This is a genomic window from Rhizobium zaerense (assembly GCF_051810725.1).
Lineage (GTDB): Bacteria > Pseudomonadota > Alphaproteobacteria > Rhizobiales > Rhizobiaceae > Rhizobium > Rhizobium leguminosarum_I.
Genome location: NZ_CM132690.1, coordinates 3228581 through 3340605, shown reverse-complemented (window position 1 = coordinate 3340605; position 112025 = coordinate 3228581). Strand labels below are relative to the sequence as shown.

Genomic DNA, 112025 nt, shown 5'->3' with positions numbered 1-112025 from the left:
TGAATGCAATAATCGCCGAAAAATCGCGCCTTCGCAAATCGTCTTTGCAAGGACATTTCACTGTCTTGATGGTTGGATTCCTCATCTGAAAAAATCCGCGGCCGCGGAGATAAAATGAGAGGAACGCGCATGCGTGTCGGTTGCCCGAAGGAAATCAAGAATCATGAATATCGCGTCGGCCTGACGCCGGCTTCGGTGCGAGAATATGTTGCCCACGGCCACGAGGTCTGGGTGGAGACCAAGGCAGGCGTCGGTATCGGCGCTGATGATGCTGCCTATGCCGCGGCCGGCGCGAAGATCGCCGCCTCCGCCAAGGATATCTTCGAAAAGTGCGACATGATCGTCAAGGTGAAGGAGCCGCAGCCTGGCGAATGGGCGCAGCTCCGTGACGGCCAGCTTCTCTACACCTATCTGCATTTGGCGCCGGATCCCGAACAGACCAAGGGTCTCATCGCCTCCGGCGTCACCGCGATCGCCTATGAGACGGTGACTGACGAGCGCGGCGGCCTGCCGTTGCTGGCGCCGATGTCGGAGGTCGCCGGACGCCTGTCGATCCAGGCGGGAGCGACCGCGCTGCAGAAGGCCAATGGTGGCCTCGGCGTCCTGCTCGGCGGCGTACCCGGCGTGTTGCCGGCCAAGGTCGCGGTCATCGGCGGCGGCGTCGTCGGCTTGCATGCGGCCAGGATGGCCGCCGGCCTCGGAGCCGATGTCAGCATCCTCGACAAGTCGCTGCCGCGGCTGCGCCAGCTCGACGATATCTTCGCAGGCCGCATCCACACGCGTTATTCCAGCATCCAGGCGCTGGAGGAGGAAGTCTTCTCGGCCGATCTCATTATCGGCGCCGTGCTGATTCCAGGCGCTGCCGCTCCGAAGCTCGTCACCCGCGAGATGCTTTCCGGCATGAAGAAGGGCTCCGTCATCGTCGACGTCGCCATCGACCAGGGCGGCTGCTTCGAGACCTCGCATGCGACGACCCATTCCGATCCGACTTACGAAGTCGACGGCGTCGTGCATTATTGCGTCGCCAACATGCCGGGTGCTGTACCGGTCACCTCGGCGCACGCGCTGAACAATGCCACATTGGTTCATGGCCTGGCGCTTGCCGATCGCGGTCTGCGCGCCATCGCCGAAGACAAGCATCTGAGGAACGGCCTCAACGTCCATAGGGGCCGCATCACCAGCAAGCCGGTCGCCGACGCGCTAGGCTACGAGGCCTTCGCGCCGGAGAGCGTGCTGAACGTAGCGTAAGTACCTGGCTATAGGTCAGAAGGCGCCGTTCTCCGCTAGGGCCGGCGCCTTTTCCTTGTCGATCCGGCACTGGAAACAGTTGTTGCGTGCAGAGCGCACATGCACATAGGCGATATCAGGCCGGGCCAGCAGCTCCTCGCCATAGGCTGGAATATCGCCGATCTCAGTCACCGCGCCGGTGCCGTAGACGATGCGGTCGTTCTCGCTATAGCCGCGGACGATGAAGTCGCGGCTCGTCGTCAACACCGGCGGTATGATCTCTTCGGCGCCGTAGCGTGCGCAACGCTGCTTGTGCAGGAAGACCGGGCCGGTTTCGGCATAGGGCTGCAGCTCCGGGAAGGGCCGGTAGGCGAAGACCAGCAACTCCTCGCCGGCATCGATATTCTGAAGGCAATGGCGGCAGGGATGACCGGGACCATCGGAGACGATCGTCTCGGGCAGCCTGTCATAGGCGTCGCGGCCGCCGCTCCAGAGGCGTTCGGCGTCGGTCGTCGGCATGGCAACAAAACGAATGGCGGTCATGATAGATCTCCTTTGTATTGCCATGAAATGCACTTGGACGAGCGCGCGAGCCACCCGATTCTTGCCTGCTTCTCGATATGAGATCGCCGAAGAGCGAAAATCCGGGTATCTTCTGTCCGAACGCTGCAGGCGAAAGGAGAAGCCCCTTGGCCGACGTCGATCTCGCGCTGCTGGCGCAACAGAATGCGGAAATACTGGAAGAGCTCAGGGCTCTGCGGCGGGACGTGGCGGAACTGAAGGAACAGTCGGCCGCACGCTCGATTTCGAGCGCCGCAGCGACCCGCGCCGCCCGAACAGCCTGACGCAGCGTTAGTCGTCTCCACTTACGTCGGGAAAGAAGCCGTCAGCTTTTCCGCGCAATCTCCAGAAGTTCCTTGTCGCTGAGAGGCCGGACGATGCCGGTGCCGGTCGAGACGGGGGAGAAGCCGTACATCTGGTAGAGCTGCAGCGCGCGCGGATGGTCGAGATTGTTGGTGGTGGTGGTGACCCGCTTCGGATTGAGCGACCAGATGGCATAGAGCGCCTGCAGCAGGAACCATTTGCCGATGCCCAGACCGAGCGCATGTTCGATCAGCCCGAAATGGCTGAGCTCGATCATATCCTCGTCTTCGCAGAAATATTCGTAGAAGCCGGCGGGCGCGCCGTTCACGTAGAGAACGCTGATATTGTTGCGCTTGTCGTTCAGTGTCTCGGCAAGCTGCTCGTCGCTCATGCGCAACCGATCCACCCATTGCCATCGCGCACCCACCTGCCGGTAGAGATACCGGTAGAAGGGCAATGGGATCTCGGGAGCGCGCATGATCGCCGTCTGGATATTGACGGGCACCGGCATGCTCGCCTTCGGCGGCGCCGTCATTTCGAGCCGGGTGATGTGAGCTTTCAGCGAAGCGGGTGTCTTCCCCATGGCGATCAGGCTTTGACCGGCGTCGGCGGACCGGTGACGATGGGCGTATCGTCACGGCTGCCCCATTCGCTCCACGAGCCGTCATAAAGCTTGTTATCGTGATGGCCGAGCGATTCCAGCGCCAGCGTGATGATTGCGGCGGTGATTCCCGAGCCGCAGGAGGTGACTACGGGCTTGGAAAGATCGATGCCGGAATCCTCGATCGTCTGCTTGAGTTCGGGCAGCGACTTGAAACGGCCCTGGCTGGCAAAGACGCCGGAGGGCAGGCTGCGGGCGCCGGGCATATGACCGGAACGCATGCCGGCGCGCGGCTCGGGTTCGACGGCGGCGAAGCGGCCGGTGCTGCGGGCATCGGCGATCTGCATCGCGCCGCTGGAGACGATATCGCGCATCCTATCGAGCGTCACCACGCGGCTTTCGTCGAAATTCGGCGTAAAGGTCGCCGATGCAAGATTGGGTGCTGCGGTTTCCAGCGGACGGCCCTCGGCCTTCCATCCGTCGAGACCGCCATCGAGCACGAAGACGTTTTTCGCGCCCATCACCCGGAACAGCCACCAGACGCGCGGCGAGGCGAACAGGCCGATACCGTCATAGACGACGATCCGATCATTCTCGCTGATGCCGAGCCGGCCGACTTCGGCGGCGAAATAATCGGGCGAGGGGATCGTGTGCGGCAGCGATGTGGAATGGTCGGCGATCTTGTCCTGATCGAAGCGGATGGCGCCGGGAATATGGCCGGCCGCATATTCGGCATCGGCATCGCGCTTCTGCGCCGGCAGATAGAAGGAGGCGTCCAGCACGCGCAGGTCGGCTTTGCCGAGCTCGGACTGCAGCCAGTCGGCCGAAACGACGAAACGGCTCTTGGTCTCACTCATGATGGTCTCCCTTGATGGTCAGGCTTCGTCGCCGGGCGTGCCGAAGCGGATGCGGAAGCGCCGGTTCTCTTTGCCCTTCTTCTCGATTTTGGCGATATGGATCTGGCCGACTTCCTGAGTCTCGGAAACATGTGTGCCGCCGCAGGGTTGGCTGTCAATCGAGGAGTTCTCGCCGATGCAGACGAGGCTGACGCGCCCAAGGCCCATCGGCGGGCGCACGTTCTTCGATTTGACGATGTCGGGATTGGCCACAAGCTCCTCGTCGGTGATCCATTGCAGAGTGACCGGATGGTTCTGCTCGACCAGTTCCATCAGCTTGGCCGTCACCGCGTCCTTGTCGATCGTCTCGATCATGTCGAAGTCGACGCGGCTTTCCTCCTCGCCGACAGCAGCCCCGGTGATCGGATAGGAGCAGACGACGGAAAGCAGGTGGCAGGCCGTGTGCATGCGCATCAGCCTGTAGCGGCGCGGCCAGTCGACGTGCAGCACCAGCGCCTCGCCGACCACGGGCCGCAGCTCGTTTTTGAGTGGCACATGGATGATGACATCTTTGCTTGGACCATGCTTCGTCTGGCCGAGCGCGATCTTGGTGCCGTCGGCCCGTTCGAGCAGGCCGGTGTCGCCAGGTTGGCCGCCCGATGTCGCATAGAAGCAGGTCTGGTCCAGTTCGATGCCCCCGTCTTCGTGAACGGCGGTGACGATCGCCTCGCACGTCGAGAGATAGAAGTCGTCGCGGTAGAGGGCATTGACGGGCATGGGGTCTCACACGGGCTCGTAGGGAACGTGGATATCGGGCGACTTGGCCATCCAGCCCGGAACGGGCAGTCCCTTCGACCTCAGGAAATCCGGGTTAAAGAGTTTTGACTGATAGCGGTTGCCGTAATCGCAGAGGATCGTCACCACCGTGTGACCAGGTCCGAGATCCCGGGCGAGATTGACCGCACCGGCAATGTTGATCGCTGTCGAGCCGCCGAGGCAGAGGCCCTCGTTCTCGACGAGGTCGAAGAGATAGGGAAGCGCTTCGGCATCCGGGATCCGGTAGGCATAGTCAGGCGTGAAACCCTCGAGATTGGCGGTGATGCGACCCTGGCCGATGCCCTCGGTGATCGAGGATCCCTCGGATTTCAGCGCGCCGTTCTGATAGAATTCGTAGAGTGCGGCGCCGTCGGGATCGGCGATGCCGATTTTGACGTCTGCCTTGAAAGCCTTGAGGCCGGCAGCCACTCCTGCCAGCGTGCCGCCGGAGCCGACGGAGCAGATGAAGCCGTCGACCTTGCCGTCGGTGTCTTTCCAGATTTCCTTGGCGGTCGTTTCGACATGCGCCTGACGGTTGGCGACGTTGTCGAACTGGTTTGCCCAGATCGCCCCGTTCGGCTCGGTCTTCGCCAGCTGCTCTGCCAGCCGCCCGGATACCTTCACGTAGTTGTTCGGGTTCTTGTAGGGAACGGCGGGCACTTCGACGAGTTCGGCGCCGAGCAGCTTCAGGGCGTCTTTCTTTTCCTGGCTCTGCGTTTCCGGGATGACGATGACGGTGCGATAACCGAGCGCCTTGGCGACCAACGTCAGCCCGATGCCGGTATTGCCGGCCGTACCCTCGACGATGACGCCGCCCGGGCGAAGCAATCCCTTCCGCTCTGCGTCGCGGATGATGTAGAGCGCGGCGCGATCCTTTACCGACTGGCCGGGGTTCAGGAACTCCGCCTTGCCGAGAATGGTGCAGCCGGTCATCTCTGAGGCGCCCTTGAGTTTGATCAGGGGCGTGTTGCCGATGGCTTCGAGGACGGAAGGGTGGAAGGTCATGGAATCTGCCTCTATTCGAACTCTTACTTTAGGAACGGTCTTTTCCCTTCACAAGGCTGAGTTGGCAAGAAATGCTATTCCACGCCTCTGGCGGACACGATAAAATTTGCTTTCCTCCCCCGAAATGACGCACAGCCCGCAATCCCGTCGTGTGAGGGGTGATCCGAAGATTGACTTTCCCCGTACGGATGACGACAAAGCGAAAACGGAGCGCGGCAACAGGGCGTGACCGAAACCGACATGGTTCACGAGCAAATCGACACGATTGATGCATTGATGGCGCATTATGTTGCCGGCTCCTTGCCCGAGCCGGCGCGTGTGCTGGTCCAGGCTCATCTCGAAATGAAACCGGACAATCGCAGCCTGGTGAACAGCCTCGAGCTGCTGGCAGGCGAAGCTCTGGAAAACGCGCCCGAAGCCGCCATTGCCGATCGCGACGGGCGGCTTGCGGCGATCTTTTCCTCTGCGTCTTCCATCCCGGCGCCACGGACGGCCGCGCGACCGGAAAACGCGTTGTTTCCGCAAGCGTTGCGCGCCCTCTTGGGTTTCGAGGCCGAGGATGTGCCCTGGCGCCGGCGGTTGCCCGGTTTTAAGGAATATTCGCTCGACATGGACGGCTGCGAGGTCAGCCTGATGTGGATCCGGCCTGGCCGCGCCTTGCCGGCGCACACCCATAAAGGCATGGAACTGATCCTTATTCTCGACGGCGCCTTCAACGATGAACGCGGCCATTTCGGTCCCGGCGACATCTCCATCGCCGACGAGATGGTCGACCACCGGCCGATTGCCGAAAAGGACAGGCCGTGCATCGCCTTTGCGGTCTCGGACGGACCGGTCAAGCTCACCGGATCCTTTCGTCAGATGATCGGCGACCTGATCGGCTGAAAGCAGCCACAATGATGTGATAGAGCCGTAAATCCGGAGGGGTTGAGGAACTTCCGGACCTGTTTTCGCATTGATCAGGCAGCCCGGAGGAACATGTCATGCGTGATTTCATTGCCCATCCCGAACATGGAATCGTCTGGCTTTCGGGCGCAAGTTCAGGCATCGGCAGGGCGCTTGCGTTAAAGCTCGCCGGCGAAGGATACAAAGTCGCCGTCACCGCCAGAAGCCACGAAAAGCTGGTCGAACTGCAAGCCGAGGCCAATGGCCTTTCGGGCAGTATCATTGTGCTCGACGGCGACGTCACCGATGCCGAGGACATGGAACATGTCATGGCCTCGATCGAATACGAGCACGGCACGCTCGCCATGGCGATCCTCAATGCCGACGTCTACCTGCCTGTTCATGCCGAGGATCTGAACCGCGCCGATTTCGAGAAGAGCTTTGCCGTCAACCTCTCCGGCGTCGTCAACTGCCTGCTGCCGGCGATCCGCCATATGAAGGCGAAAGGGCAGGGACAGATCGCCATCGTTTCCTCCGTCACCGGCTATGGCGGCTTGCCGACGGGGGCCGCCTATGGCGCGACCAAGGCGGCGCTGATCAACATGGCCGAAAGCCTGAAATTCGATCTCGACAAGATGGGCATCCGCATCCAGCTCGTCAGTCCGGGCTTCATCGATACGCCGGCGACGCGTAAAAATGCCTTTCCGATGCCGGCTCTGGTATCGGTGGAGGAGGCCGCCCGGGAGATTGCCGCCGGGTTGAAATCTCAGGCCTTCGAGATCACGTTTCCGAAGCGCTTCACCACCATGCTCAAGCTCGCACGCCTGCTCCCCTATGGCGCTTATTTCACGCTGGTGAACCGCGTGACCGGCTGGCGGGAGCGGCCGCCATTGGCGGGTCACCATCCGGTGACACCGCATGCGGCGGAATGATCAACGGCGCGAGAATACGACCTGGCGCACATCGACATTGCGGGCACGGAGGCCGGCCTCGTTTCCTCCGGCGGGTGTCGGCGACATGAAAAAGGCCGGCGTGAACCGGCCTTTTCTGAGAGCAGCAGTCTGTCGCTTAGTTGTCGTATTCGCGGCAGGCTTCGCTGATCGATGCGCCGCTCTGGCCGCCGCGCGTGTCGACACCGGACATCTGTTGCGGCATGCCGGGGCATTCCATCGTCTGCGGTCGTCCAATGCTCTGTGTCGTCGTTGGATCGACCGGCGAGACAGGTACCGGACGAAAGCCGTTGTCATCGTTGGTGTAGTCGGATGAATAGGTACCCGATCTCGGATCGGTCGAGCCGCCATTCGTCGGCCCGATTGGATCGGGGTTCGACTGGGCAAAGGCTGACGACGCCATGCCGATCGCAAGCAGCGAAGCGGCGATAAGGGACTTAGACATGGGATATCCTCCTTGGATTTTCATCTTGGATGACCCAGGGGTAACTGCCTGATGGAATCATTGTTCCGAAAAAACCTGCATTCAAGCCTCGCGGCATTCCAGCATGGTTATGCGTAAACCTTAACGGGCGATGTCGCTGGATCGGCGCCAGCGCATGTCTTACTTGCATGCGGAGATACTAAAAAACCGTGGCATGAGGCCGCTATGTTCATCTCCTTTCGCGAAGCCGCAGATCTCGGTTTCCAGATCGTACTTGCACTCACGTTGACGATGACTGGCATTGCGGTCTCCTCCTACGCCGTCAGGAATGACAAGGCTAAAATTTCAGCGATCGACGTCAGCCGTCCCTTGCTCTGGACTGCGGCTCCGATGCGCGTCGATCCGGCTACGCAGGCCTACCTGCGCGCCGATGCTTCGGCCGCACTGGAACTCGCCGGGGCTGCCGATGACCTGTGCAACGACCCGATCGGCCTCCGGCTTTCCTGCGACTTGATCATCACCTCCGGTACTGCGGCTTTCTAGGCAAAGGCGGTCGTGAGGCGTCACCGCCATTCCCGAAAGCTTGCAAAACCCAATGATTTGCCGTTTGATCGCGATAGCGACCACCATCCGACTCTTTCCCTGAAGGATTCAGCCTTTTGCCTATGCCGATGCCCCGCGGCTTCGAGAAGCCCTATGCCGCCTTCCTGTTCGATATGGACGGCACTATCCTCAATTCGATCCTTGCAGCCGATCGCGTTTGGAGCGACTGGGCAAGGCGTCATGGGCTCGACGTCGCCACCTTTTTGCCCAAGATGCATGGATCGCGCGGCATTGACACGATCGCCCGGCTGAACCTGCCGGGAGTTGATCCCGAACATGAATCGAAGCTGGTGACCGAGGCCGAAATCGCCGATGTCAGCGACGTCGTGGCCATTCCCGGCGCCGCGACGTTCCTGAGCTCGCTGCCCCCGGATCGCTGGGCGATCGTCACCTCCTCGCCGTTGCGCCTTGCTCGCCGGCGGCTGGAGGCGGCAGGCCTGCCGGTGCCGAGATTCATGGTAACGGCGGAGGACGTGAAGGTCGGAAAACCCGACCCGCAATGTTATATTCTGGGCGCCGAGCGCCTCGGCGTCAGCACGCAGGATTGCCTGGTGTTCGAGGATGTCGCAGCCGGCATCACCGCGGGCGAGGCGGCGGGTGCCGATGTCATGGTCATCACGGCAACACATCACCAAAAAATGGAGACGCCGCACCCGACCCTCTCATCCTATGACGAGATCTCGGTCCGCATCTCCTCCGATCACAGGATGCTGATCGTCCCGAACGCGGCCTGAAGGTGCCCCGATCGCGTCCTGCTTGCTTTTGCGCGGTTCACTCCGCGGCTGCGGCAAGACAGCGATCGATGATGCTGCCGATTTCGCTGCGGCAGGAGCCGCAATTGGTTCCAGCGCTGGTTTCCTTGCCGACCGCCTCGACGCTATGACATCCGCCGCGCACGGCAGCGGCGATCTGGTTGACCCCGACACTGAAGCAGGAGCAGACGGTGGCGCCTGGATCCGGCCTGCCTGCGCCGGGACGACCCGCAACGAGCGCAAAGCGCTTCCTGAGGTCGCCATGCGAGGCGGAGAGCTGCGAGATCGCCCAGTTGCGCGCGACGGCAACGGGCTGGCGTGCCAGAAATAGCGCCGCAAGCAGGACCTCGCCATCGAAGAAGGCGAGCCTGAGGTCGCCGGATCGCCGGTCGGCATAACCAAGCGGTTCGATCTCGGCCGGAATGGCGAAAACCGCGCGGCACCAGGCCGTCCAGTCTTCGACGTTTTCGCCGAAGGCAAGCTCCAGCCGCCAGCCGCCGGCGGCTTTTGCCAGCGCCCAATAGGCGGCGTCAGGTGTGGCAGGTTTTGTGGCGGAGACGGCGAAACCGTAGTGGGTGGCGCGAAACGGCCGGACGGCGACGGCAACGTTCTTCGACGCCGGTTGACCGGAAATCGGGTCCGTTACCGGCGCGACCACGGCGTCGATCCGTGCTCTTGCGGCGAACTGGTCGTTCCAGTGCATCGGCGCAAAGATGCCGCCGCGGGCCTGGCGATCGGTGACCAGCGCCCTGACGATTACCTTGCCGTGCGGGCTGTCGATTTCGACGAGGCCCGCACTTGATATACCGGTCTCGATCGCGTCGCGCGGATGGATCTCGGCAAAGGGTTCGGCGATATGGGCGGAAAGCCGCGCGCTCTTTCCGGTTCGCGTCATCGTGTGCCACTGGTCGCGGATGCGCCCGGTATTCAGTATGAAGGGGTACTCGGCATTGGTGCGATCGGTTGCGGGCGGTTTGACCGCGACGAAGCGGGCCTTGCGATCGGGATGGAAGAAACCGCCCTCGGCGAAGAAGCGGGTGATGCTCGGTTCTGTCCCTGCCGCCTGTGGCCACTGGAACGGCGACAGTTCGTCATAGGCGCCGCCGCTCATGCCGGCGCGCGCGCCGATGTCGAAATCGCGGCTGCCGTTATTTTCGAAGGCGGAAAGCGCGGCGTGTTCGTCGAAGATTGCGGCCGGCGCATCAAAATTGAAGGCCTCGGCAAATCCCATGCGGCGTCCGACTTCCGCAAGCTGCCACCAGTCGGCCCTTGCATCGCCGGGAATGTCGAGAAACGGTCGTTGCCTTGAAATGCGCCGTTCGGAATTGGTGACGGTACCGTCCTTCTCGCCCCAGCCGAGTGAGGGCAGAAGCACATCTGCGTGCCGGGTCGTATCCGTCTCTTTCAGGATGTCGGAGACGACGACGAAGGGACAGGCGGCGATCGCGCTTTCGACGCTGTCGGCATCCGGCATCGAGACGACGGGATTGGTCGCCATGATCCAGAGCGCCTTGATGCGTCCGTCGGCCACGGCTTGGAACATGTCGACCGCCTTCAGGCCGGGCTTCGCGGCGATGACGGGCGAATTCCAGAAGCGCTGCACGCGATCCCGGTCTTCGGCATTCTCGATCGCCATATGGGCGGCAAGCATATTGGCAAGACCGCCGACCTCGCGCCCGCCCATGGCGTTCGGCTGGCCGGTCAGCGAAAACGGTCCCATGCCGGGGCGGCCGATGCGGCCGGTCGCCAGGTGGCAGTTGAGGATGGCATTGACCTTGTCTGTGCCGGAGGAGGATTGGTTGACGCCCTGGCTGTAGCAGGTCACGACCTTCGGCGTCGTCTCGAACAGGCGGAAGAACTCCCTGATCTGCATGGCCGGCAGGCCGGTCCGTTCCAGAAGATCGTTGATATCAAGCGCGGCGGCGGCCGCAAAAGCGTCGCCGAAACCTTCGGTATGAGCGCCGATATAATTCTGGTCGATTGCCGGACTGGTCGCGAGATGGGCAAGCAGTCCCATGAACAGCGCAACGTCGCCGTCCGGACGGATGGCGAGATGCAGGTCGGCGATATCGCAGGTCATCGTCCGGCGCGGATCGATGACGACGATCCGCATGTTTGGCCGTGCCGTCTTTGCGGCGGCAAGCCGCTGGTAGATGACGGGATGACACCAGGCGAGGTTGGAGCCGGTCAGGACCACCAGATCCGCAAGTTCGATATCCTCATAGGTCCCGGGCACCGTATCGGCGCCAAAGGCGCGGCGATGCCCCGCCACGGAAGACGACATGCAGAGCCTTGAATTGGTGTCGATATTGCCGGAGCCGATGAAGCCCTTCATCAGCTTGTTGGCGACATAGTAATCCTCGGTCAGCAACTGGCCGGAGACGTAGAAGGCAACGGCGTCAGGCCCGTGTTCGGCGATCGTTTCAGAAAAACGGCGGGCGACCAGATCAAGCGCCTCGTCCCAGCCGCTCCGTTCGCCTTCGATTTCGGGATGGAGAAGCCGGCCATCGAGATCGATGGTTTCGGCGAGGGCTGAACCCTTCGAGCAGAGCCGGCCGAAATTCGACGGATGCTCCGAATCTCCTTTGACGCTGACTGCGCCTGCCTCGTCGACCGAGGCGAGAACGCCGCAGCCGACACCGCAATAGGGACAGGTGGTCTTGACCTCAACCGCCATCTATTCCGCCGCCATCATCAGGCTTTCCACGGCGATGAACAGCCTGCCGTCTTCGTTCAGCACCGGTATCGTCCGGACTTCGCCTTCGTCGGCGCCGAGCGCTTTGCCGGTTTCCAGTGAGATCACCCAGTTGTGCAGCGGGCAGGTAACTGACTTGGCATGGACGATGCCCTGGGAGAGCGGGCCGCCCTTGTGCGGGCAATGATCCTCGATGGCGAAGACCTCGTTTTCGGCCGTGCGGAAGACGGCGATCTTGCCCTGCGGCGTCTTCACGCAGCGCGCCCCGCGCAGCGGGATGTCGGAGATGTCACCGATTGCGATGCCAGTTTTCATTGGGCCAGTTCATGTCCATCTCCTTATTCTGCAGCCTGGGGATAGCCGATTGTCGCCATCGGCTTGAACTCATGCTTGTCCTTACCGGAAACACGCTCCGACCAGGGATCGACCTGGGCAAATTTCTGGGAGAAGACGAAGCGGTCGTAATAGGCTTTGCGCTTTTCGGCATCGCCCATGATGTGGCGGCGAATTTCCTCCAGGCCGATGCGCTTTGCCCATTTGTAGATGCGCTCGAGATAACGGGCCTGCTCGCGGTACATCTGCGTCAGGGCCACGATATGCTCCAGTGCCTCGTCCTCGGTTCGGACAAGCCCAAGGACCTCCGTGCCCTTGATGTCGAGGCCGGCCGCACCGGCGAAATGGATCTCGAAGCCGGAATCCACGCAGATCACGCCGATGTCCTTGCAGGTTGCTTCCGCGCAGTTGCGCGGGCAGCCGGAGACGGCCATTTTCAGCTTGGCCGGCGTCCAGGAGCCCCACATGAACCTTTCGATCCGGATACCGAGGCCGGTGGAATCCTGCGTGCCGAAGCGACACCAGTCCGAGCCGACACAGGTCTTCACGGTGCGCAGACCCTTGGCATAAGCCTGGCCGGAGACGAAGCCGGCTTTGCCGAGGTCGGCCCAGACGGCGGGTAGGTCTTCCTTTTCGATGCCGAGCAGGTCGATGCGCTGGCCGCCGGTGACCTTCACCATTGGGATCTCGAACTTGTCGACGACATCGGCGATGGCGCGCAGCTCGTTCGAATTGGTGACGCCGCCCCACATGCGCGGAACGACGGAGTAGGTGCCGTCCTTCTGGATGTTGGCGTGCACGCGCTCATTGATGAACCGCGACTGGTAGTCATCGGCATATTCATCCGGCCAGTCGCAAACGAGGTAATAGTTGAGCGCCGGCCGACATTTGGCGCAGCCGCAGGAGGTCTTCCATTCGAGCTCCTGCATGACGGCAGGAATGCTCTTCAGCCCCTTGGCTTTGATCAGCCGGCGAACATCGTCATGGCCGAGTTCGGTGCAGGTGCACATCGGCTGGACCGCAGCCGGATTGTAGCTGTCGCCGAGCGTCAGCGCCATGAGTTGTTCGACGAGGCCGGTGCAGGAGCCGCACGAGGCGGACGCCTTCGTGTGGGCGCGCACGTCGTCGAGCGACGTTAGCCCCTTGCCTGATATCGTCGAGGTAATTTTGCCCTTGCATACGCCGTTGCAGCCACAGATCTCCGCGTCATCCGGCAAGGCTGCAACGGCCGCCATAGGGTCCAGCGGCGACCCTCCCTGATAGGCCTGTCCGAAGATCAGCGTCTCGCGCATCTCCGAAATATCGGTTGCCTTCTTTTTCAGGTCATTGAACCAGGCGCCGTCGGCGGTCTCGCCGTAAAGCACGGTGCCGATGATCTTGTTGTCTTTCAGCACCAAGCGCTTGTAGACGCCGGCGCTGGCATCGCGCAGCACGATCTCCTCGCGGTCGTCGCCGTCGGCGAAATCGCCGAGTGAATAAAGCTCGATGCCGGTGACCTTGAGCTTGGTCGGCGTATCCGCATGAACGAAGGCAGGCGAGCGATCGCCGGAGAGATGCGAGGCGGCGATACGGGCCATTTCATAGAGCGGCGCAACGAGGCCATAGACCATGCCGCCGACTTCGGCGCACTCGCCGAGTGCAAGAATATCGCCATCCGAGGTCTGCATGCCGGAATCGACGACGATGCCGCGGTTGACGGCAAGGCCGGCGTCTTTCGCCAGACCGACGCTGGGGCGAATGCCGACGGCCATCACGACCAGCGTTGCCGGGATGATGCGGCCGTCGTCAAGTTCGATGCCTTCGACCTTGCCATTCCCGACGATCGCCTTGGTATTGGCCTTGCAGATGACCTTGATGCCGCGCTCCTCGACGGCCTTCTGCAGCAGATAGCCGGCGGCGGGGTCGAGCTGGCGCTCCATCAGTGTCGGCATGACATGCAGCACGGTGACGTCCATGCCGCGCTGGGCAAGGCCGGCCGCTGCTTCGAGGCCAAGCAGGCCGCCGCCGATGACGACAAGCTTTTCGCGCGACTGAGCGGCAAGCAGCATCGCTTGCACGTCGTCGAGATCGCGGTAGGTGATGACGCCGGGCAGATCCTTGCCGGGAACAGGAATGATGAAGGGCACGGAACCGGTTGCGATCACCAGCTTGTCGTAGCTTTCGGTGACGCCGTGGTCGGAGGTCACGGTCTTTGCGGCGCGATCGATGTTGACGATCTTGTGGCCCTTGTAGAGCATGATGCCATGCTTGATGTACCAGCCGTCGCCGTGAATGATGATCTGCTCGTAGTCCTTTTCTCCTGAGAGAACCGGCGACAGCATGATGCGGTCGTAGTTGACGCGCGGCTCGGCATTGAAGATCGTAACTTCATAGCGACCCGGCGCCTGCTCGAAGAGGTGCTCCAGCATGCGCCCGGGCGCCATGCCATTGCCGATGATGACAAGTTTTTCGGTCATATTTCCAGGTCCTTGGATCAGGTTGCAGCCACGGGCGCCGAGTGCCCTTGGCGCGACAGTTGCTTGACGGACAGGTGCATCCAGATGAGAGAGATCACAACGATTGCAAAGAGCAGCAGGAAACAGCTGGACCAAAGGCCGGTCATGTCCTTGAGGAGGCCGAAGGCGATCGGAAGGATGAAGCCGCCAAGGCCGCCCATCATCCCGACGATGCCGCCGACGGCGCCGACGTTTTCGGGGTAGTAGGCCGGAATGTGCTTGTAGACGGCAGCCTTGCCGAGGCTCATGAAGAATCCGAGCACGAAGATGACGACGATGAAGATGACGGGGGTGATGCCGAACGCGGGACCCGTCCCGGTCCCAGAGGCAGCCGGCAGCGAAAGAATGAGGGTGGCGACGGCCGACACGGCAAGCATCGTGTACATCACGCTGCGGGCGCCTTTCTTGTCCGACAGTACGCCGCCGAAGGCGCGGAAGATGCTGCCCGGGATGGAGTAGGCGGCCGCGATCATGCCGGCAGTTTCCAGGTTGAAGCCATAGACGCCGACCAGGTAGCGCGGCAGCCACAGCGACAGGGCGACGAAGCCTCCGAAGGCGAAGAAATAGTAGAGCGAAAAGCGCCAGACCTGAACGTTCTGCAGCGGCGCGAATTCCTCGGCAAAACTCTTGCTGGCGGCGCGGCGTTCGCGGCGGAGACGGTAGGCCGGATCATCGGTCGTGGTGAACCAGAAGACGATTGCCATCAGTGCCAGACAGACGGCCCAGATCTCGGCAACCGCCTGCCAGCCCCATGCGAGCAGCACGAAGGGGGCGGCGAATTTGGTCACAGCCGCGCCGACATTGCCGGCACCGAAGATGCCGAGCGCGGTTCCCTGCTTCTCCGCCGGGAAGAAAGGCGAGACATAGGCGACACCGACCGCAAAGGAGCCGCCGGCGAGGCCGACGCCGAGCCCGGCGATCAACATTTGCGTATAGGTCTGGGCGTAGGAGAGCAGGAAGGTCGCCAATGCGGCGGCCAGCATGGTGAGCGTGTAAACGAGACGCCCGCCGTAGCGCCCGGTCCAGATGCCAAGAACGATGCGCACGAGCGAACCGGTAAGGACGGGGGTGCCGACCAGCAATCCGAACTCGGCCTCGTTCAGCCCGAGATCCTGCTTGATGCGAATGCCGATGATCGCGAAGATCGTCCACACGGCAAAACAGAGGGTGAAGGCTACAGTGGAGATCCACAATGCTTTGGCTGGTTCGCCGGCCGACATGGGCTGTGCTTTCTCGATGACAGACATAACTTCTCCGGGGCCCGACAAGGTCGTGCCGATCCATCGCTGAGGGTTAAAACAAAAAGCCGCTGGTCAGGACGCGCATAAACGAGGTGCGCGAAATATCCTGATCAGCGGCTTTGCTGGTGGCGCCCGCCGTTGGACGCCGAATATGTGGCCTTCTGGCCCATTTGCCTGGACGCAATCCTTACGCCAGATTGCTCAGGCTAAAACCTACCTCTTCAATCTGAAGAGTAATCTCTGTGTCTTCCGTGAGCGTCTATCGCACGCTCATTCTGCGCTGATCGCCATTGACCGGTGCAATAGAGGCAATGCAAACTGCGTGCCAGTTTGGTGTCCCTCATGCAAGTTGCTGAATATAAATGACGTTTTCTGAAATGTGTCGGCTGCTTGTTTTTCAGGCCGCCACCCAATCATGCAAATATTTTGTGCGCTTGTCGTGAGGCGGGCAGATGCGTGCTGGCGTTTTGTGCAGGCCGGCATCGGTTATACCTCGTCGCGACAATCGAAGGGGAGGGCGCTTTTGACGGCAAAACCTGCGACATAGTCCGGCAGCCTCGCGGGGTCGAAGACGTGGCCGTCCATGAAACGGTCGCCCTCGTCACTGCCTTCGATGCGGATATCGGCATCTTGCGGTGCGTTGTCGTCGCCGAGAGCCGTGCGATAGAGATCCGGGCGGTAGGCGGATGCTGCGGCCCTGGCCATGTTAAGGCTGACCTCGGCCTGTCCCCAGCGGATCATCTGGCTGTAAATCCACAGCGCATGGCTTGGTCGGGGATAATTGGCGAAGCCGGAATGGAACATGAAATAATCGGTGATGATGCGGCGGTTACCTTTTGCGTCGAGGCTGAATTCGCCGGCGAGTACACGCCGAATGATCTCGACGGGGGCAGCGATATAGCGCGGGTCGGCAAGAGCTGCCGCCAGCGCGTCATGATTTTCCGGCCGGTCGCACCAGCGGGCTGCCGCGTCGAGCGCCACGATTAGCCTGGAAACGGTTTCCGGATGGCTTTCCGCCCAATCCGGCCGCATGCCGATTACCTTTTCCGGCGCCGACGGCCAGATGTCCTGCTTGGCGGCGACGATGCGGCCGACGCCGCGCTCCGAAGCGACCATGTTCCACGGCGCGCCGACGCAGAAACCGTCGATCGCACCGGCTGCCAGTGCATCCGAAGTCATGGGCGGCGGCACGACCACGAGCTTGACGTCCTTGTCGGGATCGATGCCGCCGGCTGCCAGCCAGTAGCGGAATTCGTAATTGTGCGAGGAGAAGGGATAGGTGACCCCGAAAGTCGGCAGCGGCTCGCCGCGCGCCCTCATTGCCGCCAATGTTTTTGCCAGGGCGCGGGCATTGTCGAGCGCGCTTGCCGTTTCCTGCAATCCCGCGTCATCCCGCATCCTGTCGAAGAGCCGCGTCGACAGCGTGATCGCATTGCCGCCGCGCCCCAGCGAAAACGGCGTGATCGTCGGCGAGGGATTGGAGCCGAGACCGAGCATGGAGGCCACCGGCATCGGCGACAGCATGTGGGCAATGTCGAACTGGCGGAATGCCAGGCGGTCGCGCACATTCGCCCAGGAGACGTCCTTGACGAGATCGAGCGTCAGGCCTTCCTTCCGCGCGAAGCCGAATTCCGCCGCCGCAATCAGCACCGATGCATCGACGAGCGGAATGAAACCGGCCCGCAGTACTTTCGGCCCTTCGTTGTTCACCCGCACGGGCGAGGGCATGTCGCCGCCGGAGTTGGAGGTCGTTGTCATCATATCCACTCCGGTTTCCTCCGGAAATTCATCAGGTCGGCCATTACATCAACAGCCCCGCGGCAGTGACGACGCTCTGGGCGATTTCCGACATCTTCTTCTTTTCGTTCATCGCTGTCTGGCGCAGCAGGGCGAAAGCCTCTTCCTCCGACAGGCCGCGCATCTTCATCAATATGCCTTTGGCGCGCTCGATGAGCTTGCGTTCCTCGAGCGCGGAGCGGGCATCGGCAAGCTCCCGCCGTAGGCGGTTGAAGGCATTGAAGCGGCTGACGGCCATGTCGAGGATTGGTTTGACGCGTTCCTTCTTCAATCCGTCGACGATATAGGCCGAGACCCCGGCATCGACAGCTGCCTCGATCGAGGCTGTGTCGGAGCGATCGACGAACATGGCGATCGGGCGGCTGACCGTGCGCGTCAGCTGGAACAGATGCTCCATCATGTCGCGGTTGGGATTCTCGATATCGATGATGATCACGTCGGGCATCAGCGTTTCGATGATCTGCGCGATGCCGTTGACCTCATGAACCACGGTGACGCGCGTATGCCCTGCCTCGCGCAGTCCTTCTTCGATGATGGAGGCGCGAATGGCATTTTCGTCGATCACCAGAATTGTCAGATCGAGATGCGTCATTGTTCTATTCATGACGCACTGCAGCAATATTGGCAAGCGCGCCAGCCTGATAAGTGTGCAAAAACTAAGTATGCACAATATATGATCAGATTGCCGTGCTTTCGCGCGGAATCAAGGCGAAGCCGAGGTCGATCTGCTCGGACCTTGATACCACGGAGGAATTCAACGCGGCAAGCACCCTTTCGGCCGCGAGTTTTCCGGTTTCGAAACGCCTAGTCGCGATCGAGGAGAGGGAGGGTGCGGCGCAGGCGGCGAATTCCAGGTCGTGAAATCCGATGATCGAGATGTCATCGGGCACACGGATGCCGCGTTTGCGGCATTCCTGCATGGCACCGAGCGCCAGATTGTCGTCAGTGCAGAAGATCGCCTCGGGCACGTCGCCACGTTCATGCGTCATGGCGAAGAGGTCGGAGCCGAGTGCCACGTAGCTATGGCGTGGCCTCTCGGCGATGATCTCCAGATTCAGCAGCTCCGCCTCCTGCATCGCCAGCCGGTAGCCGTCGAAACGCGACTGGGCGCGGTGGTCGAGATTGCCGGTCAGGAAGGCGATCCGGCGGAAACCCCGTTCGATCAGGTGCTGCGTCGCCGTCTGCCCGGCATGCTCCTGCGACATGCCGATGTTGAGGTCGATCGGGTTTGGAGAAAGCTCGAAGGTCTCGACAACGGGCAGACGAGCCTGGGCGAGAAGCTGACGAGAGAGCGGCGTGTGATGAGTGCCGGCGATGATGATCGCCTCCACCCTTTGCCCGAGTAATGCCTTGATGGCGTTTTCCTCCTCGATCTCGGAATAGCGGCTGTTGACGACGATCACCTGGAAGCCGGCGGCGACCAGCACCTCGTGAAGCGCAAACAGATATTCTGCGAAGATAACGTTGTAGAGGGTCGGAACGATGACGCCGATCGCATGCGTGCGCGAGGAGGCGAGGCGGCTCGCGGCAATATTCGGCACATAGCCGAGTTCCTTGACGGCGGCATCGACGCGCAGCCGCAGGCCTGGCGAGACCGCATCGGGCTTGCGCAGCACCCTCGAAACCGTGATCGGGCTGACCCCGGCAAGACTTGCCACGTCATCAAGTGTTATCCGCCGCATGCAAGTCCCGCCACTCGTCCCAGAATATTGATTGTCATATTCTTTAAAAACAGAGAATATTTTCTCATTGCTGTTGCTGATAGCGCTAGAACATACGATTTGACAGCGCTGTCAACTATGTTAACCTAAAATTGTACCGGAAAGGGACGGGGTGGAACCTTCCGGGACCAAGTATGCAAATCAAAGCATAGGAGAGGCGGCTCGGACCGCCTGAGGAGGAGAACATTCATGTTTAAGGTGAAAGAAGCCAAGTCGGCTCGCATTGCCGCGTTTTCCGTGTCCGCGCTTGCCCTGCTCTGCGGCGCGGCCAGCGCGGAACCGAAGGTCGTGTCCGGCCCGGCCGCCGAGCCCGGCTGCATGGTGCCGTGGTCCGCCGACACGCAGTTCCTGCAATATCCAAAGAAGGACGGCCCCTATCGCATCGCGCTCGCCAACGGTTACATCGCCAATACCTGGCGAATCCAGATGGTGCAGACAGCCAAGGCCTATGCCGCCCAGCCCGACGTCGCAGCCAAGCTGAAGGAGTTCAAGGTCGTCTCGACAGGCGAGGATGTGCCGGCGCAGATTTCCGCCATCAACAACTTCATCGATGCCGGTTATGATGCCATCGTCGTCAATGCGCAGAACCCGACCGCTTTCGGGCCGGTGATCAAGCGCGCCAAGGAGGCCGGTGTCATTCTCGTCGCCTTCGACAACATCCTCGATACCAAGGACGCGATCAACGTCAACGTCGACCAGAAGGGTCTCGGCGTCCTCTGGGCCGACTGGCTGGTGAAACATCTGCCGAGCGGCGGCAAGGTGCTGGAAGTGCGTGGCGTCGCCGGCACCTCGGTCGATACGGATCGCCACAACGGCATCCACGAAACCCTGGACGCCTCGGGGAAGAAGTTCACGGTAACCGAGGTCGTCGGAAAATGGGATGACGGTGTTGCCCAGAAGGCGACGGCTGACGCGATCGCCACCAACGGCCCGTTCGATGGCATCACTGCGCAGGGCGGCGATACCGGCGTCGTGCAGGCGATGATCGATGCCAAACATCCCTTCGTGCCCTTCGGCGGTGAGACGGAAAATGGCTTCCGCAAATTCTGCGCTGCCCATGCCGCCGACGGCCTGAAGTGCTCGTCCGCCGGCACTGGCCCGGCCCAGGTCGCCGTCGCCATCAAGACGGCGATCGCAGCACTCGAGGGTCAGGTCGTGCCGCAGGCCGTCAAGCTGCCGACCGCGATTGTTTCGGATCCTGATTTCAAGGAAGGTGAGGATTACTATCCCACCCAGTCCGACAACTTCTTCGTAGGCAATTCCTTCCCCACCTGCGGCATCAATTTCAGCGCTCAGGAAATCATGGGGCAGTCCAAAGAGAACCAATAGCAGCCGTCCTCCGGATCTGATTGCGGGTGTTTGCACCCGCAATCTCCAAGGTGATAGACCGAATGGAGGGTGGACGCATGACCTTGTCCGAACCGCTTTTCCGCACGGAAGGCATATCGAAACGCTATGGCGGTGCTGTCGCGCTTAAGGATGCCGATATCGCCATCCGGCCGGGAGCGATCCATGCCGTCCTTGGCGAGAACGGCGCCGGCAAATCGACGCTGATCAAGATCATGGCGGGCGTCGTGGCGCCAGATGAAGGACGCATGCTGCTCGACGGCAAGGAGATCGCCTTCGCCTCGCCGGCCGCCGCCAATGCGGCGGGCATCGTCTGCGTCTTCCAGGAGCTTTCGCTGATCCCCGACCTCTCCGTCGCCGACAACATCGTCATCAGCAATCCGCCGCTGAGATTCGGCATGATAGACCGGCGCCGGCAACGGCGGATCGCCGAGGAAGCGCTGGCGCGCGCCGGTGCCTCCGACATTCATCCGTCCGCCTTGGTCAAGGATCTACCCCTGTCCCGGCGGCAGATGGTCGAGATTGCCAAGGCGCTTGCCCGCAAGCCACGGCTGATGATCCTCGACGAGGCGACCTCGGCGCTGACGCAATCGGATGTCGAAAAGGTCTTTGCCGTGTTGAAGCGCCTGCGCGCCGAGGGAATGGCGCTGATCTACATCTCCCACCGCATGCACGAAATTGCCCAGCTGGCGGATGAGTGCACGGTCTTCCGCAACGGCCGCAGCATCGAATCCTATCCGGCCGGCACGAAGACCGACCAGCAGGTGGTTGAACTGATGATCGGCCGCGAATACAGCAATGTCTTTCCGCCGAAGCCGGCCCATCGCGGAGAGCAAAAACCGGTCCTTTCCTGCCTCGACCTTTCCTGGGGTGACCGGCTTTCTGGCATCACTTTCGATATCAGGCCCGGCGAGATCATCGGCGTCGGCGGGCTAGACGGGCAGGGGCAGCGCGAATTGCTGCTGGCCCTCTTCGGCGTGCTGCGCGACGTGAAGGGCGAAGTCGCGATCGACGGCAGGCCGGTGACGCTGAAAAGCCCCCGTGATGCCAAGTCCGGCGGCATATCCATGGCGCTGATCCCCGAGGACCGGAAGACCGAGGGGCTGATGCTGCCGATGACGGTGCGCGAGAACCTGTCGATTGCAGCCCTCGACCGCGTCTCGCGCAACGGCGTCATCGATCGGGCGGCCGAACGACGCGAGATCGACGATCTGTTCAAGCTGTTGGCGATCAAGGCCGCGACGATCGACATGCCCGTTGCCGCACTATCCGGCGGTAACCAGCAGAAGGTGGTTATCGCCAAATGGCTGATGAACCGGCCGCGTATCATCCTGCTCAACGATCCGACGCGCGGCATCGACGTCGGCACCAAGCAGGAAATCTATCTGCTGCTGCACAAGCTTGCCGATGCGGGCGCGGCGATCATCTTCTATTCCACCGACTACGATGAACTGATCGGCTGCTGCGACCGCGTGCTCGTCATGTACGACGGCCGCATCATCCGCGAGCTCGAAGGCGCCGAGATCAACGAGCACGAACTGATCGGCGCAGCTCTCAACATCGCCGGCGACCACGTAGCGCAAAGGATTGCCCCATGAACAAGCATGCTTCCGGCAACCGGCGGTTCTGGTATGCGCAGCAGAAGGGAACGCTGTTTGCCGCACTCCTCTTCGTCGCCATGTTCGCCCTCTATGTCTCGAACCACCCGGCGGGCTTCACGCCCAACGTCGTGCAGACGGCTTCGAACAAGGCGACGCTGCTCGCCTTCGTCGCCATGGCGCAGTGCTTGGTCGTCATCACCGCCGGCATCGATCTCTCAGCCGGCATGGTTCTTGTGCTCTGCAATTGCCTTGCCTCCTGGCTGGTCGTTGGCACGCCGTTGCAAACCGGAGCGGGTGTCGTCGTCGTGCTGCTCGCCGGGCTCGGCTGCGGCATGCTGAACGGGCTCATCATCATCTTCGGCCGGCTGCAGCCTATCGTGGCGACGATCGCGACCAGCGCGATCTTCTACGGGCTGGCGCTCCTGCTGCGACCGACACCCGGCGGTTCTGTCAACGAGGATCTGGCCGATGCCTTTACCTCGAAACTCCTAGGAGTCGTTCCGGCAAGCCTCGTCGTGCTTCTCGCCGTGATTGTCGTCATCTGGGTGCCGTTCAGCCGCTCGGCGATCGGCAGGGCGGCCTATGCGGTGGGGTCGGCTGAGAACGCCGCCTATATGTCGGCAATGCCCGTCAAGCGGGCGAAATTGACGGCCTATGCGCTGGGCGGACTACTGTCGGCGATCGGCGGGCTTTATCTCACCTTTTTCTCCTATACCGGCGAAGCGGCGTTTGCGAGCGGCAACGCCTACACGCTCTATTCGATCGCGGCGGTGGTGCTCGGCGGCGTTTCCCTTGCGGGGGGCAAGGGAAGCGCCGTCGGCGCTGTCTTCGGAGCTTTGGCCTTTCGTACGATCGGCGACCTGCTCTTCGTCTTCGATTTCGATCCGCTTTGGCAGCCGCTGTTCCAGGGTGTGGTTTTGATGCTGGCGATCGGCATCGGCTGCATCGGTCTTTCCAGGGTCCGCAATCGATTGGAGTGGTTTCAATGAGCGAGGACGCATCCTCCATGCGGCAGCTTCGAATTCCCACGCGCCTGCGCGGCATCGATCCGGCGGTGGCGACCGCCTTCGGATGCATCATTCTGCTTCTGCTCGCCGGATCGATCTATTCGCCGAATTTCCTGTCGCCGGATTATCTGCTGCAGCAGCTGAAGGTGGCCTCGTTCCTCGGCGTCATCGCCACCGGCATGATGGCGGTCATCCTGCTCGGCCAGATCGACCTGTCGGTGCCTTGGGTAGTGACGTCAGGCGCGATGATGGCCTGCGCCGCGACCGCTTACGGCACGACCGGCTCGGTTCTGGCGATCCCCTTCGGCATCTTCTGCGGCGCTGCGATCGGTCTCGTCAACGGCCTGGCGGTCGCCTATCTCCGCATTCCCTCGATGATCATCACGCTGGCGACCAATGCCGTCGCGCAAGGACTGATGGTCGTCTACACCGGCGGCTTCTCCCCGCAAGATTCGGCCTCGCCGGCCATGCGGTTCCTGGCCACCGGCTACACCATTCCGGGACTTCCGAACGGCGTTCTCGTCTGGCTCTGCGTCGGCTTGGCTGCGGTCTTCACGTTGACGCGCACGACCTTCGGCCGATCCCTTTACGCCATCGGAAACCGCGAGCGCGCCGCTTACATGTCCGGTATCGACACCCGCCGGATCACGCTTCTGGCCTTCGTCATCTCAGGAGGGTTGAGCGCGCTCGGCGGCGTTCTGTTGGCGGGTTATGCGTCGAAGGCATCGCAGTCCATGGGCGACGCCTATCTGCTGCCGTCGATCGCGGCCGTCGTTCTCGGTGGCACGCATGTGCTCGGCGGCAAGGGTTCCTACCTCGGAACGGTGGCGGGCGTCATCCTGATCACGCTACTGCAATCCATCCTCTCGGTGATGCAGATCGAGGAGGCCGGCCGCCAGCTCATCTACGGCGCCGTCATCATCGGCATGCTCCTGCTCTATGGCCGCCAGAAGCCGGCCTGATCGGCCGTTGTCGATACTTTCATCTTTTCCAGCATCCGCTGCTTGAGGAAACCTATCGTTTCGGCGAAAAGGAGCTGCCGCGGCTCGATGTCAGCAGGGAAGTCAGAAGGTACGTTTTGTGGCCACCAGCGAATTTCATCCGATCGAACGGACTGCTCTGGATGACGGACTTGCCGCGCGCGCCTTGAGGGTGATCGAAGCGGTTCTCGGCATTGCCGCGGCACTCGTTCTCGCGGTGCTGCTCTCCATGGTCCTGGTCACCGTCTGCCTGCGTTATTTCTTCAGCGCCGGCTTCATCGGCGCCGAGGATCTCGGTATCTGGCTGCATGTGGGTCTGATCGCGCTCGGCGCGCCGATGAGCCTCAACAGCGCGCTTGCCATGCGCCTCGACGTCTTCGTCAAAATGCTGCCGGAAAGCCTGCAGAAGGTCACGCCGATCGGCGCCGATGTCTTCACCGTGCTTTCGGCGCTGATCCTGAGCTTCGGCGGCACCGAGATCATGACGATGCTCGGCGGCGTCTCGCCGACGCTCGGCGTGCCGGAATGGATCCGCTTCGGTTTCCTCGGCGTCGGCGGCGCGCTGATCCTCGTCGTGCTGCTTCTACAGCGCATCGCGGAAGGCAGGATCCTGCCGGTTTTGCTCTCGCTTTCCGTCGGTGTCGCGCTCTATGCCGGCATCCCACATGTCGCGCTCGATCTCGACTGGCCGCCAAGCATCTTCCTCGGACTGATCGCCGCGGTCGGGCTTGTGCTCGCCGCGCCGCTGCCGCACGCCTTTCTTGCCGCAGCCTATGTCGTCATCGCCTTCGGCAGCAGCCTGCCGGAGCCGGCGATCGTTTCCGCGACCGTCACCGGCATCTCGAAATTCCTGCTGCTCGCCATCCCCTTCTTCCTGCTCGCCGGCGGCCTGCTGACGGCCTCCGGTGTCGCCAACCAGCTCGTGCGCTTCGCCGCCGCCATGGTCGGTCATCGCCGGGCCGGGTTGGCGCAGACGACTCTGCTCACCAGCGTTCTCTTTTCCGGCGCCTCCGGCTCTTCGGTCGCAAATGCCGCTTTCGGCGCATCGACCTTCCAGCCCGAGTTGGTCAAACACGGCTATCCCAAGGCGCAGGCGGCGGCGATCATCGCGTCGACATCGGTTCTCGACAACGTCATCCCGCCGTCGATCGCCTTTCTCATCCTTGCGACGGCCACCAATCTTTCCGTCGGCTCGCTCCTCGTCGGCGGCTTCTTTGCCGGCGGGTTGATGGCCATATGCCTGGCGGTCGCAATCCATCTGACGCTCAGCGAACAGGTGCCATTGCCACGCCCAAATGCGAGACAGCGCTGGCAATCGGCGGTCCAGGCAATCCCGGCCTTCGGGCTCGGCGTCATCGTCGTCGTCGGCATCCGTATCGGTATCGTCACCACCACGGAAGCCGCAGCAGTTGCTGCTTTCTACACGTTGCTGCTCGGCATCGGCGCGCGGCTCGGCATTGTCTCACTCTATACCGCCTTCCGTCAGGCAGCCGTTGAAGCGGCGGCGATCGGCCTCCTCATCGGCACGGCCGGCCCCTTTGCTTTCCTACTGGCGGTCGACGACGTGTCGGGGCTGATCTCGCATTTGACGACGGTGCTCGGCGGCAGTGCGCTTGCGGTCATCCTGCTGTCGAACGTCATCCTGCTGGTGGTCGGCCTCGTTCTCGACATCGGCGCAGCGATCCTGCTCTTCGGTCCGATCCTGCTGCCGGCAGCGGTTGCCGCCGGCATCGATCCCATCCACTTCGGGGTGATCATCGTCGTCAACCTGATGATCCACGGGCTGACGCCGCCGCTCGGCATGCTGATCTTCGTCGTCAGCGGCGTCACGCGCGTTCCCGCCTCGGAGCTCTTTCGGGCGGTGGTTCCCTATCTGCTCGCTCTCCTGGTCTCGCTCGCAATCCTCTGCGTCTGGGCCATCATCTTCTCGTAAACGGGACAACCCCATGGACAATCTCAACCGACGCAATTTCCTGAAGACCGCAGCTCTCGCCGGAACGGCGCTTGCAGCGCCCGCCTTCGTCCGCACGGCTGCCGCCCGTACGACAACGATCACGATCGCCTCGTTGCTCGGCGACGACAAGCCGGAAACGAAAATCTGGGTGAAGATCGGCGAATTGGTCGAAGCGAAGCTTCCCGGCCAGTTTAAGTTCAATATCGTCAGGAACGGTGCGCTCGGCGGCGAGAAGGAAGTGGCTGAAGGGGTGCGCCTCGGCTCCATCCAGGCCGGCCTTTCCACGGTCTCGTCGCTCTCCGGTTGGGCGCCGGAACTGCAGATCCTCGATCTGCCCTTCCTCTTCCGCGATGCCGACCATGTCCGCAAAACCGTCGCCGGCGACGTCGGCGCCGATCTCAAGCAGAAACTGCAGACGCAGAATTTCGTCGTCGGCGATTTCATCAATTTCGGCGCCCGCCATCTCCTGACCAAGGAACCGGTGACGCGGCCAGAGCAGCTCAAGGGCAAGCGCATCCGTGTCATCCAGAGCCCGTTGCACACCAAGCTCTGGAGCGCATTCGGCACGACGCCGATCGGCATTCCGATCACCGAGACCTATAATGCGCTCGCAACTGGTGTCGCCGACGCGATGGACCTGACCAAATCGGCCTATGCCGGCTTCAAGCTCTATGAGGTCGTGCCCGATATGACCGAGACCGGCCACATCTGGGCATCCGGCGTCATTTATTATGCCTCGACCTTCTGGGCCGGCCTCGACGACGAGCAGAAGGCGGTGTTCCAGCAGGCTTCCAGCGAAGGGGCTGCCTATTTCAACCAGTTGATCGTCGACGACGAATCCAAATCCGTCGAAACGGCGCTTGGCCATGGCGGAAAGCTGTTGAAGCCGGAAGCCTTCGACGAATGGCAGAAGGGCGCCCAGGGTGTGTGGGACGATTTCGCGCCTGTTCTCGGCGGCATCGACAGGATCAAATCGATCCAGGCCGCTTGAGCGAGCGGGCGGTCCTCCTGCAGCTTGAACGAGACCTAATGGAAAAACCCTCGGTCTTGTCGTCCCGCGGACTTGCCGGAAAAATAATGCCAGAGCAGGCCGGAAATCGAAAGAGCATGCCTTCGGTGATCGTGGTATATGACTTACTGAAAATCCTGGGATGGGACGTTTTTACCTTAAGCCGGCGCGATCCTGATGACTGCAATCTAGCAACCGTTTCCGGCGGACGGATCCCATGACCTCGATTGGGATGAACAACATTTAACACAAGGCTTTGGAGGGCCGACTATGAGCTTACGTATCAACGACATTGCCCCCGATTTCACTGCCGACACCACACAGGGACCGATCAGCTTCCATGATTGGATCGGCAACGGCTGGGCCGTATTGTTCTCGCATCCAAAGAATTTCACGCCGGTTTGCACGACCGAGCTCGGCGCCATGGCCGGCCTGGCCGGGGAGTTTTCCAAGCGCGGCGCCAAGATCATCGGCATCTCCGTCGATCCTGTGGAAAGCCATGCCAAGTGGAAGAACGACATCAAGACCGCCACCGGCTTCGACGTCGAATATCCCTTGATCGGTGACAAGGACCTCAAGGTCGCCAAGCTCTACGACATGCTGCCGGCCGGCGCCGGCGAGAGCTCGGAAGGCCGCACGCCTGCCGACAACGCGACGGTGCGTTCGGTCTTCATCATCGGTCCCGATAAGAAGATCAAGCTGATCCTGACCTATCCAATGACGACGGGCCGCAATTTCAATGAGATCCTGCGCGCCATCGATTCCATCCAGCTGACGGCCAAGCACCAGGTGGCGACACCGGCGAACTGGAACCAGGGCGAGGACGTCATCATCACTGCCGCGGTTTCCAACGAAGACGCGATCACGCGTTTCGGTTCCTTCGATACGGTTCTGCCCTATCTCAGGAAGACCAAGCAGCCGACGGCCTGACGACTGCTTTCAAGCCATCCCCAAGCCGCCGCGAAAGCACTTCGCGGCGGCTTTTTACTGATCAGACTAGGCGATGGCTTGATGGGCTCTCACCGCATCGCCGAATGCTTGAAACAGCGCACGATTAACAGGGTTGGTTTGCGGATCGTATTCGGCATGCCATTGCACACCCAGAGCAAATCCCGGCGCGTCCTTGAACCTTATCGCCTCGATCGTCCCGTCCTCGGCAATGCCTTCGGCAACGACCCTCTCGCCGAGTTCGAGGATGCCCTGTCCATGCAGGGAATTCACCCGGATCGTCTCCCGGCCGAGGATACGCGCAAACATCCCATCCGCAACGAGCTGAACGTCGTGTCGATCGCCGAAAACGATGGCTGGGTCGGGATGGATCTCACCTGTTTCCAGGCGCGGCATTCGGTGGTTCATGCGTCCGGGCAATTCCCGGATTTCGGGATGCAGCGAGCCGCCGGCGGCGACATTCATTTCCTGAAAACCGCGGCATATGCCGAAAACAGGAACGCCTTGCGCAACACAGGCTTCGATCAATGGCAGCGCCAGCCCGTCACGATCCTCATCATATGGCTCATGCTTGGGATCCGGCACCATGTTGAATCGGCTGGGATGGACATTGGCTCTGGCACCCGTCAGCAGAATGCCGTCGACGACAGCCAGCAGATCCGCGATATCGGCCAGTTTAGGATTGCCGGCAAACATCAGCGGCAACGCTTCGGCGACATCGGCCACGGCTCGCAAATTGTTTTCTCCGACAAGCTGGGTCGAGAAGCGGCTTTCGACGATGCGGGCGTTCCCGATGATGCCGATTACAGGTCTTGCCATTGCTTGTCACACCCCAAGTCGCAACGCCAGCTGCTGCCCAAGCCGCCTGGCCCCTCGGGCAGGTGATTTGCAACGCCGCGAAACCGGAACCGGCCTCGGGCTGACTGCCGGCTCGGTTGTCACCATATGGTTATCCTTGGTCGCGATGCAGGTGCAAGAGCTTTTGCGACCGCCAAGGCATCTGGGCCGGTGCTCAATCCGGAACGGGAAGGGCGCGCTGGTTGTAGAGGATCTTGCGGATGCGCGCCTGTTCCTCTTCGGAGAGCTTGCTGTTGTCGGTGCCGAGATCGGCGCCGACCGCAAGGCCGCGCTGGACGCCGGGCCTTGCGCCGACTTCCTCGAACCATCGCTTGAAATGCTTGAACTCGTCGATGTCCTGACCCTGTGCCTGCCAGCTGACGGTCCAGGGATAGCTGGCGATGTCGGCGATGGTGAATTCGTCACCGGCAAGGTAGCGCCGGTCGCGAAGCCGCATGTTGAGAACGCCGTAGAGGCGGTTGGCTTCGTCGGTGAAACGCCGCACCGCATAGGACTGATCGCCTTCGCGATCGCCAAGGCGACGGAAATGACCGGCCTCGCCGAGTTTCGGCCCTTGGTTCGCCATCTGCCAGATCACCCATTGCGTGACCTCGTATTTGCCACGCAGATCCTGCGGCCAGAATTTTCCAGTCTTCTCGGCGAGGTAGAAGAGGATCGCGCCGGATTCGAAGACGCTCAACGGACCGCCGCCGTCGGCAGGCGCGTGATCGACGATGGCAGGCATGCGGTGATTGGGGTTGAGTTTGAGATAATCAGGCTTGAACTGGTCGCCACGGCCGATATTAACCGGCACCAGCCGGTAGGGCGTGCCCGTTTCCTCCAGGAAGATCGAAACCTTCTTGCCGTTCGGCGTCGGCCAGTAGTGGAGATCAATCATCTGCTTATCCTCGTTCGCTCGGGATTTCCTGGCAAACAGGATGACGCTACGACCATGGCAGGTCGAATATGTTTGTTCCAAAATCGGTAGCGAAATTAGAAACCTGTGGCCGTCCCCGGCACCAATTCGGGTGCAGGTATGGAAATGGGGGAGGCGTCGCGCCTTCATCAATGGTATCTAAAATCCAGCGTTGCGATGGAAGTTCGAACCCGCCGAGATCCGATGATACGTCGAAAGCGTCAGTCCGACATTGCGAGGAGATCGACGAAGGCCATGCTTTCGCTCTGTCTTCTGTTTCCCGCCGTGGACACAATAAAGGCCCAGCCTGAAGGGAGCGCCGGGTCGCCGGCCTGCTTGTATTCGGGACCTTCGGCGGCGGGATCGGGTGAGACGCTCTGCATCCGGAAAGACAGTTTCAACTACGACCTTTGCATCGCGATCGAGCATTTCGCCAGCGCCAACCAATTGCCGGCGGATTATTTCGCCCGTCTCATCTGGCGAGAAAGCACCTTTCGCCCCGATGCAGTCAGCTTCAAGGGAGCCCAGGGGATTGCGCAGTTCATGCCCGGAACGGCCAAACTGCGCGGTCTCGAAGACAGCTACCAGGTGTTGGAAGCCCTGCGGAAATCGGCGCAGTATCTCGAAGAATTGCGCAATCGTTTCGGCAATCTCGGCCTTGCCGCCGCCGCCTATAATGCCGGGGAAAACGGCCTTGCCACTTACCTTTCGTCAGGCAGATTACCTTACGAGACGCGCAGCTATGTGATGGCAATCACCGCGCATACGGTCGAGGAATGGAAGGATAACCCACCTGAAGATGCGGCCGCCCCGCTCGACAAGGACAAGTCCTTCCTCGATGGCTGCGTGGCGCTTGCGGAGAGACGGACGTTGAAGGATACGCCCTGGCGGCAGGAGGGTGAATGGGCGCCCTGGGGCGTCCAGCTTGCGGCGAATGCAAATGTCACGGTCGCCCGGCGCATGTTTCTCGATGCCGTGCAGGATCTGCCTGCGCCCCTGAATGCGGAGCAGCCGCTGATCCTGCGCCAGCGCGATCGCAGCTTCGGTTTTCGGCCGCGTTATGCTGTTCGCATCGGCCGGCAGACGCGCATGGAAGCCAACGACCTCTGCAACCAGATTCGCAAACACGGCGGCACCTGTCTGGTTTTCAAGAATCGATAGCAGCCCCGGTCCAGCCTCTTGATCACGAAAAGTCTGCTTGCAGGATCACCTGAACGCAACATATTCGACACGGAAATGCCAAGGGAGGAACGATAATGCGGGTTTTGGTAATCGGGGCAACGGGCCATGTCGGGACCTATCTCGTCCCCCGTCTGGTGGAAGCCGGTCACGACGTCGTCACGATCAGCCGCGGCACGGCAAAGCCTTATACGGCAAACCACGCCTGGGCTGCCGTCGATCAGCGTCAGATGGATCGGGCAGCCATGGAGCGGACGGGTGATTTCGGCCCGGCCGTGCGTACATTGGAAGCCAACATCGTCATCGACATGATTTGCTTCACGCTGGAAAGTGCCGAGCATCTGGTGACGGCGCTGTCGGGGCATGTCGGTCACTTCCTGCATACCGGCACGATCTGGACGCATGGCCATTCGACGGTCGTACCCACGCTGGAGGAGACGCCGAAATTTCCCTTCGGCGACTATGGGACGCAGAAGGCGGCAATCGAAACCTATCTGCTGCAGCAGGCAAGGCTTCGCGGATTTCCGGCAACCATCATCCATCCCGGGCACATTGTCGGTCCCGGTTGGGCGCCGCTCAATCCGGCCGGCAATTTCAACCTGCAGGCCTTTTCAACCCTTGCCCGCGGAGAGACCCTGGCGCTGCCCCATTTCGGCTTGGAGACCGTTCATCACGTCCATGCCGACGACGTGGCGGCGATGTTCATGGATGCGATCGCCAACTGGAATGCGTCGACCGGCGAAAGTTTCCACGCGGTTTCGGAGCAGGCATTGACCCTTCGCGGTTATGCCGAATCCATGTCTCGCTGGTTCGGGCACGAGCCGAAGCTCAGCTTCGCCCCATTCGACGCCTGGGCCGAAAGTCAGACGGCTGAGGATGCAAAGGCGACCTGGGAACATATTGCCCGCAGCCCGAATTGCTCGATCGCCAAAGCCAAACGCCTGCTCGGTTACACTCCGAGATACACCTCCCTGCAGGCGGTGCAGGAATCCGTGGGTTGGCTGGTCGGGCAGGGGCGGATCGAGACCTGATCCGCCACCACCGCGCGTAGCGGGCGGCTGCTTTTGTTTTACGCAATTCCGGACGGAAAACCGCTTCGCACTTTTCCTGAAATTGCTCTAACGGATCAGGATAGCCCTGAAATCATTGACATTGGTTCCAGTCGGGCCGGTTTCGAAGAGATCGCTGGTGGCCGCAAAGCCCGAATAACTGTCATTGCCGTCGAGCAGCCGGCGCGGATCGAGCCCGGCGGCGCGCAAGCGCCTCACCGTGCCGCCATCGGCAAAGGCGCCGGCATTATCCTCCGAGCCGTCGATCCCGTCGGTATCGGCAGCGAGGACATGAATGCCCTCCTGTCCGTCGATCGCAAGCGCCATGGCGAGCGCGAATTCGCCGTTGCGTCCGCCCTTGCCACCCTTGGTTCTCAGCGTCACCGTCGTCTCTCCGCCGGAAAGGATGACGACCGGCTTCGGAAACGGCCTGTTCCGGCCCGACACTTCGCGGGCGATGGCCGCATGCACCAGCGCCACGTCGCGCGATTCTCCCTCGATCGCATCGGAAAGGATCGCCGGCTCGATCCCCTGCGACGTCGCCAGGGCAGCGGCCGCCGCCAGCGAAACGCCGGCGGAGGCGATGATGTGATGCGCGTGGCGCAAGAAGACCGGATCATCCGGCCGCGGTGCATCGGCCTTCGGCGAGTTCAGATGGTCGAGTGCTGCCTGCGGCAGCTGTAATCCGTATTGCCTGATGATCTCGAGCGTATCGTGTCGTGTCGAACCGTCAGGGACTGTCGGCCCGGAGGCGACATGGGCCGGGTTGTCGCCGGGAATATCGGAGACGATCAGACTGACGACTCTCGCTTCGGTCGCTGCCGCAAGTCTGCCGCCCTTGATAGTGGAGAGATGTTTGCGCACGACATTCATCGCCGAAATCGGCGCGCCCGAGGCAAGCAGCATTTCGTTGAGCGCGATCTCGTCTTCAAGGGTCAGCCCGTCCGGTGGGGCGGGCAGCAGCGCCGAGCCGCCACCGCAGATCAGCGCGATCACCAGGTCGTCTTCCGTCAGCCCGTTCACCGTCTCCATCAGCCGCTTTGCGGCGGCAAGGCCAGCCGCATCCGGCACCGGATGCGCTGCCTCGAGGATCTCGATGCAGCGTGTCTCGCAGCCATAGCCGTAACGGGTGACCACCACACCTTCGAGCGGTCCGTCCCAGACGCTTTCGAGTGCCCGCGCCATCTGCGCCGCGCCCTTGCCGGCGCCGATCACCACGGTCCTTCCCTTCGGCCTTTCAGGCAGATGCGCCTTGATGCCGGTCAGCGGATCGGCGGCGCGAACCGCCGCGTCAAACAGGCCTTTCAGGAAATCGCGGGGAGCGCTTATTGTCATCGGTGGTCTCTGCTGCCTCGGTATCGATGGTAATGTGGGGCGCTTGCTGCACCATAGCCTACTGCATAATGCAGCAATTCAAAGTGTTACAGCGCCCTTTGCGGCTCCCGAAAAGCTGCCCGGCGCGGTACACTCGCGTCAGTCGGCGAGGGCCGCCAGGATGCGGACCCAGGATCGTATGCCTTTATGAAAGCTGGAGAGATCGTATTTTTCGTTCGGGCTATGGACGCGGTTGTCAAAGCGGGCGAAGCCGACCAGCAGGGCATCGCATCCGAGCCGGCGTTTGAATTCCCCGATGATGGGGATCGAGCCTCCGGTGCCGGCAAGGGCCGCTTCGCATTGCCATTCTGTCGAAAGCGCCTGAAGCGTTCTGGTGAGAAACGGACTGTCGATCGGCATGACCGTTGCCGGCGAGAGCCCGTAATCCCTGAAGCTGACCGAACAATCCCTGGGGATACATGCACGCACGTGCCGCTGGAAGGCATCGCGGATCGCCTGGGGATCCTGTCCTTCCACCAGGCGAAAGGAAATCTTGGCGCTCGCCTTGGCCGGAATGACCGTCTTGAAGCCTTCGCCCGTATAGCCGCCGCTCATGCCGTTGATCTCGCAGCTCGGCCGCGCCCAGATCTGTTCGAGGACGGAACGACCCGCCTCGCCGGCCGGATCTCTGAGGCCGATATCGCCGAGAAAGGCCGCCTCATCGAAGGGCAGCCTTTTCCACAGCGCCTTGATGGCGTCCGGGAGCTCTTTGACGCCATCATAAAAACCCTCGACCGCGACGCCGCCATCGGCGCGCCGCAGGCTCGAAACAACGTCTGACAGCACCTGCAGCGGATTGCGCGCGGCATTGCCGAACATGCCGGAATGCAGGTCTTGATCGGCGCAGATGACTTCGATTTCCGTACTAAAGATACCGCGCAGCATCGTCGTGACGGCAGGCGTTTCGCGATCCCACATATCCGTGTCGCAGACGAAAACCGCATCGGCCTTCAACTCGTCTGCCGTGGCATCCAGAAAGGGCGCGAGGCTCGGGCTGCCGGCCTCTTCCTCGCCTTCGAACAGCACGCTTACCTGCACCGGCAGTTTTCCGGTGACGCTCCTCCAGGCGCGACAGGCTTCGACGAAAGTCATCAACTGTCCCTTGTCGTCGGACGCGCCGCGCGCCACGATCGCGGTATCGCCGTTCGGCAAGGCTTCCATGCGCGGCTCGAACGGATCGCTCGTCCACAGCGCCAGCGGATCGACCGGCTGGACATCGTAATGGCCGTAAAACAGCAGATGCGGTCCGGATGCCGCCTTTTCATGGGCGACGACCATTGGATGGCCGGTCGTTTTGCGCACCGATGGTTCGAAGCCGATGGCAGCCAGATCCCGGCTCAGCCACTCGGCAGCGGCGCGGCAGTGATCGCGATAGGCCGGGTCGGTCGAGATGCTCGGAATGCGGATCAGCTGGAACAGCCGCGCCAAGCTGCCATCGAGGCTTTTGTCCACATAGGCAAGAACGGCATCGATATCTTGGTCCATGGCACTATTCATCGTCTCTCCTCAGCGTTTCAATCTTCCGGATCGAGAATGCAGCATTGCTCTGCTAGAGGCGTCAGCACCGCGGACGCCCCTGTTTCCATCGGATCGGACAACGCCCCATTGGCGGTGATCTCTCCCGCTGATGTCATGCATTTGTACTGATAGGCTCGGCCGAGATAGGTGCGCGTGCCGAGCACGGCCGCGATGCCATCGCCGTCACGGCTGACGGCAAGACCGTCTGCGCGGCAGGCCAGCACGAAGTCATCCTTGATCGGCCCGAATGTGTCCTGTGACAGCTGCAGGCTGGCTCCGCCCGTCGTTTCGGTGGTCACAAGCGCGCCGTTGCGCGCGGTCACCTTCATACGGATCAGGTTCTCGAAGCCGACGAAACGGGCGACGAAGGCGTTGGCCGGCTGACGATACAGCACCTCCGGCGCGTCGAGCTGCATGATGCGCCCGGCATTCATGATCGCCACTCTGTCGGAGATCGAGAATGCCTCCTCCTGGTCGTGGGTGACGTAAAGTGATGTCGTGCCATTGGCGCGCTGGAGCTGCCTGATCTCGACGCGCATGTCGATCCTGAGTTTTGCATCCAGGTTGGAAAGCGGCTCGTCGAACATCAGAAGCGGTGGCTCGATGACCAAGGCCCGGGCGAGAGCCACGCGCTGTTTCTGACCGCCTGACAGAGCCGACGGCAGGCGGTCGGCGAGGGCGGAAAGGCCGACACGCTCCAGCATGGCCATCGTTCTTTTCGTCCGTTCCGGCGGAGGAATACGACGCTGCCTCAAGCCGAAGGCGACATTGTCCTGTACGCTCAGGTGAGGAAAAAGCGCGTAGTTCTGAAAGACCAGGCCGATGTCGCGCGCATGTGCGGGAAGGCCGGTCAGGTTGCGCTCACCGAGCTTGATGCTGCCGCTGCTCGGCTGCAGAAAACCGGCCACGAGGCGCAATGTCGTCGTCTTGCCGCAGCCGCTGGAGCCGAGCAAGGAGACCAGTTCCCCGGCCATGATTGAGATCGACAGGTCCTTGAGCACTTGCGTGCTGCCGTAATGGGCGGAGATGGAATCGATGGTGAGGGATACGGTCAAGAGCGTTCTACTTTGTCAGGAAGGTGAGGCCGAGCGTGGCCTCGACGACGGCCATGACGCCGACTGTCACGAACATCAGCAGCACCGAGACCGACGCGATCGTCGGATCGAAGAACTGTTCCATATGCGCGAGGATCTGGATCGGCAGCGTCGAGATGCCCGGCCCAGTCAGGAAAACCGAAACCGACACGTCGTTGATGGAGGTGATAAAGGCGAGGATGAAGGCGGCAATGACCCCGGCACGGATATTCGGCAGGACCACGGTCAGGAAGGTTTTCAGCGGTGGGCAACCCAGGCTGATCGCCGCCTCCTCAACCGAAAAATCGAAGGCCGCCAGGCTGGCGCCGACGACACGCACCGAATAGGGCAGGATCAGCAAGGCATGGCCGACTAACAGGCTGATGAAGATCGGCAGCCCGAGGCCGATCGTGACCGATTTCATCAGCGAGAAGCCGAAGACGATCTCCGGCACCAGGATCGGCAGCACGAAAATGGTGGACAGCCAGCGCGGCAATTCCACCCGATAGCGGTTGATCGCATAGGCTGCCGGGACACCAATCAGCAGGGAGAGCGCGGTGCCGAGAAAGGCGACCTGCAGGCTGGTGATCGCGGTCGTGCGGAAGGCCTCGATCTGGAAGATATTGACGAACCAGCGCAATGTCAGGCCCTGCGGCGGGAAGGTCAGATAGGTCGTGTCGCTGACGGCCGCACCGATGATGATGACGAGCGGTGCGAGCAGGAAGAAGAAAACGCAGGCCGCAAAGGCGGCGAGGATCGGGTGAACGCGCCTGTCCATCACACCGCCATCGGATTGAGCCGGCGTGCGATGCGGCTCATGATGAGGACAAGGCCGAGCGTCAGCACAACCATGATGGCGGCAATCGTCGATGCACCGACCCAATCGAAGGTCACCATGGCGCGCTGGTAGAGGAATGTTCCCATCATCATCTGCTTTTCTCCGCCGAGTAGTTGCGGTGTCGCATAGGAGGTGAAGCTGCCGGTGAAGACCAGGACCGCGCCGACGATGAGGCCGGGTGTCGCAAGCGGCAAGATTACCTGAAAGAATGTCATCAGCGGTTTCGCGCCGAGCGACGCGGCCGCATCGATCAGATCGCGCGGGATGCCTTCAAGCACCCCGACGAGAGTCAGGATCATCAGGGGAACGAAGAGATAGACCATGGCAACGATCACCGAACCTTCGGTATAGAGCATCGAAAGCGGTTCACTGAGGATGCCGGTCGAGATCAGCATGGCGTTCAGAATGCCGTTCTTTCCGAGAATGATCAGCCATGCGAAGGACCGGACGACGACACCTGTCAGCAGCGGAAAAACCGCTGCGATGATCATGATGCTCTTCGCGCGACCGGGCATCTGCGCGATCACATAGGCGGTGATGAAACCGACGGTGAGCGAAATCGCCGTCGTGATCAGGGCGATTTCCAACGTGCGATAGAGAACCGCCCGCCGAAAACCGCTGTTGAAGAACGTCACATAGGGCGCAAACACACCCTTCGGTTCCGCAAACGTCGCCGCAATGGTGATGGCGACAGGAATGATGAGAAGCAAAATGACGGCAATCGTCGCCGGCATCGTCAATCCCCATCTGGCAAAATGCTTCATCTCAAAACTCGTGGCATGTCCTGCCTGATATCAGGAGCGCCGCATCTCGGATCTGAATGTGCGGCGCTTCCATGTCTGGCAGTCAACCGGCTTCAGGTCAGGCCGGGATATCGCGCACCTTACTGACCGAAGACTTCGTTCCAGCGGTCGATCCAGTCGGCCTTGGCAGCATTCATCTTGGCATAGTCGATGCGGGTGAGGCTGGCGACCATATCCGGGCCATAGGTCCAGATCTTCGCCTGGTCCGGCGTCAGGCTGACCTTTGTCGAGATCGGCGCATCGACGCCTTGTTCGGCTTCAGCCTGCTGGACGTCCTTGGACAGGATGAAGTTGATGAATTGATGGGCGAGTTCGACATTTTCCGAACCCTTCGGGATGTTCACGGTGTTCAGCGTGGCGATGTCGCCGTCCGTAAGCTTGGCCCATGTCATCGTCGGAACGGCCGCCTGCATCGACGCCAGGGTAAAGTCCTGGGCTAGCGCAACGCGCACTTCGCCTGTTGATATCAGGTTCACCAGCTCCGAGCCGGTGTTGTAGTTCTTGACGACGTTGGGCTTGAGTGCCTCGATTTCCGAGAAGGCCTTGTCGGTGTCTTCATAGGCATCGGCGCCACCATGCTTGCCGGCTTCCAGAACGACCAGCGGGCCGGCCGTAGTGGTGATTCCGGGCAAGGAGACGGAGCTTTTCAGATCGTCGCGCCACAGGTCGCCCCAGGCGGTGATCGGCGGGTTGACCTTGGCGGAATCATAGACGATGCCGACGCGCCCTATCGTATAGGCCGGGCCGTATTTGCCCTGAGGCGCCTTGCCCAGTTCGTAGATATCCGCGAGGTTGGGAATCTTCGACGCATCGATCTCCTGGAACAGCCCCTGCTCGATGCCGAGCTGCGAGAAACTGTCTGTGAGGTAGATGACATCGACGCCCTTGCCATCGCGCAATTTCAGCTTGTTGAGCCGGTCGGCATTGTTGCCGGTTTCGAATACGATCTCGCAGCCGCAGATCTTCTTGAACGGCGTGATGATGTTCGCATTCATCTTCTCGCCATTATAGCCCCACCAGGAGATGGTCAGCGTCTTCGATTGCGCATGTGCCGCTGCGGTGCCACCGACGGTGGCAAGCAGCGCCAGAGACAGGATTCGGGCAAAACGTCTGACCTTCATGAGCAATGTCCTTCTGTGAAAAGCGGCGTTGGCAATCGGGATGATACCCCCAGGATTTGGGGGATACTATTTTTTGATCGATCAGCTCGCAAGCTCAATAATTGAGCAAATACGCTCTTGTGCGAGGAATTTTCCAAGACCGGAGCATCGCTTTACACTTCGGCCTGTGGTCTTTACGGTCCGGCGGTTCCAGCTTCTCACGGGCATTTCATTCATGGCCACTTCGCGTACTGCCCTTCCCGACGATCTGCTGATCAACGCGTCCGACGAGGTGCTGACGCGCCAGGATCTCGTGCTGACGGCGCTCGGACGCCGGCCCGCCGACAGGCTGTTGCGGGTCGGCAGGTTGCTCGATGTCCATTCGAGGACATGGCTCGACGATCAGGAGATCGTCATCAAGGGCCGCCGCATCGCCTATGTCGGCCCCGCCGGCAGTTACGCAGGCGAGGTGAACGAGCGGTTCTCCGAGCCGGATCTTGCGGCCGTGCCGGGCTTCGGCGAGGCGCACAAACATATCGAAAGCTCCCATCTGACGCCGGAATGGGAGGCGGCTTTGGTGATGCCGCATGGCGTGACCTGGACATGCGAGGCGAGCCACGAATTTTCCAACGTCAACGGCGCCCGCAATCTGGAATTCTGGCTGGAAGCGCGCCGGCGCGGATCGCCGATGAAAATCTTTCCCCTGCCTGGCTCAGCCGTGCCGCCGACCGCCTACGAGTGGGGCGGCGGCTGGTTCGGCTACGACGAACAGAAAGCCTTTCTTTCCGAGAGCCTGATGGTCGCCGGGCTGGACGAGGTCATGGACTGGCCGTCCATTTCAGATCCCGGCAATCCTTCCTACGATCGCCTATGGGGCATGATCGGCGCGACCTTCGAGCAGCGCGGCGTCGTCGAAGGCCACGGTGCGGGACTGCGCGACATGGCCTCGATCAACGCCTTTGCCGCAGCGGGTCTCGCTTCGGATCATGAAGGCTGGTTTCTCGATGAGATCTGGCAGAAGCTGCTCCACGGTCTTTTCATCGAGCTCCGGCCGCATTCCCTGCCGGAGGTCATCCGCGGACTGATCGACAAGGGGCTGACGGATTGGTCGCAGATCGCCCTGGTCACCGATGACCGCAGCGCCTCGGACACACTGAAAATCGGTGCGACCGACCACAATGTCCGCCTCGCCATTGAAAACGGCCTTGCGCCGGAGATCGCCATCCAGTGCGTCACCCTCAATCCGGCGCGCCATATGCGGCTGACACCTTGGGTCGGATCGATCGCGCCGGGCCGCTTCGCCGATTTCGTTCTTCTCAGCGACATCGCCAGCCTCTCGATCGATAAAGTGTGGGCCGACGGGCGTCCCGTTTCCGAGGGTGCGACATTCATTGACGTGCGCCCTGAAATCGACTGGCCGCAATGGGCGACGCGGACCGTGAAAATAGACAGGACGATCACGGCTGACGATTTCCGCATCGAGGCGCCACCGAACCGGGCCACGGTCAACGCTGCACTTTTGCGGCCGTTTCACTGGCACGACGATTTCATCACCATGGAATTGCCGGTGGAAGAGGGCGCCGTGCAGCGGGATCCCGCGCGTAATGTCACCAAATTCGCAATTGTCGACCGGTTTTCCGGAGAGGCGAAGGTCTCCAGGATGTTCTGGCTGGGCACCGGACCGCGCACGCCGGAGACGGCACTCGCCTCTACGCTGGGGCACGACAAGCACAATATCTGGACGGTCGGCTCATCCGACGAGGCGATGGCGATATCAGTCAATGCCCTGAACGAGCAGCAGGGCGGCTGGGTGCTGGTATCCGCCGGCAAGATTCTCGCCCGCGTCCGCTACGAGGTTGGCGGCCTGATGACGGCGCGTCCGGCCGAAGTGCTCGATGCGGAGATGCAGGCTCTTTATACAGCCGGCGCCGGGATCGACTGGATGTACGAGCCGACCTTTTCGCCTCGATGGTGGCCGGGCTTTCCCGAACGCCTGTCATTTGCAACGCTGACCTGCTCGCCCTGGCGTTGGGTCCTAGTCGCGCCGTCGGAACTGGCGCCGGAGGGGTTCGTGAACGTGCTCAACGGCAAAACCCATCCGATCGTCTGGTGACGTTGCTGCCCGCTAAAATTCCACCTGATCGATCTTCTTACTGCAGCAAATAGAAAGCATTAACCATAGTCCCGTAGACAACGAACAGGATCAAAGGAACCTGTGTTCGATGGCTACTGAAATGACCCGCCGGCCTGCCGGCGACAATGAAGGCAGGATTATTGCCTTCCCCGCTGGAACCGGAACTGCCAATGTCGAGCGTTGCGCTCGCGAACTCGGCCGGCGGCATGGCGCAGATGCGATAGAATTCTGGAAGGCCGAATGCCGCAGGATTGCCGATCAGCTTTTGGCGGCAGGTATGCCGGAGAGCGATGTCGGTCAGCGGGTGCTGCAGTTTCAGCAAGACGTCCAGAGCGAACTCGTCTTCAGCCATCAAAACGGACCATTGCCCAAGTCTCAAAACCGATAGCGGCGATCTCGCGGGTTCTGACGGCCGTCATATGCCTTGCGACTATCGCAGCAGTCCGGCGGACCGAAGGGCGTCTTCAATGATTTTTTGGATGCCGCCACGATCGCTACCTGTGCCGTATGGATCTGCCGCGCTTTCCGGTTGAGCAGCAGAGACTTTCGCGTTGCGCCGTTTTTCAAACGAGGGGACGAGACCCCAGGACCTGGCAATTTCGACGGTCGAGGAAATTCCGACGTCAAGCATGAAGGGACCGCTTGCCCCATAGCCGGTGCCGACATCAAGCGGCGTGCCATGACCCATCCCGGCAATCGTATAGAGCTCGATCACCTCGACGCCGTCAGCGTCGGTCCAGACCTTTCGCTGATGCTGTCCGATCTCTTCGACACGCCCCGGGAATGCGTCGACGCCGTGGACATGTGTCCATTGCTCGACCATCGTATTTGCGTTGGACGGCACGACGGTTCTGTCTGCGCTTCCCTGCCAGATCGATAATGTCGGCCACGGTCCGTTGTGCTCTGAAGCATTTCTCAACCGCTGTTGAAGCTCTTTGCTGGTCGGACCGCCCTGGCCGCGCATTCGGTCGAACGCCTCGGGAATGGTTGCGGCACTGGCATATGGCAGGCCTGCGATGATTGCGCCGCCGGCAAAGACCTCGGGATAGGTGGCGAGCATGGCGGCGGCCATCGCACCGCCAGCCGAAAGTCCGGTCACGAACACGCGCCTGCCGTCGATGCTGTGTTCCGCAACCACCTTCGCAATCATCTGACGAATGGAAAAGACCTCGCCGTGATCCCGGCTTATGTCCTCCGGGTTAAACCAATTGAAGCAGAGGTTTGGATTGTTTGCCCGCCGTTGCTCGGGAAACAGCAGTGCGAAGCCGTAGTCCTCGGCCAATCGCGACCAGCCGGACCCGATATCATAGCCGGCGGCAGTCTGGGTGCAGCCATGCAGGACGACGACCAGGGCCATGTTCTTCCCGCGCTGTGACGGCAGATACGTATAGCCTCCCAAAGCCCCGGGATTAGAACCGAACGTTTCCAGGGAGACGAGGTCGGTGTTGTCCTGCGTGGGGCGGGTGCGAAGCATTCCTCGCAGCGCAGCAAGGCGTGCAAGCGTGTCTGACATGGATCTCATGAAAATTCTCCGCCAATCAGCAGCCGGGACGGCGGTGATGCTTACATAAACGCGTCAGTGAGCGAATGGTTGCTGCAGTGCACAATATTCTGGGGTGGCTGCACTTCCAAGCGCGTGGGCATGGTGCGCCGGCTCCCGCGACGAACCGGCTCCGGGCAAGTTCCATGACGTAGGCTCAAACCTACGGCAAACCACTCTCTCACCGAGTGACGAGGAAAACGGTCAATTCAATTTGACCGATGGCTCCCGGCCCCAGACACGCAGTTTGCCAAGCGCCTTGATAAAAGCTGTAACGTCCTTCGTCGCTCCTAGCGCAATCACGCCTCATCGGGTGAATTGGCGATTCCGGCCTTCTGCATCAGCGTCTGTGCTGATTCCACATAGCCGATGAACTTGCAGTGCACGAAGGCATCCGCCACGAAATCGCGGGCCGTTGCCTCCTTTAGCAAGTCGCCGGTTCCCTCGGCTGAGGGGAGGAGTGCGGTCCGCCGTACTCCGGTGAGATTTTGACCTCACCGAAGCATCACCACGGCCGCATGTTCCGCTCGATGCAAAATAAATCGCCAATTGGGAAAGAGGCTGGCGGCGGAGAGCCGCGATGGCGCCGGTTAAAAGGGGACGCGTTGCCCTTCGACCCCGCGCCCGGTTTCCGTCGATTCTTAAATCCGAGGTGTGACGAGGAGATCCTCCTCTTCATCGCGCTGCGACCCGCCGAACGCTGCGGCGGCAGAGGCGATGAAAGCCCCGACCAGAAGCGACAACGCGCCGAGCAATGCCGTGGTGGAGGCCGCCTTGCGTGCCTTATCGGCGGCGTTCTGGGCGGCGACCTTGGCGTCGTCGATCCGCTTCAGCACGGTGTCGACGCGGGTACGCGCATCGGCTTCGGAAAGACCGGTCCGCGCAGAGACGATGGTGGCGAGATAGGCCTTGTCATCATCAGGAATTTGGCCTTCAGCGGCGCCGTTCAGGAGGATGCGGGATACTTCCGCCGTTGCCGCGGCGTCATTCGACGGTGCCGCTGCGCGAGTCTGATCAGGACGCAGCAACGCGTCGGTAAAATAGGCAGTGGGCAAATCCATCGGCGATGCTGTCGACGATGCGGCTGCCGTGCCGGCTGCAGTGGCGGTCGAACCCACAGCTTGTGCGGCGGAGCCTACGGCTTGTGCGCCTGCGCCGGCAAGCGAAGTCAGCGACGACGCCAGAAATCCGGCGACGAAGATCGTCGCCAGCGCCCAGCTGATGAAGCCATGCGCCGTATCGCGGAAGAACACCTCATCGGTGTGGACGGCCGCCCACTTCGTGCGCAGCCGACCGGTGATGTAGCCTCCGAGCCCGGAGGAGAGCCATTGCACGACAACGAGCCAGATCGCTGCCGTCACCCCCACCGTGCCGAGCGAACTGCTTTGCCCCGACCAGGGCGACACCATCGTCAACCCAACCCCGGATCCAAGCAACAGAAGAATGAGCGTCACCCCGATGGCAGCCGCGGCGCCTGCGAAGATAGGCCCCCATGTGATGGCGGATTTGGACGATTCGACCGGAGTAGCAATCTCTCCGGAACCTGTCATTGAAACCGACATGATCTGTTCCTATCGCATAAACAGAGCAAGAAGGATGATGATCGGCAGTGGAACACCAAGCAGCCAAAGAAGAATACCGCGACCCATGAGAGACCTCCTGTCAGGAACTGACGTTACGTGGTTGATGCCACTCAACTTTTATCCACGGCGTTTGTTCCCGGCCGGCTTCTCTCGCGCGGGTTCAGCCGAAACCCGACATGATCTGCCGCGCAATCTCTTCAATCACGCGGCAGCTTATAAAGTAACAACAGATTGTCGGATCGGTTGCCGCATCCTTGACATTTGAGGCGCTTGGCAACCTCGGCGAGAGATATGTCACGGCCGCAACGGCGAGCAATCTCCCACCGGTCGATGGATGTTTCGTGATGGCATATGCGGCAACGGGCATGGAGGACGTACCACTGCGGCAAGGTCGCCAGCGTTTCTTTTTCGATTTCGACGGCATGGCGACCAGGAGATGCGAGTTCAATACTGCGGCGATGTTTCATGCCCGTTCAACGGTCTGTGTCCGTCCACGTGTGATGTCGCAACCCATCCCTCTTTCCGCGAAGGCAAGCTGAAGTCGCAGGTGATGGCAGTCCAGCAGCAATGTCGTGATGGCGGCACGGACGTCACCATCATGAAAGGCGACAACTGCATCGACTTCAACTTTCAGCGCTTCTTCTGCCAGCTTTTCAGCTATCTGCGGACGCACGATCTCGATCTCCTTCAGAGTTTCCACCGCAAGTTTTCAGATTGGCGGCCATTACGCCGATGTTCCTATTATGTTCCGATGGACTGACGAGTCAAGAGAGGTCGACGCTGAGGTTTCCGCAGCTTTCGAACGGAAACAATCTCGAGAGCCCTTGGTTGACGTTGCAGAGTTTATGGAGGTCGCAAGAGAATCTTGCGCGTTCGGAGCTAACGCCAATCGGGGAGTGCGCCTATATCATCCAGATGATCTGGAAGGAGATGAGTTCTGGGAAAATTTCTCCCAGTATTCCAAAAGGGGAGAGGCTCTCATCGCTTCGTAAACTGGAGAAGCATCGATGAACAGACTTCAGACATTTGTAGCAGCCGCGGCAATCAGCCTTGCCGCCATGACCTCGGCCTGCTCGACACCACCGAATTCATATGGCTCGGCATCAGGATATCAGCCGGGCGATTCAATGAACCCGGCCTGTGCGGATGGATTTCGGCCAGGCGACGGCCGTTCATGCAGCTATTAGAGCCAGGCGTCTAAAGGCGGGCGTCCCTTTGTCAGTACAACAGGCGGTGGCTGGCCGCTTCAGCGCTAGGTTCCTGGAGCGCCAACCGGCACCGTGGCGGACTATTTCGCCGGCCGGCCGGCTGCAATACAAGCGCGCCGTCAGGTCGCTTTTATCGAGCATGCTTACTTGTTTGTGCGGCCGCGCTGTTTAGGGTTTATGCCGCCAAATCTGTTGGTGTCGTTGGCCACATCGCCTTCTTCGGTGTTCTCCCCGGCAATATCGTCGGCGCCCGTGTCACGATGCAGCCCCTTCGATTGTCCGATACCCGGATCTCGCTCGAGATCTGCGTCGGTAGGGCGAGATGACTTGGGATGTTTGGAAGTCATGATTTTCCTCCGTTTCGTTGCCTAATGCAAAACAGCGGCCGGCTGCGAGAGTTCCAGTGAAAACGGGATTAAGCGGGCATATTGGTGCTTTAATTAGAACACGTAGGGGCGGCTGATCGCCTCCTTGACGGCGTCGCCCTTGCCGGGGGCGGCGACCGCTCCAAATCAGGTGCCAATGTTGTCAGAGGCGGAACGATGCTCATTCAGCCAATTGATTACTTTCTGCTTGTTTGGTTTGCACTTGCCCTTACGTCCACCTTGTACGTTGCTTGGGACCAGTACACCAACAATCCCGAACCGGTGGTGATGAAGTGGGGCTTCATCCTCGTCACGCTCTACCTCGGTCCCTTCGGGTTGCTGATCTATGTGCTCGCCGACAAGGAGCCGCGGCCGGGCACGCACGAAGAGTTCGTCAAACCGCTATGGAAGCAGGGCATCGGCTCCACGATCCACTGTGTGGCGGGAGATGCTACCGGTATCATCATCGCCGCGGTGATCGTCGCGCTACTGGGTCTGCCAATGTGGCTCGACCTGATCGTCGAGTACATCGCCGGGTTCGTGGTCGGCCTCTTCATCTTCCAGTCCCTCTTCATGAAGAACATGATGGGCGGCACCTACCAAGAGAACGTTCGCAAGTCCTTCCTGCCTGAGTTCATCTCCATGAATTTCATGATGGCCGGCATGGCGCCTGTCATGAGCTTCCTGATGATGGGCCGCGATATGCGCGCCATGGAACCGACCGAACTGCTATTCTGGGGCGTCATGTCGTTGGGCGTCATGGTCGGGTTCGCGCTCGCCTATCCGTCCAATGTCTGGATGGTCGCCCATGGTCTCAAGCACGGTTTGATGACCGACCGCGGAGACACTGACCATGCCGAGCGTGCGCACGAAAGCCGTTCGGAGCCCTCGCCACCAGCGCATGAGCACAAGGAAAACCATCGACACGCCGTGATGGAAGCTCCGCGGTCGCCGCGTCGCGGGAGCGCGCTCCATCATGATGGCCACGGTTCCGGCCACGACATGGCCCCGGATACGCCTGTGCCACAGCTCGCTGCCGTTGGTGGCATCTCACTGATGTTGTTGCTGTTCGGCATGGTCGCCCCTGCCAACTGGGTCAATATGACGTTGAGCGCGCGCGATGTCGAGGGCGCCATCATGCCGCCGGGCATGATCATGGATCGCGACACTCCGGCCGAGGCGATGCTGGATATGGCGGCGATCCATCCACGCTATATCACCGCTACCTATGGCCTCGACACGCGCGGCGACCGTGTGCTCGAACCTCGCATTGAGGGCGGCGTCAAGGTCTTCGACATGGAGACCAAGGTCGTTCGCTGGACGATTCTGCCAGGAATCACGGTCGACGCCTACACTTTCAATGGTCAGCTACCCGGTCCGCGGCTTCAGATCCGTGAAGGTGATCGCGTCCGCATCAAGGTGAAAAACAGCCTGCCCGAAAGCACGTCAGTGCATTGGCACGGTTTGGTCCTTCCCAACGAGATGGACGGACCGGCAGAAATTACCCAGCCGCCGATCAATCCGGGCGAGACCTACGTGTACGAATTTACTGCGGGGCAGTCGGGTTCATATTTCTATCACTCGCACGACCACGTTGACCGGCAGCAGGCTCTGGGCCTCTATGGCGCGTTGATGATCGATCCGGCGCAAGCCGATCCGACCACGATCGCAGACCACGAGTATGTCATTCTCTTGCAGGAGTGGCTGAAGCGCGAGGGCCTCACCTATCCAGCCATGCCGATGGATGGCGGGCAGCCCAACTACTTTACCATCAACGGCCGTGCCTATCCCGAGACAGACACCATCAAAATGAAGGTCGGCGAAACCCTGAAGGTGCGCTTTGTCGGGTCGAACAATGGCTTCATCCATCCCATGCACATTCATGGTGGACCATTTACCGTCGTTGCCCGTGACGGCATCAATCTCTCGCCAACAGCGCGCTTTCAGGCGGACACCGTCAATGTCGGCCCAGGACAGCGCTACGACGTTATTTGGAAGGCGCTCAATCCCGGCAAATGGCTCATTCACTGCCACATCGGGCACCACACGACCAACAATAATACCGAAACCGAAGGGGGCGGCGGCCTGATGATGGTCATCGAGGTTGAGGTCTAACAAACACCGCCGCAAATCACACCGCGTCGGTCACCCCGGTCACGGCAACGCTTGATGCGACGTGCTGCAGCGGTCAGGAATGTCTCAGCTCACTGGTGCGGTCAACCTTCCCCTTCCGCCGCGATCTGGCCGGCACCGGCGACCCCGATCCCACTCGTCCTCCCGTTGCCAACACCAGCAGCGAGCCGGTTGGTTGGTTTGACTGCCAATTCACTTCGCTACCGCTTTTTCCGGAGGTCACCGGGCAAAGCGTCAATAAGTTGATGCACTTTTCCGGTGGCGAAGGCGATGTCCTCGCGCGGCAGATGGACTGTTATCTCGATCTCTTGCCACCTGCCGCCATGGTCTTTTGCGAACCTGACGGCGGCTTCCAAAGAGGTGAATTGCACCGCCGGTGCATTGGCGGTCCAGAACTGCACGCTGCAGTCCGCCATACTGTAATCTAAGAATGCTTTTTCGGGATCTAGCGCCATGGCATTTGCTGTACACCGCCGGCAGTTTTTTGGCCAGCGGTTACCTGCTCGCAGTAAAAAGCGCGTTGTCAGCCGTGACCACCGAAGCCATCACCAGCGCGCAGTTGGTCTCACCAGCCGGCCGGTTTTCATCGTGTCGCAAAGCAGGAGGGAATAGGAAAGAAAGCGCCTGCTTTCGGATTTATCAACGACAACAGGCGCTTACTTGAAAATGGCTCCCCGGGCCGGATTCGAACCGGCGACCTGTCGATTAACAGTCGAATGCTCTACCGCTGAGCTACCAGGGATCACTGCTTGGCGCGGTGTGAGTGGGCTAATACAAATGCTTTCCCGATTTGCCAAGCGGTTTTTTCAAAAAAATGAAATGAACTTGTATTTGAGTTGCCTGCGCCCATCTCAGGGGAATGACAAACGTGAATGATCGTGGTGAGACAAACAGCGGCGAAAAGCGCAAGGCGCGGGCAGGGCGCTTCGGCATCGATCATGCAAGCGGCAAGCTTGTGCTCGGCTCCTTCAGCATCGGCATGCCGCGCTCGCGCATCGCGCGGATGGCGCTCGGCGTGGCCCTCATTTTCTGCGGATTACTGGGTTTCCTGCCCATCCTGGGCTTCTGGATGCTGCCGCTCGGTTTCCTCGTGCTCTCACACGATCTGCCGTTCGCGCGCCGGCTGCGACGGCGTCTGGCGGTCTGGTGGCACAGACGCCGGAGACCCGCTGACTGACGGCCACCCCAGAACGGGTCTTGTGGAACAGTGGATCGCCTTTCGCATTCGTGGTTTATGGAACGTAAAATGCGAAAACGCGCCACAATGATCCAGGTGAGGAAATGAAGGCATTTTTTGTTTTCGTCCTGTCGGCAGCTGTCCTCTCAGGCATTTCCGCCGAGGCCCAAGTAGACAGCCGCGGCTTTGACGCTCGTGGTATCTGTCGCCGTCCCGAAGGCTGCGTGGTCGACCAAGGTCAAGGCGGCAGCTACAACGGACCTCGCAACTATCGCAATTTTAACGGTCGGAACGAGCGTGATGGGAGGAACGACCGCGAGCGGAACGACCGCCGCTATCGTTCTCAGAACAGAAGTGACAATTTCAGCGCGGGAACTAGCCGCGGTGTCGCGAGCCCTGTGATTGAGCTGGGCGTGCAGCCTATGCACATCTAGTTCGATCTGAGTTCGCTTTCCTCGAAAGTCCCGCCATGGTCCGGATCAAGACCTGTCGCCAGCAACAAGCTGCAGGCGGCAAGGAGGAGGACGAGCTTGACTGCATAGGACGCCACGGAGACCGGTTGTCGACGGCCCGGTGATACGCGACACGGTGCTACATAATATTTGTAATAGAAGTGCGGATCATCGGTTTCCAGCAGGTTATGGTAGACGTGCAACGGAATATCCGCATGCTTCAAAGGCGGAGAACCGGGGAACTTTACATAGAGATCCCGGGTTTCGGCATCGTATGCCGCATGTACGTGCTTCGATTTGAGGGCAGCCCAATCCATCGCAAGCTCCTATACCCTCCCGAAAATAATTGAGTCCCGGAGGAGGATCGAAGTCAAGTCAAGAATTTGTTTCAAATGCCATTATTGGCAGGAAATGGGGCATCGTCATGGCCGTGGAAATTCCAGCCCGCGCGCGTGCTGTTTCGGGATGACAAAATGGTCGTTTCGGCAGCAGCGGAATGGCGTTTTTCCGAAATGCCCTCTTGCGATTTCCTTACGATCATTCTAAACGCTCGCCACGGCTCAGATAACGAGCGCGTGAGGCCTCGTGGCGGAGTGGTGACGCAGAGGACTGCAAATCCTTGTACCCCGGTTCAATTCCGGGCGAGGCCTCCAACATCTTTTCACCGCATCGATAAGCATTTGCAAAACCTTGGTAATTTCCGAGGTGTGGTAGTTCGAACTTGAACCGTTCCGCCACACCAAAAGCCAGGTGTGGCAGTGTGTTCCCGGTTTATCCGTTCGCCACGTCGCTTTCGTCGGTCAGCGCCAGCAGTTTCGTACCGACGCCGTCCCAGTTGATTCGTGCGACCGTCTGCCGGCCAGGCGGGCGTGATCGGCATTTTTCGTATAAATTTTGAGGTCTTTCCATCGCGCCAGGCGAACGTCGCCTCGAGCATGCTGTCGGTTGTGGGCAACGTCGGCCGCCAGTCCCTTGCGGACTGAATGGGCGGTGAGGTGGCCGAGGCCGGCCCGACAGAACCAATCCGAGATTCTGTTTCCGAGACTTTTGATGGAGAACGGCCTGCCGAAATCGGTAGCGATGTAGGTGAGGTCCGTCACCTTGTGCATGGCGAGCACAGCCTCGATGATGGGGTGGAGGGCAATCTCGATGTCGTGTGGATTGCGGTTGCAGTTCTTGAATAGGCGAAGCTTGAACATGTCCCTGCGGCGATGCTGCGGGCCGAGCTGCGAGACATCTGACACTCGGAACATCATGATAGCGACACACAGGAGGGACTTGGAGCGCATCCCATGGTTTCGATGCACTTCGGCCAGCTCCTCGGGCGTCGCGGTCGCGTGGCCGTCTGTATGGACGGCGAAGGGCTCGACGAGGCGGGCGATGTTCGGAGCGATTGCCTTGCCGTCCTTCCTGGTGTCGAACAATTGCGCGGCACCGTCAGGCGTTCGCCGGCTGCGAAGGGCGTTTCCTTCTTGCTATCGCGCAAGACCTCGAGTGTGGTCGACGTGGCAGGACAATGCGGCGTTTTATGAGGTCGAATAGAGTTTGAGGCGGGTGAAGAGTGCGAGAAGGCGCGATAGGATGCCAAGCTTGACCGGGATTCCTATTGTTTCTTTGCCGAGCTTTGTGAGCCGCCAGCCGGTGACGTAACTCCATCCGCCACCAGGACTATGAATGGTGACGAGGCCAAGATCACATGCACGATTTACAACCGTTTTGTCGTAATCTTCCCATTCCCCATCAGTCATGAGACAGCAGAGATCGACTTCCTTCGCTGTCATATACAGAAGCTGAATAACATCTTCGTCCAGTGACGCTATGGCAGCCGCAGAGGACATGCCTGCGTGATTAATTATGTTCATTGATTCTCCCCACCCAAGTAATTAGCTTCAGCCCACGCGAGTAATTTGCACAAGCACTATTTCTGGACTTTTGTGACGTGGTTACCAAGTGCGCGGTTATTCAACAGGGTTTAGGAGATATGCACCGGCGGGGGACCGTGCTGCTTTCAGACGGCATCTTGGCGAGTTTTGCATTCCTCTGAGGTGTGGCAGGGTGTGGCAGCCGCCTTTGATTTCTCAAGGGAAATATTTCAGCTAAGGTGTGGCCGAAAACTCGCTAACCATTTGACGCCGCCCGCTTGCGAATTTCTGGACCTCAAACATCTCCACATGACAGAATCTATGTGAAACGCTACTGGCTCAGCGGTGCAGCATCGCTGTTTGCTAAGCTACCAAACCCGCTGGCTCGGCGAAAAATCGAACTGTGACGGATTAATTCCCGTGAGGCGGTAGAGCGCCTTCAGGCCGCCCTTGCGAATTTCAGCCTGATATTCCAGATCGCTCAATTCAGGCCAGTCATCGATTTCGGGGCCGGCGCCAAGCAGCCGCCGCATGCCCTGCGGCGAAACGCAAGTGAAGCTGCGAATGTCGCCGCTGCTGTATTTGATCAGCAGCAGGCGGGCATCGGCGTTGTAGTGAAGCGCTTCTATGTAGCGCGATTGGATTAGGAAGGTTTGCATGCGCACACCCATAGCGGAAGGCGAGGGCGGCGCAACAAAATGGTTGACGTAACGTTAATGCGCATGCGGCTGTTGGTGCTGGATTGCAAATGAAACAGACGCATATCAGGCCTGCGCCCGCCGGCATGAGATTGCCGCAGGCGCCACGCAGGAGATATCCGAGCTCGCTTCGGTGCCCTATCGTCTCCAGGTCGTTTCGCCGTCTAGCAACCCGCAGCAGAATATGCCGACGAGCGCTGCGACGATGAAGAAATCGAACAGCGTGAAATATTCGAAAATCGCAGACATGGCCTGCTCCTCCTATTTCCTCCGATGCAGATCATAACATGAAGGGGCGGAAGGTTCCACGCTGGGGTTGCAGCGTCCATCCTGCCCTCTGTGGCGCGGATGAGGCGCCGGCCGGATTCTTTTCGCCGGCGGCTGCCAAGCCTTGAAAGCATCCGTGGCGGAGATTAAGAGACGAGGGACAGGAACCGCTTTTTAAGAGCGAGAGGACATGATGGATTTCGAAGCAGCGCGCGCAAAGATGGTCGATACCCAGGTTCGCACGACGGACGTTACCTCGCATTCCGTGCTGACGGCGTTTCTCACGGTGCCGCGTGAGGCTTTTGTGCCGGAGAAGGCGAAACTGCTGGCTTATATCGACAACGATATCGAGATCTCCGCCGCCGCACCGGGAAAGCCGGCCCGCTTCCTGATGGAAGCGTCGCCGCTCGCCAAGCTGCTGCAGCTGGCCGCGATCACCAAGGATGATTTCGTGCTCGAAGTCGGTTGCGGCACCGGTTACACATCGGCGCTGCTATCGATCATTGCCGGCTCCGTCATCGCGCTTGAATGTGACGAGACCCTAGCCACTGAAGCGAAGGCGCAACTGGCTGGCTACGCCAAAGTCGAGGTCGTGACCGGGCCGCTCGAACAGGGCTACGCTGCCGGCGCTCCCTATGATCTGATCTTCATCAACGGCGCAGTCGAAGAGGTTCCGGCCGCCCTTCTCGGGCAATTGCGCGATGGTGGCCGTCTGGTCACCGTCGAAGGTTACGGCAATGCCGCCCGCGCCAAGGTCTTCGTCGCCGAGCGCGGCGCCATTTCGGAAAACGTCTTCTTCAATGCCTCGGTCAAGCCGTTGCCGGGCTTCGCCAAGGCGCGCGAATTCGTTTTCTGACATCGTTCTTGTCGATGACATTCAGCGACGGGCGCCATCGGCGCCCGTTTTTTATCAGCGCCGCTGGAAAGCCTTCACAAACATCATCTACCCTGACGCCGCCACGGCCGATCGGACGGATGTTATGCGCTTCAAATTCTTTTTCATCGGATGTCGCCGCCGCAAAATTGCAACAGGCTTTGCGGGTGGCAAAGATCAGGTAACAAAACTGTGCATGGCCGCATTCATTTGATTCGCGATGATTTTTTTCACGCCTGGGGTATTCTAAGGTCGTGGTGATTCGGATGAACGCTCCACACCATCCGGTCGTTGTTTTGGAATAACGGGGATAGAAATGGCTCAGCCAAGTGTAGCGCGTGAACCGTCCATGGAAGAAATTCTGGCGTCCATCCGTCAGATCATCGAAAGCAATGAGCCTGGCGCCGGCAAGGCGATTTCCGCCTCCCTGCCACCGGTCTACGGCGCCGACGAGGATGACAACAGCTCCGAAATTCATCTGACGGTCGACGACACCTATGCCGGCGTGGAGTTCCCCGAACCGGTCATGCGCTCCTCCGATCCGCGTTTCGTCGCCGCCAATTCGGCAGGCACCGCTCCCGAAGCCGAAGTGCCGGCCCGCGCGCTGTCGCTTGCCGATGTCGCCGCCCGCGTGCGCGCTGCCTCCGAGCGCAGCGCCGTGCAAGCCGGTCAGGCGTTGCGCGAAATTCCGAGCGGTTTCCGCCAGCCCGAACCGCAGCCGGCCGTGACGCCTGAAGCGCCGCGCGCCGCGGCACCACAGCCGCAGCAGTCGCAGCCTGTTTTCGCGGCTGCCGCAGCGCCCGTTCAGCATGTTGCAATCCAGCAGCCGGCCGAGCCGGTTGTTATGGAAACGCCTGAGGTGGCCGTCGCCGAGCCAGCGCCTGCTATCGAAACAGCGCCGCCGGCCATGGGACCCGCTCAATCGTCGACTGACCGTTTCCTGCCGAGCGTTATGGACGAGGTCCAGCCGACGCTGCTTTCGGAGGATGCCGGCCTGCAGATCAGCCGCTCTTTCGAGGAGCTCGCCGCCGCGATCGACGGTGCCGAGCGCCGCTCGCTGGACGAGATCGCGGAGGACATGCTGCGCCCGATGCTGCGCGAGTGGCTGGATGATAATCTGCCGACACTGGTCGAGCGGTTGGTGCGCGAGGAAATCGAGCGCGTGGCCCGCGGCCCGCGCCGCTGATCGGATTGCTTTTTCCTGAAAAGCCGCTCCGGTCTCCGGGGCGGCTTTTTTATTGACTTGGCCGAGACCATCCTATTTACAAACGCCCATCCTCGAACCTCGAAATTGGTCAGAAAATGCTCGACAAGACCTATGATTCCGCCGCCGTCGAACCGAAAATCGCCGCGATATGGGATGAGGCGGACGCTTTCCGCGCCGGCGCGAACGCCAAAGCCGGGGCCGAGACCTTCACCATCGTGATCCCGCCGCCGAATGTCACCGGTTCGCTGCACATGGGCCATGCGCTGAACAACACGCTGCAGGACATCCTGGTGCGCTTCGAGCGCATGCGCGGCAAGGACGTGCTCTGGCAGCCGGGCATGGACCACGCCGGCATCGCCACGCAGATGGTCGTCGAGCGCAAGCTGATGGAACAGCAGCTGCCGGGACGCCGCGACATGGGCCGCGAAGCCTTCATCGACAAGATCTGGGAATGGAAGGCTGAATCGGGCGGCCTGATCTTCAACCAGCTGAAACGCCTGGGTGCGTCGTGCGACTGGTCGCGCGAACGTTTCACCATGGACGAGGGCCTGTCGAAGGCCGTTCTCGAGGTTTTCGTCACGCTCTACAAGCAAGGCCTGATCTATCGTGACAAGCGCCTGGTCAATTGGGACCCGAAGCTCTTGACGGCGATTTCCGATATCGAAGTCGAGCAGCACGAGGTCAAGGGCCATCTCTGGCACCTGCGCTATCCGCTGGAAAAGGGTGTAACCTACCAGTACCCGATCGCTTTCGATGAAGAAGGCAAGCCGACCGAATTCGAGACGCGCGATTATGTGGTCGTCGCAACGACACGACCGGAGACCATGCTGGGCGATACCGGTGTGGCCGTCAATCCGAAGGATGAACGCTATCAGGGCATTGTCGGCAAGCATGTCATTCTGCCGATCGTCGGCCGCAGGATTCCGATCGTTGCCGACGATTATGCCGATCCGGCTGCCGGCACCGGCGCGGTGAAGATAACGCCCGCGCACGATTTCAACGACTTCGACGTCGGCAAGCGCGCAGGTCTTCGCGTCATCAATATCATGAATGGCGACGGCACGATCACCATCAAGGACAATGAGGACTTTCTCGAAGGTCTCGACAATCCGGCGGCGCTGCACGGCGCCTGGGACCGGCTGGAAGGGCAGGACCGCTTCTATGCGCGCAAGGTCATCGTCGAGATTTTCGAAGAGGCGGGCCTGGTCGACAAGATCGAGCCGCACAAGCACATGGTCCCGCACGGCGACCGCGGCGGCGTGCCGATCGAGCCGCGGCTGACCGAACAATGGTATGTCGATGCCAAGACGCTCGCCGAACCGGCGATTGCTTCGGTGCGCGAAGGCAGAACCAGGATGGTGCCGAAGAGCTGGGACAAGACCTATTACGAATGGATGGAGAATATCCAGCCCTGGTGCGTCTCCCGCCAGCTCTGGTGGGGTCACCAGATTCCCGCCTGGTACGGCCCGGACGGCCAGGTTTTCGTTGAAAAGACCGAGGAAGAGGCGCTGCAGGCGGCGATCCAGCATTACCTCTCACACGAGGGGCCGATGAAGGCCTATGTCGAGGACCTGCTCGAAAACTTCAAGCCGGGCGAGATCCTGACGCGTGACGAGGACGTGCTCGACACTTGGTTCTCCTCAGCACTCTGGCCCTTCTCGACGCTCGGCTGGCCGGACGAGACGCCGGAGCTGGCGCGTTATTACCCGACCAATGTTCTCGTTACCGGCTTCGACATCATCTTCTTCTGGGTTGCCCGCATGATGATGATGGGCCTGCACTTCATGAAGGACGAGGACGGCGAACCCGTCGAGCCCTTCCAGACCGTCTATGTCCACGCGCTGGTGCGCGACAAGAATGGGCAGAAGATGTCGAAATCGAAGGGCAACGTCATCGATCCCCTGGAACTGATCGATGAATACGGCGCCGACGCGCTGCGGTTTACCTTGGCAATCATGGCGGCGCAGGGCCGCGACGTGAAGCTCGATCCGGCCCGCATCGCCGGCTACCGCAATTTCGGCACCAAGCTCTGGAACGCCACGCGCTTCGCTGAGATGAATGGTGCGAAGAGCGACCCGCACTTCGTGCCGGAGGCCGCCGAACTCACCATCAACCGCTGGATCCTGACGGAACTTGCCCGTACGGAACGTGACGTTACGGAAGCGCTCGAAGCGTTCCGCTTCAACGATGCCGCCGGCGCGCTCTATCGCTTCGTCTGGAACGAGGTCTGCGACTGGTATCTCGAGCTCTTGAAGCCGGTCTTCAATGGCGAAGACGAGGGCGCCAAGGCTGAAGCCCAGGCTTGTAGCGCTTATGTTCTCGAAGAGATTTACAAGCTGCTGCATCCCTTCATGCCCTTCATGACCGAGGAGCTCTGGGCGCATACGGCAGGCGAAGGTAAAGAGCGCGACACATTGGTCTGCCATGCCGAATGGCCGGCGCCGTCCTATGCCGACGACGGAGCGGCCGACGAGATCAACTGGCTGATCGACCTCGTTTCCGGCATCCGCTCGGTGCGCGCCGAAATGAATGTGCCGCCGTCGGCGACAGCGCCGCTCGTCGTCGTCAAGGCCAATAACCTGACACGCGAAAGGCTGTTCCGCCACGACGCCGCCATCAAGCGGCTTGCGCGCGTCGAGGCGATATCGCTGGCTGAGGATGCGCCCAAGGGTGCCGCTCAGATCGTCGTCGCCGAAGCTACCATCTGCCTGCCGCTCGGCAAACTGATCGACCTTTCCGCCGAAAAGGCTCGCTTGGAAAAGGCGATTGCCAAGATGGAAGGCGAGATCTCCCGCATCGACGGCAAGCTCTCCAATGAGAAGTTCGTCGCCAACGCCAATCCCGACGTGGTCGATGCCGAACGCGATCGTCTCGAGGAACTGAAGGGTCAGATCGCAAGCTTGAGGATCGCTCTTTCCAGGGTGAGCGAAGCCGGTTAAGTTTCACCAACCCATTTTGGTAAGTTATTTCAAGGACGCGCCCTCTGCCGGCGCGTCTTTTTGTCGTTCTGGGCACACGCGATTCGGTCGTGAATTCGGCTAGTTTCGGGCGCTGAGCCTGTGGATTGAGACTGAACGGGCGTCCAGATGGCGAAAACTGCCACTGTTGTGGGATTGATACAGCTTCGGCAATATTTGGAATGAAAACCCAAAAGCCCATCTGAAATTAGGCAAGTCTGGAATAGAATTTTATTAACCAGGTTTTTTGACGTGTCCGTCAATTTCTTTACGTAAGTTGGTCGTTGCAATGCCCGGGAGCGCTGCCGTAGGCGCGTTGCCATATCACGCGAACACTTACTAGAGTGGGGTCACATCAATTGCTGGAGTGGGGGAGACACAATGGCATCTCGTAGGTTTTCCAAGGGCATAACGGCGCTCGTTCTTCTTTCGTCGCTTGCCTCTCCGTCCTTCGCCGGGGGGCTGGAGCGTGGCGGATACAACATCGATCAGTTGTTCGACACGTCGCCTTTCACGTTTCAGTCCGGTGTGACCTACGTCACACCGCAACGCAGGCTGAAGGATGTCCGAGATACGGATACGTCGATATTCTCAGGCGGCGGCAATCTGAACAGCCGTCCAAACACAGCTGACGATACCTCAAATTATACCATCCCATATATTGGCTTTAAGGCTGGATTTGGCGACGCAATCGACTGCTTGGTCGACTATTCAGAGCCCTTCGGCGGGCATAACGACCCCGGTGTGAACTGGGCTGGCGCCAACAACAACATTGAGACAGAGATCAAAACCCGCAACTATGGCGGCACCTGCTCCTATCGTTTTGATGTCGGCCCTGGGCAGCTTCGCTTCATCGGCGGCGCTTTCTATCAGGAAGTCGAAGGCTTCAAGGAGCGTCTGGTTTCAACGCTTCCGCTTCTGCTCGGTACCGGAACTGGCGTCGGTCGCCTCGATATCGACGATAGCGGCTGGGGCTGGCGCGCCGGTCTCGCCTACGAGATCCCCGAATATGCGATGCGTGCGAGCCTCGTCTATAACAGCCGTGTCAACTACGATAACCTGACCGGGACTGTTGATCTGCGTCAGGTTCCAATTGTGCCGCTATATGGGGGCCAGGTAACACCTGTTTCCGGTTCCGCCGAAGCGCCGGATTCGCTGGAGCTGAAGTTACAAAGCGGCATCGCTCCGGATTGGCTTGCATTCGGATCGGTTAAATGGACGAATTGGAGCGTCCTGCAGTCGGTAGCATTCTGCCCGACCAACGGGTTGCCTTGCCCAGCGGGCGGTCTAACTTCGCTCGACCTTCTTTACCAGGACGGTTGGACGATCTCCGGTGGTGTCGGCCATAAGTTCAACGACCAGTGGGCAGGTGCAGTCAGTCTCACCTGGGACCGTGGCACCAGCCAGGGCTATGGCGCGCAGACCGATAGCTGGACGCTGGGGCTCGGTGCAGCCTTCACCCCGACCGAACATATCGAATGGCGCGTCGCCGGTGCCGTGGGCGTATTGACGAGCGGTTCGTCCGGCGCCGTGACCCAGAACGGCGTCACGTTTGGAGATGATGTCTCCTATTCTTTTGGCAACGATCTGGTCGCCGCGCTGTCGACGAGCCTAAAGATCAAGTTCTAATTTTCCCACTTGAAGAATTGAGGAGCCCGGCGGTGCCGGGCTCTACTTTATTCGCGGCCGTTAATCATGCCATTTCCCGGTCCCAATTTGTGACGATTCAGCAACACATTTTTACGACGTTTGGCGTATGGTGGTGGCGGGGCGAATTTGTCCATTTCCCGCCACAAAGAGGGCGCAGCGATATTTGCGGGTGAGGAAATGGCAGGCATACGGTGCGTGTAAATAGTAGCATGGGTCGATTTTTTTCCGGGTACATCAGATCGTGCGGCGCGATTGGCAACAATCGTTTGATTGCGGTCGTTTCGCTTTTCGAACAAGGCTGTTCCAGCCGCCAATCCGGCCTCGCGACGAAGTCGTCGATCCATTCATTGTCGTTATTTTCGACCCGCTCAGCTGAGCGGCCCGGCTTTGCCGAAAGGTCGATACCGGTTTCGTCACATTTGCCGTTTACGAATGCGATAAAGGCGGGAAGGCGGGATGCCGCGCCTGCCGAAAGAGTGCCACGGAGATTGCAGTCGGGCCATGCCGGGAGCCGGGTGGCTCTGAAGGATGTGCTGAGAATATCGCCTTTGAGAAAAGGCCAGTGGGCTGGATGCGACGCGGGCAAAGGAGCCATGGAGCTCGCCGCGGGATCGCTCGCCTCGAAGGAATACATCCGCGGGATGCACGGCATGAGCGCCGTTGCCGCCTGCCTTGGATGAACGAAAGAAATCGGTTGAAATGGTGACGTCCGAGTTCAAACTGTTCAAATTCATGCTGGTGGGCATGTCGATAGCCATAGCGCTGCTCCGGTCCGTGCCGCGCATTCGATATCAAAGGCGGCGTCAGTAAGGAATCCGGACCCTTCGATCTCTTCAAGTTCGGCTTCAAAGCCTATAAGAACGGCCAGAAGGAAGAGGCGGTCGAAGCTTATAAATACGCCGCCGAAAAGGGCCACACCGGCTCGCGCTGGGCGCTCGCCAACATGTATGCCGACGGCGACGGTGTCACGCAGGATGATTTTGAAGCCTTCAAGATCTATAGCGAGATCGCCCAGCAGGGCGTCGAGCCTGGTTCGGAAGATACGGGTTTCTTCGTCAACGCGCTGCTCTCGCTCGCCAGTTATTACAAGCATGGCATTGCCGGCAGCCCGGTCAGGATCGATCTCAGCCAGGCGCGCCAGCTTTATTTTCAGGTGGCCTCCACCTTTGGCGTGCCCGAGGCGCAGTTCCAGCTGGCGCAGATGATGCTGGCCGGCGAGGGCGGCAATGCCAGCCCGCAGCAAGCCAAGAAATGGCTAAACCAGGCCCGCAAGAGTGGCCATCCTGGCGCCATGGCAGTCTTCGGCAATATTCTGTTCGACGAAGGCCAGACGGCTCGCGGCCTGGCGCTGATGACGGCAGCACTCGACCGCTGCAAGCCGAAGGACTGCGGCTGGATGGAAGCGCTGCAGGAGCAGGCCTTCTCGGTTGCCAACGAATCCGACCGACGCACGGCGGTATCACTGTCGCACACCATCGCGAGCGGGACCGACGACTAGAACAATTCCAGGAAAAGTGCGAAGCGGTTTTCCGTCCGGAATTGCGTAAAGACAAAAGGCTAGAGCGGTCCTGCGCCCGTAAAAGCTGAACCGCTCTAAGCGCCGATCGGACGCTCAGCCCGCCAAATCGAAATAGGCGATGACAGGCACGTGGTCGGACGGCTTTTCCCAGGCCCGCACATGTTTTTCGATCGCAGCCGATGTCATTCGGTCGGCAGCTTCCGGCGATAGCAGCAGATGATCGATGCGGATGCCGTTGTTTTTCGGCCAGGCGCCGGCCTGATAATCCCAGAAGGAATAGAACTGCGTCGCATCCGTCGTCGCGCGCACCGCATCCGTCAGCCCGAGATTTTCGAGCCTGCGGAACGCCTCCCGGGTCTGTGGCAGAAACAGTGCGTCGTTTTCCCAGACCTTGGGATCGAAGCAGTCGTGCGGTTCCGGGATGACATTGTAATCGCCGGCAAGAACCAGCATCTCCTCATAGGCCAGCCGTTCAGCAGCGAACGTCCTTAGACGCTCCATCCAGGCGAGCTTGTAGGGATATTTCTCCGTTTCGACAGGATTGCCGTTTGGTAGGTAGATGCAGCAGACGCGCAGGATGCGGGTATCGGACAGCGTGAACGCCGCTTCGAGGAAACGCGCCTGTTCGTCCAGCGGATCGCCGGGCAGGCCGCGGTTCACTTCGAAAGGTGCACTCTTGGAGAGGATCGCCACGCCGTTGAAGCCTTTCTGGCCGTGCGTCTCGACATGATAGCCGAGCGCCTCGATCTCCAGTCGCGGGAAAGCTTCGTCGACCGTCTTGATCTCCTGCAGGCAGACGATATCCGGATCGGAATCTTTCAGCCATTGCGTGAGATTGTCGATGCGCGCCTTGACGCCGTTGATGTTCCAGGTCGCGATCTTCATGGCTCTGTCCCGTTCCGCATACTGCATGTCGCCCAGAAGTGTGCAGCGGTTCTGGGATAACGACAGGCATAAAAAACAAAGGGCTAAAGCGCACCGCATGAAGCAGCGTCGATGCAGCGCACTTTAGTGCGCTTCTTTTATCGCGGTCTTTCACCGGCGGACAAGACGATAAACCGGCCGGAAGGAATTCTTCGGCCGGTTTGATGGGGAGTCCGTGCGTTTAGACGTTCAGATCGAGAAACTGGTGCCGCAGCCGCAGCTTGCCACTGCATTCGGGTTCTTGATCTGGAAGGATTGGCCAAGCAGATTGTCGACGAAGTCGATCTCTGAGCCCGCCATGTAGACGATCGACAGGCTGTCGATCAGCACCTTGGCATTGTTCTTCTCGACGATAATGTCGTCGTCCGCTGCGCTGTCGGCAAGATCGAACTTGTAGGAAAAGCCCGAACAGCCGCCGCCTTCTACGGAAACGCGCAAGGCGCTCTTGCCGGCTTCGGCGCCGACGATGGCTGCGATACGCTTTGCCGCGGCATCTGAAAGGGTTACACTTGTATCCGTCATATTTCCTCCTGCCGGGGTCAAGATCCGGAGAGAATGGGTTTGGGCACTTGAATGTTCAAATGCCTGATATCAAAGAAACTTACCATGATCTTCGCGAAAAGGCGATGATGCGCCGAAGCGATTAGGAAAGAGCCTCTTTGCCGTTTCATCGACCTATAGGTATGAAGAGCACAAAGCGGCGTCAATGGGCGGAAGCGGCAACATGCAGGATGACGGTGAAGAATGACGATCGATACGCGTGCTTTGGGTTTCGGCAGCAGTGAAAGGGCGGTTTATGCGGCCGACCCCTGGACGACGCGCGGACGGCTCTATCAGGAGGACGGAAGCCCGACGCGCTCCGATTTCCAGCGTGACCGCGACCGCATCGTCCACACCACCGCCTTCCGCCGGCTGAAGCACAAGACCCAGGTCTTCATCGCCCAGGACGGCGATCATTACCGCACCCGGCTGACGCATACGATCGAAGTGGCGCAGATCGCCCGCGCTCTTGCCCGCGCGCTGAAGCTCGACGAGGATCTGGCCGAAGGTGTGGCGCTCGTGCACGATTTCGGCCACACGCCGTTCGGCCATACCGGCGAGGATGCGCTGCACGAGGTGCTGCTGCCCTATGGCGGCTTCGACCATAATGCACAATCGCTACGCATCGTGACCAAGCTGGAGAGGCGTTATGCCGAATTTGACGGCATCAATCTGACATGGGAAAGCCTGGAAGGTCTCGTCAAGCACAATGGTCCGCTTCTGACGCCTGATGGAGTGGGTACGCACGGTCCCGTTCCGCAGCCGATCCTCGATTATTGCGAGCTGCACGATCTCGAGCTTGCAAGCTATGCCAGCCTCGAAGCCCAGGTCGCGGCGATCGCCGACGACATCGCCTATAATACCCATGATATCGACGATGGCCTGCGTTCCGGCTACCTGACTTTCGACATGCTGGAGGAAATCCCGTTTCTTGCTGGGCTAATGGCCGAGGTGAGGGAGCGATATCCGCACCTGGAGCCGAGCCGCTTCACCCATGAGATCATGCGCCGCCAGATCACCCGCATGGTCGAAGACGTGATCGGCGTCGCGCAGCAGCGCCTGTCCCTCTTGCGCCCTGAGAGTGCAGACGATATTCGCGGCGCCGGCCAGGTTATCGCCACCTTTTCCGAGGGGATGGCCGAGACCGACAGGCAGATCAAGGCGATGCTCTTCAAACGCATCTACCGCAATCCCGATATCATGCGCATCCGTGCCGGTGCTGCCCAGATCGTCACCGATCTCTTTGCCGCCTACATGGCCAATCCGAAAGAGATGCAAAGCCATTACTGGGTCGATCATATCGCCGGCCTATCCGATGCGCCGAAGGCCCGCCATGTCGGCGATTATCTCGCCGGCATGACCGACACCTATGCGATCAGCGCCCACAGGCGGTTGTTTGACCACACTCCTGATTTGCGATAGGCAGCGGTCGCCCACGCCGAGGGCCGATTTGAGCCTTTGGCACAGCCTATGCATGGAAGAGTGCGATGAACCTTTTTACCGACTTCGAAGCCAGGATCAAAACCGCCCTTGAACAGATCGATCAGGTCAGGGAAAAGCGATCCGAGCTCGATTTCGGCCGCATCACCGTCGAGCCGCCGCGTGACGCGAGCCATGGCGATGTCGCGACCAATGCCGCGATGGTGCTGGCAAAACCGCTCGGAACCAACCCGCGCGCGCTGGCCGATGTCATCATCGCCAAGCTGAAAGAGGATTCCGACGTCGCCGATGTCTCGGTCGCGGGTCCGGGCTTCATCAACATCCGTCTCGCCGTCGGCTACTGGCAGCGGCTGCTCGCCTCGATGATCGGTGCCGGTACCGATTACGGTCGCTCGACGCTTGGAAACGGCAGGAAGGTCAACGTCGAATATGTCTCGGCCAACCCGACCGGCCCGATGCATGTCGGCCATTGCAGGGGTGCCGTCGTCGGCGACGCGCTTGCCAACCTGCTCGCTTTTGCCGGTTACGGTGTCGAGAAGGAATATTACATCAACGACGCCGGCTCGCAGATCGATGTGCTCGCCCGCTCCGTCTTCCTGCGCTATCGCGAAGCGCTCGGCGAAAAGATCGGCGAAATCCCCTCGGGTCTCTATCCCGGCGACTATCTCGTGCCCGTCGGCCAGTCGCTTGCCGCCGATTACGGCGTGCGGCTGCACAACATGCCGGAAGAACAATGGATGCCGGTCGTCAAGGACCGCACGATCGATGCGATGATGGTGATGATCCGCGACGATCTGGCGGCGCTGAACGTCCATCACGACGTCTTCTTCTCCGAACGCACCCTGCATGCCAATGGCGCGGCCGCGATCCGCACCGCGATCAACGACCTGACCTTCAAGGGCTATGTCTACAAGGGCACGCTGCCACCGCCGAAGGGCCAGCTTCCCGAGGACTGGGAGGATCGCGAACAGACCCTGTTCCGTTCGACCGAGGTGGGCGACGATATCGACCGGCCGCTGATCAAGTCGGATGGCTCCTACACCTATTTCGCCGCCGACGTCGCCTACTTCAAGAACAAGTTCGACCGTGGTTTCGACGAGATGATCTATGTGCTTGGCGCTGACCATGGCGGTTACGTCAAACGCCTGGAAGCGGTTGCACGCGGCGTTTCGGACGGTAAGGCGAAGCTGACTGTGCTGCTCTGTCAGCTCGTCAAGCTCTATCGCAACGGCGAACCGGTGAAGATGTCGAAGCGCTCGGGCGATTTCGTCACGCTTCGGGACGTCGTCGAAGAAGTCGGCCGTGATTCGGTCCGGTTCATGATGCTTTACCGCAAGAATTCCGAACCGCTCGACTTCGATTTCGCCAAAGTGACGGAACAATCGAAAGATAATCCAGTCTTCTACGTGCAATATGCGCATGCTCGCTGCATGTCGGTCTTCCGGCAGGCGAGGGAGGCTTTTCCCGACCTCGATGTCTCGCCCGAGAAACTCGCGAAAACCGTTGCAGGCATTGGCGATCCGGCCGAATTGCAGCTCGTCGCCAAGCTTGCTGAATTCCCGCGTGTCGTCGAGGCAGCGGCCCAGTCGCAGGAGCCGCATCGCATCGCTTTTTACCTCTACGACGTCGCCAGTTCCTTCCACGCGCACTGGAACAAAGGTAAAGATCAGACGGAATTACGATTTGTTAATGATAAAAACCGAGAATCAAGTATTGCCAGACTTGGGCTGGTGTACGCCGTCGCGTCGGTTTTGAAGTCGGGACTCGCCATTACAGGCACTGCCGCACCGGACGAAATGCGATAACGTCACCATTTCCCCACAATGCGCTGGCATTTGAGCGTTGGCGTTTGCGAGTGGGAATAGGCATGGCTGATAAACAACTTGCGTATGATACGCGCGGAAAAAACGATCTGTTTGACGACGATGATCCGTTGGCTGAACTTGCCCGTATCGTCGGCTTCGAGCCGCGTGTTGCAGCGAATACGGTGACCGAGGCCGAACGCCGCGAGCCCGCCCTTGATCTCGAGGACGAGTTGGGGCGTGAGTTCGACCGTTACGATTCGCCCCGTCCGCTCGCAGAGCTCGACCGGCCCGCCGAGCCGATCTCTGATGATATGCTTGAAGATTACGTCGAGCCGGTTCTCGATACTTCTCCGGCTGCCGAAAATGCGGAGGTTCCTGAGCCGGTTTCCGTCGCCGCGGTTGAGGCTGAAGAAGCAGCTGTGCCTGCGGCCGCCGACTGGGCGGAGCATCTTTCCCCCGAGCCCGAGGCATCGCTGCAATCAGCATTCGGCGGTGCACGCGATCTGATCGAGGAGCTTGAGCTGTCGATCGGCGCCGCACCCGTCTCTTCGCTGGCGCAGCCCGCCAAGGCGCCGCAATGGTCGGCTGCCAGCATCCGGCTACCGCTTGCCAATTTCCATGCTCCGAAACGCGAAGAAGCGGTTGTTTTGCCGGAGGCTGTGGCCGAAATGGTCGTGGCACCGGCAGCTGAAGTGCCGTCTGTCGATCTTCCTGTCCTGGAGCCTGAACCTGTCATCGAACCGCCGGCGCCTGTCGCCGCTATAGAGCCTTCCGAGGAATTCGAATCCGCTTCACCGTCGCTTGGCTTCCCCGCTGAACTCGACCGCCATGATGAGGTGATCGCGCCGGAAGAGACTGCGGAGGCCGAAGAATTCATCGAAGTCGAGGAGGAACCGGAGGATTTCGGGTCCGATGCCGGTTTCGATCTGATCGCCGCCGCCGTCGAGGGCGAGATCCAGGCCGATGCCGCGCTGACCGAGGTCGTGCCTGATGTTCCGCACACCGCCGGCACTTTCGATCTTGACGATCTGCTTGCCGACGTCTCGCGTTATCCGGTGCCGCAACGTGCCAATCCGGCGCCCGTCACGCCGCCGCCCGCATCGATCGAGGCCGCGCCCATTCCTGCCGCCCCCGTGGCAGACGCACCTGTCCAGACCGAGGTGATCGCCCCCCCACCAGTCGCCGGCCCAGTGTCCGTCCGGCCTGCTCCGGTCTATGCAGCCGAAGCCGCACGGCCAGTCGCGCCGCAGCTTGCAGAGGTCGTTGCGCCAGAGCCTGCTGCAACGGCATATTCGCGGGCGCCGCAGCCGATACCGGAAGCCGAAGACCCCTTCGCCGGCCATGATTTCGAGTTGGATCTTGCCGGCATCGAGCTGGAGCTCGCCGATCTCGATTTCTCCGAGCCGTCCGAGCCCGCGCCGCAGCCTGAGGTGCCGGCGCCTGCTCCCCAGCAGGCCGCGGCCGTCCCGCCTCGGTCCGCCCCCGTTTTTGCTCCTGAGCCGCAAACTCCGGCTTACCAGCAGGATGCTGCCCCCTCACGGCCGGCTCCGGCCTACGTTCCCGAGCCGCAGGCTCCAGCACCGGCTCCGTCTTTCAACTGGGCGTCAGCCGGCGACTCAACCGAAGACCTGCCATTCGATCCGGCGATGATCTCTGACCCGGAGGATCGTCCCGAGACCGTCGACGACATGCACGTGCCGGCGCTGCCGCCAGTGGAGCAGCCCGCCCCGATCGCGAAAACCGCAGATTACGAGTTCGATCTCGACGCAGAGATCGCCAGCTTCTTTGAACCGGCCAAGCCGCGGGAAACACCGGCGCCTGCCCGGGATACGGCTGCCGCCGCGGCAAAGCCTGTCAAGCCTACCATCGCCGATGGCCTCGATGATTTCGAACGGGCGCTGGAGGAGGATTTCCGCCGCAGCGTGCGTGAACCGGTCGAGCGCCGTGAGACCTCCGAAGTTCGGATCAAATCGGCAAGCCAGGCCGCTGATTTCAGCCGCGCCCGGTCGATGCGTCGGCTGCTCGCCGGGGCCGTCGTGCTCGTGGTCTTTGGCGGCGTCGGTTATGGCGTCTATTCCTCCGTCTGGAACGGCGAGGGGCTCGGCATTGTCGCGTCCGGTGAGCCGCGTGTGATCACCGCCGACAAGGAGCCGGTCAAGGTCGTTCCGGAAAATCCTGGCGGCAAGACCGTGCCGAACCAGGATAAGGCCGTTTACGACCGCGTTGCGGGTTCTGCCGAAGAGCCGAAGCAGAAGGCGCTCGTTTCTTCCGACGAGGCGCCCGTCGATGTCGTCCAGCGCACGCTGACACCGGAAGCGCTGCCTGAGGACGACGAGAACGCCAACGCCGACGATCAGGTCACGCCGACTGCGGTCGGTGAGACGGAGGATCCGCGTCTGCTGCCGGACCAGGACAACACCGACAAGGCTCTCGCAAGCGACGCCGACAAGACGCCGTCGGTTTCGCCGCGCAAGGTCCGCACGATGATCGTCAAGCCTGACGGTACGTTGGTCGCCCGCGAGGAGCCTGCGCCCGTCGATCAGCCTGCGGCGTCTGCCCCGGCGACGCAATCTGCCCGGGTGACACAGTCTGCCCAGGCGACACAGTCTGCCCAGCCGACGCCGCCGGCTCAGCCACCGTTGACGGCTCAGTCGACCCCGCCCGTGCCGCCAGTCGGTGGAACGGCTGCGAGCTTCCCGGCAAGCGCCGAGATCGCTTCTGCCGATGCTCGTTCTGCAGCCCCGGTCGAAACCGCGCCGGTACAGCCGTCGCTCGCCGGCAGTGCGGATGCGCAGGCCGCAAACCCGGCCCCGGTCGCTCCACCGGTGCGCCCGGTCAAGAGCTCGGCGATCACCGATACCGCTCCGATCCCCACCGCCCGTCCGGCCGATCAGCCCGTCACCGTCGTCGGCACCGTGACCGAGAAGGGCAATGTCCGCCCGCCCGCGCAGCAGCCGAAGACGACTGAGGTCGCGGCCGCAGCGCCAGTCGCCGCAAAGCCACAGCAGGCTGCATCCGCCGGCGGCTACGGCATCCAGATCGCCTCGCTGCCTTCGGAAGACGAGGCGACCAAATCCTATGCCAACCTGTCGAAGAAATTCGCCAGCGTGCTTAGTGGCCGCAATCATGAGATCCGCAGGGCCGATATCGCCGGCAAGGGCACTTTCTATCGTGTCCGCATTCCGGCCGGTTCCAAGGACGAGGCCGCAGCACTCTGCGAACAGTATCGCGCAGCGGGCGGAAGCTGCCTGATCTCCAAGTAGATCGGTTTTTTTGGATAGAATATAAGGGCGGCGGGCCGGATCGGTCCGCGGCTCTTTTCTGTGCATCGCGCCCGACCTTGCTCGCATTTGGCCGGGCGCCGTCTATGATTCCGATATGACCGAATCAAAAGCGATGATCCTTGGCTGTAGCGGCCTTGCCCTCACATCCGAAGAGAAGGCCTTTTACCGGGGCGAACGACCCTGGGGCTTCATCCTCTTCGGGCGCAACATCTCCGAAGCGCCGCAGATCGCCGATCTCGTCGCCGAATTGCGCGACAGCGTCGGCTGGCATGCGCCGGTGCTGATCGACCAGGAGGGCGGCCGCGTCCAGCGCATCCGTCCGCCCGTTCTGGCGCGTTATCCTTCCGGCCAGGCGCTCGGCGATCTCTATCGCCGCGATCGCGCGCTCGGCCTGCGCGCCGCCTGGCTGATGTCGCGGCTGCACGCCTTCGACCTTTCGAGCCTCGGCATCGATGTCGATTGCCTGCCGGTGCTCGATGTGCCGGTCGAGGGCAGCAGCAACGTCATCGGCGACCGCGCCTATGGCGGCGATCCCGAAACCGTCATCGCGATGGGAAAAGCGGCTGCCGCAGGGCTGAAGGCCGGCGGCCTGTTGCCTGTAATGAAGCATATGCCCGGCCACGGTCGCGGCTTTGCGGATTCACATCTGGAGCTGCCTGTCGTCACTGTCTCGCGCCATGAGCTGGAACTCCATGATTTTCCACCCTTTGTCGCGATGAAGGACGAGTTGATGGCGATGACCTGTCACGTCGTTTTCGCCGCCATCGATCCGGACAATCCAGCGACGACCTCGCGCAAGGTGATCGATGGCATCATCCGCGAACACATCGGCTTTAATGGTCTGCTGCTCTCCGACGACAGCTCGATGAACGCTCTTTCCGGTGCGATCGGTGAACGTGCGGCGAATATCATTGCAGGTGGATGCGATATCGTGCTGCATTGCAACGGCAATATGGACGAGATGCTCGATGTCGTGGCAAATGTTCCGCCGCTCGCAGGCATATCGCTTGCCCGCGCAAAAGCGGTGGAAGCGGGCTTCGGGGCGCCGGATACTTCAGATGAAGCGGAATTGAGGATGGAATTCGAGGCGATGTTTGCGACGGTTTGATCGTAAGGGAACAGCTAGGTGAACACGGTCAAGGGCACGGAACGTCCGCAGGCGGCAACGCCAATGGACAAGCTGTGGCAGGATAACGGTGCCGAGCGCGCCAGCCACGAGCCGGCGCTGGTGATCGACGTTGCCGGCTTCGAAGGCCCGCTCGACCTGTTGCTCTATCTCGCCCGCAACCAGAAGGTCGACCTCTCGCGCATTTCGGTGCTGGCGCTCGCCGAGCAATATCTGCTGTTTATCGAAAGTGCCCGGCGTATTCGCATCGAGCTTGCCGCCGATTACCTCGTCATGGCAGCCTGGCTTGCCTATCTCAAGTCGAAGCTGCTCATTCCCCAGCAAGCCAAGGATGACGGCCCTTCCGGCGAGGAGCTGGCGGCAACACTCGCCTTCCGCCTGAAACGTCTCGAAGCCATGCGACAGGCGGCGGACGGCCTCGTCAACCGCAACCGCCTCGGCCGCGATATCTTCGTGCGCGGCGCGCCCGAGCATATTCCCGACCGACAGCAATCCGCTTATGCGGCAAGCCTCTACGATCTCCTGACCGCCTATGCGGCGCTGCGCCAGCGCCATGCCGTCACCCAGGTGACGATCGAGCGGCGTACCGTCTGGTCGCTGACCGACGCCCGCGAGCTGCTGACCCAGATGATCGGCGAGATCGGCGACTGGACAGCGATGGAGCATTATCTGCTGCGTTATCTCGCCGCGCCCGAGGAGCGCGTCACCGCAATCGCCAGCGCCTTTGCCGCCTCGCTGGAGCTGGTGCGCGAGGGCAAGCTCGAAATCCGCCAGGACGGCGCCTTTCAGCCGATATACATGCGCCGCGGTCCGAAACATGCCACACTGCAGGTGGTCGAACAGGAGCAGCCGGCTTGATCGATCCGAGGAGCGAAGAGGAATTCGACGGCAATTTCGAAGACCAGGGCCGCGACCTGCAGGCCGAGATCGAGGCCGAGCGCATCGCCGAGGCGCTGGTTTTCGCCTCCTCGCAGCCGGTCTCCGAAGGCTTCCTCGCCGAGCGCCTGCCTGAGAAGACCGACGTGCAGGCGATCATGCTGCGGCTGAAGGAGCAATATGCGCCGCGCGGCGTCAATCTCGTGCAGGTCGAAGGCGCCTGGGCCTTCCGCACCGCCGCCGACCTGTCCTTTGTCATCCGGCGTGATGACAATGAGGTGAAGAAGCTTTCGCGCGCCGCGCTGGAAGTGCTGGCGATCATCGCCTATCACCAGCCGGTGACGCGTGCCGAAATCGAGGATATCCGCGGCGTTCAGACCTCGCGCGGCACGCTCGACGTGCTGATGGAAGCCGGCTGGGTACGGTTTCGCGGCCGCCGGCGCACGCCGGGCCGGCCGGTGACATTGGGCACGACGCGCGATTTTCTCGACCATTTCGGCCTGGAAGAGTTGCGCGATCTGCCTGGCCTCGAAGAATTGAAGGGGGCGGGCCTGCTGTCGGGCCGCATCCCGGCGAACTTCAATATTCCCTCGCCGTTGATGAACGACGAATTGACCGAGGACGAAGATCCGATCACCCAGATGGATCTCGAAGAACTGGGGTTGCTGGCCCCGCGTTCTACCTCCGAAGATTGAAGGACTTCGTCTTGCTTTTGCCACGCATGACGAAAACATTAGTGCTCACCATTTTTCGACGGATCTGTGGCTTGTCACAAAGGGCGATACCGTGACATTAAGCACAGTTCAAAGGGCTTGATGTTGGAAACGGTGTGGGAAATTCTTACATTAGGGAACATCACAACAGGGAGTAAGCGTAATGGGTTCTTTTGGCATCTACCACTGGCTGATCGTTCTGGCGGTCGTGCTGTTGTTGTTCGGTCGCGGCAAGATTCCGGAACTGATGGGCGATGTCGCCAAGGGCATCAAAAGCTTCAAGAAGGGCATGACGGACGAGGACGCGCCGGACACGGCAAAGACCGTCGATCACAAGGCCGACGAAACGAAGTAACCAAGTCCGGGAAAAAGCGCAGCCCCCGCGCTTCCCGTCCAGGAGCCTTGCATGTTCGATATTGGCTGGACCGAGCTTTTGGTCATCGCGGTTGTACTGATCGTGGTGGTCGGTCCCAAGGATTTGCCGCCGATGCTGCGCGCTTTCGGCAAGATGACGCAGCGCGCCCGCAAGGTGGCGGGTGAATTTCGTGCGCAGTTCGACGAAGCGTTGCGCGAAGCCGAGCTTGACGACGTCCGGCAGACGATCAGCGACGCCCAGAAACTGAACCCGGTCAACAGCCTGCGCGAGGCGATGAACCCGCTTCGCCAGATGGGCAACGAGATCAAGGCCGACCTGCAGAAGTCGTCCACGATCACGGAAAACAAGACCGAGGTGCCGCCCAAGTGCTGTCGCAGCCCCGACGCCGTCGATGAGCCTGCCGGAAACGCCGCCATTGGTAGCGACGCCTGCGCCGTCGGAACCCGTCGCAGCAGCGATTGTTCAGGCCGATACAGTTGCCGCCAAGCCGAAACCCGTGCGCAAGCCGCGCGTGAAGGCTGCTGACAGGGTCGATGCTGCGGCCGCTATCGCCGTGCCTGTGGAAAAACCCAAACGCACGACGGCAGCCAGGAAGCCTGCAACGCCGAAGAAGCCGGCGCAGACGAAGAAGGACGAGGCATGAGCGGTGATATCGAAGACAAGCCGCAGCCGTTGATCGAGCACTTGATGGAGCTGCGCAAGCGGCTGATATGGTCGATCGGCGCGTTTTTCGTCGCCTTCATCGCATGCTTCTTTTTTGCCAAGCATCTCTTCAACTATCTGGTCATTCCCTACAAGACAGCCGTCGTGTGGGCGCATCTCGACGTCGAGAAGGCCCAGCTCATCTACACCGCGCCGCAGGAATTCTTCTTCACGCAGGTCAAGGTGGCGATGTTCGGCGGCCTTGTGGTCGCGTTCCCGATCATTGCCGCCCAGGTCTACAAGTTCGTGGCGCCCGGTCTCTACAAGAACGAGCGCCAGGCTTTCTTGCCGTTCCTGATCGCCTCACCGGTCCTGTTCCTGATGGGCGGCGCGCTCGTCTATTTCTTCTTCACGCCGATGGTCATGTGGTTCTTCCTGTCGATGCAGCAGGCGCCGGGTCATGACGAGATAGCGATCTCGCTGATGCCGAAGGTCTCGGAATATCTGAGCCTGATCATGACGCTGGTCTTCTCCTTCGGTCTGGTCTTCCAGCTTCCCGTCGTCACCACGCTGCTCGCCCGTGTCGGTCTTCTGACGTCGCAATGGCTCGCCGAAAAGCGCAAGTTTGCCATCGTCCTCGCCTTTGTCGTCGCTGCCGTGCTGACGCCGCCGGACCCGATGTCCCAGATCGGCCTTGCGATCCCGACGATCCTTCTCTACGAGATTTCCATCTATGCGGCGCGACTCGTGGAGCGCCAGCGTGCCCGGCAGGCGGTCGAAGAGGACACCGGATCCGCGGACGTTGCCAAGACGGACAGCGTCTGAGCGGCGATCCCAATCCCCCTTTGTGAACGCCGTTTCACATCCGGTCGAGGCCCGATCAGGCTTTGGCTGGGCCATCTCTGTTGCAACGACCTGGAACGACGATGCTCGATATCAAATGGATCCGTGAGAATCCCGAAGCGCTCGATGCCGCCCTTGCCAAGCGCGGCGCGGAGCCTCTGGCCCAAAGCCTCGTTGCCCTCGATGAAAAGCGGCGCTCCGCCGTGCAGAAGGCGCAGGATTTGCTGTCTCGCCGCAACCTCGCCTCCAAGGAGATTGGTGCGGCGATGGCTCAAAAGAATAGCGAGCTTGCCGAGAAGCTAAAGGCCGAGGTCGCCGAACTCAAGACCCTGCTGCCGGCGATCGAGGAAGAGGATCGGCAACTGACGGCCGAACTCAACGACGCTTTGTCGCGCATCCCGAACATCCCCTTCGACGATGTCCCGGTTGGCAAGGACGAGCATGACAATGTCGTCACCCGCACCGTCGGCGAAAAGCCGCGCTGGAACCACACGCCGAAGGAGCACTTCGAAATCGGCGAGGCGCTCGGCTATATGGATTTCGAGCGCGCCGCCAAGCTCTCCGGCTCGCGCTTCACGGTTCTGACCGGGCCGCTCGCCAAGCTCGAGCGCGCGCTCGGCCAGTTCATGATCGATCTCCACACCAGCGAGCACGGCTATACCGAGGTCAGCTCGCCACTGATGGTGCGCGACGAGGCTGTTTATGGCACCGCCCAGCTGCCGAAATTCGCCGAGGATCTGTTCAGGACGACGGACGGCCGCTGGTTGATCCCGACGGCCGAAGTGACGCTGACCAATCTGGTGCGCGAGGAAATCCTCGATCAGGAAAAGCTGCCGCTCCGCTTCACCGCGCTGACGCCGTCCTTCCGCTCGGAAGCAGGCTCTGCCGGCCGTGATACGCGCGGCATGCTGCGCCAGCACCAGTTCTGGAAATGCGAACTCGTCTCGATCACCGATGCCGAGAGCGCCGTTGCCGAGCATGAACGCATGACCGCCTGCGCCGAGGAAGTGTTGAAACGCCTCGGCCTGCATTTCCGCACCATGACGCTTTGCACCGGCGATATGGGCTTCGGCTCGCGCAAGACCTACGATCTCGAAGTGTGGCTGCCGGGACAGAATGCCTTCCGTGAAATCTCCTCCTGCTCGATCTGCGGCGATTTTCAGGGCCGCCGAATGAACGCGCGGTATCGCGGCAAGGAAGACAAGAGCAACAGGTTCGTCCACACGCTGAACGGTTCCGGCACGGCCGTCGGCCGCTGCCTGATCGCCGTCCTCGAAAATTATCTGAATGAGGACGGTTCCGTCACGATTCCGGACGTTTTGCTGCCTTATATGGGCGGATTGACCAAGATCGAACGGGCGGCCTGAGGCGATGCGCATCCTGCTTACGAATGACGACGGCATTCATGCCGAAGGCCTTGCCGCGCTGGAGCGGATCGCGCGCACGCTGTCCGACGATGTCTGGATCGTGGCGCCGGAGACCGACCAGAGCGGTCTTGCCCATTCGCTGAGCCTCTCCGAACCTCTGCGGCTGCGCAAGATTTCCGAAAAGCACTTCGCCCTGCGCGGCACGCCGACCGATTGCGTCATCATGGGCATCAGGCAGGTGATGGACATCAAGCCGGACCTTGTCCTCTCCGGCGTCAATTCAGGCTCGAACGTTGCCGACGACGTGACCTATTCCGGCACGATTGCCGGCGCCATCGAGGGCACCATGCAGGGCGTGCGCTCCTTCGCGCTCAGCCAAGCCTATCTCTATGAGGACGGCGCGCGCATCGTGCCCTGGGAGGTCTGTGAGACGCATGCCCCGGCTCTTTTGGAAAAGCTGATGGTCCTGGACCTGCCGGAGGGCACGTTCCTCAATCTCAACTTCCCGAACTGCCGTCCCGACGAAGTCGATGGCGCCGAGGTGACCATGCAAGGCAAGCTGGCCTTCAATGTGCAGGTCGACGCCCGCTCCGACGGCCGGGGATTTCCTTACTACTGGCTGAAGTTTGGCGAACGCGCCGGCGCCTTCATCGAAGGCACCGATATTCACGCCCTGAAGCATAATAAGATTTCGGTAACGCCTTTGAAACTGGATCTGACCGATTATTCCGTGACGGACCGCGTGGCGCGGGCCTTGGAATACGGAGCACAAGTTTGACGGCAAGACTGGCGGAGAAGGAGGGCTTTGCTGCGCTGGTCCTTAGATTGCGTGCCGAAGGCATCTCCGATCTCGATCTGCTGACGGCGGTCGAGCAGACGCAGCGCTCACAGTTTGTGCCGCCGCAATTTGCCGACGACGCCTATTCGAGCCGGACGATCCCGATCGAATGCGGCTCTTTTCTCGAAGGCATCGATTTTGCCGTCCGCATCCTGCATCACCTGAAGCTCAAGCCCGGCCAACGCGTCCTGGAGATCGGCACCGGAAGTGGCTTTACCGCCGCCGTCATGGGCCGCGTGGCCGAGCGTGTCCTGTCCATCGACCGCTACAAGACGCTGACGACGGCAGCGCAACGGCGCATGGAATCGCTTGGCCTGCGCAGCGTCATCATCCGCCACGCCGACGGCAGCGCCGGCATGCAGGGTGAGGGCACCTTCGACCGCATCCTGGTGACGGCCGCCTTCAACGCGATGCCGCGCTTCTATACCGACCAGCTCGTTTCCGGCGGCTCGATGATCGCGCCGCTGATGATTTCCGAGAATGAGTGTCGCATGGTGCGGCTGACGAAAACCGGCAGCCGTTTCGAACGCGAGGAACTGTTCGACGCTCCATATCTGCCGATCGTTCCGCGCCTTGCCTCACTGCTGTAGATGTCGACGACTTCAGGCCGCATCGGCCTGAAATCCGACCAACAAAAAACCAGAGGATGAGGTTGTGCGAAAGCCACTCAGGCTTTTTGGGATCATGCTCGGCACACTGCGATTTTTCACCCGTAAGCTATGGTTATCAACTTCTCAAAAATATCGCACTGATTCCAGCATCTTAACCGCGTGGTAATACTAACGCGTTTTAATAGACTCACAAATGGTTGCGTTCTCAGTGGGTCGAGTCATGCGTTTCAATCTTTCGCCAAAGTTCGGGAAGTCGGCCGGTAACCTTCTGGTTGTTGGCCTGCTGGCAAGTGCCGCAACGGGCTGTAGTTCCGATGTGACACGGTTTGGCGGCTTGTTTTCCTCCTCCGGGCAGGACCAGATCACCACAAGTTCCATTCCGCGCAGGAATATGAACGGTTCTCAGGGCGATCCGGTGCCGCGCGCCGATCTCGGCGGTTCGGCCGTTGCCAGCCAGTCGGGCTACGGCGGCGGCAATGACGCGCTGAACCAGCCTTATCCCGCACGCCAGGGTTACGATCCGACCCGCACGTCGAGCTCGAGCGCGCGTCTCGCTTCGGCGCCGGTCTCGGTGCAGCGTTCCGAGTTGGCGGCGCCGACGGCTGTTGCCCCCTCCCGGCAGCGGGAAAAGGAAGTCGCGCTCGCCCAGCCTTTCCCGTCTGCGCCGCAGGCTGAAAAGCCGCGATTGGTCGCGCCGGCTGCGCCGAAGATGACGCCCGATACGCTGACGACCGGCACGACGCCGAAGGTTTCCGGCTGGTCCGCGACCAACGCGCCTTCCGTGACGCTGCGTCCGGGTGAAAGCATCGCCACGCTCTCCAGGCGTTTCGGCGTCCCGGAAAAAGAAATTCTGCGCGTCAATGCTCTGAGGACGGCATCTGCCGCCCAGCCTGGCCAGGCGATCCTGATCCCGACCTTCAACGGCGGCAATGCCGCCAAGGCGGCATCGCAAGCGGCTGACCTTTCCAAGCCCGCCAAGATGCCGGAGGCGCCGAAGACGCCTGAGCAGAACGTTGCCGTCATTCCAGGCGCCAATTCAGCCCGCGACAAGACGCTGGCGAGTGCCGATACCACCGGCAAAATTCCCGCCGGCACCGGCAAGGATCCGAAGGCGCCTGCCGGCACCTATGTCGTCAAGCAAGGTGATTCCCTGGCGAAGATTGCCAAGGCGACTGGCAGCAATGTCGACGACCTCAAGGCCGCCAATAATCTATCGGCCAACTCGCTCCGCATCGGTCAGGCCCTGAAGATCCCGAACGGCACCGCCGACAATATCAAGACCGCGTCGATCCCGGCCGAGAAGGTCGATTCGAAGCAGACCCAGCCGGCGGCTGCCCAGCAGACGGCGTCCGTTCAGCCCGCGCCCTATAAGGCGCCGGCCGCTACCCAGACCGTCGACGATGCCGAGAAGAAGTCGGACGTCAGCTCCGCCGCACCGGAATCAACCGGCATCGGCAAATACCGCTGGCCGGTGCGCGGCCAGGTCATTGCTTCATACGGCGCCAACGTCAACGGCAACCGCAATGACGGCATCGACATCTCGGTACCGCAGGGCACGCCGATCAAGGCCGCTGAAAACGGCGTCGTCATTTATGCCGGCAACGGCCTGAAGGAACTCGGCAACACCGTTCTCGTCCGTCACGACGACGGCACTGTCACCGTCTACGGCAACGCCGATACGCTGAGCGTCACCCGCGGCCAGAAGATCCAGCGCGGCCAGACCGTCGCCGTCTCCGGTATGAGCGGCGACGTCAAGCAGCCGCAGGTCCATTTCGAGGTGCGCAAGGACGCGTCCCCGGTCAACCCGATGACTTTCCTGGAATAGGTACTGCGTACCAGGAAGCGCAAAAGCCCGGCCAACAGCCGGGCTTTTGTTATTTCAGGCTCTGTCGATGTGAACGCGCATGCGCCCGGCCAAGTCCTGGATATACTGCCAGGCGACACGGCCGGAGCGGGCGCCGCGGGTCGTTGCCCATTCCAGCGCCTCGGCATGCATCTTGTCGCGTTCGAGCCCGAGCTTGAAATGATCGGCATAGCCATCGATCATGCCGAGATAATCCTCCTGGCTGCATTTGTGGAAGCCGAGCCAGAGGCCGAAGCGGTCGGAAAGCGAAACCTTCTCCTCGACCGCCTCCGATGGATTGATCGCCGTCGACTGCTCGTTTTCCATCATGTGGCGCGGCAGAAGGTGGCGCCGGTTGGAGGTGGCGTAGAACAGCACATTGTCCGGCCGCCCTTCGACGCCGCCGTCGAGTGCCGCCTTCAGCGACTTGTAGGCAGTGTCGTCGTGATCGAAGGAAAGATCGTCGCAGAAGACGATCACGCGGTAGGGCGTGTCCTTCAGGAGGTCGAGCAGATGGGGAAGGCTGGCGATATCCTCGCGATGGACTTCGACCAGCTTCAGCAAGATGCTGCTTTCGCGCCTGACATCTTCGTGGACGGCTTTGACCAGCGAGGATTTGCCCATGCCGCGCGCGCCCCAGAGCAGCACATTGTTGGCGGGATACCCCTCGGCGAAACGCACCGTATTTTCATGCAGGATGTCGCGCACATGATCGACGCCGCGGATGAGCGTCAACGCCACCCGGTTCGGCTTCTTGACCGGCTGCAGATGCTGGCGCAATGGCACCCAGACGAAACAGTCGGCAGCGTCCCAATCGTTGAGGGCAGGTGCCGGTCCGGCAAGACGTTCGACGGCGTCAGCGAGCCGTCTCAGTTCGGCGAGCAGGGCTGTGTTGATTTCCTCGGTCATCGGTGGCCTCCTGATTTCTCACTGCGGCAATCCGCTTTGATCTTTCGATGCCGCTAATGCATGTCGCCCGGAAGTGTGGAGCGGTTCCGGGATAACGACATGCTTGAAAACAAAAGATCTAAAGCGCGTCGCATCGATCAAGTTCGATGCGACGCGCTTTAGCATGGCGTTTTGACGGCGGAAAGGTTATGAGGCAGCGGAATCGGTACTGTTTCCGGCTGTTTCTGTTGCATTCATCGAAGCCGTAACTATAGTCCGGCAACCTGAAAAGAGAGGCGGAGCTCCGCCGCCCAAGCCTGAGGAGTTTAGCATGTTCATCACCCCGGCATTCGCCCAGAGCGCGACCGATACCGCAACGGGATTCGGCGGCTCCGGTTTCGAAATGATCATCCTGTTCGTGCCGCTGATGGTCGTCTGGTACTTCCTGCTGATCCGTCCGCAGCGCGCACAGGCAAAGAAGCGTGAGGAAACCCTGAAGGCGATCCGTCGCGGCGACCAGGTCGTCACCGGCGGCGGTCTCGTTGGCAAGGTCACCAAGGTCGTTGACGAAAAGGAAGTCGAAGTCGAGATCGCTGATGGCGTGCGTGTGCGCATTGTCCGCAGCGGCATCTCCGAAATTCGCGTCAAGGGTGAACCGGTCAAGGCCGACGCGGCGTAACAAGCGATAACGGCAGGACCGCCGGATCGGAAGATCGTCGAGAGAATGTTGCATTTTTCCCGCTGGAAAACACTTCTGATTTGGCTGGTCGCGTTTGCGGCCATCGTCATCGCTGCGCCCAATCTGCTGACTGAGGCGCAGCGATCCTCCCTGCCGGACTGGTTGGGGCACGACCGCTTGACGCTCGGTCTCGACCTGCAGGGCGGCTCGCATATCGTTCTGAAGGTCGAGCGTTCCGATGTCGTCAAGGACCGCCTGGAGGAGTTGGTCGCCAATGTGCGTAACGCGCTACGCGGCGCCGGCATCCGCTATACTGGGCTGACCGGCAATGACCAGACCGTCACCGTCCGCATCACCGATCCGGCCCAGACACAGGCGGCGGTCGATCTCCTGAAGCCGTTGACGACGGTTGGTGGACATTCCGGATCTGAGGTCGCGCTTCGGCAGGGCGAGGAGGGGCAACTCTCACTGCAGATTTCCGACGCCGGCATTACCGCTGATGTCGCTTCCGCCCGGAGCCGCTCGCTCGATATCGTTGGCCGCCGCATCGCCGGATTCGGCTATGAAAATTTCCTCGTTCGCCCCGATGGCGCCGACCGCATCGTCATGCAGGTGCTGGGATCGGTCGACGCCGAGCGGCTGAAGAACATCCTGAACCAGCCCGCCAAGCTTTCCTTTCATCTGATTGACGAAAGCATGTCGGGGCAGGAGGCGCTGAACGGCCGCTGGCCTGCAACGTCGCAAGTCCTTTATTCCCTCGACGATCCGCCGATTCCCTATCTCGTCGACCGCACGGCTTTTGTCACCGGCAGCAACATGATCGATATCGAGCCCATCGTCGATCCGCAGACGCAGGAGACCTCGATTGCCTACCGTCTCGATGCGGAAGGCACACAGCGGCTGGCGCAGGCGACGGAGCAGAATATCGGCAAGCACCTTGCCATCGTCTTCGACGACCAGGTGATGTCGTCACCGGTCATCGATGCGGCGATCACTGGCGGCGAGGGCCGGATTTCGGCAAACTTCTCCGAGGACGGCGTCCGCGACCTTGCGATCATGCTGCGCGCCGGCGCCTTGCCGGCGACGCTGACGAGCGTTGAGGAACGCAGCGTCAGCCCGAGCTTCGGCGCCGATTCCATCTTCAACGGTCTCGTTGCCGGCCTTGTCGCCGTCGTGCTGGTCGCAGCACTGATGATCGCCCTCTATCGTATTCTCGGCATCATCGCCGTCGTCTCGCTCTTCCTCAACCTGATCCTCATCGTCGCGGTGCTCAGTCTTGTCGGTGCGACGCTCACCTTGCCCGGGATTGCCGGCATCGTGCTGATCGTCGGCATGGCGGTCGATTCGAACGTACTGATCTACGAGCGCATCCGCGAAGAGGAAAAAACCACCCATTTCTTTGCCGAGGCCGTCGGCCGCGGTTTCTCGCGCGCATTTGCAACGATCGTCGACGCGAATGTGACGATCTTCATCGCCGCCATCATCCTCTTTTTCCTTGGCAGCGAATCCATCCGCGGTTTCGCGGTGACGCTGGCGGTCGGCATCCTGACGACCGTTTTCACGGCTTTCACGCTGACGCGCTCGATCGTTGCCGTCTGGCTGAGAAGGCGCCATCCCCGGCATCTGCCGAAGAGCGTGCTGACCCATCTTTTCGAACACGCCAATATCCGTTTCATGGGGATCCGCCGTTATGTCTTTACGGCGTCGGCGGTCATCTCGCTGATCGCCATGGCCGCCTTTGCTACCGTCGGACTGCATCTCGGCATTGATTTCACCGGCGGCTCGCTCATCGAGGTGACGGCAAAGCAGGGCAATGCCGACATCGCCGATCTCCACGAGCGCCTCAACGATCTCAATCTCGGTGAGATCCGTGTCGAACGCACGGGCGGGCCGTCGAATGCGCGGATCCGCATCGCTTCCCAGGGCGGCGGCGAAAATGCCGAGCAGTCGTCGGCGACGCTGGTGCGCGGCGAGCTCCAGGAAGATTATGATTTTCGCCGCGTCGAAGTCGTCGGCCCCGCCATCTCGGGCGAATTGACGATGATGGCGACGCTCGGCGTGCTGGCAGCACTTGCGGCGATCCTGATCTACATCTGGATCCGCTTCGAATGGCAATTCGCGGTCGGCGCCATCGTCGCAACGCTGCACGACGTCATCATCATGCTCGGTCTCTTCGTCCTCACCGGCATCGAGTTCAACCTGACGAGCATCGCCGCCGTGCTGACCATCGTCGGTTATTCCCTGAACGATACGGTCGTGGTCTACGACCGAATGCGCGAGAATCTGAAGCGATACAAGAAGATGCCGCTGCCGATCCTGATCGATGCATCGATCAACCAGACGCTGTCGCGCACCGTTTTGACCGCGGCGACGACGCTGATCGCCTTGCTGGCGCTCTTTCTCTTCGGCGGCGAAGTCATCCGTTCCTTCACCTTTGCGATGCTCTTCGGCGTCGCTCTCGGCACCTTCTCTTCGATCTATATCGCCGCTCCCGTGTTGATCGTCTTCCGGCTGCGGCCGGAGGCTTCCGACGGGGAAGAGAGCAACAAGACGGATGCTGGTGTAAAATCCGGCACGGTGGTTTGAAAACATGGCAAAAGGCATAGAAATCCGCGCCGCGCATTTCCCCGGGCGCGCTCCGATCGATGCTTATGGCAATGGCGGCTTTCGTTTTGCCGACATGTCGCATCGCGGCTCGATCCTTTGCCTGCCCTCCGGCATTCATGGCTGGGACATGGACATGTCGAAACCGCTGTCGCCTGAAAATTTTCGCCGGGTGCTGGATGAGGCCGCCGATATCGAGGTTCTGCTCGTCGGTACCGGAACCGAGCTTCGCCGTCTGCCCGAGGAATTGAGGCTGGCGCTGAAGTCGCGCGGCATCTCCTCCGATCCGATGAGCACCGGCGCTGCAGTCCGCACCTTCAATATCATGCTCGCCGAGCAACGCGCCGTCGCCGCGGCATTGATTGCGGTCTGACGATGACTGAAGCGCATATTGCGATGAACCAGGAGATCTGCCTGGCGATGCTGCGTGACAGCGATCGCGACCGCTATCTCGCCTGTCTGCTGTCGCCGGAGGAAAAGCGCGGCGCGCTTGCAGCTCTTTATGCCTTCAATGCCGAGCTTGCCCGCATCCGCGATCTCGTGCACGAGCCGTTGCCCGGCGAGGTGCGGCTACAATATTGGCACGACCTGCTGGAAGGCAGCGCACACGGCTCGACGGCAGCCAATCCCGTCGCAGCAGCCCTTCTGACCGCGATCGAAACGCACCGCCTGCCGCGCAAGACGCTGATCGACATGATCGAGGCCCGCACCTTCGATCTCTATGACGATCCGATGGAGACACGCCTTTCGCTTGAAGGCTATGCCGGTGAAACGGCATCGGCCCTAATCCAGCTCGCAAGTCTCGTGCTGTCGCCGGAGGAAGCCGCACGATCGGCCGACGCCGCCGGCCATGCCGGCGTCGCCCAGGCGGTCGCCGGATTGCTGCTGCTGATGCCGCTGCATCGCCGCCGCGGCCAGGTGTATATTCCGCTGCAGATCCTTTCCGCCACCGGTCTCGATCGCGATGCCTTCCTTGCTGGAAAAGACAGGCCGCGCATCTCTGCTGCCATCGAGGCCTTAGCCGGTCTTGGTCGCGAACATCTGGTGAAGGCGAGGGCGGCGGGGCCGATTGCGCCGGCCGTCTTTCCAGCCTTCCTGCCGGCGACGCTTGCCGAACCGGTGCTCGTCAAAGCGCAGAAGCGAGGCGCGTTGCTGTTCGACCGACCGCTGCAGCCGCCGCAATGGCGCCGCCAGCTGCGAATGGGACTGGCAGCAACCCGCCGGAAAATCTGATATCGGTCAAATTCGCGCAAGTCTCGCGCGTTACAAGGCTTCCACCGCTACCCTTTGAACGGAGACTCGGCGTGGGCATTATCGTCTGGTGCGTTCTTTTCGCCATCGTCATTTTCATTGCTTTTGTGGCAACGCGCATGGCCGCGCAGAACAAGGAAGACGGCCTGCATGACACGGGCCTCGCCATCATCGAATTCGGTCGCGCCTTTCCGAACGAGGCGATCCGTCAGTTGCAGGCGACGGAAAACGGTCAGGCGGTCTTCGTGCGCCTGCATGACAACAAGGCGGGCTTCATGCGCAACATGTCGCGCCACTTCGCCTGCCATCTGATCGAGCCGGGTCGGGTGCGCGTGGTGGGCTCGGAAACGGGCCGGGGACTGGTGATCGACTTCCTCGATGCACCCTATCACAACGCTGATTTCGAATTCGCTTCCGCCAAGGAAGCTTCGGAGGTTTCGCTTTGGCTGCTCGGCAATTATATCGCAGAGCCGGATAAAGATCTGCCGACAGGCAATATTTCGGCGGCGAACAAGCAGTAATGCATGTCGCCCAAAAGTGTGCAGCGGTTTTGGGAGGACGACATGCATAAAGGCAAAGACTTCGAGCGGGTCGCATGAACCGGTTCGATGCGACGCGTTTGAAAACGCCGGTCAGGCGCTTTCGGCAAGCGTCGATTCTTGACCCAGCCAGGCGGCGCAATCTGTAAGAGCGCGCCGGGCGATCAACTGCCGCTTCATGATCGTCTTGTCCTTGCCACGAAAGCGCTTGACGCCTTCAGGCTTGACGATCGAACCCGGCTGGAGCTCCGGAAACAGCCCGAAATTGATGTTCATCGGCTGGAACGATCGTTTGCCCGGCTCTTCGTCGGTGACCAGGTGTCCGCCGGTGATATGACCGAGCAGCGAGCCGAGCGCTGTCGTCGCCGGCGGCGGCGAGATCGCCTCACCCTTGCGTTCGGCGGCGGCGAAACGCCCGGCCAACAGCCCGACGCTGGCGCTTTCCACATAACCCTCGCAGCCGGTGATCTGGCCGGCGAAACGCAGGCCGGGCCGCGATTTCAGCGTCAGCGACGGGTCGAGCAAGGTAGGGGAGTTGATATAGGTATTGCGGTGAAGCCCGCCGAGACGGGCGAATTCCGCATTTTCCAGACCCGGGATCATCCGGAAGATGTCAGCCTGTGCGCCATATTTCAGCTTCGTCTGGAAGCCAACCATATTGTAGAGCGTGCCAAGTGCATTGTCCTGCCGCAGTTGCACGACGGCATAGGCCTTGACCGTCGGATTATGCGCGTTCGTCAGCCCCATCGGCTTCATCGGTCCGTGGCGCAGTGTCTCGCGGCCGCGTTCGGCCATCACCTCGATCGGCAGGCAGCCGTCGAAATAAGGCGTACCCTCCCATTCCTTGAAGCCGACCGTGTCGCCTGATATCAGCGCGTCAACGAAGGCATTGTACTGCGCCTCGTCCATCGGGCAGTTGATGTAATCCTTGCCGGTGCCGCCAGGCCGACCTTGTCGTAGCGCGACTGATACCAGCAGATATCCATGTCGATGCTCTCGCGGTAGACGATCGGCGCGATGGCGTCGAAAAAGGCGAGCAGATCCTCGCCGGTTTCCGCCTGGATGGCACTCGCGAGCGACGGCGCCGTCAACGGTCCGGTGGCGACGATGGCAAGATCCCAATCCTTCGGCGGCAGGCCGGTGACCTCTTCACGCACGACGGTGATCAGCGGGTGGTCATGGACCGCTTTGGTCACTGCCTCGGAGAAACCGTCGCGATCGACGGCGAGCGCACCACCGGCCGGTACCTGGCATCGATCGGCAGCGGCCATGATCAGCGAGCCCGCCATGCGCATCTCAGCATGGATGACGCCGACGGCATTGCTGGTCGCATCATCGGACCGGAAAGAATTGGAGCAGACAAGTTCGGCAAGACCATCGGTCTTGTGCGCATCCGTGCCGCGCACCCCGCGCATTTCATGCAGGAGGACCGGAACGCCGGAATTGGCGATCTGCCAGGCGGCTTCCGAACCTGCAAGCCCACCGCCGACGACGTGGATAGGGGAATAGGAGGAGATCGTGTTCATTCCGGGCTGATATCATGTCGGCCGGTGCGATCCAACACCCCGAAATCAAAAACGGCGCCCTGGGGCGCCGTCTTGGAAGCATCGTACTCGCTATTAGCGGAACGAGCGGGATGCGATATTCCGGATGTCGTAGCGGCTAACGCCGATATCGGACAGGGTCTGGTTCGAAAGGCCGCCGAGTTCATTGAGCGTGCGACGGTAGCTGAGCCAGCTTCTTGCAATGCGGATCGGGTTCATTGTCTTCTTCCTATGTCCGCGGGACGGCGGGATCGCCTGTCTCTCTGCGGTTGATGTTTATATAGGCGAGAACCGTCCGATTGTGCAGTGCAAATAAAAGGCGTCTGCCATGCAATTGTGCACTATGATGCTCTTCAATTAAGCAGAGGATATTTTTTGAGCGGGCTAAACAAGCGGAAAAACATGCAACCACCGCGGCCACCACGTGCAGACAAAAGAAAACGCCCGCTGCGGATACAGCGGGCGTTTCAATCGAGAATAATCCTGCTTGGGAGGAGCAGCGGATCGCCTGGAATTAGCGGTGAGAAGCCTCACGGGCAACGCGATGGATGTCCGAACGGTCGATGCCGAGATCGTGCAATTCGCGGTTGGTCATGCGGCCGAGTTCCGTGACGGTCTGACGATACTTGCGCCAGTTATTGAAAGAGCGAGAGAAGTTCATGTTAAGCCCCTTTCCGAGGGTTTTATTCGCCAGCAGCCACCGATCGGCGCTGACCTCTATTTGATAACTGGAATATATGTTGCGATGCGAAAGACTAAAACAGCCAAGTTTTCAGATCACCTATGCGAGATATGCAATGCTCAAAAGGTATTTGACGCAGACTTACCATTTTTTGGCCAACGAATAGGCAGAATGACTTTTGAGAAAGCAGTTCGATTTGGAGAGGCGAATGAAGTGCCATAGCAGAAAACGCTGCTTCCTCCGGTGATTCCGCTCGTCCTTCCGCTGCAAAGAGGCGTTCCGCTTCGGATTGGAAGTCGCCCACCCCTTCGCGGGGTTGGTGGTGCGGCGTGACGACAATGTGGCATGACGGCGCCCTGCGACGAAAATCCTCTCACCGCCAAGGCCTTAATGAAGCTTTGGCTATACAAAAACGCCCGCCGGGGGAGGATCCGGCGGGCGTGTTATGGTGACTGACAACTGGGAGGAGGAGTGTTGCCAGTCTATCGCAGCGCGCTGGGAGGAGGAGTGCGCGACTGCAGATCTCGTCACGGACAAAGCATCCGCGGGCCTCCGGCTAGTGCCGGGCCGGGGCGCCATCCCCGTGCTTTGATGTGTTGTTCAATAGTATGGCTAATGAATATTGTGCAGCGCAATAAATTCATGCCGGATATGCGAAATACGCATATCTCTCCGTCCATAGGCTTATATTAGCGCTTCTGGCGTTAGCGGCTGGTTAACACTCGGTACTATTTAGACCAGTGAGGAACTTGTATGTTTGTTGCAGAGCGTTTGCGGACACCGGTCCTGCGTCTATAACGGCGTGAGCCGCAGGCCGCAGTCGGCGTTGCAGAAATAAGGGGTAGGGCATGTATCGCGGCAGATTGGAGCGGGATCTCTCGCTCTGGGTAGGCAAAGGCCTGCTCAGGCAGGAAACGGCGGGCGCGCTTCTCGCCGAATATGATAGCCGCCCGGCAAGCTTCAGCCTCGGCCGGGTGCTGATGGCGCTGGCGGCGGTGCTGCTTGCCGCCGCCATCCTGCTGGTCGTCGCCTCCAATTGGGAGGCCATCCCGCGCCTCGTCCGCGTCGGCGCCATCCTTGCCCTGATCTGGGTCGTGCACATCGCCGCTGCCCGTCTGCTCGCCCGCGGTGCGACGGCGGCGGCAGGAGGGTTGCTGGTCATCGGCGCGATGAGCTTCGGCGGCGCCATCTCGCTGGTCGGCCAGATGTATCATCTCTCCGGCGATGAACAGACGGTAATGTATCTCTGGTTCGCCATCGCGACGATCTCGGCGATCCTGTTCCGTTCGGGCGCAGTGGCCGTCGTCGCGGGCGTCCTCTCCTGGGCGTCGTTTGCCCTCTATCTTGAGAACCACGACACGCATTGGATAGGCTTCGATCCCTGGATGGCGCCTCTCATGGCGGCAATCGTCATCGGGTTGGTGCGTTATACCGGCGCCGAGCGGGCCCGCCATCTCGCCTATCTGCTGCTGATCGGCTGGCTCGCCTGGCTCTACACTCTTTATGAGGAGATCGCCGTGGCGCTTGCCTTCGCGATCGGCGGCATGGCGGCGTTCGTGCTGACGGCGTTGCCGCTCCGGCCTATTGCCTCCCTGGTCAGGAGCGCCGGCGCGGCCCCGGCCTTCTACAGCTTCCTTGTCGCCGGGATCGGCTTGCTGCTGCTGCATATCGAGATCGAGGACGGCTGGCGGCTGGTGGTGCTCGGAGTGGCGACACTTGCCGCTTCGGTGCTGGCGATTGCCCTGCATGGCAGGGATAATGGCGCGGTGCGTTATCTCGCTTATACGATTTTTGCCGCGGAGATGCTCTATCTCGCCTCCGTCACCGTCGGCTCGATCCTCGGCACGTCGAGCCTCTTCCTCTTCTCCGGTCTCGTGGTGGCACTTGTCGCCTGGATCGTCATCCGTCTCGAGCGGCGTTTTTCGGCGAATGCACAGGGGGAGGGCGCATGAACTCGTTCATGGCAAGGCTGCCATCCGGCAAGGGCTATCTGCTTTCGGCGATTATCGTCGCCGGTCTGCAGACCCTGATCCTCGGCACAATCATCCAGAGCCGGGCGTCGATCCTCAGCGATGGCGCAGAAGTGCTGCTGAAGACGGCGCCCGTCGATCCGCGTGATTTCCTGCGCGGCGATTATGTCGTCTTGAACTACGACATTTCCTCTGTGCCGGTGCAGACGGTCTCCGGTGGCATTCCGGCAGAGCCAGGCGAACGCGTGCTATGGGTCCGGTTGAAGAAGCAGGAAGACGGTTTCTGGACGGTGATCGAATCGTCCTTTCACGAACTGCCTCTGCAGCCGGAGACCGTGATCCTGCGCAGCCAGCCATTTTATAGTGGCGGACTTGCCGCCGGCGACAGCATGCGTGTCGAATACGGCATCGAGCGCTACTACGTTCCAGAAGGCGAGGGCAAGCCGATCGAGGAGGCCCGCAATGACGGCAACGTCGCCATCGCAGTGCGTGTCTCGCCGGATGGAAGCGCACAGATCTGCAGCCTTCTCGTTGACGGCAAGCCGGTTTACGACGAGCCGCTTTACTGATCGGGCGGCACTTCGGAGGAGTGCGGCTCCAGGGCCGCAAATCCCCTGTCATTTGCCGTTCATTTTTCCTTTGCCTCGACCAAATCGGGTGATATAGAGACGCCGCGCTCCGGAAGGCCTCATGCGCAGGCATAGGCATGCGGTTTTGTGAACGCGGGTATGGTGAAATTGGTAGACACGCCAGATTTAGGTTCTGGTGCCGCAAGGCGTGGGAGTTCAAGTCTCTCTACCCGCACCAAGCTGTTTGCAGGCGGGAGACTGAAATCGGTCGGCTTAGGGCAGCCGAGAGTTGTCCCGAATAGCCCGCGAGTGCCGTTCCCCTTTGGGCGGAATGATACAGGAATTGGGAAAAGCCACGCGCGGCAGGATCGCCGGCGTCGTGCTCATCGAAACGAACGGCGTCTGGGCACGGCCGCCACGAAATGAAGGTAGGAAGACATGCAGGTTATCGAAACGCTCGCTGAAGGGCTGAAGCGCGAAATCAAGGTCGTTATCCCGGCCAAGGACATGCAAGACAAGATGAATGAGCGTCTTGCCGATGTGAAGGACAAGGTTCGCATCAACGGCTTCCGTCCGGGCAAGGTCCCCGCCGCTCACCTGAAGAAGGTCTACGGCAAGTCGATCATGGCCGACCTCGTCAACGAGATCGTCCGCGAGCAGCCGGCCGCCATCCTGTCCAGCCGCGGCGAGAAGTCGGCCACGCAGCCGGAAATCGCCATGACGGAAGACAAGGACGAAGCCGACAAGATCCTCGCTGCCGAGCAGGATTTCGAATTCACGCTTTCCTATGAAGTGCTGCCGCCGATCGAACTGAAGTCGGTCAAGGGCATCAAGGTCACGCGCGAAGTCATCGACATCTCGGACGACGAAGTCAACGAGCAGGTCCTGAAGGTCGCCGAAAGCGCTCGCGCCTACGAGACCAAGACCGGCAAGGCCGCGAACGGCGACCGCATCACCATGGATTATGTCGGCAAGGTCGACGGCGAAGCCTTCGAAGGCGGCACCGATCAGGGCGCTGAACTGGTGCTCGGCTCCGGCCGCTTCATCCCGGGCTTTGAAGACCAGCTCGTCGGCGTCAAGGCCGGCGATGAGAAGACCATCACCGTGACCTTCCCGGCCGACTATCCGGCCAAGAACCTCGCCGGCAAGGAAGCGACCTTCGACGTCACAGTCAAGGAAGTCGCCGCACCTGCCGATGTCGAGATCAACGACGAACTCGCTTCCAAGCTCGGCATCGAATCCGCCGATCGCCTGAAGGAAATCGTCCGTGGCCAGATCGAATCGCAGTACGGCTCGCTGACCCGCCAGAAGCTGAAGCGCCAGATCCTCGACCAGCTGGACGAGATGTACAAGTTCGACACCCCGAACTCGCTCGTCGACGCCGAATATAACGGCATCTGGAGCCAGGTGAACAACGACCTCGCCCAGTCCGGCAAGACCTTCGAGGACGAAGACACGACCGAGGAGAAGGCTCGCGAGGAATACAAGACGCTTGCCGAGCGCCGCGTTCGCCTCGGCCTCGTTCTCTCCGAAATCGGCGAAAAGGCCGGCGTCGAAGTCAGCGAAGACGAAATGCAGCGCGCCATCTACGATCAGCTGCGCCAGTATCCGGGCCAGGAAAAGCAGATCCTCGAATTCTTCCGCAGCCAGCCGGGTGCCGCCGCTTCGATCCGCGCACCGATCTTCGAAGAGAAGGTCATCGATCACCTGCTGACCGAAATCGATGTCACCGACAAGAAGGTGACCAAGGAAGAGCTGCTCGCCGAGGAAGAAGGCGAAGCGAAGGCCGAGACCAAGAAGGCCGCGCCAAAGAAGAAGGCTGCCGCCAAGGCCGAAGCAGCGGACGCCGGTGAAGGCGAAGAAGCCGCACCGAAGAAGAAGGCTGCTCCGAAGAAGAAGGCGGCTGACGAAAGCGCCGAATAGTCGCTTTTCAGTTCTACAGCGCCGCGCGTCTTTTCAGACGCGCAAAGGACGCTGTAACACTTTGAGTTGCTGCATGATTTTGTCCTTAAATCGGATTCCGATTTAAGGAATCATGCAGTAAAGTTTGAGAGGCCTCGCCGTCGTGCGGGGCCTTTTTTATTGTCCAGGGCAGTTCATTTCTCGCCGGCTACCCCATTGTGTTTATGCATTCGAAACAACAAAGAGTTGCGCGAAAGTACAATTCGATGCAGATTTCCTGATGGTGGAGGGACCTGAAAATGACTGCAAAGCATGACATGAAGAAGCTGGTGGAAGAAATCTATGCCGTGCGTGACCGTGGCGATGTCGAAGCTACGCTGGCGCTGATCGGCGAGGTTTGCACCTTTCGCATGGTCGGCAATACACGGCTGGCGCCTTTTTCGACTGAATCAAGCGGGCATGATTTTCGCCAAGCGATGACGCAGCTTATCACGGTATGGGATCTATCGAATATCAGGACAGCTATCTATGTGGACGAGGATGAGCATATGGTCTTTGCCCACCGTGAAGGCGAGGTTAGGCACATCCCATCGGGCGTGAGCTTCCATACGGAATTCATCGACAAGATCCATTTCCGGGATGGGAAACTGGTCAAGATCGTCGAATTCGTCGACACGCTGCAAGTGGCCGAGACGGCCAAGATGATCCAAGTCGCTTAAACGGCCACCAAGGTCGGAGCCTTCGAAGCGTTGTCAAACTTGATTCATGTGACGCGCTTTAGAGTTTGATGCCGCTCATGTTTTCGGGCGTCAGCCGCCGTTCAAGAATTGCCGCTCAATGCGCTGTCAGTTGCGCGACTTTCCTGACATGGCTCACGGCTGCGGCGCCGCCTGCGGTCTGTGTGAAGAGGTGGAGCGTTTCCTCTTCGTCGTCGGCGACTGGCGTCAAAGCCTGATCCACATAGGTCTTCGACTTCGCATCGCGTGAAATCAGGAACGCCGAAATCGTCAGGCCAATGATCGTGCCGGCGAGCGAAGCATGTTTGCGGAAGGTTTCCCAAGCAAAGCGCGGCCAGAAAACCAGCGGATTCTCGCGCGGCAGGTCCGGGCGCCGTTCCGACGGCGTCTTCAGGCGCAGCAGGCCGCTTTGCAGCGGATGCACGTTTTCCAGCGGCACGGTGGTGGCGAAGGAGACCAGAACCTTGACGAGCCTTGCCAGCGGTACCCCGGTCGCCACGGCGCGGCGCAGCAGCGTCTTCATGTGATCGGGCGAATAATAGAGCGACCAGGCCTCGTGGTAGATGTCTTCCCATTCCTGCTTGCTCATTTTGGGATGCGCGGTGCAGACGTGCTCGACGTCGTAGATGTTGAGATCGGCATCCATCTCGATGCCCTTCTTCCACAGGACCTGATGGTCCTCGGAGCCGGGCAGCGGCGTCAGGATGAAAAATTCGATGACGTCGAGCGGCAGCTCTTCCTGGATGATCGCGATGTCGCGGCGGATCGATTCCGGCGTATCGGCCGGGAAGCCCAGGATATAACCGGCGAGCGTCATGATGCCTTGCGCCTTCCAGGCGAGCAGCATCTTGCGGTATTCAGTGATCTTGTTCTGGTTCTTCTTGGCGGCCGTCAGATTGTCCGGATTGACGTTTTCGAGGCCGATGAAGACGCGGGTGACGCCGGCGCGTCTGGATTTCTCGATGAAGTTAGGGATCTTGTGGCAGAGCGTGTCGACCTGGATCATCAGGCCGAGTGGAATGCCGTCCCGTTCCTTAAGTTCGATCAACCGGTCGAAGATCGCTTCCCAATCCTTGTTACGGGCGAAATTGTCGTCGGTGATGAAGAATTTGTGGATGCCCTGTGCCCAGTTCATCCGCACGAGCTTTTCGACGTCGTCGGCCGAACGGAAGCGTGACTTGCGTCCCTGGACGTTGATGATGGTGCAGAACGAGCACTGATAGGGACAGCCACGTCCGGCATCGAAGCTGGTGCTGAGCCCGAGCGTGCGCTGGATATTGTCCTTCGGCAGGAAGGGAACCGGCGTGCCGCCGATGCCGGGAAGGTCGTTCATGAAATTGTAGAGCGGCTTCAGCTCGCCGGCGGCGGCGTCGCGCAGCACCATGTCGAGCCGGCCCTCGGCTTCGCCGGCAAACATCGAGATGCCCATGTCGCGGCAGGCGTCGAGCCCGACCGCCTTGCCATCCAGCATCGACAGGCAGCCGGAAACATGAAAGCCGCCGATCGAAACCGGCAGGCCGGCATCGCGGAAGGGACGGGCGATATCGAGGGCGCGCGGATACTGGTTAGTCTGGACGCCGACGAGCGCGATCATGCCGAAATTGTCGTGACGCTTGAACTGCGCCAGCAGTCCGGCGATATCGATCCGCGTATTGGTTTCGTCGATCACGGTGATGTCGATCGCCGTATCGTCGCCGAGCACCTTGCGCTCGGCACATTCGGCGGCGATGCCGTAAAGAGCCGCAAGCGAATTGGAGGGGATCATCGCCCGCCACCAGCGGATGACGTAGCCGTCATCGTCATAATGCGACGGCTTGATCAGGATCAGCTGAAAACGTCGGCGCGCAGCTTCCAAGACATGGGACAAGGGTATCTATCTTTCTTTAGAAGCTTTTGCCCGAAGGCAAAATGGCGTTGAAGGCATATATCAGGCACCGCGTATCAATGCCATTTGTGAGGTCAAACTAAGGCGTAAAAAACGGCACGGCGCGCGAACGCTTCGCGACGTGTATCATTCCTCAATATACTACCCGATATCGAGCAGCAATGCGCGATGGTCGGAGACTTCAGGCGCCTCGACCACCTCGAATTTGGCTACCTTGACCCCCGGCGTCACCAGCATGTAGTCGGCAAAGCGGCCCTGCTTCAGATAGTAGGAGGTTCGCGTGTCTACAAGGCCGTTTCCGGTGACGAGATCGGAAAGCCCGAGTGTGGCGAGAATCGCAAAGGTCGCGCTGTCAGGCAGCACGTTGAAATCGCCGCAGAGGACGAGCCCTTCGTCGCCGGGCCAGACGCGCTCGATGAGCCTGACCAGCGCCTCGGCCTGCTCCTCGCGCGCTGCGGTATCGCCCTTGCCCGCGGGATCGCGCAGGCCATGCATGTGGGCGACCGTCACGGTAGATGCGTGCTCAGGGCTGAAGAGACGGAAACAATGGGCGTTTCGCGGCCGCGGATGCTCGCCCCAGCCATTGGCGGAAAAACCGCCAAGCACGAAGTCCAGCCCTTGGGCGATGACGGAATGCGTTTTGCGCACGAAGGTCGCCAGCCCGAATTCGGCGACAATGGCGGTATCGCCGTCGAAGAGTTCGCCTCTCGAGGTCGGGCAGAAGAAGCCGTCGTGGCAGGGCAGGGCGGTGCTGATCTCAGTAAACAGATTGGCGCGCTGCGGCAGTTCCAGCCCTGCGTCCCGATAGATCGACCATCCGCCGCCAGTACCTGGCGCCCGCAGCACTTCCTGCAGGCACAGCACATCCGGATCGGCTTGCCTGATATAGCCGATCAAGGCCTCATGCAGCCTGCCGCCCCATGCATTCAGCGAAATGATGCGCAATGTCATTGGGCTCCGTTTGGCGGCCGGATTTAGACGACAGCTCCGCCGTCTACATGATGCGTTTTAAAGTTCTGACTTGATGTCGCCCATCCGGTTCCAGGCATCGAGCCCAGCGATCTTGTAGGCTTCGGCAAGCGTCGGGTAGTTGAAGGTGTTCTCGACGAAATATTCGACCGTGCCTTTGAGATTGAGCACCGCCTGGCCGATATGGACCAGCTCGGTGGCGCCTTCGCCGACGATATGCACGCCGAGCAGGCGGCGGGTCTTCAGCGAGAAGATCAGCTTCAAAAGCCCGGTGTCGAGGCCCATGATATGACCGCGCGACGTCTCGCGGAAGCGGGCGATGCCGCATTCATAGGGAATACCGCGCTCCTTCATCTCTTCTTCGGTCAGGCCGCAGGTCGAAATCTCCGGCACGGCATAGATGCCGTAGGGGAAATATTTCGGCGGCTCCTTGGCGACCGCGCCGACCGCGACGCGGGCAGCGATGCGGCCCTGTTCCATCGAGGTCGAGGCAAGGCTCGGAAAGCCGACGACGTCGCCGGCGGCATAGATGTTGGCAACCGATGTCTGGAAGGTTTCCGGATTGACCTTGAGACGGCCGCGGCTGTCGGCGTCGAGGCCGATGGCCTGAAGGTTCAGCGCATCGGTTGCCCCCATGCGGCCGGCGGCGAAAAGCACCATGTCGGTCGTAAGGCGTCGGCCGCTGTCGAGCGTCAGTTCGACCTTGCCGTTTTCGAGCCTCTCCACCTTGTCGGCCTTCTGGCCGAGCAGCAGCTTCATGTTGCGGTCACGCAGCTGGTAGGTAAAATCCTCGATGATTTCCTTGTCGATGAAGTCGAGCATCGTCGCCTTCGGATCGATGACGGTGACGGCGGTGTCGAGCGCGCTGAAGATCGTCGCATATTCGATTCCGATGACGCCGGCGCCGATGACGACCATTGATCGCGGCAGGTCCTGGATGTCGAGCAGTTCGTCGCTGTCGAGAACGGTCTTGCCGTCGAAGGGTATGTAATCTGGGCGGAAAGGCTTTGTGCCGACGGCAAGCAGCACGCTGGCGCCGGTGACCTGCGTGGTCTCGCCATCATCCTTGATCACCTGCAGCGTCGACGCATCGATGAAGCTCGCCTTGCCGCGAATATGCTGCACGCGGTTGCGGGCGAACTGGTGTTCCAGCACCTCGACCTCGTGGTTGAGCGTAATCAGCAGGCGGCGGCGCAGGTCATCTGCACTGATCTCTTCCTTGACGCGGTAAGACCGGCCGTAGAAGCCGCGTTCGCGCCAGCCGGAAAGATTAAGCGCCGTCTCGCGCAGCGTTTTGGAAGGGATGGTGCCGGTATGCACGGACACGCCGCCGACGCGTTTGCCCTGCTCGATGACAAGCACTTTCTTGCCGAGTTTTGCCGCCTGGATCGCGCCGCGGCGCCCTGCTGGACCGCTGCCCACCACAACGAGATCGTACTGAAGCATCATCAAGCCCCGGATTGGAAAGGAATCATATTGCGACGCAAAATGTCACCCGTCCATCGTTAGCCGGTCAATGTTACAGATTGTTTTACGACCGCCGGTTCCGCCGGGCCTGTGCCTTTCAGATCAACTTCAGCCCCTTCAGGCTGACATGGCCATCCTTGCCGATGATGACGTGGTCGTGGACAGTGATATCGAGCGCCTTGGCGGCATCGATGATCACCTTCGTCATGTCGATGTCGGCGCGCGATGGCGTAGGATCGCCGGAGGGATGGTTGTGGACTAGAATCATCGCCGTTGCCGAAAGCTCGAGCGCGCGTTTGACCACCTCGCGCGGATAGACCGGCGTATGGTCGACCGTGCCGCGGCCCTGCACCTCATCGGCGATCAGCACATTGCGCTTGTCGAGGAAGAGGATGCGGAACTGTTCGCGGGTCTCGTGCGCCATGGCGGCATGGCAATACTGGATGACCGAAGACCACGAAGACAGAACCTGTTTGCTCCTGAGCTCGCTCTTCAGCGTCCGGTGGGCGACAGTCGAGATCAGCTTCAGGTCGAGCGCCACGGCCTCGCCGACGCCCTTGACTTCCATCAGCAGCGCCTGGGGCGCACCGAAGACGCCGGAGAGCGAGCCGAACCGTTCGATCAGCGCCTTGGCGATCGGTTTGGTGTCACGCCGCGGGATCAGCCGGAAAAGCAGCAGTTCGAGGATTTCATAGTCGGCAAGGGCGATGTCGCCCTGTTCGCGGAAGCGGTCACGCAGCCGCTCGCGATGGCCATGATAATGCTCCTGAGCGGCGAGCGAGGCGGGCAGGGCGGCCTTGGCATTCGGCCCGGCCGGTTTTTGCGGGTGTCCGCCGAAAAACGAGCGTTCGTCGGCGGCAAGGGACTCTTGCGTTGGGAAAGGCAGCTCGTCGTCGGAAGATGTCGAAACGGGGCCCTTCGCCATCGAAGCGTCACCCGTTGTGTGACGGCAGGCCGGGGCGGTCGAGCCCGCCAGGCGACAGCGTGAAGATCTCGCAGCCGTCGGAGGTGACGCCGACGGTGTGTTCGTACTGCGCCGAGAGCGAGCGGTCGCGGGTGACCGCCGTCCAGCCGTCGGCCAGCACCTTCACATGCGGCCGACCGAGGTTGATCATCGGCTCGATGGTGAAGATCATGCCTTCGCGCAGCTCCGGCCCCTCGTTGGCACGGCCGTAATGCAGGATATTCGGCGAATCGTGGAACAGCCGGCCAACGCCATGGCCGCAGAAATCGCGCACCACCGAACAGCGTTCGGCCTCCGCATAGGTCTGGATCGCCTCGCCGATCGCGCCGGTGCGGGCGCCGGGCCTGACGGCGGCAATGCCGCGCATCAGCGATTCATAGGTGACTTCGAGCAGCCGCTCGGCAGCACGCTTGACGACGCCGACGGGGTACATCCGGCTGGAATCGCCGTGCCAGCCGTCGAGCACGAAGGTGACGTCGATATTCACGATGTCGCCGTCACGCAGCGGCTTGTCGTTGGGAATGCCGTGGCAGACGACGTGGTTGATCGAGGTGCAGGTCGATTTGGTGTAGCCGCGATAGTTCAGCGTCGCCGGATAGGCGCCGTGATCCATGCCGAAATCGAAGACGAACCTGTCGATCTCATCGGTCAGCAGGCCGGGTTTGACGATGTCGGCAAGCGCATCGAGGCAGCGCGCGGTCAGCTGACACGCCCTGCGCATACCCTCGAATGCTTCAGCATCATAAAGCCGGATGGCGCCCGTATTCTTCGGGGGCGCGGTAGAGGCTTCGATATAGTTCACCATTGCAGGGCCTTAGCAGAGATTGTTAGATTTGTTCATAATGCAGCTATGCCGGGTTCGTCCATCACGATCAACCGCCAGGACGAGATTTCTGGACGGATCCGATCAGTCCAGCGTGTCGCTTTCCACCTCCGTTCGACCGACAATCAACGATCCGGCTGGAATATCCACAATCTTCCCAAGGGGATAGGATTGATTGCATGAAGCCTCCCCGCTACTCACCGATTGGTGACAGCGGGGAAGGGTCGATCATGCTGAACGAAGCCGTAAATCTTGAAAATTCACCCGGGGCCGGCGGCGAGCCCGAACGGCGGGTGCGTGATCGCGGCGCCACCGAGCGCGCAATCCTTGCAGCCGCCAAGGGGCTGCTCGCCGAGGAAGGCTTCCAGAATTTCGGCATCAATGCGGTTGCCCGCCGCGCCGGTTGCGACAAGCAGTTGATCTATCGCTACTATGGCGGCCTCGACGGCTTGGTCGAGGCGATCGGCACCGATCTCGGCACATGGGTAAAGGATCGCATCCCGGAAGACGCCGGCGGCATGTTCCTGCTCACCTATGGCGACCTGATGGAGCGGCTGTCGCTTCTCCTCCTCGACGCCTTGAGGGCCGATCCGCTGATGCGCCGCATCCTCGCCTGGGAGATTTCTGAAAACACCGAACAGGTGAGGCGGTTGTCCGAAGCGCGTTCGAAGGCGCTCGCTCTCTGGCTGGAGCGCATGCGCGGCTCGCTGGCGCCGCCGAAGGGCGTGGATGCGGCTGCCGTCAACGCCGTCGTCATCGCCGCGATCCAGCACCTCGTGCTGGCCGCCGCAGCCGGCGGGCAGTGCGCCGGCCTGTCGCTGAAGACATCCAAGGATTGGGAGAAGGCGGCACTAGCGCTGAAGCGCATCGTGCGCGGCGTCTACGGCTGATGCCTGCCTCATCCACAGGGGGCGGGGCCACGTTAACCTTAACGAATGGTTTACGTTGCGGGGGCCCTGGTTAACCCGACAGTGTGGCGGTGAGCAGAGATGTACGAGTAGAAGCCCCGAGTTGACGCCCATGAGAATCAAGATCGCTAAAGCCGCGTTCCTGGTGACGGCGATGATGTTTTTCGCAGTCCTGGCGCTGGATATCGCAATTCCGGCGCTGGTGCTTTGTATCATGGCATCGTCGACTTGGTTGGTCACCCTCGATCTGCCCGTGACGCGCAAGCATGGAGGAGAGGCCGCATGAAGTGGTTTCTGGTCTTCTGGGCCGGCCCCATCGTCTTTCTGGGCGGATGGTACTGGCTCTCCTATTACGATATGAGTTTCGGCATCTTCATGTTCACGCGGCAGGTCCATGACCTGACATTCCAGCTTTACGGCAAGGCGCTCGGCATTCCGCCGGAGTCTATCCCGCCGCTCGTTGCCCGCGCGATCGCGGTCGACAGCCTCGTCGTCTTCACCATCCTGGCCTTCCGCAAGCGCAAGTCGATCATCGCCTGGTGGAAGGCGCGTCAGGCGCTGAATTCGTCTCCGTCAGACCTTGCCAGCAAGGAAAGCCTGTCGAGCGCGCCCTGAAGAATGAAGCTTGCCGCGGCCGAATCGATCCGTTCGGCCCGCTTGGCGCGCGAAACGTCCATTTCGAGCAGCGTCCGTTCGGCGGCAACCGTCGAAAGCCGCTCATCCCAATAGACGAAGGGCAGCGCCGTCTTCTGCTCCATATTACGCACGAAGGCGCGCGTCGCCTGTACGCGCGGACCCACCGATCCGTCCATATTCATCGGCAGGCCGATGACGAAGCCTGCGACCTTTTCCGCTACTGCGAAGTCGAGCAGCGCCTGCGCATCGATGGTGAACTTGACGCGGCGGATCACCGTGCGCGGCGTGGCGAAACGCCGCCCGAGATCGGACATCGAAAGCCCGATCGTCTTGGTGCCGAGATCGAGGCCGGCAATTGCCTGTCGCGGGGCAAGCGTCTCGGCCATTTCCTCGATCGTCAGCACCGTCATCGCCGTCTCATCCCGTCAAAACAAATTGAAGTCGCCGCCGCTTTTCTTTGCGGCCGCATAAGATATGTCCTTAGCATCTAAACTAGCTTTGCATCACGTAATAAAGGAGACATTTCATGAAGATCACCTGGCTCGGCCATTCCGCCTTCCGCATCGAGACATCAAAGGCGAAGATCCTGCTCGACCCATTCCTCAGCTATAACGCCTCCTTTTCCGGCCAGGATATCAAGGATGTTTCCGCCGGCATCACCCACATCCTGCTGACGCATGGCCATGGCGATCATGTCGGCGATACCGTGGCACTCGCCAAGGAAACCGGCGCCGTCGTTCTCGCCAATGCCGATCTCGCCGCCTGGCTCGGCTCCAAGGGCGTCGACAAGATCGAGATGGGCAATACCGGCGGCACGATCGCGCTCGGCAGTTTCTCGGCAACCTTCACCAACGCGCTGCACTCTTCCGCCCAGATCACCGAGGACGGTGTCTCGCACGCGCTCGGCAACGCCAACGGCCTGATGCTGCATTTCGACGACGAAGCCTCGATCCTTGCCATGGGCGATACCGACATCTTCTCCGACATGGCGCTGATCAATGAATTGCACCAGCCCGATATCGGCTTCGTGCCGGTCGGCGACCGCTTTACCATGGGCGGCGCTGTGGCAGCCCTTGCCTGCCGGCGCTATTTCAACTTCAAGACCGCGATCCCCTGCCACTACGGCACCTTCCCGATCATCGACCAGACGGCGGAAAAATTCGCTGCCGGCATGGAAGGATCGAAGACCGAAGTGAAGGCGATCAGGCCTTCCGAGAGCCTGTCGATCTGACGAAACCCCGTTGCGTCAGGCGGACAGGGCCTTTATAGCGGGTAGGAAAAATCCTACCCGGAGAATGCCATGTCCGTCGATCTTGCCACCGTGAAGCGCGTCGCCCGCCTTGCCCGTATTGCCGTCTCCGAGGACGAAGCAAATCGCATGGTCGGCGAGCTGAACGGCATCCTCGGCTTCGTCGAGCAACTCTCCGAAGTGAATGTCGACGGCGTCGAGGCGATGACCTCGGTGACCCCAATGGCGATGAAGAAGCGGACTGACGTGGTGACCGACGGCAGCAAGGCAGCCGATATCGTCGCCAATGCGCCCGTCACCGACCACAATTTTTTCCTGGTGCCGAAAGTCGTCGAATAAGGCTTCGAAGCCTCTTTCCGACCCTGTTGCCATTTCCAGATCTGAAGCGAAAACACGATGAGCGAACTCACCAGCCTGACCATTGCCGAAGCCCGCCAGAAGCTGCGCGGCAAGGAAATCACCGCGATCGAACTGACTGATTCCTATATCTCGGCGATCGATGCGGCCAATGATCGGTTGAATGCCTATATCAAGGTCACGCCGGATCTCGCCCGCGTCATGGCGAAGAACTCCGACGAGCGCATCGCCGCCGGCAAGGCCGGTGACCTCGAAGGCATTCCGCTCGGCATCAAGGATCTCTTCGCCACCGTCGGTGTCCACACCCAGGCCTGCAGCCATATACTCGACGGTTTCGAGCCGCGTTATGAATCGACGGTCACGCAGAACCTCTGGGATGACGGCGCCGTCATGCTCGGCAAGCTCAACATGGACGAATTCGCCATGGGCTCGTCGAATGAAACATCCTATTACGGCCCAGTGATCAATCCCTGGCGCGCCGCAGGCTCCAATCAGCAGCTCGTGCCCGGCGGCTCCTCCGGCGGCTCGGCCGCCGCTGTCGCCGCGCATCTTTGCGCCGGCGCGACCGCAACCGATACCGGCGGCTCGATCCGCCAGCCGGCCGCTTTCACCGGCACCGTCGGCATCAAGCCGACCTATGGCCGCTGCTCGCGCTGGGGCACCGTCGCCTTTGCCTCCTCGCTCGACCAGGCAGGCCCGATCGCCCGCGACGTCCGCGATGCCGCCATCCTTTTGAAGTCGATGGCAAGCGTCGACGCCAAGGACACGACATCGGTCGATTTGCCGGTGCCGGATTACGAAGCGGCCCTCGGCCAGTCGCTGAAGGGCATGAAGATCGGTATTCCGAACGAATATCGTGTCGACGGCATGCCGGATGAGATCGAAACCCTCTGGCGCCAAGGCATCGCCTGGCTGAAGGATGCCGGCGCCGAAATCCTCGACATCTCGCTGCCGCACACCAAATACGCCCTTCCGGCCTATTACATCGTCGCTCCCGCCGAAGCATCCTCGAACCTCGCGCGTTACGACGGCGTGCGCTACGGCCTGCGCGTCGACGGCAAGGATATCGTCGACATGTATGAGAAGACGCGCGCCGCGGGCTTCGGCAAGGAAGTCAAGCGCCGCATCATGATCGGCACCTATGTGCTGTCGGCCGGTTATTACGATGCCTATTACATCCGCGCCCAGAAGGTGCGTACGCTGATCAAGCGCGATTTCGAACTCGCCTTCGACGCCGGTGTCGATGCTATCCTGACGCCGGCGACACCGTCGTCTGCCTTTGGCGTCGCCGATGAGAACCTCGCCGCCGATCCGGTGAAGATGTATCTGAACGACATCTTCACGGTGACCGTCAACATGGCGGGCCTGCCCGGCATCGCCGTGCCGGCCGGCCTCGACCACAAGGGCCTGCCGCTCGGCCTGCAGTTGATCGGCAAACCCTTCGATGAGGAAACCCTCTTCAAGACCGCCCACGTCATCGAACAGGCAGCCGGCCGGTTTACGCCGGCCAAGTGGTGGTAACGGATCTAACGATCCGAATGATAGCGGCTGCCGACCACGAAGCGGTCGGCGCCGTCGGCTTTGCCGCATGGTTGACTGATTGATAGCCGGAACCAGGAGAAGGTTTTATGGCCAGCAATGATATTGCGCAATTGATCGAGGCATTCGATCGCCTCTCTGCCGGTGGTTTCACCAAGGGCGCGGATTGGCAGGCCGTCCACGACATCTGCCAGCGCCACGAAGGCGAACAGCCGTTCGACTGGGGGCACGCCCTTTGCCATCGCATCGAGGGCGATGCCTGGAACGCCGATTACTGGTATCGCCGCGCCGGTAAGGCGCGGGGCACGGGCACGATGGCCGACGAGTGGTCGGCGATGCGGACGGAACTTTCTGCAAAGGCCTGAGACGATCTCCCGAGCGCGCCCCTTCGAGACGCGATCAGGGGTGCCACGATTACCTGTTGTTCAGCTGCGACCTGACCAACCTCAGCCCTCTTTCGGTGATCCGGTAGGGCTGGCCACCTGAGGACTTGATTGCCCTCAGCCGCTTCAGCCGGCGGAAGAGATCGAGGTCGACGCCGGGATAGAGCCAGCCGTCGCGGGTGAAGCAACTGACCGTCCCGATTTTCCTGTCGTCGTCGCGGGTAATTTCAATGCGGCCGCCTTGGGCCATGAGATGCAGGATGCGCTGCTCCGTGCGAGAAATATCCATGTGTTGAGATCCGGTATCGCGCCCCGCAGGGCGCACAAAAACGATCTGGCGCTCATTCGAACGTCAGGGCTTCGTTTTTTTCGGGCCCATGCGCGCAAGCAAACTTGCGGGCAGGGCCTTTACCGGGTCTCAGGAAGGCTCAACATAAAACACCTCGATAAGACCTATTATTCAGCCCGGAAAATTCGGTCAAGGGCGTGTTCTCAGGTCAAAACCAGTCGAAAACCGCGGTTTCGGTGGATCATCCCGTTGGAGCTACTGGTAAAATCCGCGACTCAATGGTCTAGTTCACGGGTAACGCGGAGGTGTCGTTGATCCACATTCGCAATGCCCGCGACGGTGAAGCGGAGTTATTGAGCGAGATCGGGCTGAGGGCCTGGCAAAAGGCGATGGCGTCGATCGGCGAATCGGACGCGATGATCGACGCAGCGCGCAACGCCTTTCGGAACTTCGTGGAAAACGACTGGCTGACCATCACCGTCGTCGAGCAGAACGGCCAGGTCGCAGGCTGGGCGGCGCGCGAGGGATTAGACGAAACCATCTCGGATTTCTGGATCGATCCCGTCTTCACCCGCCAGGGCCTTGGTTCGGCCCTTCTCGTCCGCATCGAAAAGGAGATCGCCGATCAGGGCCTCGAAAAGGCGGCGATGCAGACCCACTCCGGCAATAGCGAGGCGATCGGCTTCTTCCGGAAGCACGGCTACAGCATCCATTGGCTCTCGGTCGCCTACAATCCGAAGCTTGATCGCGACGTGCCCTCCGTTGGGCTGACGAAACAGCTCGTTTCGGATGGCCAAGGCGTATGGGCAGGAATTCTGATGCTTCAAAAATCCTGAAGAAGGAAAACGCGCCATTTTGGCGCAAAGATCAGCACCGCGGCCAATGCGCTGTGCAACATCAGGATCGCCGCCAGGATCGACCGGAACGGCTCCTTTCTCGTTTTGTGCCGCAGGAATTGCTGTGCAGCCACCGCGCCGAGGCTGCCGCCAATCAGCGCAAGCGTCAGAAGCGTACGCTCGCTGATCCGCCACCTGCCATCGCGCGCCGCCTGCTTGTCGAGGAAATAGATCGAGAAGACGAGGAGGTTCAGCGCCAGAAACGGTGCGGCCCACTTGGTGATATCGATTATCGTCATGCGACAACTCTACCGTGCCTTGGTTAACACACGACAAATGTCGCCGCCCGCCGTCAAACCGTGATGCGCGCCATGGCGAAAGCCTTGCACCGGTACGCCATTTCCTTTACCTCACCAGTGGAAAAGAACAGCCTGCAAAGAGCATCAGATGACCCTTGTCGACGTCCGCACGCCTGATCCGAAACGCTTCATCCCCGGCGCCACCGGCGACTGGGAAGTCATCGTCGGTATGGAAGTCCATGCCCAGGTGCTGTCCAATTCGAAGCTCTTCTCCGGCGCCTCGACGGAATTCGGCAAGCCGCAGAATTCGAACGTCTCGATGGTCGACGCCGCCATGCCCGGCATGCTGCCCGTGATCAACGAAGAATGCGTCAAGCAGGCGGTTCGCACCGGCCTCGGCCTGAAAGCGCAGATCAACAAGCGCTCCCTCTTTGATCGCAAGAACTATTTTTATCCCGACCTGCCGCAGGGCTATCAGATCTCGCAGTTCAAGGATCCGATCGTCGGCGAAGGCAAGATCGTCATTTCGCTCGGGCCGGACCGCCAGGGTCAGTTCGAGGACATCGAGATCGGCATCGAGCGCCTGCATCTGGAACAGGATGCCGGCAAGTCGATGCATGACCAGCACGCGACCATGTCCTATGTCGATCTCAACCGTTCCGGCGTTGCCCTGATGGAGATCGTCTCCAAGCCCGACATGCGCTCGTCCGACGAGGCCAAGGCCTATATGACCAAGCTGCGCTCGATCGTGCGCTATCTCGGCACCTGCGACGGCAACATGGACGAGGGCTCCATGCGCGCCGACGTCAACGTCTCCGTCCGCCGGCCGGGCGAAGATTTTGGCACGCGCTGCGAGATCAAGAACGTCAACTCCATCCGCTTCATCGGCCAGGCGATCGAATATGAAGCCCGCCGCCAGATCGGAATTCTGGAGGAGGGCGGCAAGATCGATCAGGAGACCCGCCTTTTCGATCCGAACAAGGGCGAGACGCGCTCGATGCGCTCCAAGGAGGATGCGCACGACTATCGTTATTTCCCCGATCCGGATCTGCTGCCGCTCGAATTCGACGACGCCTTCATCAAGGCGCTCGAAGCCGATCTGCCGGAACTGCCTGACGACAAGAAGGAGCGCTTCGTGCGCGAGCTCGGCCTGTCGATCTACGACGCCTCGGTGCTCGTTTCCGAAAAGGCGATCGCCGATTATTACGAAGCAGTCGCCGCCGGCCGTGACGGCAAGATGGCCGCCAATTGGGTGATCAACGATCTGCTCGGCGCGCTGAACCGCACCGGCAAGGACATCGAGCAGACGCCGGTTTCGCCGGCCCAGCTCGGCGCCATCATCGACCTCATCAAGGCCGAAACCATCTCCGGCAAGATCGCCAAGGATCTGTTCGAGATCGTTCTGACCGAAGGCGGCGATCCCGCCGAGATCGTCGAAGTGCGCGGCATGAAGCAGGTGACGGATACCGGCGCCATCGAAAAGGCCGTGGACGAGATCATCGCCGCCAATCCCGATCAGGTCGAAAAGGTCAAGGCGAAGCCGACCATGGCGGCATGGTTCGTCGGTCAGGTGATGAAGGCGACCGGCGGCAAGGCCAATCCGCAGGCTGTCCAGGCCCTCGTCAAGGCGAAGCTCGGCATCGAGGAATAAGCGGTGTATTTCGTCCGCACGGCCGGCGAGCGCGACCTGGAGAAGGTGCACGCCCTGCTCGTGGAGAGCTTTCATGCCAGCTATGACGGCCTGTATGGCCGAGCCAGGGTAGATGAACTGGTCGCCCATCTCTTTTCGCCGGCGGCGCTGAAGGCGCGCCTGGTGCGAAAGGATGCCGAATTCCTCGTTGCCGATGACGGCCGCAATATCGGCGGCATGGGGTATGCGGCAATGTCGCAGCAATTGACGAAAACGGTCATGCTGCATCTCCTCTATGTCAGGCCGGCGCTACAGCGCCAGGGTATCGGCCGCGATATCTTCGCCGAACTCGAAACCTGCTTTCCGGATGCCGAGATCATACGTCTCGAAGTTGAACCGCAAAACGCTGCGGCGATCGCCTTCTATCTCTCGCACGGCTTCATCGAGGTCGGACGCAACGAAAATAGCGGGGCCGGGCAATCCGGCATTCCGGCATTGATCCTCGAAAAACCGCTCGAAGGACATTGAAGCCGTGGCCGTTGAGTTATCCGACATTCTCATTCGTCAGGCGCGCAAGGACGACCTGTCGGCGCTGGTGGCTATGTTTGCCGCCGATGCGCTCGGCGGTCACGGCGATACGACCGATCCCGAAGCCTTTCCCGATTATATCAGGGCCTTCGCCGCCATTGAGGCTTCGCCCGACCAGACGCTTTACGTCGCAGAGCGCGGCGGCGAGGTCGTCGGCACGTTCCAGACGATGGTGACGACGTCGCTCACCAGCCGCGGCTCCCCGGCGATGATTATCGAGGCGGTGCAGACGCGCGCCGATATGCGCGGGCAGGGGGTCGGGGACTGATGATCGAATTCGCCATTGCAGAGGCAAAAGGCCGCGGTATCGGGCGGGTAGCGTTGACCTCGAATGCAGTACGCAAGGATGCCCATCGTTTCTATGAAAGGCTGGGCTTCAAGCCCTCGCATCTGGGCTTCAAGATGGCTTTGAAATGACCCGTGTCCGTCGTGGAATCGCTGGACAATTCGGCTTGGCGACGGCATAAGCGAGGAAACGAATTCTGGTTTGGCTCGCATCTGGCGGGCACAAGGAAAAGACATGTGGAATCTTCTGGTTCAGACCTTTACCTGGTGGAACAGTCAGACGATGGGCACGCGTTTTGCGACCTGGCGTTTTGGCAAGCGCGTCGGCGAGGATGAATTCGGCAACGTCTACTACGAAGGCGGCATGTCTTCCTACGGTCTGCCGAAGCGTTGGGTGATCTACAAGGGTTATGCCGAAGCCTCCGCCATTCCGCCGGGTTGGCATGGCTGGATGCATCATCGCACCGATGTTCCTCCGTCCAAGGAGAGCTACGTCGCCAAGGAATGGCAGAAGCCGCACCGTCCCAACCATACCGGTTCGTCGCAGGCCTATCGTCCGCCGGGTTCCATCGCCGTTCCGGGCGAGCGTCCACGCGTCACCGGCGATTACGACGCCTGGACGCCAGGCAACTGAGACGGCCCGACCGGGCGATCCCAAGACCCGGCTTTTGGCCACAATTGACCTTTACCCGCAGGTTGGCAGCGCTTGACCGCGGCCGTGAACTGAAAATGTCTGGAGACGGGTACACATGAAGCTCTTCACGCGGAACATGGTGCTGCGTGCCGCCGGATCGCTGCTGGCGCTTTCGGCCCTGCTTCCGCCAGTTGCGGCAAATGCCGCACGCATCGAAAATCCGGTTGCCGTCTTCTCCGGCCTCGACAAGATCACCGGCCGCATCACGACCTTCGACGTCTATGTCAATGAGACGGTACAGTTCGGCGCGCTGCAAGTGACACCGAAGGCCTGTTATTCGCGCGACCAGGCAGAAGCCCAGAAGATCGACGGTTTCGTCGAGGTCGACGAGATCACCCTCGACCGCAAGATCCGCCGGATTTTCACCGGCTGGATGTTCGCCGCCAGCCCCGGCCTCAATGCCGTCGAGCACCCGATCTACGACGTCTGGCTGAAAGACTGCAAGGCAAACTCGGATGTCCCGGCGCCTGACGGCGCCAAGGCGAAGTAACTGCGTCTTCGCTGGTCTTCCGCACCCTCCACAACCCGACGCGTGGAACGAGGTGATCCACGACGGGCAAGGACGATATTGTCTGCCGAATTTTACTCTGAAAACGATCCTCAGAATTCCAGATGCGGCGATTCCACCGCCGCCGCAAGCATCACGGCATAATCGGCCTTCGGAACGTCGATCGCTCCGAACGTCTTCAGGTGCTCGGTGGTGAACTGCGTGTCGAGCAGTGTGAAGCCCTTTTCCCGCAGCCGGTCGACCAGATGAACGAGACAGATCTTCGAGGCATCCGTCCGGCGCGAAAACATGCTTTCGCCGAAGAAGGCCGAGCCGAGCGAGACGCCATAGAGGCCGCCGACCAGTTCATTGCCCTCCCAGGCTTCGACGGTATGGGCATGGCCCATGTCGAAGAGCGTCGCGTAAAGCGATCTGATCGTCTTGTTGATCCAGGTGCTCGGGCGCCCGGATGTCTCCTCCGCACAGGCGGCGATGACCTGATCGAAAGCGTGATCGAAACGGATCTTGAAGCGTTTCTTGCGCACTGCCTTGGCAAGGCTTTTCGACACATGGAAACGGTCGAACGGCAGCACGCCGCGGAGTTCCGGTTCGACCCAGAAAATCTCCGGATCGTCGGCGGATTCGGCCATCGGGAAGAGCCCGATGGAATAGGCGCGCAGGAGAATGTCAGGGGTTATGCCTGGTGACTTCCTGCGCGATCCTGCCATTCCTGTCCTATGCCGCCGGTGTGTTGGCGAGGTAGTCTTCCAGCCAGTGGATGTCGTAGTCGCCGTTGGCGATATCCTGGTTGGAGACGAGATCCTGGAATAGTGGCAGCGTCGTATTGATGCCGTCAACGACGAATTCGTCGAGCGCCCGGCGCAGGCGCATCATGCATTCGACGCGGGTACGGCCATGCACGATCAGCTTGCCGATGAGGCTGTCGTAATAGGGCGGGATCTTGTAGCCCTGATAGGCGCCGGAATCGATGCGTACGCCGAGGCCACCCGGCGCGTGGAAATGCGTGATCGTACCGGGTGAGGGCACGAAGGTGCGCGGGTGCTCGGCATTGATACGGCACTCGATGGCGTGACCGGAAAAATGCACTTCATCCTGCGTCACCGAGAGACCGCCGCCGGAAGCGACGCGGATCTGTTCGTGCACGAGGTCGATGCCGGTGATCGCTTCGGTGATCGGATGCTCCACCTGCAGACGGGTGTTCATTTCGATGAAATAGAACTCGCCGTTCTCGTAGAGAAATTCGATCGTGCCGGCGCCGCGATATTTCAGCTTCTTCATGGCATCGGCACAGATTTGGCCGATCTTCATGCGCTGCTCGACGTTGAGAGCCGGCGAATTCGCCTCTTCCCAGACCTTCTGATGGCGGCGCTGCAGCGAGCAGTCGCGCTCGCCGAGATGGATTGCATTGCCTTCGCCGTCGCCGAACACCTGGATTTCGATGTGCCGCGGCTTGCCGAGATATTTTTCCATGTAGACGGCATCATTGCCGAAGGCAGCTGCCGCTTCGCTGCGCGCCGTCGACCAGGCCTCGATCAGGTCGGCCTCGCTCTTGGCGACCTTCATGCCGCGTCCGCCGCCGCCGGCCGTGGCCTTGATCAGTACGGGATAGCCGATTTCGGCGGCCGTCTTCAGCGCATCCTCTTCGGTCTTCACTTCGCCGTCCGAGCCCGGAACGACGGGAATGCCGAGTTCCAGCGCCGTCGTCTTGGCGGTGATCTTGTCGCCCATGATGCGGATGTGGTCCGCCGTCGGCCCGATAAAGGTGATGCCGTGGGCGTCGAGGATATCGGCGAACTTGGCATTCTCCGACAGAAAGCCGTAGCCCGGATGCACGGCGTCGGCGCCGGTGATCTCGCAGGCGGCGACGATCTGGTGGATGTTGAGATAGCTCTCGCGCGACGAGGGCGGGCCGATGCACACACTTTCGTCGGCAAGGCGCACATGCATGGCATCGGCATCGGCGGTGGAATGAACCACGACGCAGGCGATGCCGAGCTCTTTGCAGGCCCGGAGCACGCGAAGGGCAATTTCCCCGCGATTGGCGATGAGGATTTTCGAAATCATGGGCATCGGCCTATTCGATGACGACGAGGGCTTGGCCGTACTCAACGGGATGTCCGTCATCGACGAGGATCTCGGTCACCTTGCCTGACTTCGGCGAAGGGATCTGGTTCATCGTCTTCATCGCTTCGATGATGATGAGCGTCTGGCCTTCCTTGACGATTGCGCCGACTTCGATGAACGGACGCGCGCCTGGAGCCGGCGCCATGTAGACGGTGCCCACCATCGGTGCATTGACGACATTGGCCGGGTTGCGGCTGGGAGCTGCGGCAGGCGCGGCAATTGCCGCCGCAGCGGCTGCTGCGGGCGCGGCATAACCAGGTGCTGCGATCGGCGCCTGGACATATTGCGGCGTGCCGGCGCGCGAAACGCGGATACGCAGATCGTCCTGCTCGACCTCGATCTCCGTCAGATCCGTTTCGTTGAGAATATTGGCGAGATCGCGGATCAGTGCCTGGTCGATACCCGATTTCTTTTCAGCCATGGTGTTGCCCTGTCTTCTTCTTATGCCGTGATGTTCTTCAGCGCGTGGAGCGCCAGGATGTAGCTGTGAGGCCCGAAGCCATAGATCACGCCTTTGCATGCCGGCGCGATCATCGACTTGTGGCGGAATTCTTCCCGTGCATGCACGTTGGATATGTGGAGCTCGACGACGGGAATGGAAATGGCGCGGATCGCATCATGCAGCGCGACCGACGTATGCGTATAGGCGCCTGCATTGATGGCAACGCCGACGGCATTTTCGTCGGCCTCATGGAACCAGTCGACGAGCGTTCCTTCGTGGTTGCTCTGACGGAAGTCGATATCGATGCCGAGTTCGCGGCCTGCGGCCTTGCAGTCCGCCTCGATGTCCTTGAGCGTCTTGCCGCCATAAATGCCGGGCTCTCGTTTACCCAGCATGTTCAGGTTGGGGCCGTTCAGGACAAAAATCGTTTGCGTCATCGAATGTTCCGTAAAATGTACGACGGCAACCTATAGACTCCGCGAGAGCTGAATGAAAGCCCTTACGGATTGGCCAGCGGCAATCGCGCCACATTTGTCCACATGGTTGAAACGCTTCGATTTTGGCGATTTGATGGGCTATCGTTTGGCGGTTGATTGCTCAGCAGGCGGTCTTGCCGCAGCTGCGCATATTCTTGACCTTGGCTTCGAGATCGTCGAGCCCGACGGCACCCGGCACCAGTTCGTTGCCGATCACATAGGAGGGCGTGCCGCTGATGCCGAGACTGGAGGCGAGCTGGTAGGTCGCCTGGACGATACCGTCATTCGGGCTCTTTGCCATCTCCGCGCGGATCTTGTCCTCGCTGACGCCGAGCGAAGCGGCGACCGCTATCGCTGTTTCGTCAGAGGCGCGGCCTTCGGTGCCGAGAAGGGCGACGTGGAAATCGGCATATTTCTCCGGTGCCAGCTTGCGGAAAGCGTCGGCCACCTTGTGGGCGGCAACCGAATCCGGCCCGAGGATCGGGAATTCCTTGAGGACGAAACGGACGTTCTTGTCCTTCTTAAGCATCGCCTGCATGTCGGGCAGCGCATGCCGGCAGTAGCTGCAATTATAATCGAAGAACTCGACGACCGTCACGTCGCCCTTGGGATTGCCGAGCGTAACGTCGTTCTTCGATTCGAAGATGTCGGTAGTGTTCTCTTCGATCGCCATATTGGCCTTCACCAACCGCTGGGCTTCCTGCTTCTTCTGCAGCGCATCCTGGACTTCGAGCATGATCTCAGGATTTTCGATCAGGTATTGCTTGATGAATTCACCGAACTCCTTCTTCTGCTGGTCGTCGAGCGCTGCCGCCGGAAGCGGAAGGGCGATCGATGCGGCAAGCACCAGAGCGGTGAAGGTCTTCGGGAAGAATGCCATGATATCCTCGTCATCGGCGGTATGGTCGTCTCTTTGTCGAGAAGACGCTCGCCGGGTTAATGGACTTGAATGCCTCGCGTCAAGGTACGGTGCGTTCGGTTCTGCTCAAACCAGAATTTTTCATCCCCGCGTGGCCCTCGCGGGATTGTGATCAGCCGATTAATGCGGCAATTGTCGGGCCGTCATTGCAGAAGCTGAGCGAGAAACGATCTTGTTTTCCATATCGAAACGCAGCGAAGTCGAGCCTTTTCATGCCATGGACGTTTTGGCGGAGGCAACGAAGCGGCGCGCGAGCGGCCATCCGGTGATCTCGATGGCGGTCGGTCAGCCCTCGCATCCGGCACCTCAAGCGGCCCTCGAAGCGGCGCGCGCAGCCCTTGCCGAAGGCCGGATCGGCTATACCGATGCGCTGGGGACGGCACGGCTGAAATCGGCGCTCGCCTGGCACTACAAGGATCGCCACGGCCTGGAGATCGATCCAAAGCGCATCGCCATCACCACCGGTTCCTCGGCCGGCTTCAATCTCGCCTTCCTGTCGCTCTTCGATGCCGGCGATGCGGTGGCGATCGCAAGACCCGGTTATCCCGCCTATCGCAATATCCTCGGTGCGCTCGGCCTGAAGGTTCTCGAAGTGCCCGTAACGGCCGAGACCCACTTCACCCTGACGCCGCAAAGCCTGGAAGCGGCGCAGAAGGAAAGCGGCATCACGCTGAAAGGCGTGCTGCTCGCCAGTCCCGCCAATCCGACCGGCACGGTGACCGGCCGCGAGGGGCTGAAGGCGCTTTCGGATTACTGCG

General features: G+C 60.8%; 109 protein-coding genes, 3 tRNA genes and 7 pseudogenes (1 of these 119 cut by a window edge). 65 read left to right on the top strand and 54 right to left on the bottom strand.

Annotation, left to right across the window (positions count from 1 at the left end; genetic code table 11):
• Positions 1-129 precede the first annotated feature (129 nt).
• Positions 130-1248, top strand: a complete 1119-nt coding sequence (gene ald, locus ACS4RR_RS16240) for an alanine dehydrogenase (protein WP_222383986.1) — start codon at positions 130-132, stop codon at positions 1246-1248.
• Positions 1249-1263: 15 nt separating this feature from the next.
• Here the strand turns inward: ald and ACS4RR_RS16235 are convergent, their stop codons facing one another.
• A complete protein-coding gene (locus ACS4RR_RS16235) occupies positions 1264-1770 on the bottom strand; it encodes a DUF1203 domain-containing protein (protein WP_260110699.1) in 507 nt (168 codons plus the stop codon).
• A 77-nt stretch (positions 1771-1847) separates the two neighbouring features.
• Here ACS4RR_RS16235 and ACS4RR_RS16230 point away from each other — a divergent pair.
• Positions 1848-2083: pseudogene (locus tag ACS4RR_RS16230) on the top strand (hypothetical protein).
• 30 nt (positions 2084-2113) lie between these two features.
• Here ACS4RR_RS16230 and ACS4RR_RS16225 read toward each other — a convergent pair.
• Genes ACS4RR_RS16225 through ACS4RR_RS16210 form a run of 4 tightly spaced genes read right to left on the bottom strand, consistent with a single transcriptional unit; the run spans position 2114 to position 5349 of the window.
• Positions 2114-2674: a GNAT family N-acetyltransferase gene (locus tag ACS4RR_RS16225; protein WP_017963991.1), complete on the bottom strand. Its 561-nt coding sequence runs from the start codon at positions 2672-2674 to the stop codon at positions 2114-2116.
• A gap of 5 nt (positions 2675-2679) precedes the next feature.
• Positions 2680-3549: a 3-mercaptopyruvate sulfurtransferase gene (gene sseA / locus ACS4RR_RS16220; protein WP_222290516.1), complete on the bottom strand. Its 870-nt coding sequence runs from the start codon at positions 3547-3549 to the stop codon at positions 2680-2682.
• 18 nt (positions 3550-3567) lie between these two features.
• A complete protein-coding gene (locus ACS4RR_RS16215) occupies positions 3568-4305 on the bottom strand; it encodes an alanyl-tRNA editing protein (RefSeq protein WP_222383780.1) in 738 nt (245 codons plus the stop codon).
• A 6-nt stretch (positions 4306-4311) separates the two neighbouring features.
• Positions 4312-5349 carry a cysteine synthase A gene (locus tag ACS4RR_RS16210; protein ID WP_222281114.1) on the bottom strand — a complete coding sequence of 346 codons (1038 nt, stop codon included), beginning with the start codon at positions 5347-5349 and terminating at the stop codon, positions 4312-4314.
• A 225-nt stretch (positions 5350-5574) separates the two neighbouring features.
• Here ACS4RR_RS16210 and ACS4RR_RS16205 point away from each other — a divergent pair, with 225 nt between their 5' ends.
• The gene (locus ACS4RR_RS16205; RefSeq protein WP_222383781.1) at positions 5575-6234 is read left to right on the top strand and encodes a ChrR family anti-sigma-E factor; all 660 of its coding nucleotides are present in this window, start codon (positions 5575-5577) and stop codon (positions 6232-6234) included.
• A 98-nt stretch (positions 6235-6332) separates the two neighbouring features.
• A complete protein-coding gene (locus ACS4RR_RS16200) occupies positions 6333-7166 on the top strand; it encodes an SDR family NAD(P)-dependent oxidoreductase (RefSeq protein ID WP_162118430.1) in 834 nt (277 codons plus the stop codon).
• A gap of 136 nt (positions 7167-7302) precedes the next feature.
• Here ACS4RR_RS16200 and ACS4RR_RS16195 read toward each other — a convergent pair whose 3' ends face one another.
• The gene (locus ACS4RR_RS16195) at positions 7303-7629 is read right to left on the bottom strand and encodes a hypothetical protein (RefSeq protein ID WP_170261348.1); all 327 of its coding nucleotides are present in this window, start codon (positions 7627-7629) and stop codon (positions 7303-7305) included.
• A 204-nt stretch (positions 7630-7833) separates the two neighbouring features.
• On the opposite strand from ACS4RR_RS16195, the gene ACS4RR_RS16190 reads away from it, so the two are divergent.
• Both ACS4RR_RS16190 and ACS4RR_RS16185 read left to right on the top strand, forming a co-directional pair.
• Positions 7834-8151 carry a hypothetical protein gene (locus tag ACS4RR_RS16190; protein WP_456189023.1) on the top strand — a complete coding sequence of 106 codons (318 nt, stop codon included), beginning with the start codon at positions 7834-7836 and terminating at the stop codon, positions 8149-8151.
• A gap of 116 nt (positions 8152-8267) precedes the next feature.
• Positions 8268-8945 carry an HAD family hydrolase gene (locus ACS4RR_RS16185; protein ID WP_456189022.1) on the top strand — a complete coding sequence of 226 codons (678 nt, stop codon included), beginning with the start codon at positions 8268-8270 and terminating at the stop codon, positions 8943-8945.
• Positions 8946-8982: 37 nt separating this feature from the next.
• On the opposite strand, the gene ACS4RR_RS16180 is transcribed toward ACS4RR_RS16185, so the two are convergent.
• The 7 genes from ACS4RR_RS16180 to ACS4RR_RS16150 form a co-directional block, all read right to left on the bottom strand.
• Positions 8983-11640 carry a nitrate reductase gene (locus ACS4RR_RS16180; protein WP_456189021.1) on the bottom strand — a complete coding sequence of 886 codons (2658 nt, stop codon included), beginning with the start codon at positions 11638-11640 and terminating at the stop codon, positions 8983-8985.
• Positions 11641-11973, bottom strand: a complete 333-nt coding sequence (nirD, locus tag ACS4RR_RS16175) for a nitrite reductase small subunit NirD (RefSeq protein ID WP_456189020.1) — start codon at positions 11971-11973, stop codon at positions 11641-11643. It abuts the gene before it with no gap.
• Positions 11974-11996: 23 nt separating this feature from the next.
• On the bottom strand, positions 11997-14447 hold the full coding sequence (gene nirB / locus ACS4RR_RS16170; RefSeq protein ID WP_456189019.1) for a nitrite reductase large subunit NirB: 2451 nt from the start codon (positions 14445-14447) through the stop codon (positions 11997-11999).
• Positions 14448-14464: 17 nt separating this feature from the next.
• The gene (locus tag ACS4RR_RS16165) at positions 14465-15733 is read right to left on the bottom strand and encodes an MFS transporter (RefSeq protein ID WP_260110704.1); all 1269 of its coding nucleotides are present in this window, start codon (positions 15731-15733) and stop codon (positions 14465-14467) included.
• Positions 15734-16213: 480 nt separating this feature from the next.
• Positions 16214-17494: a CmpA/NrtA family ABC transporter substrate-binding protein gene (locus ACS4RR_RS16160; protein ID WP_456189018.1), complete on the bottom strand. Its 1281-nt coding sequence runs from the start codon at positions 17492-17494 to the stop codon at positions 16214-16216.
• A 34-nt stretch (positions 17495-17528) separates the two neighbouring features.
• Complete coding sequence (locus tag ACS4RR_RS16155; RefSeq protein ID WP_456190147.1) at positions 17529-18116, bottom strand: ANTAR domain-containing response regulator; 588 nt, start codon at positions 18114-18116, stop codon at positions 17529-17531.
• Positions 18117-18201: 85 nt separating this feature from the next.
• Entirely contained in the window at positions 18202-19206 is a 1005-nt protein-coding gene (locus ACS4RR_RS16150) for a LacI family DNA-binding transcriptional regulator (RefSeq protein ID WP_260110706.1), read from the bottom strand.
• Between the two features lie 228 nt (positions 19207-19434).
• Here ACS4RR_RS16150 and ACS4RR_RS16145 point away from each other — a divergent pair, with 228 nt between their 5' ends.
• From ACS4RR_RS16145 to ACS4RR_RS16110, 8 genes are all read left to right on the top strand, one after another.
• On the top strand, positions 19435-20574 hold the full coding sequence (locus tag ACS4RR_RS16145) for a sugar ABC transporter substrate-binding protein (protein WP_456189017.1): 1140 nt from the start codon (positions 19435-19437) through the stop codon (positions 20572-20574).
• A 77-nt stretch (positions 20575-20651) separates the two neighbouring features.
• Positions 20652-22190, top strand: a complete 1539-nt coding sequence (locus tag ACS4RR_RS16140) for a sugar ABC transporter ATP-binding protein (RefSeq protein ID WP_222290539.1) — start codon at positions 20652-20654, stop codon at positions 22188-22190.
• Entirely contained in the window at positions 22187-23182 is a 996-nt protein-coding gene (locus ACS4RR_RS16135) for an ABC transporter permease (RefSeq protein WP_456189016.1), read from the top strand. Before ACS4RR_RS16140 ends, ACS4RR_RS16135 begins: the two co-directional genes overlap by 4 nt.
• Positions 23179-24162, top strand: coding sequence for an ABC transporter permease (locus ACS4RR_RS16130; RefSeq protein ID WP_260110709.1), 984 nt, complete (start codon positions 23179-23181; stop codon positions 24160-24162). Before ACS4RR_RS16135 ends, ACS4RR_RS16130 begins: the two co-directional genes overlap by 4 nt.
• A 118-nt stretch (positions 24163-24280) precedes the next feature.
• Positions 24281-26113 carry a TRAP transporter large permease gene (locus ACS4RR_RS16125; RefSeq protein WP_456189015.1) on the top strand — a complete coding sequence of 611 codons (1833 nt, stop codon included), beginning with the start codon at positions 24281-24283 and terminating at the stop codon, positions 26111-26113.
• 13 nt (positions 26114-26126) lie between these two features.
• Entirely contained in the window at positions 26127-27125 is a 999-nt protein-coding gene (locus ACS4RR_RS16120) for a TRAP transporter substrate-binding protein (protein ID WP_260110711.1), read from the top strand.
• Between the two features lie 38 nt (positions 27126-27163).
• Positions 27164-27364 (top strand): hypothetical protein, encoded by a 201-nt coding sequence (locus ACS4RR_RS16115; RefSeq protein WP_222383993.1) that lies wholly within the window; start codon positions 27164-27166, stop codon positions 27362-27364.
• Between the two features lie 49 nt (positions 27365-27413).
• Positions 27414-28073: a peroxiredoxin gene (locus ACS4RR_RS16110; RefSeq protein ID WP_017964008.1), complete on the top strand. Its 660-nt coding sequence runs from the start codon at positions 27414-27416 to the stop codon at positions 28071-28073.
• Between the two features lie 66 nt (positions 28074-28139).
• Here ACS4RR_RS16110 and ACS4RR_RS16105 read toward each other — a convergent pair whose 3' ends face one another.
• The gene (locus ACS4RR_RS16105; protein WP_222252827.1) at positions 28140-28910 is read right to left on the bottom strand and encodes a gamma-glutamyl-gamma-aminobutyrate hydrolase family protein; all 771 of its coding nucleotides are present in this window, start codon (positions 28908-28910) and stop codon (positions 28140-28142) included.
• A gap of 193 nt (positions 28911-29103) precedes the next feature.
• On the bottom strand, positions 29104-29826 hold the full coding sequence (locus ACS4RR_RS16100; protein ID WP_260058259.1) for a glutathione binding-like protein: 723 nt from the start codon (positions 29824-29826) through the stop codon (positions 29104-29106).
• Positions 29827-30021: 195 nt separating this feature from the next.
• Between ACS4RR_RS16100 and ACS4RR_RS16095 the strand changes: the two genes are divergently transcribed.
• Both ACS4RR_RS16095 and ACS4RR_RS16090 read left to right on the top strand, forming a co-directional pair.
• Positions 30022-31005, top strand: a complete 984-nt coding sequence (locus ACS4RR_RS16095) for a lytic transglycosylase domain-containing protein (protein ID WP_260110712.1) — start codon at positions 30022-30024, stop codon at positions 31003-31005.
• A 95-nt stretch (positions 31006-31100) separates the two neighbouring features.
• Positions 31101-32054 (top strand): NAD-dependent epimerase/dehydratase family protein, encoded by a 954-nt coding sequence (locus ACS4RR_RS16090; protein ID WP_260110713.1) that lies wholly within the window; start codon positions 31101-31103, stop codon positions 32052-32054.
• 87 nt (positions 32055-32141) lie between these two features.
• Here the strand turns inward: ACS4RR_RS16090 and ACS4RR_RS16085 are convergent, their stop codons facing one another.
• From ACS4RR_RS16085 to ACS4RR_RS16060, 6 genes are all read right to left on the bottom strand, one after another.
• Positions 32142-33407, bottom strand: a complete 1266-nt coding sequence (locus tag ACS4RR_RS16085; RefSeq protein WP_260110714.1) for a glycerate kinase type-2 family protein — start codon at positions 33405-33407, stop codon at positions 32142-32144.
• A 138-nt stretch (positions 33408-33545) separates the two neighbouring features.
• Entirely contained in the window at positions 33546-34943 is a 1398-nt protein-coding gene (locus ACS4RR_RS16080; protein ID WP_260110715.1) for a dipeptidase, read from the bottom strand.
• Between the two features lie 17 nt (positions 34944-34960).
• Positions 34961-36019, bottom strand: a complete 1059-nt coding sequence (locus ACS4RR_RS16075; RefSeq protein WP_456189014.1) for an ABC transporter ATP-binding protein — start codon at positions 36017-36019, stop codon at positions 34961-34963.
• Positions 36020-36026: 7 nt separating this feature from the next.
• Positions 36027-36818 (bottom strand): ABC transporter permease, encoded by a 792-nt coding sequence (locus tag ACS4RR_RS16070; RefSeq protein WP_065279702.1) that lies wholly within the window; start codon positions 36816-36818, stop codon positions 36027-36029.
• Positions 36815-37639, bottom strand: coding sequence for an ABC transporter permease (locus ACS4RR_RS16065; protein WP_456189013.1), 825 nt, complete (start codon positions 37637-37639; stop codon positions 36815-36817). The genes ACS4RR_RS16070 and ACS4RR_RS16065 overlap by 4 nt, the downstream gene beginning before the upstream one ends.
• A 119-nt stretch (positions 37640-37758) precedes the next feature.
• The gene (locus ACS4RR_RS16060; RefSeq protein WP_260110718.1) at positions 37759-38799 is read right to left on the bottom strand and encodes an ABC transporter substrate-binding protein; all 1041 of its coding nucleotides are present in this window, start codon (positions 38797-38799) and stop codon (positions 37759-37761) included.
• 73 nt (positions 38800-38872) lie between these two features.
• Here ACS4RR_RS16060 and ACS4RR_RS16055 point away from each other — a divergent pair, with 73 nt between their 5' ends.
• Positions 38873-40891: an adenine deaminase gene (locus ACS4RR_RS16055; RefSeq protein ID WP_260110719.1), complete on the top strand. Its 2019-nt coding sequence runs from the start codon at positions 38873-38875 to the stop codon at positions 40889-40891.
• 109 nt (positions 40892-41000) lie between these two features.
• Entirely contained in the window at positions 41001-41300 is a 300-nt protein-coding gene (locus ACS4RR_RS16050) for a DUF6074 family protein (protein WP_017964020.1), read from the top strand.
• Positions 41301-41342: 42 nt separating this feature from the next.
• On the opposite strand, the gene ACS4RR_RS16045 is transcribed toward ACS4RR_RS16050, so the two are convergent.
• The 5 genes and pseudogenes from ACS4RR_RS16045 to ACS4RR_RS16025 all read right to left on the bottom strand — a co-directional run bounded on the left by ACS4RR_RS16045 (position 41343) and on the right by ACS4RR_RS16025 (position 44735).
• Positions 41343-42434, bottom strand: coding sequence for an extracellular catalytic domain type 1 short-chain-length polyhydroxyalkanoate depolymerase (locus ACS4RR_RS16045; RefSeq protein WP_222383801.1), 1092 nt, complete (start codon positions 42432-42434; stop codon positions 41343-41345).
• Positions 42435-42656: 222 nt separating this feature from the next.
• Positions 42657-42916 (bottom strand): annotated as a pseudogene (locus ACS4RR_RS16040) (type 1 glutamine amidotransferase family protein); the annotation flags it as partial.
• 177 nt (positions 42917-43093) lie between these two features.
• Entirely contained in the window at positions 43094-44014 is a 921-nt protein-coding gene (locus ACS4RR_RS16035; protein WP_260110720.1) for a hypothetical protein, read from the bottom strand.
• 218 nt (positions 44015-44232) lie between these two features.
• A complete protein-coding gene (locus tag ACS4RR_RS16030; protein ID WP_170261364.1) occupies positions 44233-44502 on the bottom strand; it encodes a hypothetical protein in 270 nt (89 codons plus the stop codon).
• A complete protein-coding gene (locus ACS4RR_RS16025; RefSeq protein ID WP_260110722.1) occupies positions 44499-44735 on the bottom strand; it encodes a hypothetical protein in 237 nt (78 codons plus the stop codon). Before ACS4RR_RS16025 ends, ACS4RR_RS16030 begins: the two co-directional genes overlap by 4 nt.
• Before the next feature lie 307 nt (positions 44736-45042).
• On the opposite strand from ACS4RR_RS16025, the gene ACS4RR_RS16020 reads away from it, so the two are divergent.
• Entirely contained in the window at positions 45043-45222 is a 180-nt protein-coding gene (locus tag ACS4RR_RS16020) for a hypothetical protein (protein ID WP_017964026.1), read from the top strand.
• A 164-nt stretch (positions 45223-45386) separates the two neighbouring features.
• Here ACS4RR_RS16020 and ACS4RR_RS16015 read toward each other — a convergent pair whose 3' ends face one another.
• Positions 45387-45590, bottom strand: coding sequence for a hypothetical protein (locus ACS4RR_RS16015; protein WP_162118455.1), 204 nt, complete (start codon positions 45588-45590; stop codon positions 45387-45389).
• 195 nt (positions 45591-45785) lie between these two features.
• On the opposite strand from ACS4RR_RS16015, the gene ACS4RR_RS16010 reads away from it, so the two are divergent.
• The gene (locus ACS4RR_RS16010; protein ID WP_162118456.1) at positions 45786-47723 is read left to right on the top strand and encodes a multicopper oxidase domain-containing protein; all 1938 of its coding nucleotides are present in this window, start codon (positions 45786-45788) and stop codon (positions 47721-47723) included.
• Between the two features lie 218 nt (positions 47724-47941).
• Here the strand turns inward: ACS4RR_RS16010 and ACS4RR_RS16005 are convergent, their stop codons facing one another.
• Both ACS4RR_RS16005 and ACS4RR_RS16000 read right to left on the bottom strand, forming a co-directional pair.
• Positions 47942-48196, bottom strand: coding sequence for a hypothetical protein (locus tag ACS4RR_RS16005; protein ID WP_456189012.1), 255 nt, complete (start codon positions 48194-48196; stop codon positions 47942-47944).
• A gap of 212 nt (positions 48197-48408) precedes the next feature.
• Positions 48409-48483, bottom strand: a tRNA-Asn gene (locus ACS4RR_RS16000).
• A 117-nt stretch (positions 48484-48600) separates the two neighbouring features.
• On the opposite strand from ACS4RR_RS16000, the gene ACS4RR_RS15995 reads away from it, so the two are divergent.
• Both ACS4RR_RS15995 and ACS4RR_RS15990 read left to right on the top strand, forming a co-directional pair.
• Positions 48601-48918: a hypothetical protein gene (locus tag ACS4RR_RS15995; RefSeq protein ID WP_170280550.1), complete on the top strand. Its 318-nt coding sequence runs from the start codon at positions 48601-48603 to the stop codon at positions 48916-48918.
• Between the two features lie 104 nt (positions 48919-49022).
• Entirely contained in the window at positions 49023-49352 is a 330-nt protein-coding gene (locus tag ACS4RR_RS15990) for a hypothetical protein (RefSeq protein ID WP_162118737.1), read from the top strand.
• Here ACS4RR_RS15990 and ACS4RR_RS15985 read toward each other — a convergent pair.
• The gene (locus ACS4RR_RS15985) at positions 49349-49687 is read right to left on the bottom strand and encodes a KTSC domain-containing protein (RefSeq protein WP_017964037.1); all 339 of its coding nucleotides are present in this window, start codon (positions 49685-49687) and stop codon (positions 49349-49351) included. The genes ACS4RR_RS15990 and ACS4RR_RS15985 overlap by 4 nt on opposite strands.
• A 262-nt stretch (positions 49688-49949) precedes the next feature.
• On the opposite strand from ACS4RR_RS15985, the gene ACS4RR_RS15980 reads away from it, so the two are divergent.
• Positions 49950-50023: transfer RNA gene (locus ACS4RR_RS15980), tRNA-Cys, on the top strand.
• A 147-nt stretch (positions 50024-50170) separates the two neighbouring features.
• On the opposite strand, the gene ACS4RR_RS15975 is transcribed toward ACS4RR_RS15980, so the two are convergent.
• The 3 genes from ACS4RR_RS15975 to ACS4RR_RS15965 form a co-directional block, all read right to left on the bottom strand.
• Positions 50171-50794 carry a hypothetical protein gene (locus ACS4RR_RS15975; protein WP_456189011.1) on the bottom strand — a complete coding sequence of 208 codons (624 nt, stop codon included), beginning with the start codon at positions 50792-50794 and terminating at the stop codon, positions 50171-50173.
• Between the two features lie 102 nt (positions 50795-50896).
• On the bottom strand, positions 50897-51232 hold the full coding sequence (locus tag ACS4RR_RS15970) for a hypothetical protein (RefSeq protein WP_017964039.1): 336 nt from the start codon (positions 51230-51232) through the stop codon (positions 50897-50899).
• Between the two features lie 368 nt (positions 51233-51600).
• Entirely contained in the window at positions 51601-51903 is a 303-nt protein-coding gene (locus tag ACS4RR_RS15965; RefSeq protein WP_260110726.1) for a hypothetical protein, read from the bottom strand.
• A 484-nt stretch (positions 51904-52387) separates the two neighbouring features.
• On the opposite strand from ACS4RR_RS15965, the gene ACS4RR_RS15960 reads away from it, so the two are divergent.
• The 4 genes from ACS4RR_RS15960 to ACS4RR_RS15945 all read left to right on the top strand — a co-directional run bounded on the left by ACS4RR_RS15960 (position 52388) and on the right by ACS4RR_RS15945 (position 58864).
• Positions 52388-53053: a protein-L-isoaspartate O-methyltransferase family protein gene (locus ACS4RR_RS15960; protein ID WP_170258183.1), complete on the top strand. Its 666-nt coding sequence runs from the start codon at positions 52388-52390 to the stop codon at positions 53051-53053.
• Between the two features lie 334 nt (positions 53054-53387).
• On the top strand, positions 53388-54257 hold the full coding sequence (locus ACS4RR_RS15955; protein WP_222290603.1) for a PopZ family protein: 870 nt from the start codon (positions 53388-53390) through the stop codon (positions 54255-54257).
• 116 nt (positions 54258-54373) lie between these two features.
• Positions 54374-57217, top strand: coding sequence for a valine--tRNA ligase (locus ACS4RR_RS15950; protein WP_260110727.1), 2844 nt, complete (start codon positions 54374-54376; stop codon positions 57215-57217).
• A gap of 399 nt (positions 57218-57616) precedes the next feature.
• Positions 57617-58864: an OmpP1/FadL family transporter gene (locus tag ACS4RR_RS15945; RefSeq protein WP_456189010.1), complete on the top strand. Its 1248-nt coding sequence runs from the start codon at positions 57617-57619 to the stop codon at positions 58862-58864.
• A 47-nt stretch (positions 58865-58911) separates the two neighbouring features.
• Here ACS4RR_RS15945 and ACS4RR_RS15940 read toward each other — a convergent pair whose 3' ends face one another.
• Both ACS4RR_RS15940 and ACS4RR_RS15935 read right to left on the bottom strand, forming a co-directional pair.
• Positions 58912-59229 (bottom strand): hypothetical protein, encoded by a 318-nt coding sequence (locus tag ACS4RR_RS15940; protein WP_157386322.1) that lies wholly within the window; start codon positions 59227-59229, stop codon positions 58912-58914.
• Positions 59230-59298: 69 nt separating this feature from the next.
• Positions 59299-59643, bottom strand: a complete 345-nt coding sequence (locus ACS4RR_RS15935; protein WP_172643358.1) for a hypothetical protein — start codon at positions 59641-59643, stop codon at positions 59299-59301.
• On the opposite strand from ACS4RR_RS15935, the pseudogene exoR reads away from it, so the two are divergent.
• Positions 59585-60383, top strand: a pseudogene (gene exoR, locus ACS4RR_RS15930) (exopolysaccharide production regulator ExoR). The gene ACS4RR_RS15935 and the pseudogene exoR overlap by 59 nt on opposite strands.
• 114 nt (positions 60384-60497) lie before the next feature.
• Here exoR and xth read toward each other — a convergent pair.
• Positions 60498-61289, bottom strand: a complete 792-nt coding sequence (gene xth, locus ACS4RR_RS15925; protein ID WP_260110728.1) for an exodeoxyribonuclease III — start codon at positions 61287-61289, stop codon at positions 60498-60500.
• A 228-nt stretch (positions 61290-61517) separates the two neighbouring features.
• Positions 61518-61850, bottom strand: coding sequence for an iron-sulfur cluster insertion protein ErpA (erpA, locus tag ACS4RR_RS15920; protein WP_017964047.1), 333 nt, complete (start codon positions 61848-61850; stop codon positions 61518-61520).
• Positions 61851-62072: 222 nt separating this feature from the next.
• Here erpA and ACS4RR_RS15915 point away from each other — a divergent pair, with 222 nt between their 5' ends.
• From ACS4RR_RS15915 to ACS4RR_RS15855, 13 genes and pseudogenes are all read left to right on the top strand, one after another.
• Positions 62073-63290: a deoxyguanosinetriphosphate triphosphohydrolase gene (locus ACS4RR_RS15915; protein WP_017964048.1), complete on the top strand. Its 1218-nt coding sequence runs from the start codon at positions 62073-62075 to the stop codon at positions 63288-63290.
• Between the two features lie 65 nt (positions 63291-63355).
• Positions 63356-65113, top strand: a complete 1758-nt coding sequence (argS, locus tag ACS4RR_RS15910; RefSeq protein WP_170258536.1) for an arginine--tRNA ligase — start codon at positions 63356-63358, stop codon at positions 65111-65113.
• A gap of 62 nt (positions 65114-65175) precedes the next feature.
• A complete protein-coding gene (locus tag ACS4RR_RS15905; protein WP_456189009.1) occupies positions 65176-68376 on the top strand; it encodes an SPOR domain-containing protein in 3201 nt (1066 codons plus the stop codon).
• A gap of 115 nt (positions 68377-68491) precedes the next feature.
• A complete protein-coding gene (gene nagZ, locus ACS4RR_RS15900) occupies positions 68492-69505 on the top strand; it encodes a beta-N-acetylhexosaminidase (protein ID WP_260110731.1) in 1014 nt (337 codons plus the stop codon).
• Between the two features lie 18 nt (positions 69506-69523).
• Positions 69524-70381, top strand: a complete 858-nt coding sequence (locus ACS4RR_RS15895; protein WP_170258533.1) for a segregation and condensation protein A — start codon at positions 69524-69526, stop codon at positions 70379-70381.
• The gene (gene scpB / locus ACS4RR_RS15890) at positions 70378-71094 is read left to right on the top strand and encodes an SMC-Scp complex subunit ScpB (protein ID WP_260110732.1); all 717 of its coding nucleotides are present in this window, start codon (positions 70378-70380) and stop codon (positions 71092-71094) included. The genes ACS4RR_RS15895 and scpB overlap by 4 nt, the downstream gene beginning before the upstream one ends.
• 181 nt (positions 71095-71275) lie before the next feature.
• Complete coding sequence (locus ACS4RR_RS15885) at positions 71276-71467, top strand: twin-arginine translocase TatA/TatE family subunit (RefSeq protein WP_018073376.1); 192 nt, start codon at positions 71276-71278, stop codon at positions 71465-71467.
• 51 nt (positions 71468-71518) lie between these two features.
• Positions 71519-72131: pseudogene (gene tatB / locus ACS4RR_RS15880) on the top strand (Sec-independent protein translocase protein TatB).
• A complete protein-coding gene (tatC, locus tag ACS4RR_RS15875; protein ID WP_260110733.1) occupies positions 72128-72955 on the top strand; it encodes a twin-arginine translocase subunit TatC in 828 nt (275 codons plus the stop codon). The pseudogene tatB and the gene tatC overlap by 4 nt, the downstream one beginning before the upstream one ends.
• 101 nt (positions 72956-73056) lie before the next feature.
• Entirely contained in the window at positions 73057-74340 is a 1284-nt protein-coding gene (serS, locus tag ACS4RR_RS15870) for a serine--tRNA ligase (RefSeq protein ID WP_260110734.1), read from the top strand.
• A 4-nt stretch (positions 74341-74344) separates the two neighbouring features.
• Entirely contained in the window at positions 74345-75118 is a 774-nt protein-coding gene (gene surE / locus ACS4RR_RS15865; protein WP_260110735.1) for a 5'/3'-nucleotidase SurE, read from the top strand.
• Complete coding sequence (locus tag ACS4RR_RS15860; protein ID WP_017964059.1) at positions 75115-75768, top strand: protein-L-isoaspartate(D-aspartate) O-methyltransferase; 654 nt, start codon at positions 75115-75117, stop codon at positions 75766-75768. Before surE ends, ACS4RR_RS15860 begins: the two co-directional genes overlap by 4 nt.
• A gap of 241 nt (positions 75769-76009) precedes the next feature.
• Positions 76010-77614, top strand: coding sequence for a M23 family metallopeptidase (locus ACS4RR_RS15855; RefSeq protein ID WP_170280563.1), 1605 nt, complete (start codon positions 76010-76012; stop codon positions 77612-77614).
• A gap of 54 nt (positions 77615-77668) precedes the next feature.
• Here the strand turns inward: ACS4RR_RS15855 and ACS4RR_RS15850 are convergent, their stop codons facing one another.
• Positions 77669-78541, bottom strand: coding sequence for an ATP-binding protein (locus ACS4RR_RS15850; RefSeq protein WP_260110736.1), 873 nt, complete (start codon positions 78539-78541; stop codon positions 77669-77671).
• Between the two features lie 310 nt (positions 78542-78851).
• On the opposite strand from ACS4RR_RS15850, the gene yajC reads away from it, so the two are divergent.
• The 5 genes from yajC to ACS4RR_RS15825 all read left to right on the top strand — a co-directional run bounded on the left by yajC (position 78852) and on the right by ACS4RR_RS15825 (position 83575).
• Positions 78852-79199, top strand: a complete 348-nt coding sequence (gene yajC, locus ACS4RR_RS15845) for a preprotein translocase subunit YajC (RefSeq protein ID WP_003558894.1) — start codon at positions 78852-78854, stop codon at positions 79197-79199.
• 45 nt (positions 79200-79244) lie between these two features.
• Positions 79245-81785 carry a protein translocase subunit SecDF gene (gene secDF / locus ACS4RR_RS15840; protein ID WP_260110737.1) on the top strand — a complete coding sequence of 847 codons (2541 nt, stop codon included), beginning with the start codon at positions 79245-79247 and terminating at the stop codon, positions 81783-81785.
• Positions 81786-81789: 4 nt separating this feature from the next.
• On the top strand, positions 81790-82176 hold the full coding sequence (locus tag ACS4RR_RS15835; RefSeq protein WP_003539009.1) for an Mth938-like domain-containing protein: 387 nt from the start codon (positions 81790-81792) through the stop codon (positions 82174-82176).
• Positions 82177-82178: 2 nt separating this feature from the next.
• Positions 82179-83036 (top strand): phytoene/squalene synthase family protein, encoded by an 858-nt coding sequence (locus ACS4RR_RS15830; RefSeq protein ID WP_260110738.1) that lies wholly within the window; start codon positions 82179-82181, stop codon positions 83034-83036.
• A 71-nt stretch (positions 83037-83107) separates the two neighbouring features.
• Positions 83108-83575: a hypothetical protein gene (locus tag ACS4RR_RS15825; RefSeq protein WP_017964066.1), complete on the top strand. Its 468-nt coding sequence runs from the start codon at positions 83108-83110 to the stop codon at positions 83573-83575.
• A gap of 111 nt (positions 83576-83686) precedes the next feature.
• On the opposite strand, the pseudogene trmFO reads toward ACS4RR_RS15825, so the two are convergent.
• The 3 genes and pseudogenes from trmFO to ACS4RR_RS15810 all read right to left on the bottom strand — a co-directional run bounded on the left by trmFO (position 83687) and on the right by ACS4RR_RS15810 (position 85798).
• Positions 83687-85119: pseudogene (gene trmFO, locus ACS4RR_RS15820) on the bottom strand (methylenetetrahydrofolate--tRNA-(uracil(54)-C(5))-methyltransferase (FADH(2)-oxidizing) TrmFO).
• A 93-nt stretch (positions 85120-85212) separates the two neighbouring features.
• Entirely contained in the window at positions 85213-85356 is a 144-nt protein-coding gene (locus tag ACS4RR_RS15815; protein ID WP_003539017.1) for a DUF1127 domain-containing protein, read from the bottom strand.
• Positions 85357-85651: 295 nt separating this feature from the next.
• Complete coding sequence (locus ACS4RR_RS15810) at positions 85652-85798, bottom strand: DUF1127 domain-containing protein (RefSeq protein WP_003539019.1); 147 nt, start codon at positions 85796-85798, stop codon at positions 85652-85654.
• Between the two features lie 869 nt (positions 85799-86667).
• Here ACS4RR_RS15810 and ACS4RR_RS15805 point away from each other — a divergent pair.
• The 5 genes from ACS4RR_RS15805 to ACS4RR_RS15785 all read left to right on the top strand — a co-directional run bounded on the left by ACS4RR_RS15805 (position 86668) and on the right by ACS4RR_RS15785 (position 90979).
• Positions 86668-87771: a DUF2157 domain-containing protein gene (locus ACS4RR_RS15805; RefSeq protein WP_222383830.1), complete on the top strand. Its 1104-nt coding sequence runs from the start codon at positions 86668-86670 to the stop codon at positions 87769-87771.
• The gene (locus tag ACS4RR_RS15800) at positions 87768-88358 is read left to right on the top strand and encodes a GDYXXLXY domain-containing protein (protein WP_456189008.1); all 591 of its coding nucleotides are present in this window, start codon (positions 87768-87770) and stop codon (positions 88356-88358) included. The genes ACS4RR_RS15805 and ACS4RR_RS15800 overlap by 4 nt, the downstream gene beginning before the upstream one ends.
• 153 nt (positions 88359-88511) lie before the next feature.
• Positions 88512-88596: transfer RNA gene (locus ACS4RR_RS15795), tRNA-Leu, on the top strand.
• Between the two features lie 200 nt (positions 88597-88796).
• Complete coding sequence (gene tig / locus ACS4RR_RS15790; protein ID WP_456189007.1) at positions 88797-90281, top strand: trigger factor; 1485 nt, start codon at positions 88797-88799, stop codon at positions 90279-90281.
• 278 nt (positions 90282-90559) lie between these two features.
• On the top strand, positions 90560-90979 hold the full coding sequence (locus tag ACS4RR_RS15785; RefSeq protein WP_456189006.1) for a nuclear transport factor 2 family protein: 420 nt from the start codon (positions 90560-90562) through the stop codon (positions 90977-90979).
• A 115-nt stretch (positions 90980-91094) separates the two neighbouring features.
• Here the strand turns inward: ACS4RR_RS15785 and ACS4RR_RS15780 are convergent, their stop codons facing one another.
• From ACS4RR_RS15780 to map, 5 genes are all read right to left on the bottom strand, one after another.
• Positions 91095-92864, bottom strand: a complete 1770-nt coding sequence (locus ACS4RR_RS15780; protein WP_456189005.1) for a B12-binding domain-containing radical SAM protein — start codon at positions 92862-92864, stop codon at positions 91095-91097.
• Positions 92865-93023: 159 nt separating this feature from the next.
• Positions 93024-93833 carry an endonuclease/exonuclease/phosphatase family protein gene (locus ACS4RR_RS15775; RefSeq protein WP_456189004.1) on the bottom strand — a complete coding sequence of 270 codons (810 nt, stop codon included), beginning with the start codon at positions 93831-93833 and terminating at the stop codon, positions 93024-93026.
• 57 nt (positions 93834-93890) lie between these two features.
• Positions 93891-95297 carry a Si-specific NAD(P)(+) transhydrogenase gene (sthA, locus tag ACS4RR_RS15770; RefSeq protein ID WP_024320668.1) on the bottom strand — a complete coding sequence of 469 codons (1407 nt, stop codon included), beginning with the start codon at positions 95295-95297 and terminating at the stop codon, positions 93891-93893.
• 118 nt (positions 95298-95415) lie between these two features.
• Positions 95416-96243 carry a RadC family protein gene (gene radC / locus ACS4RR_RS15765; protein WP_456189003.1) on the bottom strand — a complete coding sequence of 276 codons (828 nt, stop codon included), beginning with the start codon at positions 96241-96243 and terminating at the stop codon, positions 95416-95418.
• A 7-nt stretch (positions 96244-96250) separates the two neighbouring features.
• Positions 96251-97087 (bottom strand): type I methionyl aminopeptidase, encoded by an 837-nt coding sequence (gene map, locus ACS4RR_RS15760; protein ID WP_012757260.1) that lies wholly within the window; start codon positions 97085-97087, stop codon positions 96251-96253.
• Positions 97088-97335: 248 nt separating this feature from the next.
• Between map and ACS4RR_RS15755 the strand changes: the two genes are divergently transcribed.
• The 3 genes from ACS4RR_RS15755 (at position 97336) to ACS4RR_RS15745 (ending at position 98628) form a co-directional block, all read left to right on the top strand.
• Complete coding sequence (locus ACS4RR_RS15755; RefSeq protein WP_456189002.1) at positions 97336-97995, top strand: TetR/AcrR family transcriptional regulator; 660 nt, start codon at positions 97336-97338, stop codon at positions 97993-97995.
• A gap of 130 nt (positions 97996-98125) precedes the next feature.
• Positions 98126-98299, top strand: a complete 174-nt coding sequence (locus ACS4RR_RS15750) for a hypothetical protein (RefSeq protein ID WP_170261388.1) — start codon at positions 98126-98128, stop codon at positions 98297-98299.
• Complete coding sequence (locus ACS4RR_RS15745) at positions 98296-98628, top strand: DUF6105 family protein (protein ID WP_170277951.1); 333 nt, start codon at positions 98296-98298, stop codon at positions 98626-98628. The genes ACS4RR_RS15750 and ACS4RR_RS15745 overlap by 4 nt, the downstream gene beginning before the upstream one ends.
• Here ACS4RR_RS15745 and ruvX read toward each other — a convergent pair.
• A complete protein-coding gene (gene ruvX, locus ACS4RR_RS15740) occupies positions 98565-99059 on the bottom strand; it encodes a Holliday junction resolvase RuvX (RefSeq protein WP_456189001.1) in 495 nt (164 codons plus the stop codon). The genes ACS4RR_RS15745 and ruvX overlap by 64 nt on opposite strands.
• A 116-nt stretch (positions 99060-99175) precedes the next feature.
• Between ruvX and ACS4RR_RS15735 the strand changes: the two genes are divergently transcribed.
• The 4 genes from ACS4RR_RS15735 to ACS4RR_RS15720 all read left to right on the top strand — a co-directional run bounded on the left by ACS4RR_RS15735 (position 99176) and on the right by ACS4RR_RS15720 (position 102159).
• The gene (locus ACS4RR_RS15735) at positions 99176-99880 is read left to right on the top strand and encodes a metal-dependent hydrolase (protein WP_456189000.1); all 705 of its coding nucleotides are present in this window, start codon (positions 99176-99178) and stop codon (positions 99878-99880) included.
• A 69-nt stretch (positions 99881-99949) separates the two neighbouring features.
• Positions 99950-100237, top strand: a complete 288-nt coding sequence (gatC, locus tag ACS4RR_RS15730; RefSeq protein WP_170280575.1) for an Asp-tRNA(Asn)/Glu-tRNA(Gln) amidotransferase subunit GatC — start codon at positions 99950-99952, stop codon at positions 100235-100237.
• Between the two features lie 57 nt (positions 100238-100294).
• Positions 100295-101776 (top strand): Asp-tRNA(Asn)/Glu-tRNA(Gln) amidotransferase subunit GatA, encoded by a 1482-nt coding sequence (gatA, locus tag ACS4RR_RS15725; RefSeq protein ID WP_170280576.1) that lies wholly within the window; start codon positions 100295-100297, stop codon positions 101774-101776.
• Positions 101777-101883: 107 nt separating this feature from the next.
• On the top strand, positions 101884-102159 hold the full coding sequence (locus tag ACS4RR_RS15720; protein WP_260110747.1) for a hypothetical protein: 276 nt from the start codon (positions 101884-101886) through the stop codon (positions 102157-102159).
• Positions 102160-102208: 49 nt separating this feature from the next.
• Here the strand turns inward: ACS4RR_RS15720 and ACS4RR_RS15715 are convergent, their stop codons facing one another.
• Positions 102209-102466 (bottom strand): YjhX family toxin, encoded by a 258-nt coding sequence (locus ACS4RR_RS15715; protein WP_017964084.1) that lies wholly within the window; start codon positions 102464-102466, stop codon positions 102209-102211.
• A 311-nt stretch (positions 102467-102777) separates the two neighbouring features.
• Between ACS4RR_RS15715 and ACS4RR_RS15710 the strand changes: the two are divergent.
• Positions 102778-103285: pseudogene (locus ACS4RR_RS15710) on the top strand (GNAT family N-acetyltransferase).
• Between the two features lie 4 nt (positions 103286-103289).
• On the opposite strand, the gene ACS4RR_RS15705 reads toward ACS4RR_RS15710, so the two are convergent.
• The gene (locus tag ACS4RR_RS15705; RefSeq protein WP_162118703.1) at positions 103290-103601 is read right to left on the bottom strand and encodes a DUF1294 domain-containing protein; all 312 of its coding nucleotides are present in this window, start codon (positions 103599-103601) and stop codon (positions 103290-103292) included.
• A 148-nt stretch (positions 103602-103749) separates the two neighbouring features.
• Between ACS4RR_RS15705 and gatB the strand changes: the two genes are divergently transcribed.
• From gatB to ACS4RR_RS15680, 5 genes and pseudogenes are all read left to right on the top strand, one after another.
• Positions 103750-105252, top strand: a complete 1503-nt coding sequence (gene gatB / locus ACS4RR_RS15700; protein WP_260110749.1) for an Asp-tRNA(Asn)/Glu-tRNA(Gln) amidotransferase subunit GatB — start codon at positions 103750-103752, stop codon at positions 105250-105252.
• Positions 105253-105255: 3 nt separating this feature from the next.
• Positions 105256-105759 (top strand): GNAT family N-acetyltransferase, encoded by a 504-nt coding sequence (locus tag ACS4RR_RS15695; RefSeq protein ID WP_260110750.1) that lies wholly within the window; start codon positions 105256-105258, stop codon positions 105757-105759.
• 4 nt (positions 105760-105763) lie between these two features.
• Positions 105764-106236 (top strand): annotated as a pseudogene (locus ACS4RR_RS15690) (GNAT family N-acetyltransferase).
• Positions 106237-106339: 103 nt separating this feature from the next.
• A complete protein-coding gene (locus tag ACS4RR_RS15685; protein WP_222383852.1) occupies positions 106340-106738 on the top strand; it encodes an NADH:ubiquinone oxidoreductase subunit NDUFA12 in 399 nt (132 codons plus the stop codon).
• A gap of 115 nt (positions 106739-106853) precedes the next feature.
• Positions 106854-107288: a DUF2155 domain-containing protein gene (locus ACS4RR_RS15680; protein WP_260110752.1), complete on the top strand. Its 435-nt coding sequence runs from the start codon at positions 106854-106856 to the stop codon at positions 107286-107288.
• A 110-nt stretch (positions 107289-107398) separates the two neighbouring features.
• On the opposite strand, the gene aat is transcribed toward ACS4RR_RS15680, so the two are convergent.
• The 5 genes from aat to ACS4RR_RS15655 all read right to left on the bottom strand — a co-directional run bounded on the left by aat (position 107399) and on the right by ACS4RR_RS15655 (position 111228).
• On the bottom strand, positions 107399-108013 hold the full coding sequence (gene aat, locus ACS4RR_RS15675) for a leucyl/phenylalanyl-tRNA--protein transferase (protein ID WP_260298654.1): 615 nt from the start codon (positions 108011-108013) through the stop codon (positions 107399-107401).
• Positions 108014-108020: 7 nt separating this feature from the next.
• Positions 108021-109376 carry an acetyl-CoA carboxylase biotin carboxylase subunit gene (gene accC, locus ACS4RR_RS15670; RefSeq protein ID WP_017964094.1) on the bottom strand — a complete coding sequence of 452 codons (1356 nt, stop codon included), beginning with the start codon at positions 109374-109376 and terminating at the stop codon, positions 108021-108023.
• Positions 109377-109380: 4 nt separating this feature from the next.
• Positions 109381-109851, bottom strand: a complete 471-nt coding sequence (gene accB, locus ACS4RR_RS15665; RefSeq protein WP_260110753.1) for an acetyl-CoA carboxylase biotin carboxyl carrier protein — start codon at positions 109849-109851, stop codon at positions 109381-109383.
• Between the two features lie 20 nt (positions 109852-109871).
• Positions 109872-110309, bottom strand: a complete 438-nt coding sequence (aroQ, locus tag ACS4RR_RS15660; RefSeq protein WP_162118696.1) for a type II 3-dehydroquinate dehydratase — start codon at positions 110307-110309, stop codon at positions 109872-109874.
• 160 nt (positions 110310-110469) lie between these two features.
• Complete coding sequence (locus ACS4RR_RS15655; RefSeq protein ID WP_260110754.1) at positions 110470-111228, bottom strand: DsbA family protein; 759 nt, start codon at positions 111226-111228, stop codon at positions 110470-110472.
• 211 nt (positions 111229-111439) lie between these two features.
• Here ACS4RR_RS15655 and ACS4RR_RS15650 point away from each other — a divergent pair, with 211 nt between their 5' ends.
• Positions 111440-112025 carry the 5' portion of a pyridoxal phosphate-dependent aminotransferase gene (locus ACS4RR_RS15650; RefSeq protein ID WP_260110755.1) on the top strand. Its footprint extends 572 nt past the window's final position, so only the first 586 of its 1158 coding nucleotides appear in the window; it begins with the start codon at positions 111440-111442; its stop codon lies beyond the right edge, outside the window.

Excerpts from the sequence above, each read along its gene's own strand:
- map (WP_012757260.1), bottom strand. The coding sequence starts at position 97,087 with ATGGTGAACTATATCGAAGCCTCTACCGCGCCCCCGAAGAATACGGGC.
- ACS4RR_RS16045 (WP_222383801.1), bottom strand. The coding sequence starts at position 42,434 with ATGAGATCCATGTCAGACACGCTTGCACGCCTTGCTGCGCTGCGAGGA.
- ACS4RR_RS15830 (WP_260110738.1), top strand. The coding sequence starts at position 82,179 with ATGACTGAAGCGCATATTGCGATGAACCAGGAGATCTGCCTGGCGATG.
- nirB (WP_456189019.1), bottom strand. The coding sequence starts at position 14,447 with ATGACCGAAAAACTTGTCATCATCGGCAATGGCATGGCGCCCGGGCGC.
- ACS4RR_RS16080 (WP_260110715.1), bottom strand. The coding sequence starts at position 34,943 with ATGAATAGTGCCATGGACCAAGATATCGATGCCGTTCTTGCCTATGTG.
- ACS4RR_RS16140 (WP_222290539.1), top strand. The coding sequence starts at position 20,652 with ATGACCTTGTCCGAACCGCTTTTCCGCACGGAAGGCATATCGAAACGC.
- ACS4RR_RS16095 (WP_260110712.1), top strand. The coding sequence starts at position 30,022 with ATGGAAGTTCGAACCCGCCGAGATCCGATGATACGTCGAAAGCGTCAG.
- ACS4RR_RS16100 (WP_260058259.1), bottom strand. The coding sequence starts at position 29,826 with ATGATTGATCTCCACTACTGGCCGACGCCGAACGGCAAGAAGGTTTCG.
- ACS4RR_RS15785 (WP_456189006.1), top strand. The coding sequence starts at position 90,560 with ATGACTGCAAAGCATGACATGAAGAAGCTGGTGGAAGAAATCTATGCC.
- ACS4RR_RS16050 (WP_017964020.1), top strand. The coding sequence starts at position 41,001 with ATGGCTACTGAAATGACCCGCCGGCCTGCCGGCGACAATGAAGGCAGG.
- nirD (WP_456189020.1), bottom strand. The coding sequence starts at position 11,973 with ATGAAAACTGGCATCGCAATCGGTGACATCTCCGACATCCCGCTGCGC.
- ACS4RR_RS15855 (WP_170280563.1), top strand. The coding sequence starts at position 76,010 with ATGCGTTTCAATCTTTCGCCAAAGTTCGGGAAGTCGGCCGGTAACCTT.
- serS (WP_260110734.1), top strand. The coding sequence starts at position 73,057 with ATGCTCGATATCAAATGGATCCGTGAGAATCCCGAAGCGCTCGATGCC.
- ACS4RR_RS16120 (WP_260110711.1), top strand. The coding sequence starts at position 26,127 with ATGGACAATCTCAACCGACGCAATTTCCTGAAGACCGCAGCTCTCGCC.
- ACS4RR_RS16105 (WP_222252827.1), bottom strand. The coding sequence starts at position 28,910 with ATGGCAAGACCTGTAATCGGCATCATCGGGAACGCCCGCATCGTCGAA.
- argS (WP_170258536.1), top strand. The coding sequence starts at position 63,356 with ATGAACCTTTTTACCGACTTCGAAGCCAGGATCAAAACCGCCCTTGAA.
- ACS4RR_RS16195 (WP_170261348.1), bottom strand. The coding sequence starts at position 7,629 with ATGTCTAAGTCCCTTATCGCCGCTTCGCTGCTTGCGATCGGCATGGCG.
- ACS4RR_RS16165 (WP_260110704.1), bottom strand. The coding sequence starts at position 15,733 with ATGTCTGTCATCGAGAAAGCACAGCCCATGTCGGCCGGCGAACCAGCC.
- aat (WP_260298654.1), bottom strand. The coding sequence starts at position 108,013 with ATGGCAGGATCGCGCAGGAAGTCACCAGGCATAACCCCTGACATTCTC.
- ACS4RR_RS16090 (WP_260110713.1), top strand. The coding sequence starts at position 31,101 with ATGCGGGTTTTGGTAATCGGGGCAACGGGCCATGTCGGGACCTATCTC.
- ACS4RR_RS15775 (WP_456189004.1), bottom strand. The coding sequence starts at position 93,833 with ATGACATTGCGCATCATTTCGCTGAATGCATGGGGCGGCAGGCTGCAT.
- ACS4RR_RS16010 (WP_162118456.1), top strand. The coding sequence starts at position 45,786 with ATGCTCATTCAGCCAATTGATTACTTTCTGCTTGTTTGGTTTGCACTT.
- ACS4RR_RS16020 (WP_017964026.1), top strand. The coding sequence starts at position 45,043 with ATGAACAGACTTCAGACATTTGTAGCAGCCGCGGCAATCAGCCTTGCC.
- ACS4RR_RS15835 (WP_003539009.1), top strand. The coding sequence starts at position 81,790 with ATGGCAAAAGGCATAGAAATCCGCGCCGCGCATTTCCCCGGGCGCGCT.
- xth (WP_260110728.1), bottom strand. The coding sequence starts at position 61,289 with ATGAAGATCGCGACCTGGAACATCAACGGCGTCAAGGCGCGCATCGAC.
- ruvX (WP_456189001.1), bottom strand. The coding sequence starts at position 99,059 with ATGACGGTGCTGACGATCGAGGAAATGGCCGAGACGCTTGCCCCGCGA.
- ACS4RR_RS16155 (WP_456190147.1), bottom strand. The coding sequence starts at position 18,116 with ATGACGCATCTCGATCTGACAATTCTGGTGATCGACGAAAATGCCATT.
- ACS4RR_RS15985 (WP_017964037.1), bottom strand. The coding sequence starts at position 49,687 with ATGGATTGGGCTGCCCTCAAATCGAAGCACGTACATGCGGCATACGAT.
- accC (WP_017964094.1), bottom strand. The coding sequence starts at position 109,376 with ATGCCCATGATTTCGAAAATCCTCATCGCCAATCGCGGGGAAATTGCC.
- yajC (WP_003558894.1), top strand. The coding sequence starts at position 78,852 with ATGTTCATCACCCCGGCATTCGCCCAGAGCGCGACCGATACCGCAACG.
- ACS4RR_RS15655 (WP_260110754.1), bottom strand. The coding sequence starts at position 111,228 with ATGGCATTCTTCCCGAAGACCTTCACCGCTCTGGTGCTTGCCGCATCG.
- ACS4RR_RS15965 (WP_260110726.1), bottom strand. The coding sequence starts at position 51,903 with ATGGGTGTGCGCATGCAAACCTTCCTAATCCAATCGCGCTACATAGAA.
- ACS4RR_RS15885 (WP_018073376.1), top strand. The coding sequence starts at position 71,276 with ATGGGTTCTTTTGGCATCTACCACTGGCTGATCGTTCTGGCGGTCGTG.
- ACS4RR_RS15995 (WP_170280550.1), top strand. The coding sequence starts at position 48,601 with ATGACAAACGTGAATGATCGTGGTGAGACAAACAGCGGCGAAAAGCGC.
- ACS4RR_RS16180 (WP_456189021.1), bottom strand. The coding sequence starts at position 11,640 with ATGGCGGTTGAGGTCAAGACCACCTGTCCCTATTGCGGTGTCGGCTGC.
- ACS4RR_RS15705 (WP_162118703.1), bottom strand. The coding sequence starts at position 103,601 with ATGACGATAATCGATATCACCAAGTGGGCCGCACCGTTTCTGGCGCTG.
- ACS4RR_RS16215 (WP_222383780.1), bottom strand. The coding sequence starts at position 4,305 with ATGCCCGTCAATGCCCTCTACCGCGACGACTTCTATCTCTCGACGTGC.
- tatC (WP_260110733.1), top strand. The coding sequence starts at position 72,128 with ATGAGCGGTGATATCGAAGACAAGCCGCAGCCGTTGATCGAGCACTTG.
- ACS4RR_RS16225 (WP_017963991.1), bottom strand. The coding sequence starts at position 2,674 with ATGGGGAAGACACCCGCTTCGCTGAAAGCTCACATCACCCGGCTCGAA.
- ACS4RR_RS15720 (WP_260110747.1), top strand. The coding sequence starts at position 101,884 with ATGGCCAGCAATGATATTGCGCAATTGATCGAGGCATTCGATCGCCTC.
- tig (WP_456189007.1), top strand. The coding sequence starts at position 88,797 with ATGCAGGTTATCGAAACGCTCGCTGAAGGGCTGAAGCGCGAAATCAAG.
- sseA (WP_222290516.1), bottom strand. The coding sequence starts at position 3,549 with ATGAGTGAGACCAAGAGCCGTTTCGTCGTTTCGGCCGACTGGCTGCAG.
- ACS4RR_RS15800 (WP_456189008.1), top strand. The coding sequence starts at position 87,768 with ATGAACTCGTTCATGGCAAGGCTGCCATCCGGCAAGGGCTATCTGCTT.
- ACS4RR_RS15715 (WP_017964084.1), bottom strand. The coding sequence starts at position 102,466 with ATGGATATTTCTCGCACGGAGCAGCGCATCCTGCATCTCATGGCCCAA.
- ACS4RR_RS16035 (WP_260110720.1), bottom strand. The coding sequence starts at position 44,014 with ATGTCGGTTTCAATGACAGGTTCCGGAGAGATTGCTACTCCGGTCGAA.
- ACS4RR_RS15915 (WP_017964048.1), top strand. The coding sequence starts at position 62,073 with ATGACGATCGATACGCGTGCTTTGGGTTTCGGCAGCAGTGAAAGGGCG.
- ACS4RR_RS15970 (WP_017964039.1), bottom strand. The coding sequence starts at position 51,232 with ATGAACATAATTAATCACGCAGGCATGTCCTCTGCGGCTGCCATAGCG.
- gatA (WP_170280576.1), top strand. The coding sequence starts at position 100,295 with ATGAGCGAACTCACCAGCCTGACCATTGCCGAAGCCCGCCAGAAGCTG.
- sthA (WP_024320668.1), bottom strand. The coding sequence starts at position 95,297 with ATGCTTCAGTACGATCTCGTTGTGGTGGGCAGCGGTCCAGCAGGGCGC.
- ACS4RR_RS15935 (WP_172643358.1), bottom strand. The coding sequence starts at position 59,643 with ATGGCTATCGACATGCCCACCAGCATGAATTTGAACAGTTTGAACTCG.
- gatB (WP_260110749.1), top strand. The coding sequence starts at position 103,750 with ATGACCCTTGTCGACGTCCGCACGCCTGATCCGAAACGCTTCATCCCC.
- ACS4RR_RS16060 (WP_260110718.1), bottom strand. The coding sequence starts at position 38,799 with ATGAAGGTCAGACGTTTTGCCCGAATCCTGTCTCTGGCGCTGCTTGCC.
- gatC (WP_170280575.1), top strand. The coding sequence starts at position 99,950 with ATGTCCGTCGATCTTGCCACCGTGAAGCGCGTCGCCCGCCTTGCCCGT.
- ACS4RR_RS15850 (WP_260110736.1), bottom strand. The coding sequence starts at position 78,541 with ATGACCGAGGAAATCAACACAGCCCTGCTCGCCGAACTGAGACGGCTC.
- ACS4RR_RS16085 (WP_260110714.1), bottom strand. The coding sequence starts at position 33,407 with ATGACAATAAGCGCTCCCCGCGATTTCCTGAAAGGCCTGTTTGACGCG.
- accB (WP_260110753.1), bottom strand. The coding sequence starts at position 109,851 with ATGGCTGAAAAGAAATCGGGTATCGACCAGGCACTGATCCGCGATCTC.
- ACS4RR_RS15955 (WP_222290603.1), top strand. The coding sequence starts at position 53,388 with ATGGCTCAGCCAAGTGTAGCGCGTGAACCGTCCATGGAAGAAATTCTG.
- nagZ (WP_260110731.1), top strand. The coding sequence starts at position 68,492 with ATGACCGAATCAAAAGCGATGATCCTTGGCTGTAGCGGCCTTGCCCTC.
- ACS4RR_RS15680 (WP_260110752.1), top strand. The coding sequence starts at position 106,854 with ATGAAGCTCTTCACGCGGAACATGGTGCTGCGTGCCGCCGGATCGCTG.
- ACS4RR_RS15905 (WP_456189009.1), top strand. The coding sequence starts at position 65,176 with ATGGCTGATAAACAACTTGCGTATGATACGCGCGGAAAAAACGATCTG.
- ACS4RR_RS15810 (WP_003539019.1), bottom strand. The coding sequence starts at position 85,798 with ATGAACTTCTCTCGCTCTTTCAATAACTGGCGCAAGTATCGTCAGACC.
- ACS4RR_RS16005 (WP_456189012.1), bottom strand. The coding sequence starts at position 48,196 with ATGGCGCTAGATCCCGAAAAAGCATTCTTAGATTACAGTATGGCGGAC.
- ald (WP_222383986.1), top strand. The coding sequence starts at position 130 with ATGCGTGTCGGTTGCCCGAAGGAAATCAAGAATCATGAATATCGCGTC.
- ACS4RR_RS15940 (WP_157386322.1), bottom strand. The coding sequence starts at position 59,229 with ATGGATCGACGACTTCGTCGCGAGGCCGGATTGGCGGCTGGAACAGCC.
- surE (WP_260110735.1), top strand. The coding sequence starts at position 74,345 with ATGCGCATCCTGCTTACGAATGACGACGGCATTCATGCCGAAGGCCTT.
- ACS4RR_RS15750 (WP_170261388.1), top strand. The coding sequence starts at position 98,126 with ATGAGAATCAAGATCGCTAAAGCCGCGTTCCTGGTGACGGCGATGATG.
- ACS4RR_RS16065 (WP_456189013.1), bottom strand. The coding sequence starts at position 37,639 with ATGAAGCATTTTGCCAGATGGGGATTGACGATGCCGGCGACGATTGCC.
- ACS4RR_RS16135 (WP_456189016.1), top strand. The coding sequence starts at position 22,187 with ATGAACAAGCATGCTTCCGGCAACCGGCGGTTCTGGTATGCGCAGCAG.
- ACS4RR_RS16190 (WP_456189023.1), top strand. The coding sequence starts at position 7,834 with ATGTTCATCTCCTTTCGCGAAGCCGCAGATCTCGGTTTCCAGATCGTA.
- ACS4RR_RS16130 (WP_260110709.1), top strand. The coding sequence starts at position 23,179 with ATGAGCGAGGACGCATCCTCCATGCGGCAGCTTCGAATTCCCACGCGC.
- ACS4RR_RS16235 (WP_260110699.1), bottom strand. The coding sequence starts at position 1,770 with ATGACCGCCATTCGTTTTGTTGCCATGCCGACGACCGACGCCGAACGC.
- ACS4RR_RS15805 (WP_222383830.1), top strand. The coding sequence starts at position 86,668 with ATGTATCGCGGCAGATTGGAGCGGGATCTCTCGCTCTGGGTAGGCAAA.
- ACS4RR_RS16110 (WP_017964008.1), top strand. The coding sequence starts at position 27,414 with ATGAGCTTACGTATCAACGACATTGCCCCCGATTTCACTGCCGACACC.
- erpA (WP_017964047.1), bottom strand. The coding sequence starts at position 61,850 with ATGACGGATACAAGTGTAACCCTTTCAGATGCCGCGGCAAAGCGTATC.
- ACS4RR_RS15950 (WP_260110727.1), top strand. The coding sequence starts at position 54,374 with ATGCTCGACAAGACCTATGATTCCGCCGCCGTCGAACCGAAAATCGCC.
- ACS4RR_RS15685 (WP_222383852.1), top strand. The coding sequence starts at position 106,340 with ATGTGGAATCTTCTGGTTCAGACCTTTACCTGGTGGAACAGTCAGACG.
- ACS4RR_RS15755 (WP_456189002.1), top strand. The coding sequence starts at position 97,336 with ATGCTGAACGAAGCCGTAAATCTTGAAAATTCACCCGGGGCCGGCGGC.
- secDF (WP_260110737.1), top strand. The coding sequence starts at position 79,245 with ATGTTGCATTTTTCCCGCTGGAAAACACTTCTGATTTGGCTGGTCGCG.
- ACS4RR_RS16015 (WP_162118455.1), bottom strand. The coding sequence starts at position 45,590 with ATGACTTCCAAACATCCCAAGTCATCTCGCCCTACCGACGCAGATCTC.
- ACS4RR_RS15745 (WP_170277951.1), top strand. The coding sequence starts at position 98,296 with ATGAAGTGGTTTCTGGTCTTCTGGGCCGGCCCCATCGTCTTTCTGGGC.
- ACS4RR_RS15735 (WP_456189000.1), top strand. The coding sequence starts at position 99,176 with ATGAAGATCACCTGGCTCGGCCATTCCGCCTTCCGCATCGAGACATCA.
- ACS4RR_RS16200 (WP_162118430.1), top strand. The coding sequence starts at position 6,333 with ATGCGTGATTTCATTGCCCATCCCGAACATGGAATCGTCTGGCTTTCG.
- ACS4RR_RS15945 (WP_456189010.1), top strand. The coding sequence starts at position 57,617 with ATGGCATCTCGTAGGTTTTCCAAGGGCATAACGGCGCTCGTTCTTCTT.
- ACS4RR_RS16115 (WP_222383993.1), top strand. The coding sequence starts at position 27,164 with ATGGAAAAACCCTCGGTCTTGTCGTCCCGCGGACTTGCCGGAAAAATA.
- ACS4RR_RS16030 (WP_170261364.1), bottom strand. The coding sequence starts at position 44,502 with ATGAAACATCGCCGCAGTATTGAACTCGCATCTCCTGGTCGCCATGCC.
- ACS4RR_RS15990 (WP_162118737.1), top strand. The coding sequence starts at position 49,023 with ATGAAGGCATTTTTTGTTTTCGTCCTGTCGGCAGCTGTCCTCTCAGGC.
- ACS4RR_RS16150 (WP_260110706.1), bottom strand. The coding sequence starts at position 19,206 with ATGCGGCGGATAACACTTGATGACGTGGCAAGTCTTGCCGGGGTCAGC.
- radC (WP_456189003.1), bottom strand. The coding sequence starts at position 96,243 with ATGGCGAAGGGCCCCGTTTCGACATCTTCCGACGACGAGCTGCCTTTC.
- ACS4RR_RS15815 (WP_003539017.1), bottom strand. The coding sequence starts at position 85,356 with ATGAACCCGATCCGCATTGCAAGAAGCTGGCTCAGCTACCGTCGCACG.
- ACS4RR_RS16145 (WP_456189017.1), top strand. The coding sequence starts at position 19,435 with ATGTTTAAGGTGAAAGAAGCCAAGTCGGCTCGCATTGCCGCGTTTTCC.
- aroQ (WP_162118696.1), bottom strand. The coding sequence starts at position 110,309 with ATGACGCAAACGATTTTTGTCCTGAACGGCCCCAACCTGAACATGCTG.
- ACS4RR_RS16210 (WP_222281114.1), bottom strand. The coding sequence starts at position 5,349 with ATGACCTTCCACCCTTCCGTCCTCGAAGCCATCGGCAACACGCCCCTG.
- ACS4RR_RS15960 (WP_170258183.1), top strand. The coding sequence starts at position 52,388 with ATGATGGATTTCGAAGCAGCGCGCGCAAAGATGGTCGATACCCAGGTT.